Below are 112,757 nucleotides of genomic sequence, written 5' to 3'. Positions count from 1 at the left end.
CGGATGCGGGCATGGGACTGGACGTCCCCCCGTTCCTACGCTTCTACACCGCCCCTTCAGGCCTCGTGCCTGAGGCTGTACATCCGGCATTCGGCCAACAGCGCGAGCAGGTTCGGGTCGCGCTCCTTGGCTTTCAAGAACACCACACCGATATGCTGCTGCAGGTGGTACTTGGCCTGCAGTGGAATCAGCTTCACTCGGTTCTCATACACCGCGGCGATGCGTCCCGGCAGCAGGGCGTAACCGACGCCCGAGCTGACCATGCTGAGCAGGGTGAAGATGTCGTTCACCTGCATCGCCACCTTCGGCTCGAAACCCGCCTGCTGGAACACCCGCGCACCGTCCTGATGGGTGGCGAAGCCCTGGGTGAGGGTGATGAAGGTGGCTTCGCGCAGGTCGGCCAGATCCACCTCGGCCTGCTGGGCGAAGGGCGACTCGACCGGCACGGCGAGGAAGATATCGTCGGAGAACAGCGGCAATTGTTCGCAGTCGGGATCGCTGACGCTGTCGTTGAGCGCCACCAGGATGGCGTCCAGTTCCATGTTCTTCAGCTTGTGCAGCAGGTCGACATTGGAGCCGAGGATCAGGTCGATGTTCAGCTCGCTGCGGCGGATCTTCAGACCCATGATCAACTGCGGCACGGTCTTCACCGTCAGCGAGTAGAGCGCGCCGAGCTTGAAGCGCTCGGCGCTGAAACCCGCCGCTTCACGGGTCAGGCGCACGCTGTCGAGCACTTGCTGGATCAGCTTCAGCGCCCGTTCTTCCAGCACATAAGCACTTTTCAACGGGATCAGGTTGCGCCCTTCGTGCTTGAACAGCGGGCAGCGCAAGGCGCTCTCCAGCGAATGAATGGCACGGTGCACGCTGACCGTACTGGTCTCCAGTTCGACCGCCGCCCGCGCCAGGTTGCCGCTGCGCATGAAGGCCAGAAAGATTTCCAGCTTCTTCAGGGTGAGTTCTTCGTCGATCAACATAACGCTTGGCCTGGACAGTACGAGAAGCGATTGTGCCGCATGTGCGCTGTACAAGCGCTCAGCCATTGGTGGCAAGCCAGCAGCGGGTGCCGCCTGGCGGCTATGAGCAGCTCAGCCGCAGCTGATCCGCTGGATCAGTTCCGCCTCGTCGATATCGATGTTCAGGCGCTGCGGGTTGTAGTCCATAGTCGCGGCATCGCCGGGCGCAAGCACGCGCACGCTTTTCGCCCCGGTCTGCTCACGCGCCATCTCGATCCGTTCGACCGTGGCCAGCTTGCCCAGCAGGCCTGGCACCGCCTCGGCCCTGCAGGTGGCGTTGGGGTCGTCGGGGCGCTGCGCCGGCACTTCGGGTGTATCGACCGAGCTGCAGGCAGCCAATAGGGCGAGCAGGGCGAGACTGCCGGGGATATGTCTGAACAGCATGTTGTGGTCCTCCCATGGGGGGCGGGTTGAGTGTGTCGATGCGGCTGCGGCTGCGGCCGGCGCTTATCCATGTTTACGATAGGTCAGCAGGATGATACCGCCGACCGCGATGGCCCTGCCGAACAGCTGCAGGTGGCTCAGGATCAGCCAGCCAAGCAGCAGGGCGCAGAGGAACACCGCCAGCTTGCTGGCGATCCATCCACCGACAACGCTCGCCAGCAACAAGCTGCTGCCAGCCAAGACCCGCGCCTTTATCGACCGACGCCTTCGAGTAGCGCAACTGGCGGCGCGTTTCACCGCAGGAGGGGCTGATTCGCCACAGCCTGCTAGGCTCATTGGGTCAGCCATATTCCGGTCTGGGGGGACCGTTTCCCACAGGAGGACTGCACATGCACACGCTGACTCTCTCCCTCGCCTTGCCGACGGCGCTGCTGGCCCTGGCCTGCAGTTTCGCCAGCCAGGCCGGGCAAACCGACATGACCTTCTTCATCACCAGCCAGGGCTCGGGCCAGGGCGCCAACTTCGGCGGCCTGGCCGGTGCCGACGCGCACTGCCAGAAGCTGGCCAGCGCCGTCGGGGCCGGTCAGCGTACCTGGCGCGCCTACCTCAGCACCAGTGCCAGCGACGGGGCTGCGGCGGCCAACGCCCGTGAGCGGATCGGCAGCGGCCCCTGGCAAAACGCCAAGGGGGTGATCATCGCCACGGATGTCGCGCAGCTGCATGGCGACAACCAGCTGACCAAGGACACCGCCCTCGACGAGCATGGCGCGCCTATCAAGGGGCGTGGCGACACGCCGAACATGCACGACATCCTCACCGGCTCCCAGGCCGATGGCACGGCGTTCGCCGCGGGCGAGGACCACACGTGCAGCAACTGGACCAGCAGTGGCGAAGGCTCTGCCCAGGTCGGCCACCACGACCGCATGGGGCTGCGCGACGATGCGCCGTCGCGCTCGTGGAACGCCTCGCATCCGTCGCGCGGTTGCAGCGATGAAGCCCTGAAAAGCACTGGCGGGGCGGGGCTGCTGTACTGCTTCGCGGTGGACTGAGTCGGTTTCGCCGCCCGCCCGTGGCGGGTCGGCTCCTGGCCGAGAGTCGTCTATCACGACGGGTGGCTCTCGGCCAGAAGCGGTTTCTCGGGCGAGATCCCAGAGAGGTAACGCTCGTTTCCTCGGCACTCGGTCGATTTTGCTTTCGGCATCTGCATCGGTTCTCAAGGCAGACGGCACCTGGCCGGGTCTGCCTCTGAGACATTCACCAAGCGCATTCGCCGGCGCACCGTGGGGCGTTGTCACCAAGCGCGGCAAGCGGTTTCTGCCGCGGGTCGAATCAGCTGCTGATGGTTTCCGGCAGCTTGGCGATCACCTTGATCTCGAACTGGAAACCATAGAGCCAGGTTACGCCAACGCCGGTTAACGTCGGGTGCGGCGCGTTACCCCAGAACTCCGGGACAACCTTCCAGATCGTTTCGAACTTCGATTCGGGATCGACGATAAAGATGGTTACGTCAATCACATCGTCAAAGGTACAACCGGCTGCTCCCAGGATCGCGTTCAGATTGTTGAACGCGGTTCGGACCTGTACCTCCAGATCGGCTTCGGGTGAGCCGTCCGCATTGCTACCGACTTGCCCCGAGACGAACAAAAAGCCGTTGGAACGGATTGCCGGCGAATAGCGATTGCGTTCATAAAGCGCCTGGCGTCCGGGCGGGAAAACAACGTCGCGCTTGGTCATATCTACCTCCAGCAGGGGTCAATGCCGACCCGAAAAATTAACCATGAAGGGACTTTAAGGCGTTGTGCTCAGCCGATAAACGAGCAACTCTGGCTATCACTGTTTGTAGAATCCAAACAATCCAGTCGATAGCGGATAGAAATAGTGGGATAGAAAATGGACCGTTTCGATGCGATGCAGGCATTTGCCCGGGTGGTGGAAGCGGGCAGCTTCACCAGGGCGGCCGAAACCCTGCATATGAGCAAAACCAGCGTGACGCAGCTGGTGCAGCAACTGGAGGCACGGTTGCGCGTCAAATTACTCAACCGTACGACGCGCAAGGTCAATCTGACCGCTGACGGCGCGGTCTACTACGAACGTGTAGTCAGGCTTTTGGACGACCTGGACGACGCCGAAACCAGCCTGTCCAGCGCCTCAACGGTGCCCAGAGGGCGGTTGCGGGTGGACGTACCCAGTCCGCTGGCCAGATTGATTCTGCTGCCTGCATTGCCGGCGTTTCACGCTCGATACCCCGATATCCAGATCGATATGGGCGTGAGCGACCGCATCGTCGATCTGATTGGCGAGAAGGTCGATTGTGTTGTGCGCGGCGGCGAGCTGACGGATCAGTCGCTGATGGCGCGACGTGTCGGGGACCTTCAGTTGGGCGTGTATGCGGCGCCGAGCTACCTGGTGCGTCTCGGTACGCCTGCGCACCCGCGAGAGCTGGAAGATTCGCATCATCGTATCGTCGGCTTCCTCTGGGCGCGCAGCGGAAAAGCCCTGCCGTATGCCATGCACCGAGCCGGTGAGAGTATCCATATCCAGGGTCGCTATGTGCTGGCGGTCGACGATGGCAATGCCTACCTAGCGGCCGGCCTGGCCGGTATGGGAGTTCTTTGGCTGCCAGACTACATGTCCGCGCCCCACGTGGCGCAAGGCGAACTAGTGCCCCTGTTCGAGGAATGGCGTCTCGATCCGATGCCGATGTACGTGGCGTTTCCGCCGAACCGGCATATCAGCATCAAGCTGCGCGTATTCATCGATTGGGTCGCTGAACTGATGGCGCAGCATGCGCCCATCACCAACCGACATGGGGGGTGACCACTGCGCTAGAAGTGGGGTGGGGCGCATGGGAGTTGTGGTCACTTGGATCAAATGATCGGAGACGACCCACCGCTGATGTTCAGCCGTATCAATATCGTGTCCCTGATTGTCTTTACCTCGATGTATTCGATGCTCTCGTCCCCATGCGCAGGAACGACGCCCGGCCGCTCTACAGGCTGCTGCGCTGCTGCGCTGCTGGCGACAGGGCAGGCGCCGGGTTTGCTCGCTGATCGGGTGAGTTTTTCCGGGGGAGCAGTAACTATTGGGTTTAAAATGCGCCGCAATGCCCAGGTGATAAAGCCCCCCCCCATGAATTCAGATGCCATCGCTACCCTGCAGCAGCAGTTGCTCGCCGCATTGAACCCCGCTCCCGACGAAGCGCGGCGCCTGTTCCACGGCCGCGGGCGCTGCTGGCCGGGACTCGAGCAGATCACCGTCGACTGGTTGCAGGGCGTGCTGCTAGTGTCGCTGTTCCGCGAGCCGGAGCAAGACGAGCTGGCCGCGCTGAAGTACATGCTGGTGGCCCTGACCCAGTCGTCCGCCTGGCGCAATAGCCAGGCGCACAGCCTGTTGCTGCAGCACCGCTACCTGCCGGACAGCGCGACCGAGTGGCTGCTGGGCGAGGTGCGCGATGAATGGCCGATCAGCGAGCATGGCCTGCGTTTCCGGCTGGATCTGGGCAAGAAGCAGAACACCGGCCTGTTTCTCGACATGCGCTACGGCCGCCGCTGGGTGCAGGCCCAGGCCCAGGGCAAGCGGGTGCTCAATCTGTTCGCCTACACCTGCGGCTTCTCGGTGGCCGCCATCGCCGGTGGCGCCGAGCATGTAGTGAACCTGGACATGGCCAGGGCGGCCCTGAGCCGTGGGCGGGACAATCACCGGCTGAACGGGCATGACCTGAGCCGGGTGAGTTTCCTCGGTCACGACCTGTTCAAATCCTGGGGCAAGGTGAAAAAGAGCGGTCCCTATGACCTGGTCATCATCGACCCGCCGTCTTTCCAGAAGGGCAGTTTTGTCCTGACCCAGGATTATCGAAAAGTCCTGCGCCGCCTGCCCGAGTTGCTCTGCGAGCACGGCATGGTCCTGGCTTGCATGAATGACCCGGACATCGGCCCCGACTTCTTGCGGCAAAGCATGGCCCTCGAAGCGCCGAGCCTGAGCTTTGTCCAACGTCTGGAAAATCCGCCTGAGTTCGCCGACAGCCAGCCTGACAGCGGCTTGAAAGCCCTGGTCTTCGCCCACCACCCTGAGAGGTTGTGAAAAAACGCTCGTCTACTGCGGCCACCTTCAAACGCCCGCTGCTGACGTAGCACGCCTTGCCGCGAACGCCTGGAGACAGCCTGGTGACGACGCTCGATATTTTCACAGCCGCCGATGCCTCCTGTAGGCTGCAATCCTGACCAAAGGAGATCCACATGCCCCCGATCGATCCCCAGCAGCGCCTGGCCATTCTCAGTAACCCCGATGCCCAGGACTGCACCGTCTACCGGCCGGATGAAAACGATCCCGACGCCGAAGAGCTCGACCTCGGCGATGCCAAAATCCTGTTCACCGGTGCGTTCCAGGCGCCTGCCGACTGGGACGAACTCGAGCGCGCCGACTTCTTCGGCGATGCCGAGCCCGATACCTTCGTCACCGCCTATATCGAGTGCGAGGCCAAGCCCGGCTCGGCCGGCTTCTTCGTGGCCGACATCGGCGACTATGTGGCGAGCATGCCGGGGCTGGGCGAGGTGGTGATGTTCTATGTGCATGACTACAGCGAGGACCAGCAGGGCAGGCACTACACCCTGGTTCGCGACGATGAGCCGTTGGACTGAGCGGCTGTGAAAAAAGGCTCGCCTATAGTGGCCGCCTGCAAACGTCCTACGCTGCGACCAATTACCTCAAACAATCCGCGATCCGCAGGGTGCCACTCGCCGCAGGCAGTGCACCGGAGTTCTGCGGCGCGGCACACCAGCTGGCGGGCTGTCGCTGCGCTCCGAGCGGACGGCGCCCCGGCACCCGACCCGCAGGCAGTGCACCAGCGGGCTCGCTACGGCGCTCGACATTTTCACAACCGCTGAGGCTGCCTCTTGCCCGTTAAACGACAAACCCGGCACGTGGCCGGGTTTGTCGTTTAACGCACTAACTAGTTACTTGATTTCGACTGCCAGGCTGTCGTGGATCTTCTTCTGCCAGACCGCCGGGCCGGTGATGTGCACCGACTCGCCCTTGGTGTCGACGGCCACGGTCACCGGCATGTCTTTCACCTCGAACTCGTAGATGGCTTCCATGCCCAGTTCGGCGAACGCCAGCACCTTGGACTTCTTGATCGCTTGGGACACCAGGTAGGCGGCGCCGCCGACGGCCATCAGGTACACGGCCTTGTTGTCCTTGATCGCCTCGATGGCAATCGGGCCGCGTTCCGACTTGCCGATCATGCCGAGCAGGCCGGTGCTTTCGAGGATCTGCCGGGTGAACTTGTCCATCCGCGTGGCGGTAGTCGGGCCGGCCGGGCCAACCACTTCGTCGCCGACCGGATCGACCGGGCCGACGTAGTAGATGAATCGACCCTTGAGGTCGACCGGCAGTTGTTCACCCTTGTTGAGCATCTCGACCATGCGCTTGTGCGCGGCGTCGCGGCCGGTGAGCATCTTGCCGTTGAGCAGCACGGTCTCGCCCGGTTTCCAGCTCTGCACGTCTTCCGGGGTGATGCTGTCCAGATCGACGCGGCGTGCGCTCGGGCCGGCTTCCCAGACGATTTCCGGGTAGGCGTCCAGGCTCGGCGCTTCCAGCTCGGCCGGGCCTGTGCCGTCGAGCACGAAGTGGGCGTGGCGGGTGGCGGCGCAGTTGGGGATCATGCACACCGGCAGGGAGGCGGCGTGGGTCGGGTAGTCCATGATCTTGACGTCGAGCACGGTGGTCAGGCCGCCCAGACCCTGGGCGCCGATGCCCAGCTGGTTGACCTTGTCGAACAGTTCCAGGCGCAGTTCTTCGATCCGGTTGGACGGGCCGCGGGCCTTCAGCTCGTGGATGTCGATCGACTCCATCAACACTTCCTTGGCCATCACCGCGGCCTTCTCGGCGGTGCCGCCGATGCCGATGCCGAGCATGCCCGGCGGGCACCAGCCGGCACCCATTTCCGGCACGGTCTTGAGTACCCAGTCGACGATCGAGTCGGACGGGTTGAGCATGGCCATCTTCGACTTGTTCTCCGAGCCACCACCCTTGGCGGCGACATCCACTTCGACCTTGTCGCCGGGCACGATGCTGTAGTGGATTACTGCCGGGGTGTTGTCCTTGGTGTTCTTGCGCGCGCCGGCCGGGTCGGCCAGGATCGAGGCGCGCAGGACGTTTTCCGGCAGATTGTAGGCGCGGCGCACGCCTTCGTTGATCATGTCGTCGACGCTCATGGTCGCGCCGTCCCAGCGCACGTCCATGCCGACGCGGATGAACACGGTGACGATGCCGGTGTCCTGGCAGATCGGCCGGTGGCCGGTGGCGCACATGCGCGAGTTGATCAGGATCTGCGCCATAGCGTCGCGCGCGGCCGGGGATTCTTCCTTGAGGTAGGCCTCGTGCATGGCCTGGATGAAATCCACGGGGTGGTAGTAGGAGATGAACTGCAGGGCATCGGCGACGCTCTGGATCAGGTCGTCTTGCTTGATCACGGTCATGCTTGGCGCTCCTTTTATGAAGGTAGGAGTAGGGCAGAAGCTTCGGCGGCGAACCACGAGTCGACGCGCGGGCGCAGTAAAAAAGGCGCGGCAGTATAACGCGCAGGCGACTGGGCGGACACCCGACCGGCGGTCGACCTTGGTCGCTGATCGCCCTCTGAACGTGCTGGGCATTTGATCATCACGGGCGTAGAGTGGCGGCTGATTGCCAGTATGGGATGGAGCCCATCAGCCCCCATGAGCCTAAGCCATCAGCGGGTCACTCAGCATACCCTGCAACGTCTGCTGCTGAAGCGCTTCGGCATGGCGACGGCAACCTACGCCCTGACGGGGCTGATGTGCTGGGTCGCGGTATTCAACGATCTGTTCCTTGCCTCCATAGCGACTGCGCTGCTGCTCACCGGGTTGGCGGCGCTCACCCAGGCGGTCTTCCTCGGCCTGTTTCTCTCCGGGCAAAATCTGCGTTTTCGTGACCCCAGTCTGACCGAAGCGCAGGTGCTGGTCGCCTTGGCCTGGTTGACGGTGTTGTTGGCCATGTTTGCCAATGGGCGCGGCGCCTTGCTGGTGGTCTACGTGCTGATCCTGTTGTTCGGGGTGTTCCAGTTGCCACCCAGGGTGTTTGCGCGCTGTGCGGCCATCGCTTTTTTCGGCTTTGCCGGACTGAATATTTACGAGGCGTATCAGTACCGGCTGGCCGATCCTGGCCTGGCCATCTTGCAGGTCAGTGTGCTGGGCGGGGTGATGCTCTGGCTGAGCCTGTTTGCCGGCTATGTGCATGCCATGCGTCAGCGTATGCGCCAGCGCCGCTTCGCCTTGCAGGCGCACCAGGACACCTTGCGCGGTATGATGCGCCAGCTCGAAGGCCTGGTGTCCACCGACGAGTTGACCGGCCTGTTCAATCGTCGCCATTTTCTGCGCTTTGCCAAGGGGGAGCTGGAAAGCCTGCGCGCGAGCAGCCAGCATGGCCTGGCGCTGATCGATCTGGATCACTTCAAACGGATCAACGATGCCCACGGCCACGCCGCTGGCGATCGTGTGCTGCAGACCTTTGCCAGTGTGGCGCAAGCCTGTCTGCGCGATGGCGATATCATCGCTCGCTACGGCGGCGAGGAGTTCGTGCTGATGCTACCCAACACCCAGGCCGATCAGTTCACCGCCTGTTGTGAACGTTTGCGCGAGGCATTCAATCAGTCTGAACCCTTGGGTATTAAGGTGGATACTCTGAGCTTGTCCATCGGAATGACCTTGCTGACCATGAACGATGATCTGGATGAGGCGCTGCAGCGCGCCGATCAGGCGCTCTACCGGGCCAAGCGTAGCGGACGCAATCGTTGCGAGGCGACCTGGGAGGATGTCGATGCCTGAACTCAGGGTGGGTGAGCAACGGCTGACCGTTGCACCCGCCAGCAACCTGCTCGATGCCCTGCTGCAGGGCGGTATTGCTGTGCCTTATAGCTGCCGTTCGGGCAGTTGCCATGCCTGCCTGGTACGTTGCCTGCGTGGTGAGCCGCTGGATGCCAAGCCCGAGGCGCTCGACCAGCCGCGTCGCGAGCAGGGCTGGCGGCTGGCTTGCCAGTGCCGGGTTGTCGACGACCTGCAGGTCGAAGTGTTCGATCCGCTGCGCGATGGCCGCCCCGCGCAGATCGCCGCCTGCGACTGGCTCGGCCCGGATGTGCTGCGCCTGCGCCTGACCCCGCAGCAACCGCTGCGTTACCGGGCCGGTCAGCATCTGGTGCTCTGGACCGACACGGGGATTGCCCGCCCTTATTCGCTGGCCAGCCTGCCGGACGAAGACCCCTGGCTGGAGTTCCATCTGGACTGTCGCCAGCGCGGCGCGTTCAGCGATGCGGCGCGGACATTCAAGCCGGGCGATGCCTTGCGTCTCGGTGAGCTGCGCGGCGGCGCCTTGCACTACGACCCCGACTGGCAGATGCGCCCGCTCTGGCTGCTGGCGGCCGGCACCGGCCTGGCACCGCTGTACGGGGTACTGCGCGAAGCACTGCGCCAGGATCACCAGGGCAGCATTCGGGTCATTCACCTGGCCCATGACCGAACCGGGCATTACCTGGCCGAGCCCCTGGCGCAGCTAGCGGCGCAGCATGGGCAGCTGCAGGTCGAACTGCTCGGCGCGGCCGAGTTGCCTGCGGCTTTGGCCGAACTGCGCCTTGTTTCCCGGCAAACCCTCGCCTTACTCTGCGGCCACCCCGACAGTGTCGAACGCTTTACCCGGCGCCTGTATCTGGCAGGCATGCCGCGTAATCAGATGTTTGCCGACCTGTTTTTACCGCACGCCCGATAACCATCTCGGCGGCGTGATCGCGGAGCATGAGTGATGAGCGAACACCTGTTGGTTGAGCGCGAAGAAGGTCTGCTGACCCTGCGCCTGAATCGGTTGCCCAAGAAAAACGCCCTGACCCGGGCGATGTACAGCGGCATGGCCGAGGTGCTGAAGCAGGCTGATCAGGACCGGAGCGTACGCGCCGTGCTGATCACCGGCGGCGAGGACTGCTTCACCAGCGGCAACGACGTGGCCGATTTCATCCAGGCGCCGCCAGCCGGCCTGAACAGTGAAGTGTTCCAGTTCATGCAGGCCCTGTTCGAGTTCTGCAAGCCGGTGGTGGCGGCGGTCAGCGGCCCGGCGGTGGGCATCGGCACTACCCTGTTGTTGCATTGCGATCTGGTCTACGTCAGCCGCGATGCGAGCCTGAAGATGCCCTTCGTTAACCTGGGATTGTGCCCCGAGTATGGTTCCAGCCTGATTCTGCCGCGCCTGCTCGGCCATGCGCGGGCGGCCGAGTTGCTGCTGCTGGGGCAAGGCTTCACTGGCGAGCAGGCGGCGGCCTGGGGGATTGCCAATCAGGCCCTGGAGGACGGTGCCGCGACCCTGGCCAAGGCCCGCGAGATGGCCCTGCGTTTCCAGCAACTGGCGCCCTCGGCGGTAGCCGACAGCAAGCGCCTGATGCGCGCACCGGGTCGTGAAGAGTTGCGCCGGGTGATCGAGGAGGAGGGCGCGCTGTTCGGCCAGCGCCTGCGCTCGCCGGAAGCCATCGAAGCGCTGACGGCCTTTATGCAGCGGCGCGCGCCGGACTTCTCAACGTTCGGCTAAGCGCCGACTCGGAGGGTGCGCCGCGCGCACCGGCAGTTTTCATGGAGCCCTTGGTGCGCGCGGCGCACCCTACGCTGCACAAACGAAAAGGCCGCTCGATCGAGCGGCCTTTTGCGTGGTGACGCGGGTCTTACACCAGCGCTTCACCGACATGCAGGATCTTCATGCCGTTGGTGCCGCCGATGGTGTGGTAGCTGTCGCCCTTGGTCAGGATCACCCAGTCGCCCTGCTTGACCACGCCACGCTTGAGCAGTTCGTCCACGGCTGCCTGGCTGACTTGTTCCGGGGGCAGGGCCGCCGCGTCGAACGGCACGGTGTAGACGCCGCGGAACATGGCCGCACGGGCCTGGGTAGCGCGGTGCGGGGAGAAGGCGTAGATCGGCACCGAGGAGCGAATCCGCGACATGATCAGCGGGGTGTAGCCGCTTTCGGTCAGGGCGATGATCGCTTTGACGCCGGGGAAGTGGTTGGCCGTGTACATGGCTGCCAGGGCGATGCTTTCGTCGCACCGCTCGAAGGTCGTGCCCATGCGATGGCTGGAGGCTTTGCTGGTCGGGTGCTTTTCCGCACCGATGCAAATCCGCGCCATTGCTTGTACCGCTTCCAGCGGATAGGCGCCGGCGGCACTTTCCGCCGAGAGCATCACCGCGTCCGTGTAGTCGAGCACGGCGTTCGCTACGTCGGAGACTTCTGCGCGGGTCGGCATCGGATTCTGGATCATCGACTCCATCATCTGGGTCGCGGTGATCACCGCCTTGTTGTGGCGGCGCGCATGCAGAATGATCTTCTTCTGGATGCCGCACAGCTCGGCGTCGCCGATCTCCACGCCGAGGTCGCCGCGAGCGACCATTACGGCGTCGCTGGCGCGGATCAGGCCGTCGAGGGTTTCGTCGTCGGCCACGGCTTCGGCGCGCTCGATCTTGGCCACCAGCCAGGCGGTGCCGCCCGACTCGTCGCGCAGCTTGCGCGCGTACTCCATGTCCGAGGCATCGCGCGGGAAGGACACGGCCAGGTAATCCAGGTCCATCTCGGCGGCGAGGAGGATGTCGGCCTTGTCTTTTTCGGTCAGCGCCGGTGCGGTCAGGCCACCGCCGCGACGGTTGATGCCCTTATGGTCGGACAGCGGGCCGCCGATCAGTACCGAGCAGTGCAGGGCGTCGGCATCGGCGCTGTCTACACGCATCACCACCCGACCGTCGTCGAGCAAGAGTTCGTCGCCGACGCCACAGTCCTTGACCAGGTCCGGGTAGTCGATGCCGACGATTTCCTGGGTGCCTTCGGTCAGCGGATGGCTGGTGGAAAAGGTGAAGGTGTCGCCGACCTTGAGCTCGATGCGCTTGCAGGCGAACTTGGCAATGCGGATCTTCGGCCCTTGCAGGTCGCCGAGCAGGGCGACATGCCGGCCATGCTTGGCGGCCAGCTCGCGCACCAGCTTGGCGCGGGCCTTGTGCTCGTCCGGCGAACCGTGGGAGAAGTTCAGGCGGGCCACATCCAGACCGGCGATGATCAGTTGCTCGAGGACTTCGGGCGAATTGCTCGATGGACCAAGGGTGGCGACGATTTTGGTACGACGAAAGGTCATGCACAGACTCCTGAGTTGCGATTGAGCGCGAGGCTACTACGCCGTAACCCTGTAGTCATTGTTGCTCTGCACTACCTTTCTGTGCGGGTTTGAGGACCAATAAATCGCAGTCCACGTTCTCCAGAATGCGTTCCGCGGTATGCCCGATCAGGGCCGTATCCAGGTGGCCGCGGGCGATGGCACCCATCAGCAGCAGGTCGACATGCTGCTCGCGAACAAAGCGGGGCAGCACTTCTTCGGCAAAGCCCTCGATCAGGTGGGTGTCGGGCGTGGCGATCGGGTATTGGCCGATCAACTGCTCAAAGGCTTCGCGATGCTGGGCGGCGCAGCGGGCGACATAGCCATCGTAATTGGCAACCAGTTCGGCATCGAACATCAGGGTGCGCGGCAAGGGGGAATAACTGTGCAGGTAGTGAGCCTGCATGCCCAGTTGACGGCTCAGCTCGCTGGCGGCGCGAATCAGTTGGTGATCGAGCGCCGCCGGTTTGTCGGCGCTGTGCAGCGGATCGAGCGCCGCACACAGGCTGTGGCCCTGCCATTCGGTATGGTGTACCAGCCATAGCGGTGCCGGGCAATGGCGGATCAACTGCCAGCAGCTGTTGGTCAGCAGCAGCCGGCGCAGCAGGCTGTCGTGAGCGGTGGACTTGAGCACCAGATCCGGCGCTACTTCTGCCTCTTTCTCCAGGACCAGCTTGTGCAACGGCCTGCCCCAGCGCACGTCCAGATGCACCTCCAGGCCCTCGGCCCGCAGCGGCGCAGCCAATTCCTCCAGCCATGCCTCGCCCCGTTCGAGCAAGGCGGCCCGTCCCCGGCTTTGCATGGCGGTATCGAACAGATGGCCGGCTTCCAGGGTGGCGTTGTATTCGACCAGCAGCAGGTGCAGTTGCGCGCGGGTCTTGCGTGCCAGCCAAAGCGCCCGATCGAGTGCCGGCTGCTGGGTCTGCTGGGGATCGATGACAACCAGTAGCTGTTGCAGATTCATGGCCTGGACCTCGCTGTGGGTTAGCTGCGTATTGCAACGCATGGGGGCGCTGCTGGCGTTGATCTGTATCAGCTTAGTGGACAGGCCAGTGCTTGGCGCCTGAACCGGCTATCGGCATGGCCCTGCAGATTTTCGCGGGTCAGTCGATATACTGCTCATTGGAGGAGAGACCCATGCGAACCCTGTTGATTCTGATCCTGGCGCTCAGCGCTGTCGGTTGTACCCGCGGCTCGCTCGACCAGCATTTGAATGATGCCTATCGCGCCTATGAGCGTGGCGATTGTCCGCAGGTCATACTGGCGTTATCCCAGGCCGAGCGCAAAAGTCGTTCGCGCGGCTACCTGCAGCCGGAAATCTCCCTGCTGCGTGGCCAGTGCCTGGAGCGGCAAAACCTGTTCGTCGATGCGGCGCAGACTTACGAGTTCATCATCAGCCGTTATCCCGCCAGCGAATACGCGTTCCGTGCTCGCGCCCGTCTGGAGACTTTGCAGCAGTTGGGTCATTTCCGTCCGGCAGGAGCGGCCAAGGCCGCCTCCTGGGCCCACTGACCACTGGTCGCAGGGTTTGGCGACGTGACGTAGCAGGGGTAAGCTGACGGCTTATTCAGGGAGGAAAATTCATGCGCCTGTTGTTCTGCCTCTTGTTGTTGCCTGGATTGGCGGCGGCAGAGATCTACCGTTGGGTCGATGCCAATGGCCAGATACATTTCGGCCAGCGCCCTGCTGCGCTCGGAGCCGAGCAGGTCGAGGTCAGGCCGCAGGTTATCGAGCGCGACGAGGCGACACGCGAGCGGCAGGAACGTACCTCGCGTTTCTATGAAGCGCGCCGTGCCGAGCAGGCACAGGCTTCGGTGGTTTCAGCCGAACGCCAAGCCCAGCGTGCCAAGGAATGCGGCGAGCTACGCAGCAGGTTGGCGCAGATCCCGGAAGGGCGTCGCTATTTCCACTCCGAGGCGAATGGGGAACGGACCTACTACAGTGATGAGCAGCTTGATGCCGCTCGTCGCCAGTTACGTGACCAAGTATCAGAGCGCTGTTCCTGAACTGGTTTAAGAGCAGTAGTGCGGCCATACTTAAAGGCCATTTATAGCGATTTGCCATTATGCCTATTCAGCGTCGAATAGAACGTCAGCAGCTGCCCTGCTACCTGAAGGTGTTCAATCGCATTACCGATAAGCCAATGGGCTATATCGGCAATGTGTCGTTGGACGGCCTGATGTTGATCAGTCAACTGCCGTTGCTGGTGGGCGCGCGCTTCGAGATGCGCCTGAAGATTCCAGGGCAGAATGCACCACGCGTCATTGATTTCTCGGCCACTTGTCAGTGGTGCCACGAGGACGTGACTCCAGGCAGCTTCGATTCAGGTTTCGCTCTGGTGGCGCCGCCTGCCGAGTTCGTCGAGATGGTCGATGCGCTGCATCAGTACTTCAGCTTCTATCCTCTGGCCGCCTCCGCCTAGCGCAGCTCAAGCGGGTTGCCGCGAACCCTGCGCAGGGTTGCTCGGTGCGCTGATCGAGCGAAACAGGGTCCATAAAAAAACCGCCTTGCAAGGCGGTTTTTTCACAAGCTTGCGGCTCTGCCGCCTACTCAAGCCATGGCTGGCTCGTTCAGTTGCAGCAGCTCGTCGGAACGCGTCTGCACCTCGCTGTAGCGTTCGGCGTCGCTGGCAAGCACCTCGGCCATGGCGGGGAAGATCTCGTTCAGTTTGCTGCGCCACTGCTCGGATGCAACCTGCTTGGGGAAGCAGCGCTTAATCAGGTCGAGCATGATCGACACGGTCACCGACGCGCCTGGCGATGCACCGAGCAGGGCGGCGATAGAGCCATCCTGGGCCGCGACCAGTTCGGTGCCGAATTGCAGGATGCCGCCGTGCTCGGCATTTTTCTTGATGATCTGCACGCGCTGACCGGCCATTTCCAGGCGCCAGTCCTCGGCTTTTGCCTGCGGGTAGAAACCGCGCAGGGTCTTCAGGCGCTTTTCATCGGACTGCATCACTTCCTTGATCAGGTAGCGGGTCAGTTCGAAGTTGTCACGCGCTACGGCCAGCATCGGGCCGATGTTGTTGGGGCGTATCGACAGCGGCAGATCGAGCAAGGAGCCGTGGCGCAGGAACTTGGTCGAGAAACCGGCATAAGGCCCGAACAGCAGGGATTTCTTGCCGTCGACCACACGGGTGTCGAGGTGCGGCACCGACATCGGCGGCGAACCCACTTCGGCCTGGCTGTAGACCTTGGCTTCGTGCTGTTTGACTACGTCGGGGTTGTCGCAGCGCAACCACTGGCCGCTCACCGGGAAACCGCCGTAACCTTTGCCTTCGGGAATGCCGGACATCTGCAGCAACGGCAGGGCGGCGCCGCCGGCGCCGAGGAAGACGAATCTGGCCTGGACCGTGCGATGACCTCCGTTCTGCAGATCCTTGATGCGAACCCGCCAGCCCTGCTCGTTGCGCTCGAGGCCGGTGACCTTCTGGCTGCATTTGACCTCTGCGCTGGGCTGTGTGCCCAGGTGGTCGAGCAGGTGTTTGGTCAGTGTGCCGAAGTTGACGTCGGTGCCTGCCATGACCCGGGTTGCGGCGATCGGCTCTTGAGGATCGCGACCCGGCAGCATCAGCGGCATCCACTTGGCCATGGTGGTGCGGTCTTCGGTGTATTCCATAGCGCTGAAGGCGTGGTGCGTGGTGAGCGCCTTGAAGCGCGTCTTGAGGAAGTCGATGCCTTCCTGCCCGCGCACGAAGCTCAGGTGCGGTACCGGGGTGATGAAGGACCTGGGCGAACCGAAGGTGCCTTTCTCGACTAAATAGGCCCAGAACTGCTTCGACTCTTCGAATTGGGTGTTGATGGTCACCGACTTCTTGATGTCGATCGAGCCATCCGCCGCTTGCGGCGTGTAGTTCAGTTCGCACAGCCCGGCATGGCCGGTACCGGCATTGTTCCAGGGGTTGGAGCTTTCGATCGCCCCGGACTCCATCAGCTCGATGACTTCCAGCTTGAGGGTCGGATCAAGCTCTTTCAGTAGCACGGCCAAGGTCGCGCTCATGATGCCGGCGCCAACCAGCACCGCATCTACTGTTTCGTAATCGTTATGCGCCATTATCACTTCTCCTAAAAATGCAGCACCCAATTGACGGCCAGAGGCCTAAGCGTGAAACAACGCCTATCAGCGGTCGCTGAGATGTCCTGGGATGAGGCAGGAGGGGATAGCGGAGCATTTGCCAGCCGCAAGATCGTTCATTTTCGCCACACTCTTGTGAAGTTGTTGAAACCGTTTTTTCACGCTCTTTTGGAGCCGTGAACCTCAAAAGCTCGTTCGCCCAGGTTTGCCTTTTTGCCCGCGCAAAGCTGCCGTTGCATGGCTGCAAGCTGTTCTGCGTTATGGGTAAAACGGCGAGCCGGAAGGGGCTGCACGAAGTGGGCGACTCTCTGGGGCGTGGCCGATGGCTAGTGCATCAGCGGTACGGCAAGGCCCGATCAGGAGACGTCCTTATAATCGGGGCGCGATTATAAGACGAAAGCGAGGAAATTGATTGCCTGAAGTGACTTTTCTTCTTTCCTCCTGTCAGGCCAGCAGGGCTTCGGCGGCGGCCGAATGTGTCGCGGTTGGGGCGATGCGCGCGCTGGCGGGCAACGGTTTATGCAGCCAGCCGAGCTGCTGCTGATTGACCTCGATCCAGCCGAGGCCTTGTGGCGCCTGGGCTGACTGGCGAAAGGCGCGGCACAGGCCGCGGTCATCGAGCAAGGCAAATGTACGAATGGGGCGGCGCGGGCCGAGCAGCGAGCGAAGGGAAAACATGATGCAGACTCCGGCAGGTGGCGACTAAGGTCTTATGCCAGTCGGGCATGACAAGGCCGTGACAACAGCCCGAAAACCCTCAAGTCTTGGCCGCGGCGCTGTTAGCCCATGGTGCTGCTGGTTATACTGCAGGGCAATTTTTCGCCCCACACCCATGGAGAGATGAGCATGCTGCATCGTCTATCGTTTGCTCTGATCGCTGTCGTCGGCCTGACCCTGGTCGGCTGTGCCCACAGCCCGCAACAACTCAGCCCGCAACCCAAGATCAATGCCCCGCTGGCCGCCGTTGGCCAAGGTCAGCCAGTGGTGGTGAGGGTTGTCGACGGTCGGCCGTCGCCGGTTCTCGGCACGCGAGGCGGCTTGTATCCGGAAACCAGTGCGATCAGCGTCACCGGCCAGAACATCCTGCCAAAACTGCAGGCTCAGGCAGAAGCGGCGGTGCGCCTGCTTGGCTTCACTCCGACGCCGAACGCCTACAATGCGCCGCAGCTGACCCTGACCCTGGCCGAGCTGAAGTACCAGTCGCCTAAAGAAGGGCTGTACGTCACCGAGTCCGATATCACCGCGACCTTCCGTGTCGACGTGCAGAACAGCGCGCGCCGTTACAACGGTCGCTACGGCGCCTCGTTGAACCAGCGCTTTGGCATGGCGCCGAACCAGGAAACCAATACCAAGCTGGTCAGTGATGTCTTGAGCGATGCGCTGACCCGTGCGTTCAAGGATCCGACCATTGGGCAAATGCTCCGGGAGTAATCGCCGGTCGATAGAGCCCCGGCGCGTTAGCGCAATGCCGTTCAGCCGCTAGTTGGCTTGTCAGGTCTTGGGGGCGACACATCGGCTAACTCGAGAGTCAGAGCAAATACCGCTTTTCCCGCAAGGGCCGAGCGGCATTTTTCCTTGGTTGAACTGCGGCGCACGACTGGCATTGTGCAGCAGGGCTGCAGCCCATAGATCAACCATGCAGGCTCTGCAGCGCATACAAGAACGCCGCTTTCCGGTGAAGGGAAACGGCGTTTTTTCTTGAGTCAGCAGCATTGTGGTCGTGCTTGGTTTTCCGGGGGATTCAGGCCGCTTCGGCGTAGAGCTCAGGCAAGCTGAAACCGGTGTGCCGATCGATGTCCGGCAGGTCATAGTGTTCATGGCCGCCAAGGGTGCAATAGACCAGCCAGTGGTGATCCTGGACGTTGAAGGAGAGCTCGTTGATTACATCCTCCACTTCGTCGAGCGAGTCGATCAGATAATCACGATCAAGCGGTTGTGGGTTGAGCATGGCAGTTCCTCCGAGGTCAGATTGGATACGCTCCCGTGCAGCGATGACGGTGACGTAACAGAAGAGGATTCAAAGCTTAGGCCAGGAATATGACGTTTTTCAGACGATTTCGGGATAGCTCCTTCGTTCGTCGGAAACGAAATTTCTAAATGAGCCGCTCCAGTAAACTGCGGCCGGTATTTCGGCGTGTCCGGTGGGTCACGGCGGTGTGAAGTGCTGCTGATGAAAGTGCTTGAGGCGTAAACCTCAGCGCCCGTCCCTGGAAAATCGAGTTTTCCCTTGCCTGAACGGTCAGCGCGATCCCTTCATTCCGTCCGACAACGCCGGTATTTTCTCTTTGATGGTGCACAGGCTTGGTCTGTGCACCAATTTGATGTGGAGGTTGCTGATGTCGTTGCAGGCGCTCTGGTCTGTTTTCCTTGCCTATCCCGCGCAGTCGTTGAATGCCCTTGCCCTGTTCTTCGGGCTTGCCGGGAGCTGGTTGCTGCTGGCCACCCGAGTGCGTGAGCAACGTGCAGTGGCGCGCTTGATCGCGGGCAGCGATGCCGAGGATATGGCCGAGGAGGTGTACGTGTTCGACGCCCCGACCCAGCGACTTAACCGGTTTTTCTATCGTTTCGGTTTTGTCAGCCTGGCGCTGTCGCTCGCGCTGTCCTGGGGCAGCACCCAGTTCTGAATTGCCCGAGGCGGCAACAATGGCGTCGAGCAAGCAAAAACGGCAGCCCATGGGCTGCCGTTTTTGTTGCTGCGCCAGGCATTCCTACAACGGCAAGCCGGCTTTCACCCGGTATTGGTTGCGCACCGGATTGGCATATTGCAGCACCAGATAAGGCCGCTGTTCGACCGGACAGCGAGCCAGGCGCTTGTTCCATTCGGCTTCGGCGCGAGCCAGTTCCTCGGCGGGAAACAACTGCGCTGCGCTTGGTACGTTGAGTGACGGGTCGCGCTCGGGCCACATGGCGTAGGCCAGATAGTGCACCGGGAATAGCCGGTAGCCGCTGAGAATCTGCCTGTCCATTTCGGCGGCCAGCTGCTTGCTGTCCTCCAGACTAGTGCTCACCGGTGCACTGAAGTGCACATGCACGCGACCTTTGTATCCGGTAATGCCGAGGGCGATGCTCTGGTCGTCTTCGCCCGGGACCTTGCTGTAGCTGCCGGTGCTGGCGCGGATGAACAGTTCACGGGCCTTGGCCTGGTCGCAGGGGTCGTATTCATAGCTGATCGACACCGGGGTCAGTTTCAGCGCGGCGATCACCTCGGCAAAGGGTTCGTTCTTGCGACTCATGTGGAACATCTTGAGGATCGCCGAGTCGGTGCGGTCGTTGCCATCCTTGGCGCGGCCTTCGGCCTGGGCAATCCAGATCGACTCGCAGTCGGTGCGGATCGAATGATTGATGTAGGCCGACAGCAACTGGTAGGCCGCGAGTTTCTCACGGCGGCCGCTGAGCGAACGATGCACGATAAAACTCTTGTTCAGGCGCATCAGATCGCTGACGAACGGCTTCTGCAGCAGGTTGTCGCCAATCGCGATGCGCGGGGTCGGCAGGCCGGCGTGGTATACCGCGTAATTGACGAAGGCCGGATCCATGACGATATCGCGGTGGTTGGCCAGGAACAGATAAGCGCTACCGGCCTTGAGTCGCTCGACCCCGGAATAGCTCACGCCATCGGTGGCGCGCTCGATGCTCTGGTCGACGTAAGCCTCCACTTTGTCCTGCAGTGCCGCTACCGAGGCAACCTGGCGGAATTCAAGATGCAATCGATAGGCTATAAGTGGTTTAAGCAGCCAGCCCAGTGCGCCGGCCAGGCGTGGGAAGCGATACTGGGTGAGAATGTCGAGAAACTCGTCGTCTGCCAGCAAACGCGCCAGGACGGTGGGGACTTCGGAATCGGCGTAAGGTCGGATGGCATCGAATTCGCCCATCATGCTCTCTTGTCGTAGTTGGCTGTGGTTAGCAGAGTGTTGAGGAGGACGCCCCGTGCGCGGGGTCAGCGGTAGACCGGCGATTATACCTACAAGTCACATGGAGACCGCGATGCTGGAAAGTCAGGTTTATCAATGCCCGTACTGTGGCGAGTCGGTCGAGGCCCTGCTCGACCTCTCCGCGGGTGATCAACAGTACATCGAGGACTGCCCGGTATGCTGCCGGCCAATTGTCTTCGATCTGCGCACCGACGGCATTGACTGGACGCTTGATGTGCGTGGAGAAAACGACTGATGCAGCGCATCTACGAGCCGCAGGACGTGCTGGAAGGCGAGTTGCTGCTGGGCATGCTGGCCAGTGAAGGCATCGAAGCCCACCTGACCGGTCAGCATCTGCTCGGCGCGGTTGGCGAGCTGCCTGCCTGTGGTCTGCTTGGCCTGATGGTCGACGATATTCAGGCCGAGCGCGCGCAGCAGTTGATCGCCACGTACAATGTCGCGCAACCGCTGGCCAATGATGAGCCGGAGAACTTCCAGGGCGTGCTGCTCTGCTAGTTCCTTCGGTGCACTGTGTCGGGCGTATAGGGTTGCACCGGATACCAGTGAACGGATTAGCCTGCCAGGCTGGTTGCGCGACAGAACGTTACGCCCGTCCCCGTGTCTTTGCCTGTTACCTATGCCAACATCCGGTATTGCCTGGCCCGCTGCCTACCTGTTATCGAGTTGCCCCCCTCATGTGTGGACGTTATGCCCTGTTCCGTTGGTCGCCAGTATTCGCGGCTTTACCCGGTTTTCCTGCGGATCAGCAACCGCAGTGGAATATTGCACCCGGCAGCCAGATTCTGTTACTGCGTGCCCTCGCCGGTGAGCGCCAGCTGGTTCGCGCCCGCTGGGGGTTGACGCCGCCCTGGCTGACGGATCTGTCGAAAACCCCTGCCCAGGCACGGGCAGAAACCCTGGCCGAGCAGCCGATGTTCCGCGACGCCTTTCGCCTGCGTCGCGGCTTGTTGCCGGCCAATGGTTTTTACGAATGGCGCGGCTCCGCGCGCAAGCGGCCGTACTGGCTGACCAGCGAAGACAGCCCGCTGTACTTCGCTGCGTTGTGGGAGGCTTATCCGGTCGACGGTTGTGTCTATCTCAGTGCGGCGGTGGTGACCCAGCCTGCCGCCAATCAGCGCCGCCCGCTGATCCTCGATGCCGCTGCCCAGGCACTCTGGCTGGCGGCAGACACGCCGACGGATGAACTTAAAGCGCTGTTGGCCAGGCCGCAGCCGCTGTTGCGCGAGCGGGTTCTGGCCAATCTGGTCAACGACCCCAAGCTGAATGCCCCCGAGTGCCTGACGCCGGCGTAGCTGGCGTCAGTTGTGTGTGTGGGCTTTTATAGCCGCGCGGGTGTGCGCTGCAGACCTGTTTGTCGAGCGTTGGGCCTTGCACCGATAGTGGAGGGCTGGCGTCTTGTCGCGATATTTTTTGCCGCGCTATTGTCGGTTGCTCGCGCAGGGTGGCGGGCCTAGCATACGGTGCTTATTCAATGGAGACTCAGCATGAACCAGACGTTGTCCTTTACCGCGCTGGCCGCGGCCTTGCTGCTGGCAGGATGCCAGGCCGTGAACACCACCAGCGGTGGCGCGGTGGGCGTCGAGCGCAAGCAGTACATGTTCAGCATGCTCTCGACCCAAGAGATCAATCAGATGTATGCGACGTCCTATCAGCAGACGCTGGGCGAGGCATCGAGCAAGGGTGTGCTGGACAAGAGCAGCGCCAGCGCCAAACGGTTGCGGGTCATCACCGATCGGCTGATCAAGCAGGCGCCGATATTCCGCGCCGATGCCGCGCAGTGGCAGTGGGAGGTCAATCTGATTAAGAGTCCGGAGCTGAATGCCAGCTGCGGCCCAGGTGGCAAGATCCTCTTCTACAGCGGGCTGATCGACAAGCTGAAACTGAACGACGATGAGATCGCCGCGATCATCGGCCATGAAATGGCCCATGCCCTGCGCGAGCACAGTCGCGAAGCCATGTCCAAGGCCTACGGCGTGGCGCTGGCCAAGCAGGGCGCCGGTGCCCTGCTCGGGCTCGGCGAGACGGGTATGGCCATGGCCGATACCGTGGTGCAGTACAGCCTGACCCTGCCCAACAGCCGGGGTAACGAGAACGAGGCCGACCTGCTTGGACTGGAACTGGCCGCCCGCAGCGGCTACAACCCGAACGCCGCTGTCAGCCTGTGGCAGAAGATGGCCCAAGCCGGCAATGGCGCGCCGCCGGAGTTCATGAGCACTCACCCGTCCTCGAGCAGCCGGATCGCTGCCTTGCAGGCGGCCATCCCGAAAGTCATGCCGCTTTACGAGCAGGCCAAGGCCGCGCGCTGACAGCGTCCCGGGTGCGTACCCGCGTCGAGTCGGGTGCGTCCAGGGGCGTTAGGGCTCTCCAGCGGGTGCAAGGCCCTGTCCATCGCGCTGGCGGGTGGGCTTACGGCAGGGCTTTTTCCGAGAAGGAACGGGTGTCCAGGCCCAGTTGGGCGCGGAAGCTCTCCATGTCGAACATGGTGCAGATTTCCTGGATTTCGTTGCTCGGGGTCAGTGTCCAGAAGGCCATCGCCGCGATGCTCAGCACCTTGTCGCTTGGCGGGTAACCCAAGGCCGGTTTTTCGATGGTGCCGATCAGGGTGCTCCAGGTGACCACCTTGTTGCCTTCGGCAATGCATTCCTCAACCACTACCTGAAGGTCTGGCATGGCAGTGCGGATGTCCTGGATCAGTTGGGCGAAGGCCGCGCTGCCCAGCGGGCGGCCGACAAACGAGCTTTTGTAGAGGAAGTCCCTGCTGTGCAGCTGCTCGGCCAAGGCCAGACGGCCTTTGTTCCACGACAGGTCGATATGCTGGCAGACCACTTTTTTCCGATCATCCAATGACATGCTTGTCTCCCTGGCTTGGTGGGCAAGGTGCGCAAGATACTGCGCACTTTTTTGGCTGTCAGAGTAGCCAGAACATCGGCTGGAGCGCCAGGGGAACGGCGTCAAATCAATACCATAAATACCCGCCGAGTTGCAGGGCCTGGTAGCTCGCATAAACCGCCAGAGCGGCGAAGGCGCCGGCGGCCAGGCGGCGAATCAGGGTCAGTGGCAAGCGTTCGGCGGCAAAGTTGCCGACCAGCACCACGGGTACGTTGGCGATCAGCATGCCCAGGGTGGTGCCGATCACCACGAGCACGAAATCTGGGTACTGCGCGGCCAGCATCACCGTGGCGACCTGGGTCTTGTCGCCCATCTCGGCGATGAAGAAGGCGATCAGGGTGGTAAGGAAGGGACCGTAGCGCTTGAAGCCCGAGCTTTCATCGTCATCCAGCTTGTCGGGAACCAGCGTCCACAGCGCCACGGCGACGAAGGAGGCCGCGAGCGCCCAGCTCAGGGTCACCGGGGAAAACAGACTGGCTACCCAGTTGCCGGCGGCTCCGGCGAGAAAATGGTTGGCCAGGGTGGCGACCACGATGCCGAGGATGATTGGCCAGGGCTTGCGAAAGCGCGCGGCCAGCAGCAAGGCGAGTAATTGGGTCTTGTCGCCGATTTCGGCCAGGGCAACGATCAAGGTGGGGACGAACAGGGATTCCAGCATCAGACTTCCTAACGGGGGCGGGTCGACATGGCTATGACACGTACCGCCTTCCCGCCCCGGGTAAGGTGTGCGTGTCATAGGTCTTGTCAAACCCTGTGCGCAGTGTCGTCAGCCAGCGGCTGGTTGTTGACAATGCGCCAGCCCGTGTTGCTGGGCTGTGGGTCGCACGCACCATGGTCGGTTGACCAAGTATGTTGACGCGTGCCGGGCGAGCTGCTGCTCGCGGGAGACTACTCCCCTAGGACGGGCGCATTCTGCCCAACTGCAGTGGATTGGGCAAGCCTGCGCTTGTATCGGGTCGCTACGGCTTGCTGGCGTCGTAGATGCGAAAGCCCTTGGCCTCGGCCAGGGTATGGCAGGGGCCAAGGTATTGCTCGATCAGCGGGGGATACTTGAGGAAGCTGTTGGCCACCAGGCGCAATTGGCCGCGGCGTTCGAGGTGCTCGGCGGCATGCCGCAACAGATTTTCCGTAGCCTGGTAGTGGGTGTGCACGCCTTGATGGAACGGCGGGTTGCTGAGGATCGCGGCCAGCCCCCGGGGCGCGGCGGCAATCCCGTCGCCACTGATGACGTTGGCTTCAAGGCCGTTGGCGGCCAGGGTCAGGCGGCTACTGGCCACGGCGAAGGCGTCGACATCCAGCAGGGTCACCTGGCTCTCGGGATAGCGGCGTTTCAGCGCCGCGCCGAGCACGCCGGCACCGCAGCCGAAATCGAGCAGGTGACCCGCTGGCAGCTGATCCAGATGCTCCAGGAGCAGGGCGCTGCCGATGTCCAGGCGGCCATGGCTGAACACCCCGGGCAGGCTGATCACGTGCAGCGGGCCGTCACTCAGGGGCAGGCTGTAGTGGCGCGCCAGGGCTTCGAGATCCGGGGTGGCTGGGGCGTTTGCCACGGTTACTTGCCAGAGCTGGCAGTGGCGCGCGCTGTCGAGTTTGCGTGCTCTGCCGAACGCCGCCAACTGCTTGGCCGCGCGTTCGATCCCGGCGCGCTTCTCGCCGACCAGGAACAGCTGGCGCCCGGCGAGTCGTGCGGCCAGGGCGCTCAGCAGGTAGTCGGTGAGTTCGCGGGATTTTGGCAGGAACAGCACCGCGGCGGTGAAACCGTCTGCGGGAGGCGTTACGCCAAAGTGGCTGCGCCCGGCAAAGCGGGTTTCCAGCAGCGCCTGTTCGCCGGCGTGCCAGCTCCAGCCCCGGGCTTGCGGCAACTGGCCGAGCAGGTCATCGGCCGGCAAGCCGGCGAGCAGCAACGGGCCGCCGAACAGTTCGGCCTGACGCAGCAGCACTTCGCTTCGCGGGTCCATGGGGTGGGCTCCTGGGCAAAGCGCGGAGGATAACAAATCCGGCCAGGGCTTTGAGCGCAATGGGGCCTGCGGCAATACTGGTGCGGTTACCCATTGCCCCGGCGGCTAGTTCACCACCCGTCGCTCTGCGCCGTCGAAAAACGCCCGAGCATTCTCCGTCAGCTGAGTGACGATGCGCTGCCGCGCTTCGCGGCTACCCCAGGCGCTGTGCGGGGTGACGATCAGGCGCGGGATGTCGGCGGCGAGCAAGGGGTTGCCCTCGGTTGGCGGCTCCTGGGTCAGTACGTCGGTGGCTGCGCCCCCCAGATGGCCGCGGCGCAGGGCGTCGGCCAGTGCCTGTTCGTTGACCAGGCCGCCACGCGCAGTATTGATCAGGAAGGCGCCGGGCTTCATCAGGCTCAGCTGGTATTCGCCGATCAGATCCTGGGTGGCAGAGTTGAGTGGGCAATGCAGGGTCAGGGCATCGACCTGCGGCAGCAGTTCGTCCAGCGACAGGCGATCCGGGCGGGACGGACGCCCCGGCAGCTGGCCAAGCAGCACACGCATGCCGAAGGCTTCGGCCAGTCGCGCTACGGCTCCGCCCAGTTCGCCGTGGCCGAGCAGGCCGAGGGTCTTGCCTTCCAGTTCGACGATGGGGAAATCCAGCAGGCAGAACTGCTGCGCCTGTTGCCAACGGCCGTCGCGTACCGCGCCCTGGTAGTCGGGCAGGCGAGTGGCCAGGGCGAGCAGCAGCATCAGGGTGTGCTGCGCCACCGAAGGCGTGCCGTAGCCCTGGCAATTGCAGACCAGCACGCCATGTTCTCGCGCGGCGGCCAGGTCGATGTTGTTGGTGCCGGTGGCGGCGATCAACACCAGTCTCAGCTCGGGGCAGGCGGCAAAGGTCCTGGCGTCCAGTGGCACTTTGTTGCTGATTGCCACCTGCACACCCTGCAGGCGCTCGATCACCTGTTCAGGGTCGCTCAGCGGGTACAGCGTCAGTTCGCCGAATAGCTGCTGCAGTGGTGACAGGTCGAGATCGCCCAGATCGAGTGTGCTGTGGTCTAGAAAGACTGCGCGACTATTGTTACTCATCAGCTGTACCTTTTCTGCTATCGGAGCGGGGCGTAAGGTGAACAGCCTATCAGCCCCTATGCCTGTTGCGGAGCCGCTATGTACTGGACGGAGTTTTTCACCGTTGCCCTGATTCACTTGCTGGCAGTCGCCAGCCCCGGGCCGGATTTTGCCATCGTGGTGCGCGAAAGCGTGGCCTTCGGCCGGCGTGCCGGTATCTTCACCGCGCTGGGTGTGGGCGCCGGGATCTTCGTCCACGTGGCTTATTCTCTGCTCGGCATCGGCCTGATCGTGTCCCAGTCGATTGTCTTGTTCAACGCCTTGAAGTGGCTGGCCGCCGCTTACCTGCTCTACATCGGGATCAAGGCGTTGCGCGCCAAACCGGCTGACCCGGCCCGCGCCGAGCTGAGCCTGGAACAGGCCGCACGTTCTCCGCGTGCGGCCTTTGCCACAGGCTTCGTCACCAATGGCCTGAACCCCAAGGCAACCCTGTTCTTTCTGTCGTTGTTTACCGTGGTGATCGATCCACACACCCCGCTGATGGTGCAGGCCGGTTATGGCATCTACCTGGCACTGGCGACGGCGCTGTGGTTCTGCCTGGTGGCGATGTTGTTCAGTCAGCCGCGGGTGCGCGCCGGTTTTACCCGCTTGGGCCACTGGTTCGATCGGCTGATGGGCGCGGTATTGATAGGTTTGGGCATCAAGCTGGCGTTCAGCGAGTTGCGCTAGGGACGCTCGCTGATGATGACGTAGTTGGGTATTACGGTTGTCTCTATAAACGTGCAGGATAAATAAGTAGCGGCTGTGACCCGGCTATGTTTTTCGAGCCTGTCGTGTGACCAAAAACAGCCAAAAAGTCATACGGGCAAATCATTCTTTTGACTGATTTTCCCGTCTGGCAAGCACTCTAGAGTCCTGTCACGGTTAAAAACAATATCCTGCAGACAGGTGCTCTCCCATGTTGCCAACTCGCATCATCCCGCCCGCGGCCAATGCCTATCAATATCCACTGCTGATCAAGCGTTTGTTGCTTTCCGGCGTGCGCTATGAAAAAACCCGTGAAATCGTCTATCGCGACACCCTGCGTTACAGCTATGCGACCTTCAATGAGCGGGTTGCACGCCTGGCCAATGCGCTGACGACGGCAGGGGTCAAGGCCGGCGATACCGTAGCGGTGATGGACTGGGACAGCCATCGCTACCTCGAATGCATGTTTGCCATCCCCATGCTCGGTGCGGTGCTGCATACCATCAATATCCGCCTGTCGCCTGATCAGATCCTCTACACCATGAACCACGCCGAGGATAAGTTCGTCCTGGTCAACAGTGAGTTCGTGCCCCTCTACAACGGTATCGCCGCGCAACTGACCACGGTCGAGAAGACCCTGTTACTGACCGACGCCGAGGAGAAAAGCGCCGAACTGCCGGGACTGGTCGGCGAGTACGAGCAGCTGCTGGCGGCCGCCGGCCCGAGCTACGACTTCGCCGATTTCGATGAAAACTCGGTGGCCACCACCTTCTACACCACCGGCACCACCGGCAATCCCAAGGGCGTGTATTTCACTCATCGACAACTGGTGCTGCACACCATGGCGGCGGCCAGTGTGCTGGGCAGTCTCGACAGCGTGCGCCTGCTGGGCACCAATGATGTCTACATGCCGATTACTCCGATGTTCCATGTGCATGCCTGGGGCATTCCTTATGCCGCCACCATGCTGGGCGTCAAGCAGGTGTATCCGGGGCGCTACGAACCGGAGTTGCTGTGCAAGCTGATCAAGGAGGAGAAGGTCAGCTTCTCCCACTGCGTGCCGACCATCCTGCAAATGATGCTCAACGCCCCAAGCGCCCAAGGCCATGACTTCGGCGGGTTGAAGATGATCATCGGCGGCAGTGCACTGAACCGTGCCCTCTACGATGCTGCCAAGGCGCGCGGCATCCAGCTGACTGCAGCCTATGGCATGTCGGAAACCTGCCCGCTGATCTCCTGCGCGCACATCAATGACGAGCTGCTGGCCGGCAGTGAGGATGAGCAGATCACCTACCGGATCAAGGCCGGGGTGCCGGTGCCTCTGGTCGATGCGGCGATCATGAGCGCCGATGGCCGCATGCTGCCGGCGGACGGTGAGTCCCAGGGCGAGTTGGTGTTGCGTTCGCCGTGGCTGACCCAGGGCTATTTTCGCGAGCCGGAGAAAGGCCAGGAACTCTGGGAGCACGGCTGGCTGCACACCGGCGACGTGGCGACCATCGACGGCATGGGGTTTATCGAGATTCGTGACCGGATCAAGGACGTGATCAAAACCGGTGGCGAGTGGATCTCCTCATTGGCCCTGGAAGACCTGATCAGCCGTCATCCGGCCGTGCGTGAAGTCGCGGTGGTGGGTGTGGCGGATCCGCAGTGGGGCGAGCGGCCCTTTGCCTTGCTGGTACTGCGTGACGATCAGACCCTGGATGCCAAGGGGCTCAAGGATCACCTCAAGCCTTATGTCGAGCAGGGTCATATCAACAAGTGGGCCATCCCCACGCAGATCGCTCTTGTTACCGAAATTCCCAAGACCAGCGTCGGCAAGCTGGATAAAAAACGCATTCGCCTGGATATCGCCCAGTGGCAGGCGGCCGGCTGTGCGTTTCTCTCCACCCTGTAAGGTGTGGTGGTGATACCTGGTCAGAGTGACTGCATAGTCAAACAAGCGTTTGCCTGGACAATTGCTCTTTTCCAGCCATTCCTGGCTTGTGGCGGATAAGACTTATCCGCCGAAACCTGCGAGCCAGAGTGTCTGGGAGGCTGCAAATCATACTTTCGAGGGATCAGGCAGTCACACCCTCTGGCTATAGTCGGCACTATCCATAACAAAAAAGTACATGGAGTAGTGTCGATGACAAAATCAAAGCAAACCTGGCGTCTGGCCAAACTGCCGTTGGCCGTCAGTCTCGCATCCACCCTCGCCGCACCGGCATTCGGCGTGACGTTCAATATTGGTGAAATCGAAGGCCAGTTCGACTCGGCGATCTCGGTGGGGGCCAGTTGGTCGGCTCGTGGCGCAGATCCGGATCTGATCGGTACCGTCAATGGTGGTAAAGCCGCCTCATCGACCAGCGACGACAATCGTTTGAACTTCAAGAAGGGCGAAACCTTCTCGAAGATCTTCAAGGGCATCCACGACCTTGAGTTGAAGTACGGCGACACCGGTGTATTCGTGCGCGGTAAGTACTGGTACGACTTCGAACTCAAGGACGAAAGCCGCCTGTTCAAGGACATCAGCGACAGCAACCGCAAGGAGGCGGCGCAGGCTTCCGGCGCGCAAATTCTCGATGCCTTCATCTACCACAACTACGCCATTGCCGACATGCCGGGCTCCGTGCGTCTGGGCAAGCAGGTAGTCAGCTGGGGTGAAAGCACCTTCATTCAGAATTCGATCAACTCGATCAACCCGGTCGACGCCGCCGCCTTCCGCCGCCCCGGTGCGGAGATCAAGGAAGGCCTGATCCCGGTCAACATGTTCTATGTGGCGCAGAGCCTGACCGACAACCTCTCCATGGAGGCGTTCTACCAGCTCGAGTGGGATCAGACGATTGTCGATAACTGCGGCACCTTCTTCTCCACCACCGACGTGGTGGCCGATGGTTGCGATAACAACCTGACCGTAGGCTCGCCGGCTATCGCGCCGCTGCAGCCGGTTGCCGCCGCTTTTGGCCAGGGTTTCGATGTGGCAGGCGAAGGCGTGGTGGTGCCGCGTGGTGGCGACCGCGATGCGCGTGACAGTGGCCAGTACGGTCTTTCCTTCCGCTGGCTCGGCGACAACACCGAGTACGGCGCCTACTTCATGAACTACCACAGCCGTAATCCGTTCTTTAATACCAAGACGGCAGAAGCAGGTACCTTTGCTGCACTGCCTGCCATTGGTGCAGCAGGTGGCGGAGCTGCTGCCAACGCATTCTTAGTAGCAACTTGCGGCCCAGTCCCCAACGCCTGCTATGCAGCAAACGCAGCCACCGCGGCGGCCGTAGGTGCAGCATCGGGTGCTGGTTTGGCGCAAAGCACTGCGCTGGGCAACGGCGAATACTTCATCAGCTATCCCGAGGATATTCAGCTGTACGGCCTGAGCTTCTCGACCGTACTGCCCACCGGCACATCCTGGGGCGGTGAGGTGAGCTATCGACCCAATGCGCCTATCCAGATCAACAGCACCGCGCTCAACCTGGCGCTGCTCAATCCGGCCAGTGGTGGTGCGGCTGCCCCCACCATCGATACCGCTCCGGGTGCGGAAAACCAGGGGTATCGCCGCAAGGAACTGACCCAGGTGCAAACCACCTTCACCCATTTCTTCGACCGGGTATTGGGCGCTAGCCGTCTGACCGTGGTTGGCGAGATCGGTGTCGCCCACGTCGGTGGCCTCGAGCGCCGTGAGGATCTGCAATACGGTCGCGACTCCATCTATGGGGCCTACAGCGCAAGCAATGACGACGGTTTTGTCACCACCACCTCCTGGGGTTACCGCGCTCGCGCCATTCTCGACTACCCGAGCGTGTTCGCTGGAGTTAACCTCAAGCCGAGCCTGTCCTGGTCGCATGACGTGGACGGCTACGGCCCGAACGGTCTGTTCAATGAGGGTGCCAAGGCTGTCAGCCTGGGGTTGGATGCCGACTACCAGAACACCTATAACGCCAGCTTGGCCTACACCGATTTCTTTGGTGGCGACTACAACACGGCGATCGACCGCGATTTCGTTGCGCTCAGCTTCGGTATGAACTTCTAAGCGGCCAGGAATTTTGAGGAAAACTCTGTATATGAAAACAACAAAGAATCTGTTGCAAACCGGCGCGCTGACTCTTTCGCTGCTGGCCTGCAGCGTTATGGCAGCAGTTTCGCCAGAAGAGGCTGCCAAGCTGGGTACCACGCTGACGCCAGTCGGCGCCGAGATGGCGGGTAATGCGGATGGCTCGATTCCGGCCTGGACCGGTGGTTTGCCGAAAAATGCCGGCACTGCCGATGCCGCCGGCTTCCTGTCGGATCCGTTCGCTGACGAGCAACCGCTGTTCACCATCACCGCAGCCAACGCCGAACAGTACAAGGACAAGTTGACCCCCGGTCAGCAGGCCATGTTCAAGCGTTATCCGCAAAGCTACACAATACCGGTGTACCCGACTCACCGTTCCGCCGCCATGCCGGACTTCGTCTACGAAGCAACCAAGCGCAATGCGGTCAACACCCGCATGGTCGAGGGCGGCAACGGTCTGGAGAACTTCGATCAGGCCAACCCGTTCCCGATTCCGAAAGACGGCCTGGAAGCGATCTGGAACCATATCACCCGCTACCGTGGTGGCAGCGTCAAGCGTCTGGTGACCCAGGCGACTCCACAGGCGAACGGCTCCTACAGCCTGGTGTATTTCCAGGATGAGTTCACTTTCCGTGGTGCGCTGGCGGGTGTCGACGCCAGCAAGGAAAGCAACGTGCTGTTCTACTTCAAGCAGCGGGTAACTGCACCGTCGCGTCTGGCCGGTAACGTGCTGCTGGTGCACGAAACCCTCAACCAGGTGAAAGAGCCGCGTCTGGCCTGGTTGTACAACGCCGGTCAGCGTCGCGTGCGCCGTGCCCCGCAGGTGTCCTATGACGGTCCGGGTACCGCCTCCGATGGTCTGCGTACATCCGACAACTTCGACATGTACAACGGTGCGCCTGACCGTTACGAGTGGAAGCTGAACGGCAAGAAGGAAATCTACATTCCTTACAACACCTACGGTCTGGATTCGCCGAAGCTGAAGTACAGCGAAATCGTTACGCCTGGCCATATCAACCAGGATCTGTCCCGTTACGAGTTGCACCGTGTATGGCATGTGACTGCGACCCTGAAGTCCGGCGAGCGTCATATCTATGCCAAGCGTGACTTCTACCTCGATGAAGACACCTGGCAGGCCGCGCAAATCGACCATTACGACGGTCGCGGTACCCTGTGGCGCGTAGCCGAGGCCCATGCCCAGTACTACTATGACAAGCAAGTACCCTGGTACACCCTGGAAACCCTGTATGACCTGCAGTCCGGTCGTTACCTGGCCCTGGGTATGAAGAACGAGGAGAAGCAATCCTACGAGTTCGGCTACCCGGCAAAAGAAAGCGACTACACCCCGGCGGCACTGCGTCAGGCTGGCGTTCGCTAACACCTGTTGTTGCAACGATGAAAGCCGGCCCATTGGGCCGGCTTTCTTGTTTTAGCGATGTCCCAATTGCTCGCTGCACTGGCCAGGTCACAACCGCGTATCTGTGTTGCCAGTGAGCCCACGGAGGCGTAATTCCGTCCAGTCCCGGTGAGCTACGGTTTGTAGCCTGGATGAAACCCGGGGCAATCACGCGCTTACAAACGGCTACCGGATTGCATCCGGGCTGCATGGTTCTGGCGTTAGCTAACCGCGTTGCATGAAGCGGCGTTCCGTTTCAGCCCGCAGGACGGCTTAATTAGCGACGGTGGGTCGGCTGTACCGTGAAGCGTTCGCGGCTGAAGCGGAGTGCCGCCCGGCCACTCCGGCATTGGGGTTATCCATGCCGTCACTCGCTCAGCCTCAGGCCGAGTCGCCGGTCTGGGTAATGATTTGTTTCAGTGCACACATCCAGGCTTCAATTCCTGCGGTTAAGTCGATAGTCTGCTGAAAGTTCGCGCCTGAACTGGCAATGACTTAACAAGAGCCGGGTGATGACCGATCTGACGCGTATAGCGCCTGTAGTTAGCGATATCGTCCCTCTGGGCGACAGTCGTTTTTTCCGCCCGCCACTGCCCGCCAGCCATGTGTCGCGGCCGCGTCTGTGCGAGCGGCTGGCCGAGGGTTTGACCGGGCGGCTGCTGCTGGTCAGCGCCCCTGCGGGTTTCGGCAAAAGCTCGCTGGCCAGTGAGTTCTGCCAGGTACTGCCCGAACAGTGGCACAGCCTGTGGCTGGGTCTTAGCCCGCGGGATAGTGATCCCGGGCGTTTTCTCGAGCGTTTTCTGGCGGGACTGCAGCAGTTCTATCCGGGGCTTGGCGAGGACGCTCAGGCATTGCTGCGCATGCGCCAGCGCCATCAACCCTTCGCCTTCGAAGAGTGGCTCGATGGTTTGCTTGACGAATTGGGCGAGCGCCTCGTGCCGACCGCGCCCTTGTTGCTGGTGCTGGACGACTATCATCTGGCCCAGGGCGCGGTGCTCGACCGCTGTCTGCAGTTTCTCCTCAATCATTTGCCCGAGGGCCTGGTCATTCTGGTGACCAGCCGCCAACGCCCCGACTGGCATCTGGCGCGCCTGCGCCTGTCACGCCAGTTACTGGAGTTGCAGGAGCAGGACTTGCGCCTGACCGAGGAGGAGACCCGCGCGCTGCTCGGCAGTCAGGGCGCCCAACTCAGTGGGCCGGTTCTGGAGGAGTGGCGTCAGCGCAGCGAGGGCTGGGTGGCCGGCCTGCGCCTGTGGCTGTTGACCCGTCAGCAGGCCGATGACGACAGCCCGGAACGGGGGCCCCAGGGTGACGAGGGGTTGATCCGCGAGTACTTGCTGGAGGAGGTGATCGAGCAGCAGTCGGCCGAGGTGCAGAGCTTCCTGTTCGACACCGCCTGCCTCGAGCGTTTCTGTGTCGAGCTGTGCGATGCCTTGCGCGAGCAGCATGACAGCGCGGAGATTATCCAGCATCTGCAGACCCATCAGGTCTTTCTGGTGCCCCTGGACGAGCAGGGCCACTGGTTTCGCTACCATCACCTGTTTTCCGATCTGTTGCGCTCGCGTCCTGCTGCCCAGCGCAGCCAGTCCCAGGCGGCCCTCCATCTGCGGGCCTGTCGCTGGTTCAGCAGCCAGGGCCTGCATGAGGAAGCGGTCGAGCAGGCGCTGCGCGCCGGCCAGCCGGAAGTGGCGGCCAACCTGGTGCAGAACCTGTCCGAGGAACAGTTGCTCGGCGAGCAGAATGTCGCCCGTTTGCTGCGCTGGAAGATGGACCTGCCCGACAGCCTGTTGGCCAGCACGCCGCGCCTGCTGGTGTTGTACGGTTGGGCATTGGCCCTGGCCTGCCAGCTGGATGCCGCCGACGAGCTGATCCAGCAATTGGGGCGTTTCATGCCGGCCCCCGACGCGCAGGAGCAGGATGATCTGCTGGCCCAGTGGCTGGCCTTGTCCGGCATCCTCGCCCGCGGTCGTGGCCAGGTGCTCGAGGCTGAGCGCTATTGCAGCGAGGCCCTGGCCCTGCTCAGCGGCGAACGTTGCGGGCCGCGGCTGATGTGCCTGTTCACCCTGGCCAACCTGGCGATGACCAAGGGCGATCTGTGGCGTGCGCGGGGCCTCAATCGCGAGGCCCTGGAGTTGGCGCAGCGGATCGACAATCCCTTGTTCGAGGGCCTGGCACATGCCGAGCGGGCGCGTGTGCTGCATGCCCGTGGCGAGGTTCAGCGTGCCCTGGCCGAGGTGCGCCTGGGCCAGAAGCGGTTGCACGGGCTTCCGGCTCAGCGGGTGTATTCGGTGCGTGCGCGGCTGAATCTGTACGAGGGCTATCTGCTCAGTGTGGCGTTCGATACCCAGGCCGCCCGCACCAAGTTGCTGGCCGGGATCGGTGAGGCGCGCGCCTGTCGCGACATCAGTCTGCTGGTGGGTTACTGCGTGCTGGCCGGGGTCGAGGGGCGTGAAGGACGCCTCGGCGAGGCCTTCGCCCAGCTGGCTGAAGCCGAGCGCCTGATGCATGCCTGGGATGTACCGACGATCTACTATCTGGCGATGATCACGGTGGTCAAGTGCGAGCTGTGGTTGTCCCAGGGCCAGCTGGAATTGGCCGAAGTCTGGCTGCAGCGACTGGCCGAGACCTATTGCGGCACAACGCCTGGCGCGGCCCCCGAGTTCCATCCGCAGCTGGCTTTGCATATCGAGTTGCAGCAGGCCGCGCTTGAGCGCCGGCAGGGGCGCCTGGAGATTGCCGAACGGCGTCTGCTCGCGCTCAGTCAGGGCGCCCAATCCGCATCGGGTCATTTGTTCGTGGTGGCCGCACAGGTGCAATTGGCCCTGCTGCTCAAGGCTTCCGGGCGCGACCGCGAGGCCGTCAGCTGGCTGACCAGCAGCCTGGAAGCGGCGAAGGGTGGTGCTTTGTTGCCTTATCAGGAGTTGTTCGTTCACCAGCCGCAATGGCTGCGTGAGCAACTGATGGCGCGCCCCGATTGCGCCGTGGCCGCCGAGTTGCTCAGGTATCTGCCCCAGACTCAGGGAGTGCAGCGGGCCAAGCTCGATGGCCAGCTGACCGAGGCCTTGAGTTCGCGTGAGTTGGCGGTATTGCAGCTGATCGCCCAAGGTTGCTCGAATCAGGAAATCAGCGAGCAGTTGTTCATCTCGCTGCATACGGTAAAAACCCATGCCCGCCATATCAACGGCAAGCTGGGTGTCGAGCGGCGTACCCAGGCAGTGGCGCGGGCCAAGAATCTGGGGCTGTTGCGCTGAGAGGCAGTGAAAAAAACGCTCGCCTACTGCGACCTCCAGGTGCCCTGCGGCCCGACCAATTATCTCGAGTAAAGCGCGATCTGTAGGGTGGATCTGGACTCAGGCAGTGCACCATTGGTTTGGCGGTGCGGTGCGGTGCGGTGCGGCGCAAAAGCTGGCAGGTTGTCGCTGCGCTGCGAACGGCCGGAGCCCCGGCCCGCCCCCCCCAGGGTATGCAAATGGACCGCCCCAGAACTGGGTAAAGCGCCATTCACAGCTGATTTCGCCGGTAGTGCAGATAAACCGAGGATCGAAAAAATGCCGCTCACCTGGTTCAAGTGAGCGGCATTGTGCTGCGGAGCTGTAATCAGCCCGCGGTTGTCGTGCTGCGTGGTGCAACCGGCTGGTTGTCGTTGGATATAGTCACCTCGACCCGGCGGTTCATCGACCGGCCAGACGAGGTGTCATTTCCCGACACCGGGTATTCCTTGCCATAACCCTGGGTGGCGATGCGCTCCGGGCCAACGCCCATTTTTATCAGCGCCATGCGTACCGAGTTGGCGCGCAGTTGCGACAGACTGAGGTTGTAGGCGGCGGAGCCGGTGCTGTCGGTGTAACCCTCGACGATCACCTTGCGCTCCGGGCTTTGCTGGAGGAACTGAGCCAGCTGGTTGACGTTGTTCATGCCGCCGGGCTTCAGCTCCGCACGGTTCAGGTCGAACAGCACATCACCGAAAGTAACCAGCGTGCCACGTTTGGTCTTCTTGGCATTCAGGCTGTCCTGCAGCTGCTTGATCTGCGCATCGCGCGCATCGAGTTGCACGTCACGGGCATCAATTTGTGCGTCACGTGCATTCAGGCGAGCGTTGGCACGTTCGGCGGCAGCCTTGCCCAGGTTCTGTTCGGCGCTACGCAAGGCGATGGTCTGCTTGGCGACTTCGATGCGCTGGTTGGTCAGGTAGGCCAGTTGATCGACTTTCTGCTCATCCTCGCTGGCGCGGTAGGCTTGTTCGGCCTTGTCCAGCATCTCGCTGGCACCCTTGGTTTCCAGGGCTGCGACCTTACTGGCTTGCGGGTCCGACTGCAGCGTGGAGAAATTGCTGCGTGCCTCCTCCAGATTGACGTTGGGCTGCGATGAGCATGCGGCCAGGCCTACGCTCAATGCCAGTAAGGCGGGAATCATTACTTGAGTACGCATATTCGGGTAATCCTTTAGCTGTTGGCGGAGTCTGTGATCAGCGTGTTTGGCGGCCGGGGTTAAAGGCTGCTGCCACGCATACTTTCCTCGCGCATTTCCTCAACGCCCTGGCGGGCGTCTTCCAGGGCTTTTTCAGCCTTGGCTGCCTGGGCTTTGCGTTCTGCCAGGCGGGCATCCCACTCGGCCTGTTCGGCCAGGCGTTTGGCTTCTGCGTAGTTATGGTCGTGCAGTTGCTGCTCGGCTTGCTTGAGCTTCTCTTGTGCGGATTTCATTTCCACGGCAGCGAATTCCGGGCCACCGGCACTGACCGCAGAGTTGACCGCCGATTTGCTCACTGCGAGCTGCTCGCTAGGTGGATTGCCGGCGCAGCCGGCCAGCAGCAGGCTGCTGCCGAGGGCGAGTGCGGCGAGTGTCCAGGTTGACCGTTGGCTAGGTTGCGGCCGGGCAGGGGCGATGATCATGGTGTTCAGTTCCATTGGTGGTTTCCTTGCATGCAGTGGTTTCCATGATGGTCACCAGCCAGCGTTTTGACTGAAAGTGGCGGACGCATTTGGACAAGGTGTTACAGGTCCTTACCCGCGACCGATCGTCAGAACGCTACGAAGCTTAGAGTGCGTTTAGAACAATATCGTTCAAAAAAAACAACATAAATAATTTTTAAAAGCTTGTTTTCTGGGATTATTTGTTCTGGCGTTTGCTTTTTTGAACGGTCGTGCGCGCAGGCACGCCGCTCCAGTTGCTGGGGTGCGTGGGTCGTTCAGGGGGCACGCAGAGATTTCCCTGGTTGTGAAAGTATCCAGCGCCGTCGCTGGGCTGCCTCCAGACGTTCGCGGCAAGACGTCGCACCGTGCTGCGCCGCGTTCCGCCCGGAGGTCGGGCGGCTTTGGAGTGCAGCGACAACCCGCCAGGGTGTGCGCCGGCTTATCCAGGCTGCGTCAGCAGCGAGCGTTTGCAGGCGGTCGCAGCAGATCGGTGTTTTTCACATCCTATTCAATGGTTGGTGCTGTCCTGTTGCGCGCTCAGCTCGTGCAGATACTTGCGTGACAGGGCGAGAAAGCGCGGTGTCGGACCGATATCTTCATAGAGCGGATTGCCTTCCTCGTCGGTGGCCACCACCTGGCTGCCTTTGATGTAGGGCAGGCTGGTTTCCAGTTCTTCCAGCGCTGCGCCGATCAGCTCGCCGAGCAGTGCTTCCGGGCTGCGTTTGGGGTACATCTCGGCTAAAGCGGCCAAGCGTGCAGCCGCTTCCAGATCGAGATTGATCTGATACAGATTACGGGTCATGCGACCCTTGGCGTTCTGTTCCCAATGGTGGACAAGCTCGCGAATTTTCATGACTGCCTCGTCCTTTACCTACTCGTGGTAGGCGGTTATGCGATTGTGCTTGGCCTCGCCCTTTTGCGGCGGGCCTGATTAGAGCCTAGACGCTACCCGGCGTTTCTGTCGGTGCGGCGTCGCGCCCTTGTAAGATGTTGCCGTGCTGGGCACTCTTGAACTTCACGCTTCAGCGGAGAGTCAGTCATGGCAGAAATCGACGCGCGTCTGCGCGAGGACGTTCATCAGCTCGGCGAGCTGTTGGGCAATACCATCAGCGCGCAGCGGGGGACGGTTTTTCTCGACAAGATCGAGCGCATTCGCAAGGGCGCCAAGGCGGCGCGGCGTGGCTCTGCCGCCGGTGCCGAGCAGCTCAGCGCCAGCCTCGAGCAGCTCGCCGACGACGAACTTCTGCCGGTAGCGCGGGCGTTCAACCAGTTTCTCAATCTGGCCAATATCGCCGAGCAATACCATCGCGTTCGTCGCCGTGCCCCCAACGAGCCGGAGCCCTTCGAGTCGCGGGTGTTGCCCGAACTGCTGCAGCGTCTGCTGACCAGTGGCCACGATGCCGATGCCCTGGCGCGCCAGTTCGGCCGTCTGGACATCGAGCTGGTGCTGACCGCCCACCCGACCGAAGTGGCGCGGCGTACCCTGATCCAGAAATACGATGCGATCGCCGCGCAATTGGCCGCTGGCGACCACAGTGACCTGTCCGCCGCCGAGCACGAGCAGGTCGCCGAGCATTTGCAGCGCCTGATCGCCGAGGCCTGGCATACCGAAGAGATTCGCCGCAGCCGCCCGAGCCCGGTGGACGAGGCCAAGTGGGGCTTCGCCGTGATCGAGCATTCGCTGTGGCAGGCGGTGCCGAACTTCCTGCGCAAGGCTGACCATGCCCTGCAAGCAGCCACCGGCATGCACCTGGCGCTGGACGCCGCGCCGATTCGTTTCGCTTCCTGGATGGGCGGCGACCGCGACGGCAACCCCAATGTCACCGCTGCGGTGACCCGCGAGGTGCTGCTGCTGGCGCGCTGGATGGCGGCCGACCTGTACCTGCGCGATATCGACCAACTGGCTGCCGGGCTGTCCATGCAGCAAGCCAGCCCCGAGCTGCAGGCCAAGGTTGGCGAGAGTTCCGAGCCCTATCGCAGCCTGCTCAAGCAACTGCGTGAACGCCTGCGCGCCACCCGCAGCTGGGCCCAGGAGGCGCTGCATGGCCCGGTCGCAGCGCCGGCGGCGGTGTTGCAGGACAACCGCGAACTGCTCGAGCCGCTGGAGTGCTGCTTCCAGTCGCTGCATGCTTGCGGCATGGGCGTGATCGCCAATGGCCCGCTGCTCGATTGCCTGCGCCGCGCCGCCACCTTCGGCTTGTTCCTGGTGCGCCTGGACGTGCGTCAGGACTCCAGTCGTCATGCCGCGGCGCTCGATGAAATCACCGATTATCTGGGCTTGGGGCGTTACGCTGAGTGGGATGAGGAGGCGCGCCGGCGCTTTCTCATGACCGAGCTGGACAACCGCCGGCCGCTGCTGCCCAGCCACTTCAAACCCAGCGCCGACACCGCCGAAGTACTCGCCACCTGCCGCGAGGTGGCCGCCGCACCTGCGGCCTCGCTGGGCTCCTATGTGATCTCGATGGCCGGTGCTCCTTCCGATGTGCTCGCCGTACAACTGCTGTTGAAGGAGTCCGGGCTGCGGCGGCCGATCCGCGTGGTGCCGCTGTTCGAAACCCTGGCCGACCTGGACAACGCCGGCCCGGTGATCGACCACCTGCTCAGCCTCAAGGGCTACCGCGCGCGCCTGCACGGCCCGCAGGAAGTGATGATCGGTTATTCCGATTCGGCCAAGGATGCCGGCACCACCGCGGCGGCCTGGGCGCAGTACCGTGCCCAGGAAAAACTGGTGCAGGTCTGTGCCGCGCAGCAGGTCGAGTTGCTGTTGTTTCACGGCCGTGGCGGCACCGTCGGCCGCGGCGGCGGTCCGGCCCATGCGGCTATCCTGTCGCAGCCGCCGGGCTCGGTGGCGGGGCGTTTTCGCACCACCGAACAGGGCGAAATGATCCGCTTCAAGTTCGGCCTGCCGGATATCGCCGAGCAGAACCTCAATCTCTACCTGGCCGCGGTGCTGGAAGCCACCCTGTTGCCACCGCCGACGCCCGAGCCGGCCTGGTGCGAAGTGATGGACAAGCTGGCTGCCGATGGCGTCACGGCCTATCGCGGTGTGGTGCGCGAGCATCCGCAGTTCGTCGAGTATTTTCGTCAGGCCACGCCGGAGCAAGAGCTCGGTCGCCTGCCCCTGGGCAGTCGCCCGGCCAAGCGGCGCGAGGGCGGGGTGGAGAGCCTGCGGGCGATTCCCTGGATCTTCGCCTGGACCCAGACCCGCCTGATGCTACCGGCCTGGCTCGGCTGGGAATACGCCCTGAGCAGTGCCCTGCAACGCGGCGAGGGCGAGCTGCTGGCGCAGATGCGCGAGCATTGGCCGTTCTTCCGTACTCGCATCGATATGCTGGAAATGGTCCTGGCCAAGGCCGATGGCGCTATTGCCCGACTTTACGACGAACGCCTGGTCGAGCCGTCCCTGCAGCCCTTGGGCGAACATTTACGCGACCTATTGTCGCAGGCGGTGGCTGCGGTACTGGGGTTGACCGGTCAGTCGCAGTTATTGGCGCACAGTCCAGAGACCCTGGAATTCATCAGCGTGCGCAACACCTATCTTGACCCCTTGCACCTGCTCCAGGCCGAGCTGCTGGCGCGTTCCAGGCAGCGCGACAGCCAGGCCGACAGCCCTCTGGAACAGGCCTTGCTGGTCAGCGTCGCGGGCATCGCCGCCGGTTTGCGCAACACCGGCTAACGGGCGCGGCTCGGGTGCTGCCCGGGTGCCCAGAATGGGCTCCGGAGGCGCCCGATCGCGGCCTGATGACGCCTGAAAGGCCCCGGTTTATCCGACTTTCGGTGACTTGTGCGGTGGGGGTGCGCTGTGTATCTTGATCAGCCTTTGGCCACTTGGCAGCTTGCCAGCGTTGCCCGAACCATTCTGAGATTGGCCCCACGAGGCGAGTCCGACGCTTTTTTCTTTAATCTTTAGGAGCACATCGATGCGCGTGATTTTGCTAGGGGCGCCCGGTGCCGGCAAAGGTACCCAGGCCGGTTTCATCACCAAGAAGTTTGGTATTCCGCAAATCTCCACAGGCGACATGCTGCGTGCCGCGGTCAAGGCCGGCACCGAGCTGGGCCTGATGGCCAAAGGCATCATGGACAGTGGCGGTCTGGTTTCCGATGACCTGATCATCAATCTGGTCAAGGAGCGCATCAGCCAGCCCGATTGCGCCAATGGCTTCCTCTTCGATGGCTTCCCGCGCACCATTCCCCAGGCCGAAGCGCTGAAGGATGCCGGGGTGAACATCGATCACGTGGTGGAAATCGCCGTCGAAGACGAGGAAATCGTCAGCCGCATCGCCGGCCGTCGTGTGCATCCGGCTTCCGGCCGCGTCTACCACACCGAACACAATCCGCCCAAAGTCGCCGGTAAAGACGACGAAACCGGCGAAGAGCTGATCCAGCGTGACGACGACCAGGAAGAGACCGTGCGTCACCGCCTGTCGGTCTACCACTCGCAGACCAAGCCGCTGGTGGATTTCTACCAGAAACTCGCCGCCGCCAACGGCACGCCGAAATACAGCGCCATCGCCGGCGTTGGTAGCGTCGACGAAATCACCGCCAAGGTGCTGGCCGCACTCTCCTGAGTGGCCAACCCTCGTTCAGCCAACGGCCCGCTATATGCGGGCCGTTGGCGTTTATGCGCTTGGCGCTTTGGCGTCGTTGAGCGTCGTTCACAGAACAGTAACCTTGCTCGCCTAAGTTAGCATCGGTCTCTGGTCTATACCAAGGCGAGATGGTCGTAGACTTTGAGTCTTAACCCATACCAAGAAAGGGAGCGCATTCAATGACCGAGAAAACAGCAAAGAGTGCTATCTGGCTGGGCCTTGCGCTAGCGCTGCTGGCCATCCCCGCGGCCTTTGCCGATACCGCGGCGAAGCCCAAGGCGGACTGCGCTGTCGCCGAGTTCGCCATGGGCCTGCGTTTTCAGCAGCAATCGGCGGAAGTTCAGGCCCTGCAGCTGCAGGCCTACAACATCGCGACGCTGAAGCTGGATGCGGCAGTGGCTGCCGCGAAAGATCCGTCGAAGCTGGCCATCGTTACCGATCTGGATGAAACCGTCATCGACAACAGCGCCTTGCTGGCCCGCGACCTGGCCAACTGTCACACCTATGATGCCTGGGACACCTGGCTGCCCTGGGAGCGCGACGGAACCCCGGTGCTGATCCCGGGGGCGAAGAAATTCCTTGAACATGCCGACAAGCTCGGGGTGACCATTCGCTATATCTCGGACCGTGCCGACGAACAGAAGCAACACACCCTGGCCACCCTGAGCAAGCTCGGCCTGCCCCAGGTGTCGGCGGAAAGTGTTCTGCTGCTGGGTCCACCCAAGGTCGAGCGGCGCACCATCGTCAGCGCCGATCATCAGATCGTGTTGTTGCTGGGCGATACGCTGCATGACTTCGATGGGCGTTTCCGCAAGACGCCGCTGGCCGAGCAGCGCTCAACCGTGGCCGCCGAAGCAGACAAATGGGGTGCCGAGTGGATCGTCTTCCCCAATGCGGGCTACGGTACCTGGTCCAAAGCGCCGTTGAGCGGCTGGGAAGCCGAGACAGTGATCGAGGCCTGGTAAGCGGCTGTTTGCTGGAGTGCACTGGGTCCGTTCTGGCCCGGTGCATGCCAGTTGCCCAGCGGATTCGTGCGCGTGACGGGCGCGAACTATAGTGATTGCGCTGGAAAAAAAAGCCTCAAGCCGTTCTAATGCCGGTCCATTTCGTCACCTGTCCGAATGCAATGACCACTCTCCTGGCCCTGGATACCGCTACCGAAGCCTGTTCCGTCGCCCTGCTGCATGACGGCCGGGTGATCAGCCACTACGAGGTGATCCCGCGCCTGCATGCCCAGCGCCTGTTGCCAATGATCAAGGATCTGCTGGCCCAGGCCGGTGTGCCGTTGTCGGCGCTGGATGCGATCGCCTTCGGTCGTGGCCCGGGCGCCTTTACCGGGGTGCGCATTGCCGTCGGTGTGGTGCAGGGCCTGGCGTTTGCCCTGGATCGTCCGGTGCTGCCGGTGTCCAACCTTGCCGTACTGGCCCAGCGCGCGCAGCGTGAGCACGGCGCCTGCCAGGTGGCGGCAGCCATCGACGCGCGCATGGATGAGATCTACTGGGGCTGCTATCGCAGCGACAATGGCGAGATGCGCCTTGCCGGGGCCGAAGTGGTGTCGCCGCCCGAACAGGTCGGCTTGCCGCTTGACGCGACGGGTGACTGGTTCGGCGCCGGCACCGGCTGGGGCACGTTCGCTGCGCGTATCCCGTTGATCCCGTGCGGACAGGACGGGGCCATGTTGCCGCATGCCGAAGACCTGCTCAGCCTGGCGCGTTTTGCCTGGGCGCGGGGAGAGGCGGTAGTGGCCGACGAGGCCCTGCCGGTGTATCTGCGCGACAAGGTCGCCACACCGAAAGCGCCGTTATAAAGGCACCGTCCGCTGTCTGTAGGAACCAGGGGGGCGCCTAGTCCTTGCTGGCGATCCGCGACTGCGCGGACGGGCCGGCCGGATGCACTGCGTCGCCCCGTTCCACGATCGATTGCCAATCCACTCGGGCGGGGCTAAATTGCAAGCACTTCCACCCATTTGGCTGACAACTGCCGAGCAGCAATAGATGCGTATCGACGGCTCCATACCTTCCTACTCGCCAGACCGCGGGCCTCGTTCGGGCACGGCGGTTACGCCGTTTCGCGAAGCCCAGCGCGAGATAGAGCAGCGTCGTGAGCAGCCGGCTGCTCCGGCGAGCAGCCAGGGTTTTGAGCAGACTGCGCAAACCCGTCGGGTACAGGCATCCAGTGCCAGCAGCGACAGCCTGCCGATTCGGGCGCAGGACCTTGTCTACCAGCCAGGCGTCAGCAATCGCGCGGCCCAGGCAATTGCCAGTTACAGCGCTACCGCCACCTACGTCAGTGAACCTGGCGCCCAGGAAATACTGGGCCTTGATCTCTACGCCTGATAACGCCCGCTGATGCGTCCCTACTTTCTTGGTTGCCCGTCCTGGAGCGAGCCGGCCTGGCGTGGTTCGCTGTATCCGCATAGCGCTCGCCCGGCGGACTTCTTGCCGCTTTATAGCCAGGTGTTCAATGCGGTTGAGGGCAACACCACCTTCTATGCGCGACCCTCGACCGATACGGTTAGCCGCTGGGCAGCGTTGATGCCCGCGCACTTGCGCTTCTGTGCCAAGCTGCCGCGCGATATCAGCCATGCCGGGGATTTGCGCGAACAACTCGCCGCCAGTGACGACTTCCGCCGCCTGCTGGCACCCTTGGGCACGCGGGTCGCGCCATTCTGGCTGCAGTTGCCCGCCAGCTTCGGCCCGTCGCGTCTCGCCGAGTTGAGCGCGTTTATCGAACACTGGGCCGGCAGTGGACTGGCCGTCGAGGTGCGTCATCCGCTCTTCTTCGCCAAGGGCGAAGAGGAGCGGGCGCTCAACCGCCTGCTGCTGGCGCGCGGCATCGAGCGGATCTGCCTGGATGCGCGGGCCTTGTTCAGTTGTGTATCGCAGCAGCCGGCGCTGCTGCATGCCCAAGCAAAGAAGCCGCGCCTGCCGATCCGGCCGACGGCGTTCAGCCAGGCGCCGCAGCTACGCTTTATCGGCCACCCCGAACTCGCAGCCAACGACCGCTTCATGGCGCCCTGGCTGGACAAGGTTGCCCGCTGGATCGAGGACGGGCGCACGCCCTACGTCTTCCTGCACACCGCCGACAACCGCCTGGCACCGCAACTGGCCCGACGTTTCCACGCCCAGTTGATGGCGCGCCTGCCGGGACTGGCGGGCTTGCCCGAGCCCATCGTCGAACCCGCGCTCGAGCAACTGGGGCTGCTCTGAGAGACTGTGAAAAAGCGCTCGCCTCCTGCGGCCGCCTGCAAACGCCCGCTGCGGCGTTGCGCTCGATGTTTCTACAACCTCTCGGCATCGCACGCAGTTCGGCGCCGGCCGATGCCGGGCCGGTCGCCTATGGTTTACTACTGCATAGACGCTTCACTGACTGTGAGTTACGCCATGCGCTCCTCCTTCGAGAGCTTGCTGAAGAACAAGAATATGGCCCACCTCGCCAAGGGGATGGGCGACGGCCCCGCTCTGCCAATGCGCCGGGTCGCCTTCGTGCTGCTGGATAATTTTTCGATGATGGCCTTTACCGGGGCGGTGGACGCCCTGGTCACCGCCAATCTGATGAGCTCGACGCCGCTCTATGAGGTGCTGGTCGTCGGTGGCGCAAGCGAGGTGGTGGTCAGCGATCTGGGTATCGCCATTTCGGCAGGCTGTCGCCTGGCAGAGCTGGAGGAGAAGCGACAGGACATCCTGGTCGTCTGCGGTGGTTTCCGGGTGCGCTTGCAGGCGGATCCACTGCTCAGAACCAAGCTCAAAGCGGCCGACGCCGCCGGTGCCATGCTCGGCGGCCTGTGGAACGGCGCCTACTTTCTCGCCGAGGCGGGGCTGCTGGATGGCTACGACTGTGCCTTCCATCCGGATGGCCGGGCGATGATCGCCGAGTTGTTCCCCAAGGTGAAGTTGTCGAGCCACGCCTATGTGCTGGATCGCCAGCGGATCAGCTGTGCCGGGGCCAACAGCTCCCTGGGCATGATGCTGGAAGTGGTGCGCCGCGGCAGCGGCATCAACCTGGTGAGCGCCATCGAGGAAGTGCTGAGCTGTGACAAGATGCAGGAAGTTCTGGATGTGTCGGTGGTGGCCGTCGATTACGACCCGACCCTGCCGCAGGCATTGAAATCGGCGCTGGAACTGATGCACAACAATATCGACGAACCGCTGACGGTGGATGAGCTCGCTGCCTGCGTGGGGATTTCCAGGCGTCAGCTCGAGCGCTTGTTCTGCCGCCATGTCAATGCAACGCCCTCGCGCTACAACCTGGAGTTGCGTTTGACCCGTGCCCGGCAGTTGCTGCAGCAGACCAACAAGTCGCTGGCCGACATTGCCGTCGCCAGTGGCTTTGTCAGCATTTCGCACTTCCGACGCTGCTTTCGCGAGTTTTTCGAGATTTCCCCAGGGCGTTTTCGCGCCACTTCACACCATCGACGTTGAGTGCAATTGCGCCGCGCTCACGCCAGGGTGAGTGGGTAGGGCAGCGCGGGTTCTCCGGGCGCAATCTGGCTGCTCGCGTTGAACGCATCGGCGAGCAGCATCAGGGTCAAATGATCGACTTTCGCGGGTTCGGCATTGAGCCTTACGCTCAGATCGAGCTGGCGTTGGGTGATGAATTGCTGAAAACCGCTGTCTGACTCGATAAGCGCGGGCGCTGTATTGGGGATGTCCTGCGATTCGGCTGCAGGGTCGTCGGTAACCGTCGGCTGCTGGCCGGCGCTCACCCGGCTCAACAGGATCTGGAAATCCACGTAGGCGCGAATATCTGTCGGGCTGCGGCTCGGGTAGCTGCCATGGGCCGTCAGTGCGGTGCTGGAAGTGGAAACGCCATTAAGCATAAGTCACTCGGTGCGGCCGTTTCGGGCCAAGTCTGCTGAATGCCGCACACCTGGTTATCGGCCGCTTGGCGGCCGGGTTGAGTATTGTTCCAGCAGGCTTTTCGATGAGTACCCCACGGCCTGGGGTTGCCTTCAGCTGGCGCCGCGCAATTTCAGGCGACTGGGCGAGCAAGTGCCGCAGCTGAATAGCTGGGCCTGCCTGGAGGCTGTTGCAGTGCAGGAGTCTGATCTAAGGTGCACGCAGGTTGAAATCGAAACAGGAGCGGTCGATATGTCTACTCAGGTGGCGCGTGGCGAGGCGTTTCGCGCCTTGCACCAGCGCGAAGGGTTGTTCGTGCTGCCCAATCCCTGGGATGCCGGGTCGGCGAAGATGCTCGCGGCCCTGGGCTTCGAGGCGTTGGCTACGACCAGTGCCGGGTTGGCCTTTTCCTTGGGCCGCTGCGATGCAGAAGGCGCGCTCAGCCGCGAGGAGGCCCTGGCTAACGCCCGCGCTATCGTCGAGGCGACGCCGCTACCGGTGGCCGCCGATCTGGAGAACGGGTATGGCGATGAACCGCAGCAGTGCGCCGAAACCATCGCCCTGGCGGCGCAGATCGGCCTGGTTGGCGGTTCCATCGAGGATGCCACGGGCGATGCGCAGTCGCCGATCTATCCCTTCGAGCTGGCGGTCGAGCGGGTCCAGGCGGCGGTCGCAGCAGCCCGCCGCCTGCCATTCACCTTCACCCTGGCGGCGCGGGCGGAAAATTACCTGCATGGCCGAGCCGATCTGGACGACACCATCCGCCGCCTGGTGGCTTACGCCGAGGCGGGCGCCGATGTGCTCTATGCGCCGGGCCTGACTAGCCGCGAGGAAATCCTGGCACTGGTCACGGCCGTGGCGCCGCGCCCGGTCAATGTTTTGGTGGGCTCGCCCAGTCTGCGCTTGACGCTGGATGAGCTGGCCGAACTGGGGGTGAAACGCGTCAGTCTCGGCTCCGGTCTGGCGCGAGTCGCCTATGGCGCCTTCTTCCAGGCGGCGCAGGAATTGGCCACTCGCGGCAGCCTGGTGACGACCGCTCAGGGCATGCCGTTCGAGCGCATCAACAATCTGTTCAAAGCCTGAGCGGGGTAGAATTTGCGTCGTGTTCTGATGGTGCTTGTGCTGTTGGGTTTGTTGGGCGTGCCGCTGGCGGTCTATCAACAGTGGCTCGATGTACCGCCGCGCTGGAATCCCTGGGCGCCGCTGGATATCAGGGCCACGCCGAACCTGCTGACTCCCTTCAAACTCTGGCGTCTGGAGGGTGCCCCAGGGCTCTGTCGGCAGGCCCTGGCCACGTCGCCGCTGCGTTTCACGGCGCTGGCCGATAGCAGCCCGGCGGCCGATTGTCCGCTGGAAAATACCCTGCGGGTGCAGGCCTCCGGGGTGCGTTTCAGCAGCAGCTTTATCAGCACCTGCCCGCTGGCGGCGGCCTTTGCCCTGTTCGAGCGGCATGCCTTGCAGCCTGCCGCGCAGGAGGTGTTCGGTCAGCCGGTGGTGCAGGTCGAGCATGTCGGCAGCTTCGCCTGCCGCAGCATCGCGGGCAGTCAGCGCCGCAGCCAGCATGCCTCGGCCAATGCCCTGGATATCGTCGGGTTTCGCCTGCAGGACGGCCGGCGCATCAGCGTGCTGCGCGACTGGCCGGGAGAGAGCGAGGCCGCGCGCTTCCTGCGTCTGGTGCATAAAGGTGCTTGCGCCAGCTTCAATGTCACCCTCGGGCCGCAGTACAACGTCGCCCATCGCGATCATTTTCATGTCGACATGGGGTTGTTCCGCATGTGCCGCTAGTGCGCCCAGCAGTTCCAGTGCCGCAAACAGGGCGAACTTGGGGCGACCGCAAAGGGCTGGATCTGGCAGAATGCCGCGTCTCGATGATCGACCGCACGCAGGTCGAATTGAATATTTTTTGAGCACATTTCCCGATGAATGACGAACGGCCTGGCGCCACAATTCGCATGGACGCCCTGGCCCCGCATCTGGCCGAGAACGCTGCTGCCTGGGCCGAGCGCCTGGGGTTGGCCCAGGAGGGCGAGGCGCAATTTGCCCTGCAGCTGGGCGAGCAGGGGTTGCAGCTGGTCGAGCTGGGGCCGCAGGCGCCGGGGCCGGTGCGAGTGGATTTCGTCGAGGGCGCGGTGGCGCATCGCCGGCTGTTCGGCGGCGGCACCGGGCAGATGATCGCCAAGGCGGTGGGCGTGCAGCCGGGCGTGCGTCCGCGGGTATTGGATGCCACCGCCGGGCTTGGCCGCGATGGCTTCGTCCTGGCCAGCCTGGGCTGCAGTGTGACCCTGATCGAGCGCCAGCCGCTGATCGCCGCCCTGTTGGAGGATGGCCTGGCCCGCGCCGCCGTCGACCGGGACGTCGGTCCGATCGTGGCGCAGATGCGCCTGCTGACCGGCAACGCGATCGAGCTGATGAAGGCGTGGCAGGGCGAGCCGCCGCAGGTGATCTACCTCGACCCGATGTTTCCCCATCGCGACAAGAGCGCGCTGGTGAAAAAGGAAATGCGCCTGTTCCGCCCCTTCGTCGGTGACGATCTGGATGCTCCGGCCCTGCTCCAGGCCGCTTTGGCCCTGGCCAGCCACCGGGTGGTGGTCAAGCGTCCGCGCAAGGCACCGGTCATTGCGGGTGGCAAACCCGCTTATGTGCTGGAAGGAAAGTCCAGCCGCTATGACATCTATGCGTTGAAAAAGCTGCAAGCGTGAAGCTTCAAGCCGCAAACGGGGCGTTCAGATGCAATCGGGGAGGGCGGCTACGGATTTCATCCAGGGCTAGGAAACCGCTGCATGATGGGCCTGGCCGGCTCTCGTGGGGCCGCACTCCCGACATTTTTCCTCCCCCCCCATCCCCGTCGGTCACCCGGCCCGGATCGATGCTGTTGGCCGTTGCCGGCGGAGCCTTGGGTCGCTACTACTCTGCGGCGCCTGGGCGTTGGGCTTGCATTCGGCCCGGCCAGGGACTTGAATGCGGACGAGGGCGTAGAGCCTGCCCTGAAGCGCTAGCGATCACTATGCTACGCCGCCACCTGAATGGAACTGAGCCGCATGACGCGAATACTCTCGCTCCTGGCATTGGTTGCCGCCTTGTACGTGACGATCTGTGTCGCCGTGTGGGTGTTTCAGCGCGGCCTCATCTATTTCCCGCAACCGCTTGCCATCAACCACCCCGACACACTGCTTAAACTGCCGGTGGACGATACCGAAGTGCTGGTTTCGATCCGCCCCCACGCCGGCCCGAATGCGCTGATCTACTTCGGCGGTAACGCCGAGGACGTTTCGCTGAATCTGGCCGAGTTTGCCCAGGCCTTTCCCGAACATGCGCTCTACTTGCTGCACTACAGGGGCTATGCGGGCAGTGCCGGGTCGCCGTCCGAGGAGGCGATCCAACGCGATGCTTTGGCCTTGTTCGACAAGGTGCATGCCGCGCACCCGCGCACCGTGGTGATGGGGCGCAGCCTGGGATCGGGGGTAGCCATTCGTCTGGCCAGCCAACGTCCGGCCTCGCGTCTGGTGCTGATCACCCCGTTCGACAGCCTGCAGGCGTTCGCCGTGCGCCAGTTCCCCTACCTGCCGATAAAGTGGCTGCTCAAGGACAAGTTCGAGTCCTCGAAGTACGCGCCGCGCATCAGGGTGCCGACCCTGCTGATCGCGGCCGAGCACGACGAAGTCATACCGCGTGCGAGTACCGAGACGCTCTACAGGCATTTCGCCCCTGGTGTGGCCACGCTCGAGGTGATTCCGGGCAAGGGTCACAACTCGATCTCCGAGAGCCCCGCTTACCTGCCATTGCTCCGCGCCGCGCTCTGAGCGAGCAGGCCCCTGACGCTGCCCCCGCGAGCCGTCGCCACCAGGATGCAAGCCACGGCCGCGGATGCGTGGATGCCACCCGGCCTAGCGGATTGGCGGCGGGCTGACATCTGTGCGGGGATAAGGCATGACCTCGCTATATGGCCCCGGCAATGCGCCCCTCGCCCGCAACTGGTCGATAGCCCTGTCCAGGTCATCGCGCAGTTGCTGGGCGCGGGGCGAGGCCGTGGAGTAGGCGATGGTGAAGTCCTGCTGCAGCAGGGTGACAGAGCGCAGTGTCGGCAACTTGCCCTCCTTGAACGCCGCTTCCATCGGATCCTGGTAGTCGAGCAGGTAGTCGGCCCGTTGCAAATGCATCATTTGCGCTGCCGCCAGGTGGGTCGGGGCTGCTATCAGGACGATGCCGTTGGCTGGCTCCCTGGCCAGGGCCGCCAGCGGCGAGCCGGGATAGGTCAGGCCCTGGACCCGCAGCAACCGGACATCGCGTAGCCTGTCCAGTTGAGCCGGTGGCGGCCGATCGTTGTAGTACAGGTTGAGCATCACCCGGGCAACCCGATAGCGACTGCGCAAGGTGTATGTCGACATCAGCGGATGCTGGACAAGCGAGGGGCTCATCTCGATCAGGCCGCTTTCCATCGACTTGAACAGGCGGTAACTGGGGTACTCGATAAAGTGCGTCCGATAGCCCGCCTGTTGCGCCACCAGCCGCAAGAACTCGAGCAAATGCCCGCTCGGCTGGCCTTGCTCGTCGGTATAGGAGTAGGGCGGGAAGCCGATATAGCCCACGCGGATAGCAGGCGGATTGACTGGTGGTGCGGCCTGCGCCAGAGGTAGTTGAACGCAGTAAAGTACGGCGGCTAACAGGCAGGTCAGACGTGTGGTCGGCATAAACGCCCCGAATTATATTTGTGCGGGCCAGAGTAGCCTCTCCGCTGGGGGGAGTCCTGCACAGCGGCAACAAACCGGGGCAGGCCATGTAGTGTCGTGCTTGTACTGGCTGCTAAGGAGCGGATGCGGGCATCAACGCGTCTTGCATCGGCTCACTCTGGCCCTTGAACCATGGGTGGACGTTTTGCCCAAAAAGATGGCTTGCCGCAGAGGACTATAGCGAATGTCTTACACGGATCGGTGGCATTTAGCTCTGTTGCCGGTTGACTCGCCGCTCTAATCTACACACATCCACTGCAGCGCAGGATGCGCTCAGGATCATGGATGATCGGCCATAGCCAAGACGGCGGCCAAAAGGATTTTGGAATGGTCAGGAAAAAACCCGCCTCGGCGGGTTTTTTGTTGTGTGCGAAACGCGCATGCGCGCAGCGTCACGACTAGCGTCAATCGGCCATTGGCGGCGATCACGCAAACCGTGGCGGACGCTTGCTCAGCCGGACAGCCTGGAGCTATATGCCTCTACCCACCCGCTGAGAAACTGTGAAAATATCGGACGCCATCACCGGTGTTCATGGCAAGGCGCGCTACGCAAAAAAACTGGGGGAGCTCAGTAAGCTGAATGACCCCGTTTTTGCGTAGCGCAACGTCAGCAGTGGGCGCCTGGCGGCGCTCGCAGTAGACGTTTTTTTCACAACCTCTGAACAAAAGCGATCCCGGATCGCTATGATTGGAGCCCATGACGCCCTCTGTCCAGCTCCGTCAACCCTGTCCGCCTGGCGCCTGCATCTGCGGGCGTGAACGGCTGTTGGACACACAGGGTGCCGATTCGCGCATCCTGAGCCTGACCCGGCAGGAGGAAAAGCGCCTGATCGAGCGCCTGGAAAATCTTGAGAGCCTGACCGAGCTCGAGCATATGCAGCGTCGGATGTACGAGCAGTTGGGCATTCGCCTGGAAATCGCCCCAGGCTTCAACGAAGTGCGCAGCATGCGCGGCATCGCTATTCACATCGACGAGCTGCCCGGACTCTGTCGCAAAACCCGTCAGTCGATCCCTGCAGCGATTCGCCGCGGATTGGAGAAGCGTCCGGAGATTGCCTACCGGTTGCTCGATGCCCACGACCTCTTTCGCGACGTCTGAGGCACACCCGAAAACACTGGAAGTGGACATGGCCGGGTTCGACCGCAAGCAGGCGCGGATGGTCGAAAGCGTGCCGACACGGCCAATCGCGGCCGAGTTTCATAGCCTGGATGAGCGCGGAGATGGCGGCAGGTACATCTGAGCATCTGCTGCCTGCTCAGAACAGGCCGAGTTGGCCGCCGACCAGCCGGGCGAAGTCGTCGCCCACGAACGGCAGAATGGCGTCGGCCACCGGCTGCAGCTGGCGGGTCAGGTAATGCTCGTAATCGATGCTCGCCTGCCGGGTTTCCAGCGGTTCGGGGCCGGCGAGGGTGATCACGTAGCTGATCCAACCGCCGTTCTGGTACTGGCGCGGGCGGCCGTGCTGGTCGTTGTATTCGTCGGCCATGCGCGCCGCGCGCACGTGCGGCGGCACATTGCGCTGGTAGTCGTCCAGGCGGCGGCGCAGGCGCTTGCGGTAGATCAGCAGCTCATCCAGTTCGCCGGCCAGGGTGCGGCGCACGTAGTCGCGGATATAGTCCTGGTAGGGTTGCCGGTTGAAGATCAGCAGGTACAGCTCGCGCTGGAACTGCCGGGCCAGCGGCGACCAGTCGCTGCGCACCGTTTCCAGGCCCTTGAAGACCATCTCGCTGCTGCCGTCCGGCGCCACGACCAGACCGGCGTAGCGCTTCTTGCTGCCCTCTTCGGCGCCGCGGATGGTCGGCATCAGGAAGCGGCTGTAATGGGTTTCGAACTGCAGCTCCAGTGCGCTTTCCAGGTCATATTCCCGGCGCAGGTGCTCGCGCCACCACTGGTTGACGCGCTGCACCAGGGCGCGGCCGATCTGCGCCGCCTCGTCTTCGCCATGGGCGCGCCTGAGCCAGACGAAGGTGGAGTCGGTGTCGCCGTAGATCACCGCGTGGCCTTCGGCCTCGATCAGCTCGCGGGTCCGGCGCATGATCTCGTGACCACGCAGGGTGATCGAGGACGCCAGGCGCGGGTCAAAGAAGCGGCAGCCGCTGGAACCGAGCACCCCGTAGAAGGCGTTCATGATGATCTTCAGCGCCTGGGACAGCGGCGCGTTGTGCTCGCGCTTGGCCGTCTCTCGGCCCTGCCAGACGCTCTCGACGATGGCCGGCAGGCAATGCCGGGTGCGCGAGAAGCGCGCGCCGCGAAAGCCCGGCACCGATTCGCTGTCTTCGGGGTGGCGCATGCCCTCGATCAGCCCCAGCGGATCGATCAGAAAGGTGCGGATGATCGACGGATAGAGGCTCTTGTAGTCGAGCACCAGCACCGACTCGTACAGGCCGGGCCGCGAGTCCATGACGAAACCGCCGGGGCTGGCTTCCGGCGGCCGCTCGCCGAGATTCGGCGCGACAAAACCCTGGCGGTGCATCAGCGGCATGTACAGGTGGGTAAAGGCCGCCACCGAGCCGCCGCTGCGGTCGGCGGGCAGGCCGGTGACGGTGGCGCGTTCGAGCAGGAAGGTGAGGATCTCGGTCTTGGCGAAGATCCGCGTCACCAGCTCGCAGTCCTTGAGGTTGTAGCGCGCCAGAGCGGGCTTGTCCTCGGCGAACATGCGGTCGATCTCGTCCATGCGCTGGTAGGGCGTGGCGATGTCCTTGCCTTCGCCGAGCAGGGTCTGCGCGACGTTTTCCAGGCTGAACGAGGCGAAGCTCCAGGTCGCCGAGCGCAGCGCCTCGATGCCGTCGATGATCAGGCGTCCGGCGGCTTCGGCGAAAAAGTGATTGTTGCGGCTGCCATGCTCGCGCCAGCCCATCGCATCGCCGCCGCGGCCGAGCTGCAAGGGCACCTGCAGGCGCTGGGCATGCTCGTGCAACACGCGCAGGTCGAACTGCACCAGGTTCCAGCCGATGATCGCATCGGGGTCATGGGCGGCGAGCCACTGGTTGAGCCTTTCCAGCAGCTGCCGTCGGCTGTCGCAGTACTCGAGGGCAAAGTCGCGCGGCGTGTCCACGCCGTTTGCCGGCCCGAGCATATACACCTGGCGTTGGCCACAGCCTTCCAGGGCGATGGAATACAGCTCGCCCTGGGCGTTGGTTTCGATATCCAGGGACGCCAGGCGCAAGCGCGGGCGATAGGCCGGCGCGGGTTTCAGCTGCGCCTCGAGCAGCATGCCGCTGGCGTCCGGCGTGCCGCCGAAGCACACCGGCGCGGTGATGAAGCGCTCCATCAGGTAGCGTTCCGGCGGGCGGATATCGGCCTCGAACACCTCGACTCCGGCCTTGCGCAGCAGCTTGTCGATATTCATCAACTGACGATGCTGGCGGCAATACAGGCCGAGCACCGGCCGATGGTGGAAATCGCACAGCTCCAGCGGGCGCAGCTCGACGTCACGCTCGCCGCGCAGCAACGCCTCGGCCAGCGCGCGCTGCTCGGCAGGAATAAAGGCCACCGAAGGCTGGCAGGGCAGACGGATGTGCCGCGGCCCCGCGTCGGTCGCCAGCCAGAATTCGACCTGGGTGCCGGCGGGGGTATCGCGCCAATGTCGGGTCAGGACGAAGCCCTGCTGTAAATCCACCGCTGCAACCTCAAGTCCTTGTTTCACGGTGCGATTCTACGTGGCATGGAGCGCGATTGCGCGGGCAGGGCGGGGGACGGGGTTTATGGATGGATGTGGTGGCAGCGTTGGGTCGACTGCTGCCGTTCGCGACAGACAGGAAATGGCCGAACGTAGCCCTTCATCAAACCCATGCCGCTTGAGATCAAACAGCGCAAGACCAGCCCCAGCAGCTGGGCTAGCGGCCTACTGTCTACGCCTCGCATAACGCTCGGCCAGTGTGCAGAAGAACGGCACGTATTGCGCATGCCCTCCGGTAAAAACCACGTCCAGTCTGAGAGGGTCGGCCGGGTCGCTGATACCTTCAACCGCCGGCCAGGGGGCCAGGTTCGGGTCGCTCGCCCGGCGCTGCAGGTGCGCGGCATCGAGGCCCGGGCGAGCGACTTCGCCGCCGCTGCTGTCGATGTAGACCACGGTATTGTCCGTGGCGAAGGCTTCGCCCAGCGCCTGCACTAGGGTGAGGAAGCCGCGGTCGCTGCCGCCGCGCAGTTGCTGGGTCTGGCCATCCAGCGTGCTGGTGGTCGAGGTGATGGTGTCGCCCACGCCGACGATGCGCGGCATCTGGGCCGGGTCGAAATGCTCGCGCGCCAGCTGCAGCAGGGCGCGCTGATCGCGCGGCGCCTGGCGGGCATTGAAGTCTTCACCCAGCGGGTAGTGCCCGGTGTGTTGGTGATAGTAGTGGTTGAGGATTACCAGCACGCCGACTTCCTTGATGGCGCCCTTGAGCATGAATTGGAAGTCGGTGGTGCCGGCATTCTCGCCCGAGCTGTATTTGAGCCGTTCCCGGCACTGGGGATCGCTACCGAGATTGGGGGCGTAGTGGACGAAGAAGGATTCTTGCAGCTGGCAGGCGCTGGCTTGCTGCTGCAGTTGCGCCATGAAACCTTCGAGCGCGTGCTGCAACTGCCGGTATAGCGCTGGCTGGTCGCTGAAGTGTCGGTAGAGGCTGTTGATGTTGACGGTGGGTGAGGCGAGGTTGTCCAGTACGCTGGCGCCAACCAGGGGCGCGATCGCGGATGCGCCGAGCGCATAGGGCGGGGCGGCCAGCAGTTCGCCGAGAAAACGTTCGGCCTTGCCCGGTATTGTCTGCAGAAAGGCCAGTTCCGCCTCGCTTACGCCTGGGTGGGTCACCCGGCCGTAGCGGTCCTGCAGTTGCACGCCGCCGGCAGCCAGCCCCGGCAGGTAGAGGCCTTGCTCGCGTGCCTGGGCAGGGGTATCGAAGGCGTTGTCGACGATGCCATTGACTCCGCGGCGGCCGATGTGTTCGCCATTGGTCAGCACGAAGAAGTGCCCCGCCAGTTGACGGGCCGCCTGCACATAGCGCCGCTCGACGGCACGGGTCAGCGGGTCGCGCACCAGGCCCATGCAGACCCCGTCCAGGTCCTGAATGATCAGCAGCCTGTCGGTGGCGGCGAGGGCGTCGAGAAGGCGGTTGTGGTCGAGTGAAAACGTTGGGCAGTTTTTAATCATGCCGCCATCTTACACCGCAGTGTCGGGGGGCGGCCAAACCAGCAGCCCGGATCCGGAGGCCGTCAGCGACTCAAGCCAAGCCGTTCATGCCACTGGGCGATGGACTCTTCGGGATAGCCGTCGAATTGTTTATCGCCGGGTCGCACATCGACTTCGACCCAGGAGGCTTTCGAGTCGAGCAGCAGGTGGGTGTGTTGCGGGGGCACCGGCAGCGGCGTGTCGATAGCCGAGGCGAAGGGGTGAATAAGCGCCGGCCACTCCGGGCTGTAGAGCCACAGGGCGCTGCCGCAGAGTCGGCAGAAATGCCGCTCGGCACTGCTGCTATGGGCGCGGCGGGCACCTTCGGGCTTGATCTTGGCGTGGTAGATGGCGATCTGCTTGCGCCCCCTGACTTTCAGGCTGTGCGCATCGCCGCTGAGGTTGATCGAGTAACCGCCGCCGCCCTGGGTTTTGCGGCAAATCGAGCAGTAGCAACGCTGGTAGGGATAGGGGTGGGCGCTGGTCAGGCTGAAAGCCACGGCACCGCAATGGCAGGAACCTTGGAGTTGCATGGCGAACCTCCGGGCGAACGGGCTGTGTTGGCATAATCAGAGATTACCTGGTGGACCAGTGCCACTTGGCATTGTGCGAGGCCGTTGGTCGGGTGGCTTGGCACCACGATTCCACGAGCTGGCGGCGGGCAGGCCAGTAGGCGTGTAGCGGGGAAGGGAGCGATGTGCGTTGATTGATCTGCGGCGTGCACCGCGAGTAGGAGTGGATACGCTCTGCGTATCCACTTTTTTATGTCGACGTGGCACTATCCACCTTTATTTACGGTGCTTTCGCCAGACCCACCGTTCTCGCAGCCTGTTGTCGCGAAATAGCGCGCAAGACCTGCTTACAATGGCACTCATTTATCGCAATAGGGTTCTAGCTTGACCGATACCAATCTGTCAGAAGACGAGATGCGCCGCGCCCTCGGTCTCGACTCTGCGCCGCAGAAACAACCGCAATCACAACCCAAACCACCGTCCAGTTACACGCTCGTCGAACTGAGCGTGCGCAAGAACGGTGGCCCGCCGTTTCGCTTCGAGCATCGTTCGCGCTCGATCAGCACACTCACTGCCCAGCTCGAGGCCGAAAAAGCCGCGCGCGCCAAGGGTTACGAGGTGTGGGTGCTGCTGGATATCCGGCAGGTTTCCGAGTAACGGCCGGTCGCTGTCCGGCCGAATCAGCCGTATTGCTTCTAGGTTGATCGTTTGCGCAGGACATGGGCTCGGCGTTGCGTTCGCCGCGCAGCCACGGCCCGCCAGCTTGACAGCGTGCCGAGAACCCATGGCGCACTGCCTGTAGCGATCCGCCCTACCCGCGAAACTTTGGCGCTGCCGCGACCATACATTGCTGGATAAACACCAAGAATCTTTCCGAGAGCCGCCATCGACTGCCCATGGCCGGTCGGGCCGGGCGATCTGCAGCAGCAGTAATTATTTGGCGGATATGACATTCGTTCACGATTTGCTCAAAGCCTTTGACGACACTGTGTCACAGTTGCAAGAGAGCGCTGGTGTAAACGGGGGATGGTGGGGTAATGGCATGATGCTTTCACTCATGCGTGTTTCCTGGCGTGCACCTGCTTTGCGCCGCATCACCAACCGGTCGAGGATTTGCCATGTCGCCAACAGCAGAGCTGTCCCGTCAACCGACCATCGGCGTCGCCAATTCGAGTGCCACACGCCGGGCGTTGCTGCTTATCTCAGCCTTGCTGTTGGTGCTGTTCGTGGTGGCCAGTGTGGCGTTGGTGCAGATTGCGCTGCAGCAGAACACTCGGGCCCTCGAACAGGGCCTGTTCTATGTGGAAAAGGCCACCCAGGTCCGGCAGAAGTCGATTCTGGCAACCATCGGCGACTACGCCTTTTGGGGTGATGCCTACCAGCATCTGCATGCCACGGTCGATCTCGAGTGGGCCTATACGCGGCAGAACCTGGGCCCCAGTCTGTTCGATGATTTCGCCTTCGAGGGGGTGTTTGTCGTCGCTGCCAATGGCTCCACCTCCTATGCGGTGGTCGACGGCCAGCTCGTGGCAACCTCGGTGGAGCAATGGCTCGGGCAGGATATAGCGGCACTGCTCGCACAGGCGCGCGAGCAGGCCGGGGATGAAGAACCGCTCGTGGGCTTTGTGCAAATAGCCGGTCAGCCGGCGCTGGTCGCTGCCGCGGGCTTCACCCCCGGAGGCGATCCGCAGATAGTCGAAGTGCCGGGTCCGACATCCGTTTTGCTCTTCGTCGATCTGCTCGGGCCGGACAAGCTGCAGGCGCTGGGAGAGGATTTCGGCATCGACCAGCTGCATGTGGCCAACGCTGCAGCCGATGCGCCAGGCGCGTCCTCGTTGCGCCTGGCCACCCTCAGCGGTGAGCCGCCGCTGCTGGGCTGGCAGCCGCCCCGGCCTGGCGATCAGTTGCTGTACCTGATTCTGCCGCTGCTGGCCTTGGCCGGGAGCATTTTTGCCCTGGTCACCTGGTTGACCCTGCGCCGGGCCATGGCCTCCGCGCGTGAGATGGAGGCCAGCTATGCCTCCCTGTATGCCAGCCAACGGGCCCTGGCTACCAGTGAGGCGCGCTTTCGCGATGTGGCCGAAGCCGCCTCGGACTGGATTTGGGAGGTCGATGCCGAACTGCGTTTGACCTACCTTTCCGCACGTTTTCAGACGGTGACCGGGCATGCCGAGAGCGACTGGCTGGGGCGTTCGATCGATGAGTTCATCGAGTGCCCCGGTGGTCTATCTCTCTGGCTGAGCAAGCGCAAGGGCAGGGCAGCCAATGGCACCCGGCAATGCCATTACCGCGCCAAAGATGGTCGTCTGCGCACCTGTCGACTGGCCATGCGAACCGTTGCGGATGCGCAGGTTGGCGGCGGTTTCCGCGGTACTGTCAGCGACATCACCGAAGAGGTCGAGGCGCGGGCGCGCATCGAACACCTGTCGCTGCATGATGCGCTGACCGGTTTGCCGAACCGCAACCGCATGCAGGAATTTCTCGAGGGCAAGCTCAAGGCAGCGCCCAGCGCGGACAAGCCTCTGGTCATGCTGAGCCTCGATCTAGACCGGTTCAAGCAGGTCAACGATTCCTTCGGCCATGAGGTCGGTGACCAGGTGCTCAACGAAGTTTCCCGGCGCTTGCGCCTGTGCCTGCGTGATGGCGATCTGGTCGCCCGCATGGGGGGAGACGAGTTCATTCTGATCGTCAGCGGCATATCCGCTCAGGAGGAGGTGGAGCACCTGTGCGAGCGTTTGATCGCCAGCATCGAACAGCCATTCGAGATCGACAACCACAGCATCTTTATCGGCACCAGTATCGGCGTAGCCATGGCGCCCGCCGATGCCTCCTTGGCGGAAGAGTTGCTCCGCTATGCGGATATCGCCCTGTACGAGGCCAAGGGGGGTGGGCGCAATACCTGGCGTTTTTATGCCAGTGATATGAACGAACGGGCCGTCGAACAGCGCCAGTTAGAGGGCGATTTGCGCCAGGCCTTGAAAAACGACGAGCTGCGCCTGCTCCTGCAGCCACGCTATAGCGTCAACAGCAAACGCATGGTCGCGGCTGAAGCGTTGGTGCGCTGGCAGCACCCGCAACGCGGACTGCTGAGTCCGGATACCTTTATTTCCATCGCCGAGAGCACCGGCCTGATCGTGCCCCTGAGCTCCTGGGTGCTGCATGCCGCCTGCACGGAAGCCATGAGCTGGAGCGAGCAGCTGATCGTTTCGGTGAATCTCTCGTCGGTGGAGTTCCAGCGCGGGCACCTGGTTGCACGGGTACAGAGTGTTCTCGAGGCAACCGGCCTGCCGCCGTCGCGATTGGAATTGGAACTCACCGAGAGTGTCCTGCTCGAGGATGCCGAGGGTGCGCTGGTGATCATGCAGGCGCTCAAGGACTTGGGCGTCAGGTTGTCCATGGATGACTTCGGCACCGGCTATTCCTCCCTCGGCTATCTGCGCACATTCCCTTTCGATGGGCTGAAGATCGATCGCAGTTTCGTGTCCGATATGGACGGTTGCGAGAGCAGCGAGGCAATCATCAAGGCGATCATCGGCCTCGGTCGGGCGCTCTCCCTGACCGTGACGGCCGAGGGTGTGGAGTCGCAAGAGCAGCTCGATATTCTGCAGCGCTACGACTGTGAGGAAGCCCAGGGCTACTTCCTCGATCGGCCGATGCAGCCGGCCTTGCTACACGCTGCGCTGGAGCGTCTGGAGCAAGGTGTATGAGCCGGGCTGTCAGGCAGCCCGGTTGTCGCCGAGGCTAGCAATCCCCGGTTGGCCCCGAAGCCGGATTGCCTCGCCTGGATAAACCCGGACGCAATCTGGGAAACAGCCCGGATTGCGTCGGGCTGATCCGGGCGACGGGGCTGCGCCAACTTGCAGGAAGCGGGCCTTCTCGCGGTTAAACTGCCTCCGGCACATCCTCGCTGCTGTCCAGCGCCACCTGGCGGATCGACAGGCGGATCTCCGCCGGCAGCACGCGCTTGGCGGCGCCTTCGGCGAGTTCGCCGAGCAGCGGGTGGTGGCTGAGTTTGCCGGCCGGGTCCTGGCGCAGTACGCCCTGGCCCTGCAGGGTCTGGATGAAGTGGCGGAACAGGCTCTTGTCGAAGAACTCCGGGGCGTTGAGGCCGTGGAGGATCGACAGGCGCTGGGCCATCACGGTGCACAGGTCTTCCAGTTCCTCGGCGCTGATCGCATGCTGGCCGGCGTTGAGCAGCAGCGCGGTGGCCATGTAGAAGCGCTGCAGGGTCTGGGCGATGGTGCGCGAGAGCAGGGTCAGCAGGACGAAATGCCGCGAACTGGGAACCGGGCGCACATAGACGTCGGCCTCGAAGCTGAGCAGGCCCTGTTCGACGAAGGCCGCCAGCCATTGGTCGACCACCGCATCCAGCTGCTCCAGGTCCCAGCAGAGGAACAGCTCGGCCTGCAGGTAGGGGTAGAGCGCGCGGGTGTAGCGCAGGATCTGTTCGCGACTCATCCGCGCGCTGCTCTGGAAGAAGCTGGTCAGCAGCGCGGGCAGGGCGAAGATGTGCAGCACATTGTTGCGGTAGTAGGTCATCAGGACGGCGTTGTGCTCGTCCAGATAGAGGATCTTGCCCAGCGCATCGCGCTGTTCGGCGAGCAGATCCATGCCCTGCACGTATTCGATCAGCGCCTGGCCGTCGCCTTCCGGCAGGGTGGTGTGCGGTGAGTAGGGCACGCGACGCAGCAACGCCAGATAGAGGTCGAGCACCCGTGCCAGGGCGCGCTCGTCGAGGGCCAGCTTGCTGGTGGAGAGCAGCGCCAGGGCCACCAGGTTGACCGGGTTGATCGCCGCCGCTTCGTTGAGATGTTGCGCCACACGCTGGCCGAGCCTGTGGGTGGCCTCGTTCAGCCAGTCGGGGCGGTAGTGCGGGGCGAGTTCCTGGCGGCGCCAGTCGGGTTGCTCCCGGTCGAGGAATTCCGCCAGCTTGATCGGCTCGCCGAAGTTGACCCAGACCTGGCCGAAACGCTGCTTGAGCGCACCTATGACCTTGAAGACGTCGAAGATCGACTCCTTCTTCTTGCTCGCCCCGCGCAGTTCGCCGAGGTAGGTGCGGCCTTCCAGCACGCGTTCGTAGCCGACATACACCGGCACGAACACCACCGGCAGGCGGTGGCTGCGCAGAAAGCTGCGCAGGGTGATGGCGAGCATGCCGGTCTTCGGCTGGAGCATGCGTCCGGTGCGCGAGCGCCCGCCCTCGACGAAGTACTCGACCGGGAAGCCCTTGCTGAACAGGGTATGCAGGTATTCGTTGAACACCGCGCTGTACAGCGGGTTGCCCTTGAAGGTGCGGCGCATGAAGAAGGCGCCGCCGCGGCGCAGCAGGCCGCCGATCAGTGGCATGTTGAGGTTGATCCCGGCGGCGATATGCGGCGGGGTCAGGCCGTTGCGAAACAACAGGTAGGACAGCAGCAGGTAGTCGATATGGCTGCGGTGGCAGGGCACGTAGATCACCTCGTGACCCTGGGCAACCTCCTGCACGCCTTCGATGTGATTGACCCTGATGCCGTCGTAGATCTTGTTCCAGAACCAGCTGAGCAGCAGTTCGAGAAAACGGATCACCGTATAGGTGTAGTCCGAAGCGATTTCGTTGCCGTAGCGCAGGGCCATGGCTTCGGCTTTGTGCAGGGTGATGTTTTCACGCTCGGCGTGCTCGATGATCGCCTGACGTACCTGCGGGCCATGCACCAGGCCCTTGACCAGGTTGCGCCGGTGCGACACGTCGGGGCCGATGACCGCGGTCTTCTGGTTGCGAAAGTGCACCCGCAGGATGCGCTGGATCATGCGCAGGGTGCGTTCGTGGCCCTTGTCCTGTGCGACCAGTTCACGCAGCTGGATGGGGCTTGAGAACTGCACGCGGGTCTTGCGCCCCAGGATCAGGATGCTGGCCAGGCGGCGCAGGCGCCCGGTGACTGCCCAACTGTCGGCGAACAGTAGCTTCCAGGCGCTGGTCTCGCGGTCCGGCGACTGGCCCCAGAACACGCTGACCGGGACGATCTGCGCATCGTCCACGGCATGCTGGGCAAGGGCGCTGACCAGGCGCTGCAGGGTCGGCGAAATGCCGCGCTTGTCCTGGCGGCCGAGCCAGTCCGGTTCCGGGGTCAGGTAGAAGAACGCCGCCGGCTCCAGCAAATCGCCCACCGCGACCGGCAGTACCGGGCGCGGCAGGCCAGCCTTGCGGCACTCCGTATCGACCACCGCCAGATCGGTCAGCGACGGCAGTTGCAGTACATAGAACACCGGCTTGCTGCGGTCGAGCTTGAGGCTGAAGGCCGACTGGTTGATGGTTTCCGAACGCACCCAGAGGTACAGCAGGCGGCGCAGGGTACCGAACACGAGGCGGCGAAACGGGGAGCGGGTCATACGGAGTCTGCTGGCTGTGCAAACGAGCGATTGCTCGGGGCGGCTAGTGTGCCGGATCGCTGGCGTGCCGGCAAAAGCTTGTCATGAGCCGATGGGTCGATGCGTTGGGGTAGGGGCGCAGCGAGTAGGTCGGGTTAGCGGCGCAGGCCGCCGGATTATCGGTGGTCGCGTCATTCGAGCGCCGTGTAACCCGACACGACGTCAGCAGGCACGCCGCCATGATGGGTTACGCCGCGCCTGAAAGGTTGTCCTGCCAGGCATCGCCTGGGCGGCTGACCTACGCGGCCCGATCCATCCTGCGGGCTACGCCGGAGGCTGTGACTTCCGGGTTCTTGGCTTGCACTGTCGGCGCCGGAGTCCTTATAGTCCCGCCGGCATTAAAAGACCGTTTCGCTGCTCTACGGGCCGCGAGCAGGACCTGTTACCGCACGGGTGAGGGACCATGATCGAGATAAGCAAGCTAACCAAGCGTTTCGCACAGCACACTGTGGTGGACGACCTGTCCTTTCGCGTCGAGCGGGGGGAAGTGTTGGGGTTCCTCGGCCCGAACGGTGCCGGCAAGTCCACCACCATGAAGATGCTCACCGGTTTTCTCGCGCCGACGTCCGGCACGGCGAGCATTCTCGGCTTCGATATCCAGAAAGATACCCTCAAGGCCCAGCGGCAGATCGGCTACTTGCCGGAAGGCGCGCCCTGTTACGGGGACATGACGGTGCGCGGTTTCCTCGAGTTCATCACCGAGGTGCGCGGCTTCAAGGGGGCTGCGAAACGTGAGCGGGTGGCCAAGGCGGTGGCCCAGGTCGAACTGGAGCAGGTGCTGGAGCAGTCGATCGAGACCCTGTCCAAGGGCTTCAAGCGCCGGGTCGGTCTGGCCCAGGCCATCGTGCATGATCCCAAGGTGCTGATCCTCGACGAACCCACCGATGGCCTCGACCCGAACCAGAAGCACCAGGTGCGCAAGCTGATTCAGAGCCTGGCCCACGACAAGATCGTGATCATCTCCACCCACATTCTCGAAGAGGTTTCAGCCGTGTGTACCCGTGCGGTGGTGATCGCCCACGGCAAGCTGCTCGCCGATGGCACGCCGCTGGAGCTGGAAAGCCGCTCGCGTTATCACCAGGCGGTGACCCTGGTGGCCGAAGAGCCTCTGGATAGGGTGGCGCTGGCGGCATTGCCGGGCGTCATCGGGGTGGAAGATAACGAGCGCGAGCACAGCCTGAGCGTGCTGGCCAAACCGGGCGAGGTGATCTTCCCGCAGGTCAATGCGCTGATCGCTCAGCGCGGCTGGCGGGTCAAGGAGTTGAATGTCGAACGTGGTCGGCTGGACGAAGTGTTCCGCAGCCTGACCCGGGGGGAGGTGCTATGAGGCAGTTGCCGGTGCTGTTCAAACGCGAGCTGGCGAGCTACTTCAGCACGCCGCTGGCCTATGTGTTTATCGTGATCTTCCTGGTCCTGTCCGGGGTGTTCACCTTCTACCTGGGCGGTTTCTTCGAGAGCGGTCAGGCCAGTCTGGCGCCGTTCTTCGCCTTTCATCCCTGGTTGTACCTGTTTCTGGTGCCGGCGATTGCCATGCGCCTGTGGGCCGAGGAGCGCAAATCCGGCACCATCGAGCTGCTGATGACCCTGCCGATCACCCGTTTCGAGGCGGTCACCGGCAAGTTCCTCGCGGCCTGGGCCTTCGCCGGCCTGGCGTTGCTGCTGACCTTTCCAATGATCATCACCGTCAACTACCTGGGCGAGCCGGACAACGGCGCGATCATTACCGGCTACATCGGCAGTTGGCTGCTGGCCGGTGCCTACCTGGCCATCGGCTCGTGCATGTCGGCGCTGGCGAAGAACCAGGTGATCGCCTTTATCCTCGCGGTCAGCGTGTGCTTCCTGTTCATCGTCAGCGGCTTTCCCATGGTGCTCGACGGCTTCAGTGGCTGGGCGCCGCAGTGGCTGATCGACGCGGTGGCGTCGCTGAGCTTCCTGACCCGTTTCGATGCCATCAGCAAGGGCGTGATCGACCTGCGCGATTTGCTGTATTTCCTCACCCTGATCGCCGCCTGGTTGGCTGCGACTGCGGTGGTCATCGACCTTAAGAAAGCCGACTGAGGGTGCCCATGAAAAAGCTGATGGTTTCCGGCGCCGGGCTCGTCCTCATCGCCCTGGCGTTTCTCGCCTTCAACCTGTTTTCCAGTCTGAGCCTGACCGGCGCACGCCTGGACCTGACCGAGCAGAAGCTCTACACCATCTCCCCCGGTACCCGGCAGATTCTTGCCGAGCTGGACGAGCCGGTGGAGCTGAACTTCTTCTACTCTGACAGCGCCTCCAAGAACCTGCCGGCGCTGCGCACCTACGCCAAGCGCGTCGAGGAAATGCTCAAGGCCTACCAGCGCGAGGCGGGCGGCAAGCTCAAGCTGAAGGTCATCGACCCGGCGCCGTTCTCCGAGGACGAGGACCGGGCGGCCGAGTTCGGCCTGCAGGCCGTTCCCCTGCAACAGGGCGGCGATTCGCTGTACTTCGGCCTGGCCGGCAAGAATGCCGAGGGCGATACCCAGGTGATCCCGTTCTTCGCCCTGGATCAGGAGGAGTTCCTCGAATACGAACTCAGCCGTCTGGTGCAGAGCCTGGCCAAACCCGAGCGTCCGGTGGTCGGCGTGCTGTCCGGGCTGCAGATCAGCGGCGGCTTCGACATGCAGGCACGGCAGCCGACGCCGCCGTGGATGCTGATGGAGGAAATCCGCCAGCTGTTCCAGATCGAGAGCCTGAAGAGCGATGTCGACCTGATCCCCGAGCATGTCTCGGTACTGCTGCTGATCCATCCCAAACAGCTGTCGGAGCAGACCCTTTACGCCATCGACCAGTTCGTCCTGCGCGGCGGCAAGCTGCTGGCCTTCGTCGATCCGTTCAGCGAAGCCGACACCCAGGCCGAGATGCCGGGTGAGATGGTCATCGACAAGTCCTCCGATCTCGAACCGTTGTTCAAGGCCTGGGGCCTGCGCCTGGTGCCGGGCCAGGTGCTCGGCGATGGCTCCTATGCCATGTCCGTGAGCATGGGCCAGGATCGCCGGCCGGTGCGCCATGCCGCCTGGCTGAGTCTGCCGAAGAAGGCACTGGATCAGGACGACATCAGCACCGCATCGCTGGAAACCATCACCGTGGCCGCCGCCGGCATGCTCGAGCCGCTGGAAGGGGCGAAGACCCGTTTCATGCCGCTGATCCAGAGTTCGCAGTACGCCATGCCCTTCGACGTCAAGCGCTTTGGCATGCTGCAGAACCCGGAAGAACTGATCCGCGAGCTGGAGCCGACCGGCGAGCGCTACACCCTCGCTGCACGTATCGACGGCCCGGCGCAGTCGGCCTACCCGGACGGCATCGAGGGGCGCAAGGACGGGCTCAAACAGGCGGATAACATCAACGTCATCGCCGTGGCCGATACCGACATGCTCACCGACCGCATGTGGGTGCAGGTGCAGGATTTCTTCGGCCAGCGCATTCCGCAGCCCTGGGCGGACAACGCCGGCTTCACGATCAACGCCCTGGACAACCTGGCCGGCTCCGAGGCGCTGATCAGCGTGCGCTCGCGCGGACGCTTCACCCGTCCGTTCGAGGTGGTCGAGTCGATCCAACGCGAGGCCGAGGTGCGCTTTCGCGAGAAGGAGCAGGTGCTGCAGGCGCGGCTGGCGGAGACCGAGCAAAAGCTCGCCGCCCTGCAGCGCAGCGACGACCCGAACAAGGCACTGGAGCTGACCCCGGAGCAGCAGGCCACGGTGCAACAGTTCCTCCAGGAGAAGCTGAAGATCCGCAAGGAACTGCGCGAGGTGCGCTACCAGTTGAACGCCGATATCGAGGCGCTGGGGCGCACCCTGAAGTTCGTCAATATCGCCCTGGTGCCGTTGCTGCTGACCCTTGGAGTGCTGGCGCTGTGGCTGTGGCGGCGGCGCAAGCACGGCTGACAGACCGTTGGAAAACTACCTGCGTTGCCCCCTCCGGATAAACGAGAGGGGGATTAAACGCAGGCTCGGCAAGCCGCTTGCGGCTAATGCGCTTTAGCGAGGTCGCCTAGGCCGTGCGCACCGGGCACCCGGTTGTCAGTGGTGCGCACAACCTAGGCGGCCCCGCGCACCCTACACAGGCCAGCAGCAGCAGCTTGAGCAATGATTATTGCGAGACGGCACACTAGTGTTGTCCGTTGAATGCCTGCATCAGTTGCGCGGCCAGTGCCTCGATGGTGTCGTCGCTGTTACCGCCGCGTAGCAGCTTGATGTGGTACTGGCCTAACGGCAACAGACCATGCTCCTCGCCCAGGCACTTCAGCGGCGGTCTGATCAGGCTGCGCGGAAAGGGGGCCACGGCCAGGTCGGCAATCATCGTCGCTTCCTGTCCTGCACACTGTTCGCAGGTGTAGGCAATGCGATAGGCCCGTCCGCTGCGGTCGAGGGCGTCGAGTGCAGCCCTGCGCCAGGCGCATCCGGGGTTGGCCAGCGCCAGCGGCAGGGGCGAACGCTGCACTGCCAGGCCGCCATCACGCCCGGCCCAGACCAGGTCCTCGGTGTGGATGATTTCGCCGCGTGATTGGTCCAGGTTTTCGTTGCCGGTTTCGATCAGTGTCAGGTCGAGTTCCCCTGCATCCAGCTTCGCGACCAGATCCACGCTACGGCCCACGTACACCTCAACCATCACGGCGGGATGGATGCGGGCGAACATGCTCAACACGCTTGGCAGGACTCGGGTACCGATATCGTTCGGGGTGCCGAAGCGCACCTTGCCGGACAAGGCAGGGATCAGGAAATGGGAGACTGCCTCCTCGTTGAGTTTGAGCAGACGCCTGGCGTAGCCCAGGAGAACTTCGCCGTCCGGGGTCAGCTGAACCCGACGGGATTCACGCACGAACAGGCTGCGCCCGATGGTTTCCTCAAGGCGCTTGATCTGCATGCTGACCGCGCCGGTGCTGCGGTATACCTGAGCAGCGGTGCGCGTAAAGCTGCCGCTTTCAGCGATGCCGATAAAGGTCTTGAGCACGTCGGCTTCCAGCAACGGCAGGGTTTGTGGTGGGAGCGAGCGAGCGGGTTCGTTCATCTTTGCCTTCAGTTTTTCTAAACTAAGTGTTTTGTATTAGTCGTTTGATTGAACGATAGGCGCGATTCATCCTCGTGACAAGTCATCTTGATACCGGCATTGCGGTACTCGATGTGGGGTCAGTGCGGTAGCGAGGAGGTGCGTCATGTCCCATTCAAAGGAGTGCAAAACCCGGCAGGATAATTCGGTCGACATGCCAGAGTTCTACATGCCGGCGATGTGGCCGTTCGATCTGCAGAACTTTATCGTGGACTGCTGGGCGGCCTGGCGTTGGCGGCGACAGATGCGTCGTTTGCTGCAGGAGGAGGCAAGTGGCCGTGCCCGCCTTGGCAGCGCCAGGGCAGCGCCAGGGCAGCAGTGGCGCATGGTGCGCAAGAGCGGCTGACGGTGATTGCCGCGCGCTTTGCCGCGCGGCGCCGGCTGCGCAGGGGGGAGATGCCGTGAAAAAATTCCTGCCTACAGCGGCTGCCTCTGCGAACGCCTCCAAGCGCCCTCAGCTGAGGTTGTGCTGCGAGCGCCTGGAGACAGCCACGCGACGGCGCTCGATATTTTCACAGCCTCTGAGTGACGCCTCACACCTGCGCGGGTTTGTCAGGGCTTGCGTGCGATCAGCACGGCGCGGGTCGGCGCCGGCAGGCCTTCGAGGGTGCGGCCATGGTCGGCCGGGTCGAGGAATTCCGGCAGCGACTGGAAGCGCATCCACTCGGTGGCGCGTTGTTCTTCTACCGAGGTGGTGTTGACATCCACGCAGCGCACGTCGACGAAGCCGGCGCGGCGCAGCCACAGTTCCAGTGCCGGTACCGAGGGCAGGAACCAGACGTTGCGCATCTGCGCGTAGCGGTCTTCGGGCACCAGCACCTGCTGGGCGTCACCTTCCACCACCAGGGTTTCCAGCACCAGTTCGCCGCCCTTGACCAGGCAATCTTTAAGATCCAGCAGGTGGTCGATCGGCGAGCGCCGGTGGTAGAGCACACCCATGGAAAATACCGTATCGAAGCCCTGCAGCTTGCCCGGCAGTTCCTCGAAGGCCAGCGGCAGATGCCAGACCGGCAGATCGGGCAGGTAGTGCTTGATCGCGAGGAACTGGCAGAGGAACAGCCAGTTGGGATCGATGCCGACCACGCTGTCGGCGCCGGCCCCGAGCATGCGCCACATGTAATAGCCGTTGCCGCAGCCAACATCCAGCACGCGCTTGCCGGCCAGGTCGAGGTAGGGCGCCACGCGCTGCCACTTCCAGTCCGAGCGCCATTCGGTATCGACATGCACGCCGAACAGCTCGAAAGGGCCTTTGCGCCAAGGGATCAAGCCCTGCAGCGCGCTGTTCAGTTCGCCGCGGCTGGTTTCATCGCAGGCACCGCCGAAGGTGAAGGCAGTCAACAGCTCCAGTTGTTCGACGTTCAGCGCAGGCAATGCCTGAACGGCGCCGTACCAGCGCTGCAGGTCGCCATGGCCGATGGCCAGTTTGGCGTCGATCTGTCCGGGCAGGCCAGCTGACCAGTCTTGCAGTGGCGTTCCAGCCAATTGCGCTTGGAGGGCATCGAGGTCGAGGCGGTTGATCATGGCAGGGCAATCAAAGAGGCGAAGTTGAGGCACTGAAACCAGGGCACCACCTTGCTGAAGCCGGCGGCCAGCAGGCGTTCGCGGTGCTGCTCCAGGCTATCTGGCAGCATGACTTTTTCGATGGCGCTGCGTTTCTGGGCGATTTCCAGTTCGCTATAGCCGTTGGCACGCTTGAAGGCGATGTGCAGGTCGCCGAGCAGCTTATGTTGCTCGGCATCTTCGAAGCGCAGTTTTTCCGAGAGGATCAAGGCGCCGCCAGGCAACAGGGCCTGGCGAATCCGGCCAAGCAGGGCCAGGCGCTGTTCTGGCTGGATGAATTGCAGGGTGAAATTCAGCGCCACCAGCGAGGCCGGCTGGAACGCCAGGCCGAGAATGTCGGCCTTGATCACCTCGACGGGCAACAACTCCTGGAACATCGAATCCTGGGCATGCAGGTATTCGCGGCAGCGTTCGACCATGGCGCTGGAATTGTCCACCGCAATGACCCGGCAGTCTTCGACCTGTACGTGGCGGCGCAGGGCCTGGGTCACCGCGCCGAGGGAGCTGCCGAGGTCGTAGAGCACACTGTGCGGCTGGGCGAACTGGCCGGCGAGTACGCCGATGTTCTCGACGATGGTCGGGTAACCGGGCACCGAGCGCTTGATCATGTCCGGGAACACCCGCACCACGTCCTCGTTGAAGGCGAAGTCCGGCACCTGGGGCAGGGGCTGGGCGAAGAGACGGTCGGGCTGTTTTTTCACGGTGGTTCCGCGCGAGGTCGAGAAAGCCGGCGATTTTAACGTGAAAGTCGCGCAGCGACGACGGCCTTGTGTCCTTCTCCTGCAGGGCACAGCTGGTGCATGGCGCGGAGCGAAGGCAGCCCTGCTTCCCGGGCCTTGATATTTCGTACCATCTTGCGGCGTGCCGCCCAGCCCTGAGCGGCATCCAGGATCACTTCAACTGATCGGAGAAATACTCACCGGCGCCCTGCAGCGGACCCAGCGGGTTGCGTTTGACTTCGAAATGGCGAATGTTCGGTTCGCCATTGCTGACCTTGTGCACCAGGGTGTCGTCGACCAGTACGAATACCGCGCGGAACGACCAGCCCTGCATCGCCCGCTGTTTACGGAAGTTGAACACATCGGCCCAGAAACTGCCGACCCGCTGGGTATCGGTCTTGGTGAATTCGAAGGCATAGCCGATGCAGCGATCCTTGGCTTCCAGGCATCGCACCAGACCGTCCGGCAGGTAGGCGATGGGGATGTTCGGCTGCACGAACATCAGCCGTACGTCGATGAACGAGAGCATTTTGCCGTTGCCCTGGGCCAGCGGATCAAAGCCCAGGGAGAACAGTTCGGCGCGACTGGTCATGCCATTGACGGCCTGGGAATAGCGCATTTCCGCATCCAGGTAATCGATGAATGGTGACTGCACTTCGGCTCGTTCGCTGGGTAAAAGGCTGCCGCATCCACTCAGCCAGAACAGCGTCACGACCACTACTGCTTCACGCCATAGCCGCGTCATGTGGTTTCCCTCGAAAGTAGATCCCGTCTATTTGCTATAGCCGAATAAACCGGGTTCTGCTTGCCTCACGGGGACAACACTCACTGCATGATCTGCGTCGGCAATCTTCTCCAGGGCCCGCGACAAGGCCGTAACGGCCGGGCAGGGCGGTCGAGCGGGTTTACTTGACCCGGATCGGGCAATCGAATGTTTTTGCCGGGGCGACCTCGGTTTCCCAGGGGCGCTGATAGGTCAGCAGCAGGTGGCCTGCGCCTGCCTGTCTGGCCTGGAAACGCCAGGTCGATTGGCCGGCACTGCCAATCAGCCCCGCGTCTTCCGGGTTGCTGTAGACCTCGGGGCCGAGGCTGTCGAGCAGGCTGCTGGCGCCGTCGCGCAGCACCCAGCGGAAGCCCGTGGTGGGGTTGCTCGGCAGGGTCAGGATCAGGTGCTGGCCGCTGCGCAGGCTCAGCGGACACTGACTTTGCTGGTGCAGGCTCAGGCTACCGGGTTGGTGAGCACAGCCGCTCAACAAGGCGAGGCCGAGCGGCAGCAGCAAGCGGTGGGCAGTCGGCATGGTGAACTCCTGTGGTCGGCAAACGCCTGCCAGCATAGCCGCTGTGCGGGGCAAGACGTAAGTCGCCGAGGGCTTTTGTCGCCGAGATTCATGGCGCAGGCGCAGCGCAATCCAGGGCCGCTATCCCGGCTACGGGAACTGGGTCGGGTGGATGGCGTCTTGTTCGTCGCATAGCCTTTTGTTATGTACGGCTGCTGGAGGTAGATACACATCGTAGGAGCGGGGGGGCGCCTGGTTCCCATGCCCGCGAAACCCATCGCGGCCATGGGCCGCTCCTACGGCGCTGACCTCATTCAACACCCAGGCTCATTGCCAATAAAAGGGCTATGTGCCCGTTAGGTGTTGCATGTAATGGGTAATGTGCGGAATGCGCGCCAGCGTAGGATCGGTATACATCGTAGGAGCGGGCCATGCCCGCGAAGCAGCTATCGCGGCCATGGCCCGCTCCTACGGTGCTGACCTCATTAAACATGCAATGGGGGCATAGGCTTTATCCATCCACCATCGCCATTGGTGGATGGATAAAGCGCCATCCACCCGATCTCGCAGAGCTTGCATCGGAACACGGGCTCTACGGCGGCTAGTCGAACAACACCTTGGCCACATCGCTGTAGCGCTTGGCGAAGTGCACGGTCAGGCCTTCCCTGAGGTAGTCCGGCAGCTCCTCGTAGGAGCCGCGGTTGGCTTCCGGCAGGATCAGCTCGAAGATCTTCTGCCTGCGCGCGGCTATGACTTTCTCGCGCACCCCGCCAATCGGCAGGACCTGGCCGGTGAGGGTCAGTTCGCCGGTCATCGCCACGCCTTTTTTCGGCGCCTGGTTGCGCGCGATCGAGAGCAGGGCGCTGGCCATGGTCACCCCGGCGCTGGGGCCGTCCTTGGGCGTGGCGCCTTCGGGGACATGCAGGTGGACGAAGGCCTGGTCGAAGAAGCTCGGGTCGCCGCCGAACTGTTTCAGGTGTGAGCTGATGTAGCTGTGGGCGATTTCCGCCGATTCCTTCATCACCTCGCCCAGTTGGCCGGTGAGCTTGAATCCGCGATTGAGGGTGTGGATGCGCGTCGCCTCGATCGGCAGGGTCGCGCCACCCATGCTGGTCCAGGCCAGACCGGTGATCACGCCGACCCCGGACAGCACCTGCTCGCGGCGGAACACCGGCATGCCCAGGTAGGCTTCCAGATCCCTGGGGCCGATTTTGACCTTGCTGGCGGGGTCGTCGAGCAGCTTGACCACCGCCTTGCGCACCAGCTTGCCGAGCTGTTTTTCCAGCTGGCGTACCCCGGCTTCCCGGGCGTAGCCCTCGATCAGCGCCTTGAGGGCGGCATCGCTGATGGCCAGGCGATTCTTCGGTACGCCGGCCTTGGCCAGCTGCTTGGGCCACAGGTGGCGCTTGGCGATCTGCAGTTTCTCCTCGGCGATGTAGCCGGACAGGCGGATCACCTCCATGCGGTCGAGCAGGGGGCCGGGGATCGAGTCCAGGGTGTTGGCGGTGCAGATGAACAGCACCTTGGACAGATCCAGGCGCAGATCCAGGTAGTGGTCGAGGAATGCGACGTTCTGCTCCGGGTCGAGGGTCTCCAGCAGCGCCGAGGCCGGGTCGCCCTGGTAGCTGCTGCTGAGCTTGTCGATTTCGTCGAGCATGATCACCGGGTTCATCACCTCGACCTCTTTCAGCGCCTGCACCAGCTTGCCGGGCAGGGCGCCGATATAGGTGCGGCGGTGGCCCTTGATCTCGGCCTCGTCACGCATGCCGCCGACGCTGAAGCGGTAGAACGGGCGGCCGAGGGATTCGGCGATCGACTTGCCGATGCTGGTCTTGCCCACTCCGGGCGGGCCGACCAGCAAGACGATGGAGCCGGCGATCTCGCCCTTGAAGGCGCCGACGGCGAGAAACTCGGTGATCCGTTCCTTGATGTCGTCCATCCCCGCGTGGTGCTGGTCGAGCACCTGGCGCGCGTGCTTGAGGTCGAGCTTGTCCTTGCCGAACACGCCCCAGGGCAGCACGGTGGCCCAGTCCAGGTAGTTGCGGGTGACCGCATACTCGGGCGAGCCGGTTTCCAGGATCGACAGCTTGTTGAACTCTTCATCGATGCGTTTGCGTGCCTGTTCGGGCAAGGTCTTGCCCTCCAGGCGCAGCTCGAACTGTTCGATGTCGGCGCTGCGGTCGTCCTTGCTCAGACCCAGTTCCTGCTGAATGATCTTCAACTGCTCCTTGAGGAAGAACTCGCGCTGGCGATCACCGATCTGCCGATTGACCTCCGCCGACAGTTCTTTCTGCAGGCGTCCGACTTCCACTTCCTTGCGCAGCAGCGGCAGGACTTTCTCCATGCGCTTGAGCATCGGCACGGTATCCAGTACTTCCTGCAAATCCTTGCCGGGGGCGCTGGTCAGGGCTGCGGCGAAGTCGGTCAGCGGCGAAGGGTCGTTGGGGCTGAAGCGGTTCAGGTAGTTCTTCAGCTCTTCGCTGTACAGCGGGTTGAGTGGCAACAGCTCCTTGATCGCATTGATCAGCGCCATGCCGTAGGCCTTGACCTCGTCGCGCGGGTCGGCCGGGCTTTTCGGGTATTCGACTTCCGCCAGGTACGGCGGCTTGCGGCTGAGCCAGCCGCGGATGCGCACGCGGGTCAGACCCTGGGCGACGAATTGCAGTTTGCCGCCTTCCTCGCTGGCGTGGTGCACGCGCACCAGGGTGCCGTGTGCGGGCAGGCTGTCGGGGTCGAAACTGGCGCCGTCAGTCGGTGGGTTGTCCATGTAGAACAGCGCCAGGCACTGGTGCGCGGTGTTGGCGACGCGTTCCAGAGTCTTGCCCCAGGGATCCTGGTTGACGATTACCGGCAGCACCTGGGCGGGGAAGAAGGGCCGGTTGTGAATCGGGATCACATACAGCTTGTCCGGCAATTGCTGGTCGGGCAACGCCAGGCCATGGCTGCCATGACGGTCCTGCTCGGTTTCGCTGGCTTGGTCTGCGAGGATTTCGATGTCCTGTGGCTCGTTCATGCGGCACCTGTAGTTGCACGTTAACTGCTACATGGGGCAATGCATGACGCTTTTCAATCAGCTCGGTGCGATGCGGCTCTCGAGGGCATGGCGCAAGTCGCTCAAGCGAGCGTCGATCAGCGGGGTGAGCAGGGCAAAGTAATCCTTGGGCTCCCGGCGAGCCTCGCTGGCGTCTATCAGCTCCCGCTGCAGGCGTTGCAGCAGGCTGTGCAGGGGTTCCGTGTGGGCGGGGTCGTCGAGCTGCTGGCACAGCTCGCGCATCTGCGTTTGCAGGCCGGTTGGACAGTGGCTGTAGTTGGCTGCGCGCATCGCCAGGCCACGCAGGCGCGCCAGGTCTTCCAGGTGGCGGAACGCCGGTCCCTGGCCATGCAGTGCCGGCGAGTCGTGCAGGCTCAGGCGCTCCTCGAGTTGCTCGATGACCGTCAGCAGGGCTTCGATCATCCGGCTGTGGGCCTCGAAGTCGGCCGGATTGCGCCGCAGCTGCGGCCAGTCCTGCTGCAACGGCGGCAGTTGCAGGCTGGGGCCTGGCCAGTTCAGCCAGAGCTGGTCGAGTTGACGGGCCAGGGCGTTGCGTTGGCTGACGCTGGCGATGTCCTGCTGCGCCCCCAGGCCGCGGTGCTTCTGCAGGGTCTGCAGCAGTTCGAGGGTGCGCAGCAGGGTGGTGCTTTGCAGGTGGCCGAGCGCCAGCTGGTGGCGTCGAGTGGCGCGCTGGCTGAGCCACTGGCCGAGCAGAAACAGACCCGCGGCCAAGGCGAGGGCGATGCTGAGTTCCATTGGTGAGTCCCGGATGGGCACAGAGTGCATTAGGGGAGTGCTAGCAACTCTCCTGCCAGTTAAGGCAAACCCGCTCTGGCGGGGGGGAGGCCGGGCAGCCGGCGTTGGTCGCTGCTCCATTATTGTGCGCGCGCCGCTTTTCTCGGCTGTTTTGGTGCGTCTTTGCCGCGTCTGCCGCAAGCTGCAGCGTGTGGGTTGGCGGGATACTCCCCGCCGCTGGTCGCGGGGGGTGACGGCGAGCCGTACAACTGGTTAAAGTGCCAGTACACGTCTCGGAAATGTCGTTGCAATGCTCAAAGCACGCCTGCTGCGCCTGGATGACCAGGCCCACGAACACACCCACGATCACCACCAGTTGGTGCTGTCGCTGACCGGTCGTGCGGAGTTCGAAGTCAACGGCCGTGGCGGCGAGGTGTGTCGCATGCGCGCTTGCCTGGTACCCGGCGATGCCGATCACCAGTTTGCCGGCATGGGTGACAACCGCATGCTGATCATCGACCTGGATGAGCAGGGCACCTCCAGCGAAGACCTGGCCCTGCTGACCCATCTGTTCGAGACGCCGCGTTACCCGCAACTGGATGCCGACTTTCAGAACCTGCTGAGCTACGCCGGTGCCGAACTGGAACGCTATGGCAGCGACCCGCTGCTGGCACGCGCCCTCGGCGGCGTGCTGCTGCGTGCGCTGCACCTGCGCCTGTTCGGCGAGCAATCCGCTCGGGTGCCGGGGGCACTCAATCTCGAACGACTGGACGATTACATCGTCGAGCACCTGGCGCGGCGCATCAGTGTCGCCGAACTGGCCCAGGTCGCCTGTCTCAGTCCCAGCCATTTTCATGCGCAGTTCAAGGACAGCGTCGGCCTGACCCCCCATCAATACCTGCTGAAGACCCGCCTCGACAGTGCTTCCCGGCTGCTGCGCGAGAGCGGTCTGCCCCTGATCCGCATTGCCGAGGAATGTGGCTTTTCCAGCCAGAGCGCGCTGACCAACGCCATGCGCCGCTACCTCGGTCTGACTCCCAAGCGGGTGCGCGCCGCCCAATAACGCACCGTCCCCGACGGTTGCACGCAATGCTAATGCGTGATCTTCTGCGCGCGTCCGGCTAGTCTTGTCGAGATTCAACCGGTGTCGCCTGGTCCTTTCGATGGTTCCCAGGTCGAGGCCTCGACGCGGGAACCATCGAATTCCTATCGTGGTGCAGTTGGCGCCGAGCATGAGTGATCCGCATGAGCAAACATTTTCTCGATCCATTGCGCGCCGGCTTGCTGGGCATGCTCTGCTCGCTCAGCCCGGCGCTGTGGGCTGCCAGCCTGCAGGCCGAGCTGGTCGATGCCCAGGGCCAGCCGTTGGCGGGTGCGGTGCTGACCTTGCGCGGGCCCTTGGGGGCGGAGGCCGAGCCCGCGGCGGCGCTGATGGATCAACAGGCCAAGCAGTTCGTGCCGAACGTGCTGGCGGTGCGTAGCGGCACCACGGTGGCCTTCCCCAACAGCGACAACATCCGCCACCACGTCTATTCCTTCTCGCCGGCCAAGCACTTCGAGCTGCGCCTGTACCAGGGCACGCCCAGCGAGCCGGTGCTGTTCGACAAGCCCGGTGCGGTGGTGCTCGGCTGCAATATCCACGACTGGATGGTCGGCTACGTCTATGTCACCGATGACCCCTGGTTCGCCGTGAGCGACGCCCAGGGCCGGGTGCAGTTCGATAGCCTGCCGGTCGGCAGTTACGCCGTCAGCCTGTGGCACCCGCAGGTTCCCGACATGCTGTCGCAGGCCGCTGGCGCGCTGGTGCTGGACGAGCAGCCCAGCCAGCAGCGCTTTACCCTGGCCACGCAGGCACCCGCCGCGGTCAGCCCGGCGGCGCCGTCGAGTGCCTTTGGCGATGCCTTCAAAAAAGCGGCGCGCGATGCTGCCCAGTAGTTTTCAGGCGCGCATCACCAGTGTGCTGATCCTGCTGCTGCTGGTGGTGGTCGGCGCGCTGTATTTCGCCGTGCAGACCGCCACCAGCGTGGCTGTACGCAGCCAGGCGCGGGAGCAGTTGGATGTCGGTACACGGGTCTTCGAGCGACTGCTTGATGTGCGTGGTCGGCAATTGCACGACGCGGTGCAGGTGTTGGCCGCCGACTTCGGTTTCAAGACGGCGGTGGCCAGCGGCGATCGCGCCACCATTCGCTCGGCGCTGGCCAATCATGGCGCACGGATCAATGCCGACGCGGTGATGATGCTCGGCCTCGATGGCAGCCTGGAAGTGAGCACCGACCCGCGCATCAGCGGGCCGACCGCCGCGCGCCTGAGTGCCCAGGTGATGGCGCTGCAAAGCGACGGCGTGCAGATTTTTCTGCTGCCGATCGGCGACAGTATCTACCTGTTGGTGCAGGCCGCTGTCAGCGCCCCGCTGCCGATCGCACGGGTGATGATGGGCTTCCAGGTGGACGAGGCCTTCGCTCGTGAGCTGCGCGCCCTGACCCTGCTCGAGCTGACCCTGATCGCCAGACAGGATGACCAGCCGGCGATCTGGATCAGCACCCTGTCCGCTGCCACGCAAGCGTTGCTGCAGGACGACATCGCGGTCGAGCTAGCCGCTTCCGACGACATGATGCTGATCGGTGCAGAGCGCTATCTTGGCCAGCGCCTGGTGCTCGCCAGTGGCGATGGCTTTCAGGTCCAGGCCCTGCTGCACAAGTCCATGACCCAGGCGCAGCAGGCCTTTGCCCCGCTCGATCGCAATATCCTGTTGATCGCCCTGGTCGCGTTGCTGGCCTCGCTGGGCGGTGCCTTGCTGCTGGCGCGCACCATCTCCAAGCCGGTAAAGCGCCTGGCGGCCGTGGCCGAGCGGGTGGGCCAGGGCGACTACCAGATGCCTCTCGAGCTGCACCGCAGCGATGAGCTGGGTAGCCTGGCCAAGGCGTTTCACCACATGCAGCAGGGCATTGCCGAGCGTGAGCGGCAACTGGCGCACAACGCCCTGCATGATGCGCTGACCGGCCTGCCCAACCGCACCCTGGCGCTGGAGCGGCTCGGCAGTGCGATTGCCGCCGAGCGGCCAACGGCGCTGCTGTATGTCGGCGTCGGCAACTTGCGTGCGCTCAACGACAGTTGTGGCCCGGGCGCCAGCGACCTGGCCCTGCAGCAGCTCAGTCAACGCCTGCAAGCCAGCCTGCGTCCCGGCGACAGCCTGGCTCAGCTGATGACCAGCGAGCTGCTGCTGTTGCTGGAAAACAGCGACGGCGACAGTGCGGTGGTGGTCGGCGACCGCTTGCAGCAATTGCTCAGCCAGCCCTTGCGCATCGGCACTCAGGAGGTCGTGCTGGATTGCTGTGTCGGCATCGCCGCCTACCCGGCCGATGGCGAAACCGCGGATGACCTGCTGCGCCGCGCCAGTATCGCCATGCAGGACGCCGCGCAACTGCCCGGCCGCCTGCAGATGTACGAGGTGGGTCGCGACGCCGCACATCAGCGGCAGATTCGCCTGATCCGCGACCTGCGCCTGGCCCCCGGCAACGCCGAACTGCTGTTGCATTACCAGCCCAAGCTGGATATCGCCGCCGGCCAGGTGCGTCAGGCCGAAGCCCTGTTGCGCTGGCAGCATCCGCAACTGGGCATGATTTCGCCGGGCGAATTCATTCCCCTGGCCGAGCGTACCGGCAGCATCCAGAGCCTCACCGCCTGGGTGATCGAAGAGTCCCTGCGCCAGTTGTGCGAGTGGAATGGCCGTGGCCTGCGCGTGCAACTGTCGCTGAATATCTCCACCGAGGATCTGATCGACCCCAGGTTGCCGATCCGTGTCGGCCAGTTGCTGGCGCGCTACCAGGTGCCGGCCGAGCAACTGATTTTCGAGGTCACCGAAAGCGGCGTGATGGTCAATCCCACGCTGGCGTTGCAGGTGCTGCATGACCTGCACGACCTCGGCATCAGCCTGTCGGTGGACGATTTCGGCACCGGCTACTCCTCGTTGACCCAGCTCAAGCGCATGCCGGTACAGGAGCTGAAGATCGACCAGTCGTTTATCCGCGACCTCGATGACGCCAGCGAAGATGCGGTGATCGTCCGCTCGACCATCGAGATGAGCCACAGCCTGGGTCTCAAGGTGGTCGCCGAGGGCGTCGAGCTGGCCTGCAGCCTGCGCTTGCTCGAGCACTGGCAATGCGATGTCGCCCAGGGTTACCTGATCAGCCGGCCGCTGCCGGCCGAAGCCTTCGAGGCCTGGCTCGCCCAGCCGCTGCCGGCTGCCGTGCTGAAGGTGTCTTGAGCCGACGCCGCCCGGCGTCAGCTGCTTGTTCTTGTCCGCGCATCTGGCCACAGATGCGCGCGTAGGAGCGGGGGGACGCCCAGTTCCATGCCCGCGAAGTCGGGCGACTGGCTGACAGGCCGGTTAGTCGCTGCCGACGTGCGCGGCTTCAGCCGCAACGTCAGCAGCGAACGCCTAAATCCGCCCCCACCACGAAACTCGATTTGCTCACCGGCTCTGCTGGCAAAGTGGGCGCTTGTCCAGGCTCGGCCGCGGCTTGCCAAGCCCCTGAATTGCAGACATTTAAGGGTACTCGATGGCTTGTCCGGGGGCGGCAAACCCGGTGTGAAATCTTATGCCCGGCCGGCTTTCTTTGCGGCTGATTGCGCTCACGGTTTTTACATTGAAGCGGGCAGTCGTTTGACATCGAAGCATTCCTGTCCAAGACTTCCGTTCGATTAATGTCAGTTAAGTGGCATGTTTTGCGAGTCTGTCTGACGAAAACCAAAAGATAAGGGAAAGATGATGCGATCCATTAATTCCAGATCGAAGTTTCTCATCGGGACGTTGACCGCCGCACTCGGTGGCCTGTTTGCAGTGAACGCCAGCGCAATTACATTGATGGAGGCGAAAGAGAAGGGCTTCGTCAATGTGGCCGTGGCCAATGAAATTCCTTATGGCTACATTAACGCCCAGGGTGAAGCGGAAGGGGCAGGGCCGGTCGTGGCCACGGCAGTCCTCAAACGCATGGGTATCGATGAGGTGCAGTGGGTCGTGACCCAGTTCGGCTCGCTGATTCCGGGACTCAAGGCCAATCGTTTCGACATGGTGGCGGCGGAGATGGCGATCCTGCCCGAGCGCTGCAAGGCGGTGATCTATTCGCAGCCCAACACCAGTTACGGCGAAGGCTTGCTGGTGCAGAAGGGCAATCCCCATGACCTGCATGGCTACAAGCAGTTCGCCGAGGGCGATATGAAGGTGGCCATCATGGCCGGTGCCGACCAACTCGAGATGCTGCAGAAACTGGGTGTGCCCGAGTCGAACATGGTCACCATCAACAGTAACTCCGATGCCATCTCCACCGTCTCCACCGGCCGCGCCGCGGCCTATGCCGCCACCGGCCTGACCGCCAGCAATCTGGCCGGGATGAGCGATGCGGTGACCCTGGCCGATCCGTTCGAAGACCCGGTTATCGACGGCAGCGAAGTGCGCAGCTGGGGCGGGTTTACCTTCGCCAACAGCTCCAAGGAATTTCGCGATGCCTTCAATGCGGAACTGAGCAAATTCAAGCAGACCGACGACTGGAAGGAAATCCTGCAGAAGTACGGCTTCACGCCCGCCGATATCAAGGGCTCATTCGCCAAAACCACCGAACAGCTGTGTAGCGCCGAATAAGGCAAGTGGCGCCGCCCCTGCTCTTGCGGCGCCCTTCTCCAACTCCGAGCGTCTGGAGGTGCACAGTCCATGTGGGATTATCTGCCGACCCTGATGCAGGGGGCATGGATCACTGTGGAGTTGACCTTCTGGTCGACCCTGGCTGGTGCCCTCTGTTCCTTCGTTTTCGGCCTGGGTCGCCTTTCCGCCAACCCCCTGCTGAAAGCTGTTTCCGTCTCCTATATCGAAATTTTCCGTGGCACCTCGCTGCTGGTGCAGATGTTCTGGATCTTCTTTGCCCTGCCGTTGCTGGGGGTGCACCTGTCACCGTTCACTGCCGGTGTTCTGGCGTTATCGCTGAATATCGGTGCCTATGGTGCCGAAGTCGTCCGTGGCGCCGTGCAGTCCGTGCACAAGACTCAGCTCGAGGCCGCCAAGGCACTGAATTTCACCGCGCGCCAGAGCATGTGGCGTATCGCCTTGCCGCAGGCGCTGCCGGAGATGATGCCGTCCTTCGGTAATCTGGCGGTGCAAAACCTCAAGGACACGGCGCTGGTGTCGCTGATCACCCTCAGCGACCTGGCCTTCCGCGCGGAAAACCTGCGCAATCTCACCCAGGACAGCACGACCATCTACAGCCTGACGTTGTTCATCTATTTCGGCCTGGCCCTGGTGCTGAGTGCCCTGATGAAGCTCGTCGAGCATTGGGTCGGACGCTGGCGCAGAGCGGGGGCTCGCTGATGCTGTTCGGCTACCATTGGGATACCAGCTCGCCCTGGGCCTTCGCCATCTCCATCTTGCCGATTCTCCTGCGCGGCATGATCGTCACCCTGCAGGCCGCCGCGCTGGGCTTCGTCATCGCCGCCATCCTCGGGCTGATCTTCGCGGCATTGCGCGGTGTGCCCTCGCGGTTGGTCTCCTGGCCGACCATGTTCATCGTCGAATTCTTCCGTGACACGCCACTGCTGGTGCAGTTGTACTTCCTGTACTTCGTGCTGCCCGAATACGGGCTGCTGCTGCCGGCGTTCATGACCGGCGCGGTGGCGCTCGGCGTGCAGTACAGCGCCTATATGTCGGAGGTCTATCGGGCTGGCCTGGAAGCTGTGTCCCGCGGCCAGCGCGAAGCGGCCAGGGCGCTCAACCTGCCGCCGGCGCATACCTTTATCAAGGTGATTCTGCCGCAGGCGCTGCCGCGGATTATCCCGGCGCTGGGCAACTACCTGATCTCGATCATGAAGGATGTGCCGGTGCTGTCCGTGGTGACGGTGGTGGAGATGCTCAGCGTCGCGAAAATCATCGGCGACCGCACCTTCCAATACCTGATACCGCTGACCATGGTCGGCGCGCTCTACCTGATCCTGACCCTTCTGGCCGCTTATCTGGTACGGACCCTGGATGTCCGTTTGCCTAAACGAGGAATACCGTTGAAATGACAGATACCCTGGTTCGCTTCGAGAACGTGACCAAGCGCTTTGGTGATTTCACCTGCCTCGACAACCTCAATTTCGAGGTGAAACGCGGCGAAAAGGTCACCATCATCGGCCCCTCCGGCTCGGGTAAATCCACCGTGTTGCGGGTGCTGATGACCCTCGAGCCGATCAACTCGGGCGTCGTCTATGTGGACGGCAAACCGCTCTGGCATGAGGAGAAGAACGGCAAGCTGGTGCCGGCCAGCGAAGCTCACCTGCGCGAGATGCGCCGCAACCTGGGCATGGTGTTCCAGCAGTTCAATCTGTTCCCGCACATGACGGTGCGGCGCAACATCACCGAAGCGCCGGTCAGGGTGCTCGGCATGTCCCGCAAGGAGGCCAACCTGCGTGCCGAGGAGCTGCTGGAGATGGTCGGGCTGAGCGACCAGGCTGATAAATTCCCGCCGCAACTGTCCGGCGGCCAGCAACAACGGGTCGGGATCGCCCGGGCCCTGGCCATGCGCCCGCAGGTGATGCTGTTCGATGAGCCGACCAGCGCCCTGGACCCGGAACTGGTGGGCGAGGTGCTCAAGGTCATTCAGCGCCTGGCCGAGGAACACGACCTGACCATGCTGCTGGTGACCCATGAGATGGACTTCGCCCGGCGCATCTCCGACCGGGTGTGCTTCTTCGACCAGGGCGCGATTCGCGAGGAGGGCACGCCCGAGCAGATCTTCACCGAGCCGAAGAACGACCGCACCAAGGCATTCCTCCACGCCGTCCTCCATCCGGAAGACTGAAAGGCTGTGACAACACTCCCGCCTCCATGAAACGGAGGCCTAAGCGCCGACCCAGTGACTCGAGCAACCTGCGATCCGTCGGGATTCACTCGGCGCAGGCCGTGCGCCACTGATTTGAACTGGCGCGACGCATCTCCGGCAGGCGGTCGCTAACCCGCAGGCCATGCACCGGGACGACCTGAACCAGTCAACTGCGAGCGTTTCAGTCGAGATAAACCAACAGATGTGCAGCGCCCTGGCATTGGCCCGGAGCATGGCCGGGCTCGCAGCGAGGACGGCGACCATGTGCACCAGACCGCGCGAGCCGACTGGCGTCGCCCGATAGGCTCAGAGAGGCGATGCCGGCCTGGCGTTTTGCGCGCAAACCGCTTCGCCAACGTGCTCCCGGGCATTGCGCCGGGAGACCAGCCACACGCCCGCCAGCACCAGACCGGCACCGGCCAGTTGCGCGAAGGAAACCGACTCCGAGAGCAGCAGCCAGCCGAACAGAATCGTCAGTATTGGGCCCAGTGTGCCGATCAGCACGGTGCGCGCCGCGCCTATATGACGAACCGCCGCCGACTGCCAGAACACCGGCAATACCGTGGAGAACAGCGCCATCGCCGCGCCATACGCATAGACCGGCGCGGGCTGGATCAGGGCGGAAAACGGCTGGGTGGCGAGGAAGTGCAGCTGCGTGGCGACGGTGGAAACCAGAATCGCCAGCGCAGCGAAGCGCAGGGTGCCGAGACGATGCACCGCGATCTCTGCCCCGGCGCTGTACAGTGCATAGGACACGGCGGAACCGAAAACGAAGGCCGCGCCGATCAGCACGGCGTTGCTGTCATCTGCCACCTGCAGGTCGTGGGAGAACGCCAGGCCGATGCCGGCATAGGACAGCAGCAGCGCACCCACTTGGCGCCGTTCCAGGCGTTTGCCCATGGCGAGTACGCCGATCAGTACGGTGATGGTCGGGTAGATGAACAGAATCAAGCGCTCGAGCCCCGCCGAGATGTACTGCAGGCCGATAAAGTCGAGGATGCTCGCGCCGTAGTAGCCGAGCAGGCCCAGCGCGATCAACAGGCCCCAATCCTTGCGCGTCAGCGGCGGCGCGGAGCGGCGCAGCGACAGGCAGACCCAGAGCGCGACCGGCAGGGCGAAGGTCATGCGCAGGGTCAACAGGGTGACCGCATCCACGGGCGCGGCGGCATAGGCCAATTTGACGAAAATCGCCTTGAAGGAAAAGCCGAAGGCCGCGAGGATCGCCAGCACGATGCCCACTCGTTCGGTCGACCAGGTTTTCCATGGCATCGTGGTTGCATCCCAAAGAGTTGTCTTGAAACGAATGATGAGGGGCGTATAACCCTTGTAGAAGTGGCTTATTGGCAACCCATCGTTCGGATTTGACCAACTCTATGCAATATGACCTGACCGACCTGCGTCTTTTCATCGCAATTGCCGAAGCCAGGAACCTGACCCGTGGCGCCGAGCGCGTACATCTGGCGCCGTCTTCGGCCAGCCACCGCATGCGTCTGCTGGAAACTTCGATCGGCACCGCACTGCTGCTTCGCGAGCCGCGTGGCGTCAGCCTGACCCGCGCCGGCGAAGCCCTGCTGCGCCACGCGCGCCAGGTGTTCGCTCAGCTCGAACAGATGCATGCCGACCTCACGCCCTACGCCAAGGGCGTGCGCGGGCATGTCAGCCTGTGGGCCAACACCCACGCCACCCATACTTTCCTGCCGGACAGTCTCGCGACCTTTTTAAAGCGTCACCCGCAAGTCACCATCAGCCTGGAGGAGCACACCAGCCCCGAAGTGGTCATGGCCGTGGCCCGCGGCGAGGTCGATGTCGGTGTGGTGGCGGATCTGGTCGAAGGCGCCGAAGTCGAACTCATTCCCTACCGCGCCGACCGCCTGGTGCTGATCGCCCCCGCCGACCACCCGCTCGCGCAACGGGCCAGCACGCGCTTTGCCGAGGTTTTGGATGACCCCTTCGTGATGCTGCATGCGGGCTCGGCCATCCACACCTTCACGATGAACACCGCGGCCGCGCTCGGCCGGCATCTCGAAGTGCGCATCCAGGTGCGCAGCTTCGAGGCCGTTTGCCGAATGGTCAGCGCCGGCGTCGGCCTCGGCATGGTGCCCCTGAGCGCCGTATCGGCAGGCGCCTCACACGCCCCTCTGGTCGTCGTCGAACTCGAGGAACCCTGGGCGCAGCGGGACTTGCAGGTGTGCGTGCGCAAACGTGAGTCGTTGTCCCCCTTCGCCGCCGAGCTGGTGGCCTCTCTGACCGAGGGCAGGGTGGGGTCAGCGCTGGGCGTTCAGTCATGAGGGCGCTCCGCACCGCCAGCTGGATGTTCGGGCAATTGGCCGCGCATTCGGCTTGACCCTGATCCGTCGCTCCGGCTCCATGTGCGCTCCGCTCAACAACCAACAAGGACGAACCGCGCATGCACCGCCTGGTCTGGCTCCGCGATCATATGCAGTACAGCGACACCCTGGCGCAGTGGCTGCATCGACAGTTCACCTACGAATTCGCTGAGCAGCCGTTGGCCGACTGGCAGCGTGAGTTCGCCGAGGGGCAGGACAACGGTGAGTGGCAATGCCTGATCGCCCTCGAGAATGGCCAACTCCTCGGTGGCGCAGCACTCGCCGCCAACGACCTGCCCGCACGCCCGGATCTGGGCCCCTGGCTCGCCTGCGTCTTCATCGCCCCGCAGGCAAGAAAGCGAGGCCTGGCGGCACAGCTGATCGCAGGCATCTGCGCCGAAGCAAAGGCCCACGGCACCGCGCGGCTCTACCTGCATACCCACGATCGCAGCGACTACTACGCGAAGCGCGGCTGGCAGGTGCTGGAGTCTTTCCAGGCCTGGGGCAAGGAGCAGTGGTTGATGATGCGGGATCTTTGATCCGTTCGGGTTCGAAAGCAAAGCGGCAAACGTCATGCGTTTGCGGCGAAGTATTGGTCGTCCGCGGGTGCATGTTCCGCCTTTGCGACCGCGGACTTGCGGCCTCGCCGCGTATTACCGACGACGCCACCTGGATCGATTGCTGAGCACCGGCAGTGCAGGTCAGGCCTTCAATGCAGCTTCGATCGCCGCGATGTCGATCTTTCTCATCGCCATCATGGCTTCGAGCGCGCGCTTGGCCGCCGCTCGACCAGGATTGGCTATCGCCGCCGTCAATACGCGTGGGGTGATCTGCCACGACAGCCCCCACTTGTCCTTGCACCAGCCGCATGCACTTTCCTCGCCGCCGTTGCCGACAATCGCGTTCCACAAGCGATCCGTTTCGGCTTGGTCGTCGGTGGCAATCTGGAGCGAGAACGCCTCGTTGTGCTTGAACGCCGGGCCCCCATTCAGGCCGAGAAGGGGATACCCATCAGCGTGAACTCGACCGTCAGGACATCGCCTTGTTTGCCGGCCGGATAGTCGCCAGGCGCGCGATGGATTGCGCCTACCGCGCTGTCCGGGAACGTCTCGGCGTAGAAGGTCGCAGCATCCAGCGCGCTGCCGTCGTACCAGAGGCAAATCGTATTTTTGCTGATCATCCTGGCTCTCCACGATTAGGGTTGGGACCGATACCTGCAGTCTCGCCGCGCAGGCAGCCGGCCTACTTATCGGCAACTGGAGTACCCGCCGTTGCCGGAGCGTCAGCTGGCGTTTCACCAGTTGGTCCGGCGTGCTGCGAATTTCACCCACTCGACGAGCGCAACACCGACGCCGCCTGCGTCATGAACCGGCGAATCGAACTCGAACTCACGCACCGCCGGGCGCCGCGTCACCGCGCTGCTGCGCCAGCCAGTCGCGCGGGGCGCAGCCCATGCGCGCGCGGAAGGCGCGCGCCAGCGCGTTCGGGCTGCCGTAGCCGACGCGGTCGGCCACCACCGCCATCGGCCGCCCCTGCTTGAGCAGGGTGCAACTGACGTTGATCCGCCAGTCGGCCAGATAGTCGCCTGGGGTGACGCCCACCCTGTCCTTGAACGCGGCGGCGAAGCGCGCGCGTGACATGCCCGCCTGCGCCGCCAGCGCCTCGAGCGACCACGCGGTCTGCGGCGCATCGTGCATGGCGGTGATGGCGCGCGCGAGTTTCGGGTCGGCCAGCCCCGCCAGCAGTCCGGTGGCGCCAAGCCGCCCATCCATCAGATAACGCAGCAACTGGATCAGTAGCAACTCGCACAAACGGTCGATGGCCGCCTGCCGACCGCACTGATCGCGCTCGGCTTCGGCAAACAGCAGCTCTAGCGTCGGCCCGAGGCCGGGCAAGTCCGCCAGTGGAATCAGCAGCATCGACGGCAAGGCCATGGCCAACGGATTGCCCGTCGAAGCGCCCAGATCGACCTCCGCACACAACAGCTCAGCGGTATCGCCAAGGGCGGCGACAAAACGATGCGACACCACGCGCGGATAAAACAACAGGCTCGGTTCGGTAACCAGCAGGTCCTCATGCACCGACGAACGCGCGGTGATCGGGCCGCGCCGCAGCAGATGGATATAGCCATGCGGCGCCGCGTAATGATGCTGCCCGCAGAAGGCACCGCTGTGAAAAACCCGCGCCGAGAGCGAGTAGTGCCGGAGCAAGCCCGCCAGTCGATCCGCCATTCCAGCCTCCATACAAGACGATAGGTTACGTATTTGATACTTAATGTGCCCTATCGTACCAAGCAAAAAACGATTATGGCCACGTGCTCTTGCACCTCACCCACTACGGAGATAGCCATGACCCAGATCGCCCCCCTGACCCTCGACACCGCTGACGCCGCCACCGCCGCCACACTCAAGGCCGTCAAAGCCAAGCTCGGCATGGTGCCGAACCTGTTCGCCACGCTGGCCCACGCGCCGGCGGCGCTCAACGGCTACCTCGGCCTGTCCGAAACACTGGGCACCGGCCGCCTGAGTGCCGCCCAGCGCGAAATAGTCGCGCTCGCTGCCGGCCAAGCCAACCGCTGCCAGTACTGCCTGAGCGCACACAGCCTGATCGGCAAAGGTGCCGGACTGTCGGCAGAGGCCATCGCCGCGGCCCGCACAGGCCAGGCCGCCAACGCACTCGACGATGCAATCGCCGGCTTTGCCCGCGCGCTGGTCGAGCAACGCGGCCTGGTGTCGGCCGACGCCATGGCCAACTACCGCCGCGCGGGGCTCGACGACGGCCTGATACTGGAGGTGATCGCCAACGTCGCGCTGAACACGCTCACCAACTACACCAACCACATCGCCGACACCACGGTGGACTTCCCCGTGGTCGCCGTCTGATCTCTCCATAGGCATATAAGGAGAACACGATGAAAATCGCACTCACCGGCGCGCTGCTCGCCAGCGCCCTCGTCCTGCCACTGGCCGTCACGGCCGGCGACTTTTCGCCCTATGTGGACAGCCAGGGCGGCATCAGCCGCCCCACAGACTTCCGCACAAACTTCGTCCACCTGGGCTCATATGCGGTGTTGGACGAAAAATCCGCCGCTCGTGGCCTGCACGATGTGTACACCGAAAAGGCCTCGGCCGAGCACTACCGCAAGACCGGCAAGTTCCTGGACGGCGCCACGCTGGTGAAAGAGATCCGCAAGCTCGAAACCAGCGCCATGACCACCGGCGACCCTGTGGTCTGGGGTTCCGATGCGGCCGTGTGGTTCGTGATGGTCAAGGACGCCAAAGGCCGTTTCGCCAGCAACCCCTTGTGGGGCGACGGCTGGGGCTGGGCGCTGTTCAAGGCCGACACCCCCGCCAAGAATGTCGCCGTCAGCTACCAAGCCGACTGCATGGGCTGCCATGTGCCGGCGGCCAAGACCGACCGGGTATTCATCCAGGGCTATCCGACACTGACCCCGCACTGACTGGCTGCGGGTTACGCCTCGCGCAGGATGGCGACTCCGTCCTGCGCGAGCCGCCATGCCGCCACCCGACACCTTTCTGGGCGACGTCCGCGCCTGCACGCGGAGTCGGAATGGCAGGAATGGGGACAGCGATCAGCTGCGCTTCTACTAAATTGTTTTAATCGTTCAAGCCCAAACCGTGCTCCCCTTTTGTCTTCCGGCCAAGCCACGGCCCGGATGTGCGCTGCCAGGCCGCAGCAGCCCTGGCTTGGCTCGAACGGCGCACTGCACTATGCTCGGGCAATCCAAGTGAATGCCAGCCAACCCCGCCTATCCGGCAAGGACCGCCGTTACTCCCTGTGTTTTTAGCCATGCAGTCGCCAGCCTCGTTGTGCGCAGGGGAGGGCGGTAGCGTGTCTGTCGCAGTCAGGAGCCTTTACTCGCAGGCCGGTCTGAGCCAGGCATGAGCATCGACCCCGCCCAACTCAGCGGCTAGCGCCATGGATGGCAACGAACGAAGTAGCGAATCCAGTGCCAAGAGAGTGGCTGCAATTGCACCGCGCTGTAATGACGCAAAGGACGCGCCGCATGCAACTGCTCGCGCAGACGGGGCTTGGAGGTTGAACTGTCCGTGTAGGCTCCCGGAAACTGTTTTTTCATACAATGGTAACGGTAGAGCAGAATGCGGAAGTCAAGCGAATACAGGAAGAAACCTGTCGCGCTGGTATGACGTTTTGATTTGTAGGGCTTTACGGTTTTCAGAAGGCCAAATTGGTGCGTGCTTATGCAGAACTCACTACCATCGGATTAACGAAGAATTACATCTAATCACTTTTAGCCGAAAGCAGTTGTATTAAAGGGATTTATGAGAACCAGAGACGCTGAAGAAACGGACCTAGAAACATTATTGGTACTGAATGAGCAAATAGGTACTTTTCATTTCGAGAATGCACCAGAAGCATTTATAAAGCCTTCTGCCGCTGACAAAGAGTTTTTACAAAATGCTCTGCGTGATAAATCAAGGCTGTTTTTGGTAGCAGAAATAGAGAGTAAAGTTGTAGGGTTTCTAACGGCAATAATCACTAAAAACGAAACAATACCATTTCTAGTTAGCTGTCCGATATGTCGTGTAGGGACGATCGTCGTTGACGAAAAATGTCGTGCTTCAGGCGTTGGTACAGAACTCATGTCGGCATGTAGCAAATGGGCTGCCTCGCAAGGTGCCGAGCAAATCAGACTAGAGGTTATGGCCTTTAACCAATCAGCACAAAATTTTTATGAGAAGCTAGGTTTTAAAAATCACTCGCACATCATGTGCAAACTTATCGGCTAACAATTGGTTCAAATCGTTCGCTTCGCTCACTGGGACGGGCTAAAGCCCGCCCCTTAACCAAACGTTAGGCCCCAAGATGAAGCCATGCGATGTTGTCCAAGTCATTGCGCTTCGAGACGATCGCTTTTCAAAATCAAGCGTAGATTACCAACGCAACCCTTGCATAGGCGACGTTGGAACAATTATTGAGGTGTGCTCACACCCAGAGCCAGCATTCGAGGTTGAATGCTTTGGTAATAAATAATGGAGTTGCTATCTGGCTTGCAGCAATTTATTCAGAAGAGCTACAGCTTAGTGCTCAAAATTAAGTATGCATCGAGCCTAACAAATGGTTAAAACCGTTCGCTGCGCTCACTGGGCGGGCTAAAGCCCGCTCCTTAACCAAACGTTATGCGTGAGGTGTTCATGTCGAGAGTTGTTGAAATTCCTGTCCCGGACAACAGCAGCCTGTTTTGCCAACTGAAAAAAACTGACTTTTGCGATGCGTATCGAGTATCACTAAGCAAGCCGCAACTCAGCGTTCACGACGCCTACATCGCAGTATTCAGGGACCCTCCAAGCTGGGTAAATACTCTTATGTCGGTGCGCGGAGTTATCGCTACTGTATTTGGCCTAAAACATGAAGCCAGTGGTGGTTTTCTGGAAGAAAACTATCAAGTCGGTCAGCGTATAGGTCTGTTTACAGTCCAGTCCATCACAACCAATGAACTCATCGTAGGCGACAACGATACACACCTCGACTTCAGGATTTCAGTTTTAAAATCATCAATTCAAGGCATTGAAACGGTAACGGTTTCAACGGCCGTTGAAATCCACAACAGGGTTGGCCGGCTTTACATGCTACTAGTGAAGCCATTTCATCGGTTTATTGCGAGGTTAATGCTTCAACGAGCCGCAAATGCGGGTCGTCTGTAAGGTCACGCATAATAAGCTGTTCAAATCGTTCGCTTCGCTCACTAGGACCGGGCTAGAGCCCGTCCCTTAACCAAGCGTTATACGCACCAAAAGTTGTGGGGGTAAATAAATTTAATGAGACATGACCTAAGAGACAAAATTGTCGGGGTGTGTGCGAAGAAAATACTTGCCAAGGGTGAGTCGGTAGGTGTTTCATTTTATGCGTTCTTCGCAAACAAGAATGATGACCCCGCGCTTCTTATGGAGGCAGCGACATGGTGGATAAAAACCCACAAGCTAGACCATTTCGAAAAGGCTAGTAAAATCAAGGGCATGGTTGAGGCAGGGCTCTGATAAGTGCGGCACATCCCCAGACCATTAAGTACGCTCACTCGGGACTGCGTTCTGCAGCCCTTAACCAAACGCTATGCCTATCAATCTGAAACGGAGTTGTATACATGGAAGTAGTAAATAATCTGGCGCCTGATGAATGTGGTGGGATGGAAGACATTCGCAGAGAGATTGATCTTCTTGACCAGGCTGTTATAAAAATTCTGGGTTTGCGTTTCAAATATGTTTTGGCTGCGTCCAGGTTCAAAAAATCAGCAACATCTGTGCGTGCGCCCGAACGTTTCAAGGCTATGTTGACCAAGCGTCGAGAGTGGGCCGAATCTGAAGGCCTAAGCCCGGATGCAATCGAGCGACTCTACACTGATTTGGTAAATCACTTCATCGAAGAAGAAATGAATCGGTGGAAGTCTCATCAGACAAGAGCATAGCAAGCGGTTCAAGCCGTTCGCTGCGTTCACTCGGGACGGGTGAAAGCCCGGCCTTTAACGAAACGTTAGCCATGAGCAGGAGGTCCGATGAGCCTGAAGCAACATTTTGATTTGCTGGCTTCCTATAATCAGTGGATGAATTCAAAGGTTTATGAAGCTGCGGGCCAGCTCTCTGCAACAAGTCTCGCTGAAGATCGCGGCGCCTTTTTCGGTTCCATTCTGGGTACCTTGAATCACATCGTTGTTGGTGACACCATCTGGCTCAAGCGGTTTGCTACACACCCGTCGTGCTTAACTTCTTTACGAGAGGTTGCAGACCTTCCGGACCCAGCCAGCCTGAAACAGATCATGTTTGCTGATTTCAGCAGCTTGTATAAACACCGTAACTGGTTGGACGGCAAAATTATCAACTGGATCGGTGAGCTCTCCGAGGGTGATATGGATTACGTTCTCAACTACCACAATACCCAAGGAGTGTCCGCGAGCAAGTGCTATTCAAACCTGCTTCTACATTTCTTCCATCACCATACTCACCATCGGGGGCAGGTTTCTACTTTGTTATCACAGGCAGGGGTGGATATTGGGGTTACAGATTTATTGGTATTGATTCCAGAGGCATCTCAGGTATAACCAGTCGCTGTTGTCGGACAATTCTTCCACCGCTTCGCGGCTGCAAAATTGCCGCAAGCTCAGCGTTAGCCTTAGGAGGTATTCAATGGAATATGAGGCACTGAACTTCGAAAACAAGCTTGCTCTGTTTGACGAGCAATGGACGCCAAAAGTCATCGCTGAGATGAATGACTATCAGTTTAAAGTAGTTAAGATCGAAGGTGATTTTGTCTGGCATGATCATAAGGACACAGACGAAACCTTTATAGTGCTGGACGGAAATCTACGAATTGATTTTCGTGATGGTCATGTGAATTTATCGAAAGGTGAGATGTACGTAGTTCCAAAGGGCAAGGAGCACAAACCTTTCGCCGCGAGTGAAGTGAAGCTCTTGCTCATTGAGCCCCGCGGTGTATTGAATACTGGGCACGAAGACGGTGACCGTACTGCTCAAAATAATGTTTGGATTTGATAACAGCTAACAAGACGCTCAAATCGTTCGCTTCGCGCACGGGGACCGGCTAAAGCCCGTCCCTTGACCAAACATTAGGGACTAAGGACGAACCATGGATGAGGCAGTTTATTGGTACGCGGTAGCGTCAGTGCTGCTGTTTTTGAAGATGTTTGCCGTCTCCGCATATCAGGGGTTTCATCGAATCGGGCAACTGACCTTCAAGACCCCCGAGGATGCCGCCTTCGTCGGGCGGGAGGCCTCCAGAGAGGAGCTGCCTCAGGTTCAGAGAGCGGCCAGAGCCTGGTTGAATGATCTTGAAAATATCCCAATGTTTCTGGGGCTGGGTGTTGCTTATATTCTGGTTGGCGCGTCTCCGGACTCGGCCGCTTGGCTCTTCTTGATATTTACGGGGACCCGCTATTTGCACACATTATTTTACCTGGGCGGATTTCAGCCTTGGCGAACGGTGGCGTATGCGGTCGGGGGTGGTGTGTATGTTCGTAATGTGCATGCAGATTCTGGTGGCGCTTCCCTAGCAATTACAGGCACGGCTACGGCATTGCGGCTTCGCCTCCGTTGCGCAGTCGCGCGTGCTGTTGGCGTCAGCTTTCTCTTTCAGTTCAACGTAAATCACAAGGAATAAAAATGAAAGGTAGTTGCTTATGTGGTGCAGTTGAGTACGAAGTCGACTCAATCGATATGCCTATTGGGCACTGTCACTGCACCACCTGCAGAAAGGCACATGCCGCCTTGGCATGCTCAAGCGCCGGAGTGCAACGAGTCAATTTTCGTTGGTTAAAAGGCCAAGGTAAGCTTTCTACCTTTGAATCATCACCCGGTAAATTGCGCCACTTCTGCTCAGTTTGCGGCTCTCACCTGGTAGCCGAACGCCCTCATCAATCCCATGTGATTGTCCGCGTAGCAACGCTTGATGAAGATCCAGGTGTCATCCCGCAAACCCATATCTGGACATCACAGGATGTCCCATGGCTTAAATATGAAGGTGTTCCAGCATACCCGGAATGGCAACCCAGTCGCGCGTGAAAACTCTCGCGAGTGGTTCAAGTCGTTCGCTTCGCCTACTGGGCGAGCACCGCGTTATGTTCTACCCCAGCCCACGGAAGGCCTTATGAAAAAAAATGCATTGCCGTTAACCGTATTGATTGCATTTACGGCGTACACGGTGTTTTCAATGTCGCAGGCAGAGCAGTCGCTTGTTCAGTTTGGCCTTCAACTCATGTCCAGCCTGGATACCGCGCAAGTGGTAATCGATCTTTATATTCTGGCTGCGCTTGCCTGCGTCTGGATGTACCACGACAACAAATCAAGCGGCAAGTCATTCGCCGCTGTAATTCCATACCTTCTCATCACCGCTATTTTCGTCTCAATTGGCCCGCTGCTTTACCTTGTGGTCAGAGGCTTTGCAAAGCGGTCCCGCACAGCTAAACCATAACGAACGGCTCTAATCGCTCCAATTAATGACGGCATCAGTCGCTGTGAATTTGTATTTCGCCGCGTGCTGTACGATGCGTCATTGGCCGTGGTGTCGCTCTTGATTTGCTCGCGTTAACCGCCAGGCAATGCGCGCCATCAGCCTGATCGGCACCCCGAAACCTAAATCTAATTTCGCCGCAGGAGAAGAATCCTGGGCACCATCAACGCGCAGGTCCGCCCATAGCAGCCTAGGCTTGGGGGATTGCACTTGGATTTCGCCTATGAACACCAGCGACAGGTCTACGACACCCGCATCCGCCTCTGTGCGGCGTCCGCAGTTCTGGCGGGTGGCCAAGCGCTGTTGCCAGATTGCCGGCACGGTGGATGTGGCATTTTTCTTCCTTTTTCATGTCCTCGGTTCTCCCTTGTTGGCCTGGGTCAATGTCATCAGTGTTTCCATGTACATCCTGGCGTACCAGGCGCTGGCCAGGCGTCGCAATCGGCTGGCCATTGCGCTGATCTGGTCGGAGGTCATCGTCCACGCCGCTTTGGGCACGCTGTTGATCGGCTGGGGCAGTGGCTTTCACTACTATCTATTTATGTTCATTCCGGCGCTGTTTCTCAGCATGCCGCTGCGCGGCGCCCTTGTGGCGTTGGTCTCACTGTGGGCGTTTTACGTGACGCTGGATGTCGTCATGTGGACTGTCGAACCGCTGCAGCCGATTTCCCGCGACGCCTTGCTGGCCGTGCACCTGTTCAATCTGAGCGTGGTATTCGCCATGTTCAGTTACTTGTCGTTCTTCTACCTGAAGATCGTCAGTTCGGCACATCGCAAGCTGCGCGAAATGGCGGCCACCGACCCGCTGACGAGGCTGTTCAACCGCCGGCATATGCTCGATTTGGCCGAGAAGGAGCTGGCACGTTTCCAGCGCAGCCGGCATCCCATCGGGCTGCTGTTGCTGGATATCGATCACTTCAAGTCCATCAACGACAACCACGGCCACGAGGTCGGCGACAAGGTGCTGGTGGACGTGGCGAACGTCATCAAGACGGAGCTGCGCAGCCAGGATCTGATTGCGCGCTGGGGCGGCGAGGAGTTTCTGGCAATTCTTCCGGATACCGGCCTGGAGCAGGCGCGGGCGAGTGCCGAGCGGGTCCGGCTGGCGCTGATGCAGCAGCGCTGGTGTTTCGACGGCCAGCCCGTCGCGGTCACCATCAGTGTGGGTGTCAGCGAATTCCACGAGGACGATGGGCTAACAAGCGCCATCAACCGTGCCGACAGAGCGCTTTACCGCTGCAAGGGTAATGGTCGCAACCGGGTCGAGGTGTGCCTCGGTAGTGAAGAAACCGTTTCGGCCGCTCTGCCAGTCCCCTAGGACGAGAGGTAAAGCGCGCATCGTCGCGGATGGCCCGGTTGCTGTGGTGTCAGGTTGATGGGGGGGGGGGGGCAACACCGCAACCGGACCAACAGCGCGCTCCTGCAGAACAAGGGTGATCCACTAGGCTCCCAGTCATCAGGTCAATATAAATTATAACTAACTGAATGTAATAGATATTATTAGGTTGTGCTGCAGTACCAAACCGCTGGTTTACCTGTCGTCGGCTCCCGTCCTGAAGGTGTCTTGACCGCATGCAGTATTCGCTATTGCTTGGTGTCGCGTTATTTAGCTTGTGTTCCAGTCTGGCCGTTGCCGGCCAGGGCCGTCTGTTGGCCACTGGTGGGGCGAGCAGTCTGGAAGGTGCGGCGGGCGCCGGAATCACCCCGTGGGCGGTACTTGCCGGATATGGCGAGCGCGGCGAGTGGGGTGGCGATGTATTCGCCACTCGGGTGGTAACGGCCGACTACCGCCTGGATGCCGCGGGTGTGGCGGCGTCGTTCGACAACCGGGTGGAGCTGTCTTATGCCCGCCAGCGCTTCGATCTGGGCAACCTGGCTCGCGACCTGAATCTGCCGCAGAACAGCTTGAGCCAGGATATCTTCGGGGTAAAAGTGCGGCTGTTCGGCGATCTGATATACGAGCAGTTGCCCCAGGTGTCCCTCGGTATTCAGCATAAGAGGCAGAAGGATTTCCTCATTCCAGGCCTGGTCGGTGCCCAGCGCAGCGAGGACAGCGAAGGCTATCTCGCGGCCAGCCGGCTGATCCTTGGTGGCGCCTTCGGCTATAACCTGTTGCTCAACGGTGGCCTGCGCTACAGCCGGGCCAATGAGCTGGGCCTGCTCGGCTTCGGCGGCGACCGCCGCGACCGACATTCGGTGCTCAAGGAGGGTTCGATCGCCGTGCTGCTCGACCGTCACTGGGCGGTCGGCGTCGAGTACCGCGAGAAGCCGGACAACCTGAGCTTCGCGGGCGAGAGCGATTGGGCTGACCTGTTTCTCGGTTACTTCCCGAGCAAGAATCTGGCGGTGGTGCTGGCGTACGCGCGCCTTGGCGAGATCGCCAGTCTGGATGGCCAGAACGGTGCCTATCTGTCGATACAGGGGAGCTTCTAAGTGCGCATTCTGCTGCTGGCCCTGGCGTTGAGTCTGGCCGCCTGCGCCCAGCGCGCGCCAACCGATGACAGCCTTTACCGCGCCTTGGGCGAGCAGGTGGGCATCACCCGCATCGTCGAAGGTATGTTGCTCAACATCGCGCGTGACCAGCGCATTGTTCGCCACTTCGAGAACATCGATATCGTGCGTCTGCGCGACAAGTTGGTCGAACAGATTTGTGTCGAGGCCGGCGGCCCCTGTACCTACAGCGGCGACAGCATGGAAGAAAGCCACAAAGGCCAGAACCTCACGCCCGGCGACTTCAATGCCCTGGTAGAAAATCTGCGGGACGCGATGGCCGCCGAGGGCGTTGCTCAGCCCGCGCAGAACCGCTTGCTGGCCCGCCTGGCGCCGATGCGCGGGCAGGTGATCGATCGCTAATCTCGCCAGCACTCAAGGGCCTTATACCGAGAAGGTTGGGGCTCGCAGCCTAGGTTAACCGCGCGCTTGCCGAGCGCCGCGTACCCTGGCACAGCGTCCGCGACGGTCGACTTTGACTGATATTGCAATGCTGGCAAGACACTGGTGGGAGGGCCGGGCGGCGTTCCGCTTTAGCCGCGACAGCCGTGATCAAGAGCGCCGCGCGCCAGCGCCGCTAAAGCGCCTCCCACGCTCAATGCAAGTGCTCCGGTTCGCCGGCCACTCCCCATGGTCAGCCCCTGAATCCTGTTGATGCTTGCAGGTGTGATTTATGTTTGCGCACCCAAAAGATTCATAAAGGCGACATGTCGCCCTATTGCGGTGACTTGGCTGCTGCTAGAGTGCTGCCCCCATTTCAGTGAGCGACCGTATGAGCACGGTCAATCGAGGGCAGTCCCATGAGCGAATCCGTAGACCATTTTCTGGCCCGCCTCAAGCACCGCGACCCCGACCAGCCTGAGTTCCACCAGGCGGTAGAGGAGGTGTTGCGCAGCCTCTGGCCGTTTCTCCAGGCCAACCCGCGCTACCTGCAGGGTGGCATTGTCGAGCGCATGGTCGAACCCGAACGGGCCATCCTGTTCCGGGTGCCGTGGGTCGACGACCAGGGGCGGGTGCAGGTCAACCGTGGCTATCGGGTACAGATGAGCAGCGCCATCGGCCCCTACAAGGGCGGCCTGCGTTTCCATCCCTCGGTGAACCTGGGCATGCTCAAGTTTCTCGCCTTCGAGCAGGTGTTCAAGAACTCGCTGACCTCGCTGCCGATGGGCGGCGGCAAGGGCGGCTCGGACTTCGACCCCAAGGGCAAGAGCGACCACGAAGTGATGCGCTTCTGCCAGTCGTTCATGAGCGAGCTGTACCGGCATATCGGTGCCGACCTCGACGTGCCGGCGGGTGACATCGGCGTGGGTGCCCGTGAGATCGGCTATATGTACGGCCAGTACAAGCGCCTGTCCAACCAGTTCAGTTCGGTGCTGACCGGCAAGGGCATGGCCTACGGCGGCAGCCTGATCCGTCCGGAAGCCACCGGTTTCGGCTGCGTGTATTTCGCCGAGGAAATGCTCAAGGGCCGTGGCCGGACCATCGATGACCTGCGTGTGGCTATTTCCGGTTCCGGCAACGTGGCGCAGTACGCCGCGCGCAAGGTGATGGATCTGGGCGGCAAGGTGATTTCGCTGTCCGACTCCGAAGGAACCCTGTACGCAGAGGCCGGCCTCAGCGAGGAGCAGTGGCAGCATCTGATGGAACTGAAGAACCTGCGTCGCGGGCGGCTCAGCGATATGGCCGCGCAGTTCGGTCTGTCGTTCATCGCCGGCCGGCGCCCGTGGCACCTGCCATGCGATGTCGCGCTGCCATGCGCCACGCAGAACGAACTGAACGCCGACGACGCCCGCAGCCTGCTGAAGAACGGCTGCTTTTGCGTGGCCGAAGGTGCCAACATGCCCTCGACCCTGGACGCCGTGGACCTGTTCATCGAGGCCAAGATTCTCTACGCCCCGGGCAAGGCGTCCAACGCTGGCGGCGTGGCGGTCAGTGGCCTGGAAATGAGCCAAAACGCCATGCGCCTGCACTGGACGGCTGGCGAGGTGGACGAGCGCCTGCACGCCATCATGCAGTCGATCCACCATGCCTGCATCGGCTACGGCACCGAGCCGAGTGGCTTCGTCAACTACGTCAAAGGCGCCAATATCGCCGGCTTCGTCAAAGTCGCCGATGCCATGCTGGCGCAGGGCGTGGTTTGAACCTAGTGGGGCCATTCACCGTCGGCTGACAGTACCGGGATGGGCGGCCACGATCTTCGCGGCACTACGGCGCGGATGAATCCTGGTCACCTGTCTCTGGGCTTTTATCTGTGCGTTAACGTACGCAGTCAGGCCCCCCTGGGACTATCCTGTGCAGTAGGCACACGTCATTGCCCTGATCTTCATCCTTAACGGTGGCCGCCATGTCCGCGATGCCCGCGCCGCAGCAAAACCACCTTCTGGCTGCCTTGCCGGCCGAAGTGCAGCAGCGACTGTTCCTCAATCTCGAGCTGATACCCCTGCCGCTCGGCAAGATCTTGTATGAGTCCGGGGACTCCTTGCGCCACGTCTATTTTCCGACCGACGCCATAGTCTCGTTGCTCTATGTGATGGAAAACGGCGCGTCGGCGGAGATCTCCGTGGTGGGCAATGAAGGCCTGATTGGCATCGCCGTGTTCATGGGCGGCGAAAGCACCCCGAGCCGTGCGGTCGTGCAGAGTGCCGGCTACGCCTTCCGCCTGCTGGGCAAGCAGTTCACGGCCGAGGTCAATCGTCATGGTGAGATGCTGCACCTGATGCTGCGCTATACCCAGGCGCTGCTGACGCAAATGGCGCAGACGGCCGTGTGCAATCGACACCATTCGATTGATCAACAGCTGTGTCGCTGGCTGCTGTTGTCGCTGGATCGCCTGCCAGGCGACCAGTTGACCATGACCCAGGAACTGATCGCCAACATGCTTGGCGTACGCCGCGAAGGCGTTACCGACGCCGCCGGCAAGTTGCAGAAACTCGGCGTGATCGAATACAGCCGTGGGCATATCAAGGTGCTGGATAGGCCCAGGCTCGAGCAGCTGAGTTGCGAGTGTTATGCCGTGGTCAAGAAAGAAACCGATCGCCTGCTGCACTACATGCCCGCGCGCCAGGGCAGCCAGCTCAGCCGCTGAGGCGGCGGGGCGAGCCTGTCGCCCCCGCCGCCGGCCGCTTCACCCCTGGGCGGATCGCATCACTGTTCCTGCCAGTCCAGATCACAACAGAAGACATAGAGCGTGCCGCCTACCTTGACCGTCTGCGAGACCGTGATGCACATGCGCGAATCGGCGACGGACAGATAGGGGCGGCTGATCTGAATGACCCCCGGCTGCTTCAGCGCCCGGTAGTGGTAGTGCTTGTGCGACCAGTTGGCGTTGTCGCCGCATAGCAGGGGCGCGAAGCGCGCATTCAGCTGCTGCTGGTAGTGCGGGGCATAGACATTGGGCGAGACTTGATAACCTGCTTCGTTGAGCAGATAACAGCGCACCGTGCGCGGGTCGCTGAAGAGCACGCCGCAGCTGTGGTCAAACCGCTGGCTGGCGGCAAAATGCGCCACGGCCTGGTGAAACAGGTCTTCTATTGCGCGCGCATAGTGCTGCAGGTCGGCGCTGCGTTTGACGTTTTGCCACTGCTGGCCGCGCAGCAGGTTATCGAAGGTAGTGGCAAAGCCCTGCTCGGCATCGATGCGTGCCTGGGGTCTGGCGAAATAGAAGCCCTGGATCATGTCGGCGTTGGCGGCAATGGCCACCAGGGCCTCGTGTTCGCTTTCCACGCCTTCCACGACCACCAGGCTGCCGGCCTCGTGCAGCAGGCTGACGATGCCGGTGAGAATCCGCTCCACCCGGCGGGAAGTGCCGGCGTCCTGGATCAGGCGGCGGTCGATCTTGACGATGTCGGGGTTCAGGTCCCAGATGCGGTCGAAGTTGGAATGCCCTGCGCCGAAGTCATCGATGGCGATCAGGCAACCCAGCTGGCGGAAGTGGCTGATGAACCGCTTCAGTTGGGCATGGTCGCTGACTTCGCTTTCAATGATCTCGATCACCAGGCGATGTGCGGCAATGCCGCTGGCCTGCAGCAGGTTGCGGGTAAAACCGATGTCCGGTTGCTCGCTGACCAGGTACTGCGAGTTCAAGTTGAGAAACAGCCAGGCCTGACCCGTGGCCTGGCGCGCAAAGTTGTGCACATGCAGGGACCGGCAGGTGCGGTCCAGCTCGAGGCTTTCCCGGCCATTGCTCGGCATCGCCAGCAGGGTTGCCGGCGACTCCGCTGTGCCATCGGCATGCCTGGCGCGAATCAGCCCTTCGTAGCCCACCGCCCGGCCGTGGGCGATACTGAAAATCGGCTGGAAATGGCTGGTCAGTGACAGACCGCGATAGCGGCTGGCAATCATCGGCTCGCTCGGCAGGCCGTGGATTGGCGGGCGGGCTGCTGCTTTATCGTCGTAGGGCAGCGACTGGACGGTCGTGAGCATCTGCTGTTCCTTAGCGGGGCTGTAACTGAGCCAGCGCCGCATCGACCAGGGCCAGCAGTTCGTCGATGGCTTGGCTGGCGCGTTGGAAGTAGCTCTTGGCGGCTATCACGGGGCGTTCCTGGCCGAGCAGCTCCTGTTGTATGCAGCGCAGAAAATCCGCCACTACCTGTTCGCCATGCTCCAGGCGCATCCCCTTGGCCTGCGGGTGCTCGGTGGCATGGCGCTGCAGGGTGGCGAAGGCCGTGCCGGCCAGCAGCTCGATCTTCTGGTAGAGAAAGCGCATCCGCACGCGCTGCTCGGCACTGCTCTGGCCGGCCGCCGCGATGCCGGTGCCCAGGGCGCGCGCCTGGCCCGCCCATTCTGCCGCCTGAACCACCTCGCGCCAGATGCAGGGCAGGTAGCCGAGCTCGGCACGGCCCTCGCTCAGGTCGATTTCGCTGGCCACATCCTCCATCAGAAAGATGCTGTTGCGGATGATCAGGTGGTGTTGCGCCAGGTTGTTCGCCGGGTCGCTGCTGCGCCCTTCGCGCATCCGCGACCAGTGATCGATCAGGCTGTGCCAGGCGTCCCGGTGCGTGCTGTCGAGTTCCTCGGCCGCGTGGATATGCCGGTCCAGCCCCTGGCGTGCAACGGCCAGATCCTGACTCAGGCTGGCATCGCCGCAGAGCACGCCATTGCTCAGGCCGCGATGACGCTGAAAGCCGGAGATCAGCGCGCGTAACAAGGCCAGTTGCTGAATGTTCAACTGGATATGCTGGCGCCTCTGCCGCTGCAGGCGTCGGTGCAGGCCGTAGAACAGCAGGCTGGTGATGAGCAGGGCGGTGGCGCTGGCGAGGAGGAGGGGGGATCCATTCATGTTGATTATCCTGTCAGGTGAGCCAGATGGTGGGCAATGGTGCGCGCCTGATCGGCGGCCAGCAGGTTGTCGGCATTGCCCTGACGGACGCGATCGGCCAGTTCGGCGATTTCCGCCACGGCCTTGCCCTGTTGCTCGGTACTGACCGCGACCTGGTCCACCTGCTCGGTCAATTGCAGGGTGCGCTGTTGCACCTGATCGAGCAGGGTGCGCACCGCTTCTGAGCTGTGGGCACTGCGATGGGCCAGATTGGTCAGATCGGACACCTGCACCGTGGCATCCTTGATGTGCTGTTGCACCGATTCGATGTTGCGACTGATTTCGGCCGCCGACTCCTGGCTGTGCAGGGCCAAACGGCGTACTTCATCGGCCACCACGGCGAAGCCGCGGCCGCTCTCGCCCGCGCGCGCCGCTTCGATGGCGGCATTCAGGGCGAGCAAGTTGGTTTGCGAGGCAATCGCGCGGATGGTGCCGGACATTTCATTGATGGTGCGCGAGTTGCTGTTCAGTTGCAGGATCAGGTCATTGGTGGTGATGGCTTGCTGCGCCATCTCGGACACCTGTTGCACCAGATTGGTGAGCTGCCCGATCCCCTCGGCCAACTGTTCGCTGGCCATGACGCTGGTCTGCCGCGACTCATCGGCCAGCGCCGCCACCTGCACAATGCTCACATTCAGTTGTTCCACCGCCGCTGCCGCGACAGTGGCCGACTCGCTTTGCCCCTCGGCGTTACGGGTCACCAGCGCGGCGCTTTGCTCGAGTTCGTGTGAGGAGTGGGATATTTCATCCAGGCGCTGCTGCAACAGCTGTTGCTGGCGCTGCTCGCGGTTCAGCCACTGTTGAAACCCGCGGCTGACCGGCTGTAGCAACGGCCACTGGCCAGCGCTGACGGGTTCCTGGGCACCATGCTGGGCGGAGTCTTCACAGTAGCGTTGCAACTGCCCGATCTCCTGCAGCAGCAGCCACAGGCTGGCAATGGCCAGGTAGGCCAGCACTGCCCACAGCGGCCCCGCAGGCAGGGTCGGCGCAGCCAGTGCGGCGCCGCCGCCTGCCAGGGTAATCGCCAGCAGCGTGCGCAGCATGCCGACGATGCCGAGTTCGCGCAGCAGCAGGAATGCAGGGTAGGTAAGCCACTTCATGTGCCTGAATCTCCAACGCGGTAGCGCAAAAAAAGCGCCTGAAACCTCTGCGAAATAGCCGCAGCGGGTTCAGGCGCCTTTGCCTTGCAGGAGCGAATCCTGCTGATGTGACTTGTTTGAAAGCAAGAGTGATGCCAGGGACTATCGGTGTTGTTCACGGTGGCAGTCGGCACCCCATGAGGACAACAGATCACTCGTCGTGCTGGCGCATGACGAGACGCCTTCAATCGCGCGACTTGTTGGTTCTCGGCCGTTCGTTAGTTAGCGTGTGCCCAGTTCGCGGGCGTGGGGATTTTCCATCAGCGCTTTCGGGCCGGACAGGTTGATCACTGCGGCCCCTTCGCCGAGGTGGTGGCGAATATCGCTGGCGAGGGCGGCAGCATAGGTGGCGCGGTGCTCTTCGGCGGTCGGCCACTGTCGCTGGGGGCTTGGACCCGCGAAGACTGCCCCGAAGCGTTCTGCTGCTATCGCAGGCCGGAGCAGTGCGGAGTCCGGCAGGGGTTCAGAACCAGCGGTCGTTGCGCTTGCGGCCCCGGGTCATGGCCGGCAGGATCAGCCCGAGGAGCAGACCGGCGCCGGCGATGCTGGCGCCATAGATCAGGTAGCGCATCAATAGCTGATTGTTCTCATCGCCCAGGCGTGCCTGCGCGGTGCGAAGCTCGGATTGGGTCGCGGTCAGCTCGACGTCCAGGGCTTTGCGGTGCGCTTGCAGTTCCTCGATCAACGCTTTGCGCGTGTCCAGCGTTTCCTGCAGGCCCTGGATTCGGGTCTTCCAGCTGTCGTCGATAGTCTTGAGCTGGCCGCTGAGCTCGGCCACTTGCTGCTCCAGTTGCGGCAAACGCTCGGCCTGGCCGGGCATGTCCTGCAGGTCCCTGCTGGGAATCCAGACGCTGCTGCCGGCCTCGCTGCGGACCTGGCTGTAGTCGCCTTGGGTACTGATCAGCTCGACCTTCTGTCCGGACGTTAGGGTGCCGACTATGCGATAGCCGTCAGTCGGGCCGCTGCGTACATAGGTGTTCAGACTGTCGCTGACCCAGCGCTCATTGCCGGCGGCCTCCTGGGCATGGACCGGGCTGCAGACGGCGAGCAAGGCGCCGAGCAGGCCGGCAGCCAAGGCGCGGCGCCGCGCACTGAGCTGAAGGCTGGCAAGACGAGAGGCAAGTGCAGGCAGATAACGAGATAAGGACATGATGACTTCACATATAAAGAGGAAAAGATAAGGCTCCGATGGCCGAGCAGTAAACGCTGGAGCAATAGACTGATAAGGCCCTGCCAGCAAGCCGTAGCGACGGCTTTTGCAGATCGCGGCTTGCTGGGGAGAGACCCTACTCCCGGGAGGGGCTCCTGGCCCGTTGTGCCATCCCAAGATGACAGACACTTCGAGTTGCCTCGGGTTCACTTACGGGCCCGAGGCTTGGCTGTTTCCTGCAGCTAGCCGGCAGGGAGGTATTTTGCCAGATGCTCAGGATCCCATCTGTGACGGGCTGCAAAGGGGAGGGTGCGAGGCACGCCAGGCAGAAACTGCGTGAAACGGGCGGCGGCGACTGGCAGAGCGCGACCGACTGCAGCCCTTCATGCCCTGCAGTGGCAGTCGCGCGCCAGGGTCAGCATTCCGGCTGGCGGGCGCGGCTCCTCGGTGAAGAAGGGCGCTTCATCGACGCTCGGCTGGGGCCCGCGCCGGCTTGCTGCTTGCGCCCTGAGGTCGCTTGGCGACCATTGACCCTTGAGCTAATGAAGCGCAACCGTGCACTCCGCTATCCTAGGAGTAGCCGAGCAGTCGATATGAGGTTGAGCCATGAGCCACAAACACCAGAGCCTCCTGCACTCGATTTTCCAGGGGCCGTTGCCCAGCAACGTCCACTGGCGTGAGGTCGAGTCTTTGCTGCATCACCTCGGTGCCACCATCGAACCTATTCTCGGTGCGCGTTTTCGTGTGGTGTTGAACCAGCACGAGTTCTTTCTGCACCATCCGCACCACAGCAATGTGTGCAGCAGGCAGGAAATCAAGCACCTGCGCGAAAGCCTGGTCAGTGCCGGCATGACCCCGGGGGTCTATGACGAGAAGTTCGGCTGAGCGCGGCGCCGCAGTGGGCGAGAGTTTTTTCACCGCCGCTCAGAGCGCATTGATGGAGACGGGAACAGGCATGGCGCGTTGGTTGATGATTGCCGGCATGATGCTGTTGCTGCTCGGTGCGCTGTTGCATTTCGCGCCCTGGCTGCTGCACTGGTTCGGCCGCTTGCCGGGCGACATCCGCATCGAATCGCCACGCGGCCGGGTATTCATCCCGCTGACTTCGATGCTGCTGGTCAGCATCGTCCTGAGCCTGCTGATCAACCTGTTCAGGCGTTAGCAGGCTGTCGGACCATCTCGAGCAGTCCGCGGTCCGTAGGGCGCACTCGTCGCAGGCAGTGCGCCGTGGTTCATCGGCGCGGTACACATTCGGCGGGTTGTCGCGGCGCTCCGAATCGACCATCGCCCGGTGCCGCGAACGCCTGGAGGCGGCCTCGCGGCGGCGCTCGATATTTGCACAGCCTCTGCACGCATCAGTCCGGTCGCCACAGCTGCAGGTAGTTGGCCTCATGACTGGTATCCAGCTCGATGCTGATGGTCTCGCTCTCGCGCAATACCTCGGTGGTGACCAGCAGCGGCCGGGCGACGTAGCCGCTGGGCGGCTCGCCGGCGAAGGCGCGGTTCAATTCGTCGATCACTTGCCAGCCGTGCGCACCGAGCGGTTCGGCAATGGTGGCGATCTGCTGGGACAGCCCGGAATGGATCCGCGCCAGCGCTCTGGCCGAGCCGTCGCCGGCCGACACATGGCGGATATCCTGGCGCCCGAGTCGCGCCAGGGGCACATGGATATGGTCGAAATACACGTCATTGATCGCCAGGCTGTGGGTCCAGGCCGAACCAAAGCGCTGTTGCAGGTGCGTGACCCGGCCGGCGATTTCCTCGGAAACCCTGGCGATCGGCAGGTCCTCGATACTCAGCACCCGACAATTGGGGCACTCGCGGATGCGCTGGGCCATGCGCTCGGCCTTGGTTGTGGCAATGGCGAACTGGCTGTCGGTGAAGATCACCACGCCGCCCGCGCCATCGCCGATGATGAGTTCCGCGGCCAGGTCCGCAACCACCAGCGGGTCGGTGGTGACATTGCTGAACAGCCACTCGCTCGGCCCCGGCGTATCCCCGGCGTGCCAGCCGACCAGGGCTATCTTGCGTTGCTGGAACAGCGCCGGCAGTTCCCCCAGCGTCCTTGGGCCGAAACCACCCAGCACCACGCCGTCCGGCGCCTGCTGCAACGCCTGCTCGGCGATACGCCGCCACTCGGCGGCATCGCCATGCCCATCCAGCGCCTGTACCCGCCAGCCGATCAGCCTGGCCGCCCGCTCGACGCTGCGATACACCGCGACCACCCCGCCGTTGCGGAAGTCGGAGGCGAGGAACAGCACCCGCTTGCCCGCCAGCGCCGCCGGCCCCTCCTTGGGGCCTGTCCAGTCGGCATGACTGGCGGTGATCAGCAGGCCGAGCAGGCCGGCGATCAGCAGACGCAGTACGGCAGCCGTCTTCATGGCAGTCCTCCCTCCGCCCGGACGCCGCGCAACCGCTGCGCCCGGAGTCGGATCGTTGATGGCTCTATGCCATGGAGCATAGCGGCTGGCGCCGAGCTGCAGCTGCGCAGGGCCGGGTGGTTGTCAGGGGTATCGTAGGAGCGGGAAGGGGGCGCCCAGTTCCATGCCCGCGAAACTGCTGTCGCGGTCATGGGCCGCTCCTACGGAAGCCGACCTCAAACGCCCGTTCGACGATAGTTCCCCTGCTCATAGCTTTTCGCAAAAACTCCAGAGCTTTCAGCAAGAAGCTGTCATGGCTATGCCACTAAATTCGACTACCCACTGTTAAATGTGTGTGTTTGCCATGCGTGGGTAGTCATACCAGCGCATCTGAGCTAGACCCATAAAGGCAGTTCTTACAACAACAGTCTCCACAAGAGGATGGGCGTGATGTTTAAAGCCAGTCACGTCTTGCAGGACGAGTTCCTTAACCGGATCTCTGCCGCCAAGGCCGCCGATTTTTTTCCTGTCATCAGCGCCAACTACAGCGTTGACGAGGCAGCCTATCTCGCTGAGCTCCTTGAGCTCGCCGACCCCGGTGAGGCCGGCATCGAGGCTATCAGCCATGGTGCCCGTACCCTGATTCAGGATGTACGCAGCCGGGACAATGCCGTCGATACCCTCGACGCACTTCTTCGTCAGTACAGCCTCGATACCCAGGAAGGGCTGATGCTCATGTGCCTGGCCGAGGCTCTGCTGCGTGTACCCGACGCCACCACCGCCGATGCGCTGATCCGTGACAAGCTCTCCGCCGCCGAGTGGGAACGCCACCTCGGCCAGAGCGATAGTGTGCTGGTCAATTTCGCCGCCTGGGGCCTGGTCATGACCGGCAAGGTGGTCGACCCGCAAGGCACCGATGGCCGGCCGAAAAACGTCCTCGGCAAGCTGATCAAGCGTTCCGGCGAGCCGGTGATCCGCGCGGCGATGAACCAGGCGATGAAGCTGATGGGCAAGCAGTTCGTGCTGGGTCGCAACATCGCCGAGGCACTGAAGAACGGTCGTTCGGAGCGCGAAAAAGGCTACACCTATTCCTTCGACATGCTCGGTGAGGCGGCATTGACTGCCGAAGACGCCGAGAAGTACATGGCCGATTACCGCAAGGCCATCGACACCGTGGGTGCCGAGGCGCAGGTCGGTCCGGCCCCCAAGCCGTCGATCTCGATCAAGTTGTCGGCCCTGCACCCGCGCTACGAAGTGGCCCAGCGCGAGCGCGTGCTCAGCGAACTGTTCGCCAATGTGCTGGAGCTGGCCGTACGGGCGCGCAAACTGGGCGTGGGTATCTCGGTGGACGCCGAGGAGGCGGACCGCCTGGAGCTGTCGCTGGAACTGTACGAGAAACTGATGCGCGACCCGGCCATTGCCGGCTGGGGCGAATTCGGTCTGGTGGTGCAGGCCTACTCCAAGCGCTGCCTGCCGGTACTGGTGTGGCTGTGCCTGCTGGGCAAGGAACTCGGCGAGAAGATGCCGCTGCGCCTGGTCAAGGGCGCCTACTGGGATACCGAGATCAAGCAGTGTCAGGTCCAGGGCCTGGACGGTTACCCGGTGTTCACCCGCAAGGAAGGCACCGATACCTCCTACCTGGCCTGTGCGCGCTTCCTGCTGTCGGACTTCGCCCGCGGGGTGATCTACCCGCAGTTCGCCAGCCACAATGCCCACACGGTGAGTTGCATCCTGTCGATGGCCGCCGAGAACCAGCAGCCGCGCGAGTTCGAATTCCAGCGCCTGCACGGCATGGGCGACGCGCTCTACGACACGGTGCTGGAAAAGCATGGCAAGACCGTGCGCATCTATGCTCCGGTCGGCGCGCACAAGGATCTGCTGCCGTACCTGGTCCGCCGCCTGCTGGAAAACGGCGCGAACTCCTCGTTCGTCCACCAGTTGGTCGACCCGAGTACGCCGATCGAGTCACTTCTCGATCACCCGGTGACGCTCCTGCGCAAGTTCAAAACCCTCGCCAATGACAAAATTCCCCTTCCGCCTGCTCTGTTCGGTGCCGCGCGGAAAAACTCCCAGGGCCTCAACATGAACATCCAGCATTCCTTCGCTGAGCTTGAACTCGCCTACAAACCGCACCTCAACCGTCAATGGCACGCCACACCGGTGATCAACGGGCAGACGCTGCCTGGCGCCGTGCAGGAAGTGCACTGCCCCTATGAGCTGAGCAAGCTGGTCGGCACCGCCCAGTTCGCCAGCGCCGCCCAGGCTGCTCAGGCGCTGGACGGGCTGAGCGCTGCCTGGCCGCGCTGGAATGCCACGCCGGTCGACCAGCGTGCGAGCATCCTCGAGCGTCTGGCCGATCTGCTCGAAGCCAACCGCGGCGAGCTGATGGCGCTGTGCACCCTGGAAGCCGGCAAGTCCATGCAGGACGGCATCGACGAGGTGCGCGAGGCCGTCGATTTCTGCCACTACTACGCCCTGCAGGCGCGCCTGCGTCTGGGCCGCGAAGAGCTGAAAGGCCCGACCGGCGAGCGCAACGAACTGTTCCATGAAGGTCGCGGCATCTTCGTCTGCGTCAGCCCGTGGAACTTCCCCCTGGCCATCTACCTGGGCCAGATCGCCGCCGCCCTGGTGTCCGGCAACTGCGTGCTGGCCAAGCCGGCCGAGCAGACCAGCCTGATCGCCGCCCGTGCTCTGGAACTGATGTTCGAGGCCGGCCTGCCGACGGACGTGATCGCCTTCCTGCCGGGCGACGGTGCCACCCTGGGTGGCGTGTTCTGCCGCGATGCCCGGGTCGCCGGGGTGTGCTTCACCGGCTCGACCGACACGGCGCGGATCATCAACCGTCAACTGGCCGAGAAGGCCGGCCCGATCGCCGCCCTGATCGCCGAGACCGGCGGGCAGAACGCGATGATCGTCGACTCCACCGCGCTGCCCGAACAGGTGGTCAAAGATGCCGTGCAGTCGGCCTTCACCAGCGCCGGTCAGCGTTGCTCGGCCCTGCGCGTGCTCTATGTGCAGGCCGACATCGCCGAGCGCGTGCTCGACCTGCTCAAGGGCGCCATGGCCGAACTGAAAGTCGGCCCGACCCATCTGCGTGAAAGCGACGTCGGTCCGGTGATCGATGCCGAGGCGCGTGACGGTTTGCTGGCGCACATCGCCCAGCTCAAGGGTGAGGGCAAGCTGATTGCCGAAACGCCGCTGCCGGCTGGTCTGAACGGTCACTTCGTCGCCCCGGTGGCCTTCGAGATCGGCGGCATCGCCGAACTGAAGAAAGAAAACTTCGGCCCCATCCTGCACGTCGTGCGTTACCAGGCCAGCGAGCTGGAGCAGGTGATCGCCGCGATCAACGGCACAGGTTATGGCCTGACCCTCGGTGTGCATACCCGCAACGAGGAAACTGCAGAGCGCATCGAGGCGCTGGCGCGAGTCGGCAACCTCTACGTCAACCGCAACCAGATCGGCGCCGTGGTGGGTGTGCAGCCGTTCGGTGGTTGCGGTCTGTCGGGTACCGGGCCAAAAGCCGGTGGCCCGAGCTACCTGTTGCGCTTCGTCAACGAACGCGCGACCTCGGTCAACACCACCGCAGTGGGCGGCAACGCTTCGCTGCTGTCGCTGGTCGACGAGGAGTAAGGCATTTCAGGGGCAGGCTCACAAGGCCTGTCCCGCCCCGGAGCAGGCTTGTGCGTGTGCACCTGCTCCGTGGTTTTCAAGCAGTGGCCGCATACGGCGGTCGCTTTAAAACTAGAGTCACGGCCCGAGCCGTGCCAACAAGAGAACAACAAGATGAACGAGCAGAACGTTTTTGTTGTAGGGGTGACCTTCGTGGTCTACCTGGTGATGATGTTGTGGCTGGGGCTGGTGGCCTACAAACGCACCAGCAATTTGTCCGACTATATCCTCGGCGGCCGTTCCATCGGCCCGACCACCGCGGCGCTGTCGGCTGGCGCTTCCGATATGAGTGGCTGGCTGCTGCTGGGTCTGCCTGGCTATGCCCTGGCAGCTGGTTTTGAAGCCACCTGGATCGCCGTCGGCCTGCTGGCCGGTACCTGGCTGAACTGGCTGTTCGTTGCCCAGCGTCTGCGTGTGTATTCGCACACGGCCAACGATTCGGTGACCATGCCGTCCTACTTCGAGAACCGCTTCAACGACAAATCCCGTGCCCTGCGCGTGGTGTCGGCGTTGATCATTCTGACCTTCTTCCTCTTCTACACCAGCTCCGGTCTGGTGGCGTCCGGCAAGTTGTTCGAAACCGTGTTCGGCTTCGACTACCAGATTGCCGTAGTCGTCGGCACCCTGGCAGTGGTGTCCTACACCCTGTTCGGCGGCTTCCTTGCCGTGGCCTGGACCGACGTGGTGCAAGGCCTGCTGATGGCCGCGGCGCTGGTGCTGGTGCCGGTATTTGCGCTCAATGCCGTGGGCGGCGTGGATGCCGCGCATCTGGCCATTCAGGCGAAAAACCCGGAACTGCTGACCTTCTTCAACGATGCCAAGGGCGAGCCGCTGGGCATCATCGCGATCCTTTCGCTGCTCGGTTGGGGCCTTGGCTACTTCGGCCAGCCGCACATCCTCGCGCGTTTCAAGGCGATCTCCGACGACAAGGACATCCCGACTGCCCGCCGCATCGCGGTGAGCTGGACCGCCCTGACCCTGGTCGCCGCCCTGGCCATCGGCTGGATTGGCGTCGGCTATCTGGAAACCGACCTGGCTGACGCCGAAACCATCTTCATGGTGCTGGTCAACAGCCTGTTCCACCCGGTAGTGGCCGGTATCCTGATGGCCGCCGTGCTGGCTGCGATCATGTCCACCGCCGACTCGCAACTGCTGGTCAGCTCCTCGGCCCTGGCCGAAGATTTCTACAAGGCCATCCTGAAGAAAAACGCCGGCGATGCCGAGCTGGTATGGATCGGTCGTGGTGCGGTAGTGCTGATCGCCGTGATCGCCCTGGTTCTGGCATTGAATCC

105 protein-coding genes, 2 pseudogenes and 1 riboswitch (1 of these 108 only partly in view) are annotated in these 112,757 nt (G+C 62.6%); of the genes and pseudogenes, 68 read left to right on the top strand and 39 right to left on the bottom strand.

The features are described from left to right. Positions 1-56 precede the first annotated feature (56 nt). From R3355_RS01890 to R3355_RS01880, 3 genes are all read right to left on the bottom strand, one after another. Positions 57-974, bottom strand: coding sequence for a LysR substrate-binding domain-containing protein (locus tag R3355_RS01890; protein WP_318947013.1), 918 nt, complete (start codon positions 972-974; stop codon positions 57-59). A 111-nt stretch (positions 975-1,085) separates the two neighbouring features. Beyond that, positions 1,086-1,397, bottom strand: coding sequence for an I78 family peptidase inhibitor (locus R3355_RS01885; protein WP_318959819.1), 312 nt, complete (start codon positions 1,395-1,397; stop codon positions 1,086-1,088). A 63-nt stretch (positions 1,398-1,460) separates the two neighbouring features. Further along, a complete protein-coding gene (locus R3355_RS01880) occupies positions 1,461-1,637 on the bottom strand; it encodes a hypothetical protein (RefSeq protein ID WP_318959818.1) in 177 nt (58 codons plus the stop codon). A 149-nt stretch (positions 1,638-1,786) separates the two neighbouring features. Here R3355_RS01880 and R3355_RS01875 point away from each other — a divergent pair, with 149 nt between their 5' ends. Continuing rightward, positions 1,787-2,446, top strand: a complete 660-nt coding sequence (locus R3355_RS01875) for a hypothetical protein (protein WP_318959817.1) — start codon at positions 1,787-1,789, stop codon at positions 2,444-2,446. Positions 2,447-2,726: 280 nt separating this feature from the next. Here the strand turns inward: R3355_RS01875 and R3355_RS01870 are convergent, their stop codons facing one another. Further along, the gene (locus R3355_RS01870; RefSeq protein WP_318947009.1) at positions 2,727-3,131 is read right to left on the bottom strand and encodes a RidA family protein; all 405 of its coding nucleotides are present in this window, start codon (positions 3,129-3,131) and stop codon (positions 2,727-2,729) included. Between the two features lie 156 nt (positions 3,132-3,287). On the opposite strand from R3355_RS01870, the gene R3355_RS01865 reads away from it, so the two are divergent. The 3 genes from R3355_RS01865 (at position 3,288) to R3355_RS01855 (ending at position 6,034) form a co-directional block, all read left to right on the top strand. Next, positions 3,288-4,214: a LysR family transcriptional regulator gene (locus R3355_RS01865; RefSeq protein WP_318959816.1), complete on the top strand. Its 927-nt coding sequence runs from the start codon at positions 3,288-3,290 to the stop codon at positions 4,212-4,214. Positions 4,215-4,526: 312 nt separating this feature from the next. After that, a complete protein-coding gene (locus tag R3355_RS01860; RefSeq protein ID WP_318959815.1) occupies positions 4,527-5,477 on the top strand; it encodes a class I SAM-dependent methyltransferase in 951 nt (316 codons plus the stop codon). Between the two features lie 155 nt (positions 5,478-5,632). Next, entirely contained in the window at positions 5,633-6,034 is a 402-nt protein-coding gene (locus R3355_RS01855; protein WP_318959814.1) for a hypothetical protein, read from the top strand. 315 nt (positions 6,035-6,349) lie between these two features. On the opposite strand, the gene R3355_RS01850 is transcribed toward R3355_RS01855, so the two are convergent. After that, positions 6,350-7,873, bottom strand: a complete 1,524-nt coding sequence (locus R3355_RS01850) for a fumarate hydratase (RefSeq protein ID WP_318959813.1) — start codon at positions 7,871-7,873, stop codon at positions 6,350-6,352. A gap of 237 nt (positions 7,874-8,110) precedes the next feature. On the opposite strand from R3355_RS01850, the gene R3355_RS01845 reads away from it, so the two are divergent. Genes R3355_RS01845 through R3355_RS01835 form a run of 3 tightly spaced genes read left to right on the top strand, consistent with a single transcriptional unit; the run spans position 8,111 to position 10,979 of the window. Beyond that, positions 8,111-9,238, top strand: a complete 1,128-nt coding sequence (locus R3355_RS01845; protein WP_318959812.1) for a GGDEF domain-containing protein — start codon at positions 8,111-8,113, stop codon at positions 9,236-9,238. Then, complete coding sequence (locus R3355_RS01840) at positions 9,231-10,172, top strand: iron-sulfur-binding ferredoxin reductase (protein ID WP_318959811.1); 942 nt, start codon at positions 9,231-9,233, stop codon at positions 10,170-10,172. The genes R3355_RS01845 and R3355_RS01840 overlap by 8 nt, the downstream gene beginning before the upstream one ends. Before the next feature lie 33 nt (positions 10,173-10,205). Further along, complete coding sequence (locus tag R3355_RS01835) at positions 10,206-10,979, top strand: enoyl-CoA hydratase (RefSeq protein ID WP_318959810.1); 774 nt, start codon at positions 10,206-10,208, stop codon at positions 10,977-10,979. A gap of 130 nt (positions 10,980-11,109) precedes the next feature. Here the strand turns inward: R3355_RS01835 and pyk are convergent, their stop codons facing one another. Beyond that, complete coding sequence (pyk, locus tag R3355_RS01830) at positions 11,110-12,561, bottom strand: pyruvate kinase (protein WP_318959809.1); 1,452 nt, start codon at positions 12,559-12,561, stop codon at positions 11,110-11,112. A 55-nt stretch (positions 12,562-12,616) separates the two neighbouring features. Further along, a complete protein-coding gene (locus tag R3355_RS01825; protein WP_318959808.1) occupies positions 12,617-13,543 on the bottom strand; it encodes a universal stress protein in 927 nt (308 codons plus the stop codon). A 173-nt stretch (positions 13,544-13,716) separates the two neighbouring features. Here R3355_RS01825 and R3355_RS01820 point away from each other — a divergent pair, with 173 nt between their 5' ends. From R3355_RS01820 to R3355_RS01810, 3 genes are all read left to right on the top strand, one after another. After that, complete coding sequence (locus tag R3355_RS01820; protein ID WP_318959807.1) at positions 13,717-14,091, top strand: tetratricopeptide repeat protein; 375 nt, start codon at positions 13,717-13,719, stop codon at positions 14,089-14,091. 71 nt (positions 14,092-14,162) lie between these two features. After that, entirely contained in the window at positions 14,163-14,585 is a 423-nt protein-coding gene (locus R3355_RS01815; RefSeq protein WP_318959806.1) for a DUF4124 domain-containing protein, read from the top strand. A gap of 59 nt (positions 14,586-14,644) precedes the next feature. Then, on the top strand, positions 14,645-15,001 hold the full coding sequence (locus tag R3355_RS01810; protein WP_318959805.1) for a PilZ domain-containing protein: 357 nt from the start codon (positions 14,645-14,647) through the stop codon (positions 14,999-15,001). A gap of 128 nt (positions 15,002-15,129) precedes the next feature. Here R3355_RS01810 and mqo read toward each other — a convergent pair whose 3' ends face one another. Then, the gene (gene mqo, locus R3355_RS01805; RefSeq protein WP_318959804.1) at positions 15,130-16,632 is read right to left on the bottom strand and encodes a malate dehydrogenase (quinone); all 1,503 of its coding nucleotides are present in this window, start codon (positions 16,630-16,632) and stop codon (positions 15,130-15,132) included. A gap of 465 nt (positions 16,633-17,097) precedes the next feature. Beyond that, positions 17,098-17,331 (bottom strand): hypothetical protein, encoded by a 234-nt coding sequence (locus tag R3355_RS01800; RefSeq protein WP_318959803.1) that lies wholly within the window; start codon positions 17,329-17,331, stop codon positions 17,098-17,100. 168 nt (positions 17,332-17,499) lie between these two features. On the opposite strand from R3355_RS01800, the gene R3355_RS01795 reads away from it, so the two are divergent. After that, on the top strand, positions 17,500-18,084 hold the full coding sequence (locus tag R3355_RS01795) for a YajG family lipoprotein (RefSeq protein WP_318946994.1): 585 nt from the start codon (positions 17,500-17,502) through the stop codon (positions 18,082-18,084). 310 nt (positions 18,085-18,394) lie between these two features. Here R3355_RS01795 and R3355_RS01790 read toward each other — a convergent pair whose 3' ends face one another. Next, the gene (locus R3355_RS01790) at positions 18,395-18,601 is read right to left on the bottom strand and encodes a hypothetical protein (RefSeq protein WP_318946993.1); all 207 of its coding nucleotides are present in this window, start codon (positions 18,599-18,601) and stop codon (positions 18,395-18,397) included. Between the two features lie 232 nt (positions 18,602-18,833). Between R3355_RS01790 and R3355_RS24260 the strand changes: the two genes are divergently transcribed. Then, complete coding sequence (locus R3355_RS24260) at positions 18,834-19,277, top strand: hypothetical protein (protein ID WP_413243471.1); 444 nt, start codon at positions 18,834-18,836, stop codon at positions 19,275-19,277. Positions 19,278-19,361: 84 nt separating this feature from the next. Here the strand turns inward: R3355_RS24260 and R3355_RS01780 are convergent, their stop codons facing one another. Further along, positions 19,362-20,528 carry a 1-acyl-sn-glycerol-3-phosphate acyltransferase gene (locus R3355_RS01780; protein ID WP_318959802.1) on the bottom strand — a complete coding sequence of 389 codons (1,167 nt, stop codon included), beginning with the start codon at positions 20,526-20,528 and terminating at the stop codon, positions 19,362-19,364. Between the two features lie 109 nt (positions 20,529-20,637). Between R3355_RS01780 and R3355_RS01775 the strand changes: the two genes are divergently transcribed. From R3355_RS01775 to R3355_RS01760, 4 genes are all read left to right on the top strand, one after another. Then, positions 20,638-20,820 (top strand): CPXCG motif-containing cysteine-rich protein, encoded by a 183-nt coding sequence (locus R3355_RS01775; protein ID WP_318946991.1) that lies wholly within the window; start codon positions 20,638-20,640, stop codon positions 20,818-20,820. Further along, complete coding sequence (locus R3355_RS01770) at positions 20,820-21,080, top strand: putative signal transducing protein (RefSeq protein WP_318946990.1); 261 nt, start codon at positions 20,820-20,822, stop codon at positions 21,078-21,080. The genes R3355_RS01775 and R3355_RS01770 overlap by 1 nt, the downstream gene beginning before the upstream one ends. A gap of 179 nt (positions 21,081-21,259) precedes the next feature. Next, positions 21,260-21,877, top strand: a complete 618-nt coding sequence (locus R3355_RS01765) for an SOS response-associated peptidase (RefSeq protein WP_318959801.1) — start codon at positions 21,260-21,262, stop codon at positions 21,875-21,877. A 192-nt stretch (positions 21,878-22,069) separates the two neighbouring features. Next, complete coding sequence (locus R3355_RS01760; RefSeq protein WP_318946988.1) at positions 22,070-22,891, top strand: M48 family metallopeptidase; 822 nt, start codon at positions 22,070-22,072, stop codon at positions 22,889-22,891. A 100-nt stretch (positions 22,892-22,991) separates the two neighbouring features. Here the strand turns inward: R3355_RS01760 and R3355_RS01755 are convergent, their stop codons facing one another. From R3355_RS01755 to R3355_RS01740, 4 genes are all read right to left on the bottom strand, one after another. Continuing rightward, positions 22,992-23,435, bottom strand: a complete 444-nt coding sequence (locus tag R3355_RS01755; protein WP_318946987.1) for a ketosteroid isomerase-related protein — start codon at positions 23,433-23,435, stop codon at positions 22,992-22,994. Positions 23,436-23,541: 106 nt separating this feature from the next. Continuing rightward, on the bottom strand, positions 23,542-24,129 hold the full coding sequence (locus tag R3355_RS01750; RefSeq protein WP_318959932.1) for a TMEM165/GDT1 family protein: 588 nt from the start codon (positions 24,127-24,129) through the stop codon (positions 23,542-23,544). Between the two features lie 92 nt (positions 24,130-24,221). Continuing rightward, a riboswitch (yybP-ykoY riboswitch) is annotated at positions 24,222-24,383 on the bottom strand. 50 nt (positions 24,384-24,433) lie between these two features. Continuing rightward, the gene (locus R3355_RS01745; RefSeq protein ID WP_318959800.1) at positions 24,434-25,432 is read right to left on the bottom strand and encodes a class I SAM-dependent methyltransferase; all 999 of its coding nucleotides are present in this window, start codon (positions 25,430-25,432) and stop codon (positions 24,434-24,436) included. A 105-nt stretch (positions 25,433-25,537) separates the two neighbouring features. Beyond that, positions 25,538-26,503 (bottom strand): 2-hydroxyacid dehydrogenase, encoded by a 966-nt coding sequence (locus R3355_RS01740; RefSeq protein WP_318946985.1) that lies wholly within the window; start codon positions 26,501-26,503, stop codon positions 25,538-25,540. A 78-nt stretch (positions 26,504-26,581) separates the two neighbouring features. Between R3355_RS01740 and R3355_RS01735 the strand changes: the two genes are divergently transcribed. The 5 genes from R3355_RS01735 (at position 26,582) to R3355_RS01715 (ending at position 35,903) form a co-directional block, all read left to right on the top strand. After that, positions 26,582-27,211: a LysE family translocator gene (locus R3355_RS01735; RefSeq protein WP_318946984.1), complete on the top strand. Its 630-nt coding sequence runs from the start codon at positions 26,582-26,584 to the stop codon at positions 27,209-27,211. Positions 27,212-27,440: 229 nt separating this feature from the next. Beyond that, on the top strand, positions 27,441-29,123 hold the full coding sequence (locus R3355_RS01730) for a fatty acid--CoA ligase (RefSeq protein WP_318946983.1): 1,683 nt from the start codon (positions 27,441-27,443) through the stop codon (positions 29,121-29,123). Between the two features lie 231 nt (positions 29,124-29,354). Continuing rightward, a complete protein-coding gene (locus tag R3355_RS01725) occupies positions 29,355-31,235 on the top strand; it encodes a DUF1302 domain-containing protein (protein ID WP_318959799.1) in 1,881 nt (626 codons plus the stop codon). A gap of 31 nt (positions 31,236-31,266) precedes the next feature. After that, a complete protein-coding gene (locus R3355_RS01720) occupies positions 31,267-32,634 on the top strand; it encodes a DUF1329 domain-containing protein (protein WP_318959798.1) in 1,368 nt (455 codons plus the stop codon). A 530-nt stretch (positions 32,635-33,164) separates the two neighbouring features. Continuing rightward, the gene (locus R3355_RS01715; protein WP_318959797.1) at positions 33,165-35,903 is read left to right on the top strand and encodes a LuxR C-terminal-related transcriptional regulator; all 2,739 of its coding nucleotides are present in this window, start codon (positions 33,165-33,167) and stop codon (positions 35,901-35,903) included. Positions 35,904-36,249: 346 nt separating this feature from the next. Here the strand turns inward: R3355_RS01715 and R3355_RS01710 are convergent, their stop codons facing one another. The 3 genes from R3355_RS01710 to R3355_RS01700 all read right to left on the bottom strand — a co-directional run bounded on the left by R3355_RS01710 (position 36,250) and on the right by R3355_RS01700 (position 38,415). Beyond that, positions 36,250-37,080, bottom strand: a complete 831-nt coding sequence (locus tag R3355_RS01710) for an OmpA family protein (protein WP_318946978.1) — start codon at positions 37,078-37,080, stop codon at positions 36,250-36,252. A gap of 59 nt (positions 37,081-37,139) precedes the next feature. After that, positions 37,140-37,556 carry a DUF4398 domain-containing protein gene (locus tag R3355_RS01705; protein WP_413243470.1) on the bottom strand — a complete coding sequence of 139 codons (417 nt, stop codon included), beginning with the start codon at positions 37,554-37,556 and terminating at the stop codon, positions 37,140-37,142. A 514-nt stretch (positions 37,557-38,070) separates the two neighbouring features. Then, on the bottom strand, positions 38,071-38,415 hold the full coding sequence (locus R3355_RS01700) for a pilin assembly protein (RefSeq protein WP_318946976.1): 345 nt from the start codon (positions 38,413-38,415) through the stop codon (positions 38,071-38,073). 186 nt (positions 38,416-38,601) lie between these two features. Here R3355_RS01700 and ppc point away from each other — a divergent pair, with 186 nt between their 5' ends. The 7 genes from ppc to R3355_RS01665 all read left to right on the top strand — a co-directional run bounded on the left by ppc (position 38,602) and on the right by R3355_RS01665 (position 46,572). Beyond that, positions 38,602-41,238, top strand: coding sequence for a phosphoenolpyruvate carboxylase (gene ppc, locus R3355_RS01695; RefSeq protein WP_318959796.1), 2,637 nt, complete (start codon positions 38,602-38,604; stop codon positions 41,236-41,238). Between the two features lie 244 nt (positions 41,239-41,482). After that, a complete protein-coding gene (gene adk / locus R3355_RS01690) occupies positions 41,483-42,130 on the top strand; it encodes an adenylate kinase (protein WP_318959795.1) in 648 nt (215 codons plus the stop codon). Between the two features lie 200 nt (positions 42,131-42,330). Next, complete coding sequence (locus R3355_RS01685; RefSeq protein WP_318959794.1) at positions 42,331-43,116, top strand: 5'-nucleotidase, lipoprotein e(P4) family; 786 nt, start codon at positions 42,331-42,333, stop codon at positions 43,114-43,116. Positions 43,117-43,277: 161 nt separating this feature from the next. Next, the gene (tsaB, locus tag R3355_RS01680) at positions 43,278-43,958 is read left to right on the top strand and encodes a tRNA (adenosine(37)-N6)-threonylcarbamoyltransferase complex dimerization subunit type 1 TsaB (RefSeq protein ID WP_318951190.1); all 681 of its coding nucleotides are present in this window, start codon (positions 43,278-43,280) and stop codon (positions 43,956-43,958) included. A 187-nt stretch (positions 43,959-44,145) separates the two neighbouring features. Further along, positions 44,146-44,487: a hypothetical protein gene (locus R3355_RS01675; RefSeq protein ID WP_318951189.1), complete on the top strand. Its 342-nt coding sequence runs from the start codon at positions 44,146-44,148 to the stop codon at positions 44,485-44,487. 12 nt (positions 44,488-44,499) lie between these two features. Continuing rightward, positions 44,500-45,360: a DUF72 domain-containing protein gene (locus R3355_RS01670; RefSeq protein ID WP_318959793.1), complete on the top strand. Its 861-nt coding sequence runs from the start codon at positions 44,500-44,502 to the stop codon at positions 45,358-45,360. 174 nt (positions 45,361-45,534) lie between these two features. Then, a complete protein-coding gene (locus R3355_RS01665) occupies positions 45,535-46,572 on the top strand; it encodes a GlxA family transcriptional regulator (protein WP_318959792.1) in 1,038 nt (345 codons plus the stop codon). Positions 46,573-46,589: 17 nt separating this feature from the next. On the opposite strand, the gene R3355_RS01660 is transcribed toward R3355_RS01665, so the two are convergent. Next, entirely contained in the window at positions 46,590-46,970 is a 381-nt protein-coding gene (locus tag R3355_RS01660) for a hypothetical protein (RefSeq protein WP_318959791.1), read from the bottom strand. A 271-nt stretch (positions 46,971-47,241) separates the two neighbouring features. Between R3355_RS01660 and R3355_RS01655 the strand changes: the two genes are divergently transcribed. The 4 genes and pseudogenes from R3355_RS01655 to R3355_RS01640 all read left to right on the top strand — a co-directional run bounded on the left by R3355_RS01655 (position 47,242) and on the right by R3355_RS01640 (position 50,789). Then, positions 47,242-48,072 carry an isocitrate lyase/phosphoenolpyruvate mutase family protein gene (locus tag R3355_RS01655; RefSeq protein ID WP_318959790.1) on the top strand — a complete coding sequence of 277 codons (831 nt, stop codon included), beginning with the start codon at positions 47,242-47,244 and terminating at the stop codon, positions 48,070-48,072. Between the two features lie 27 nt (positions 48,073-48,099). Beyond that, complete coding sequence (locus R3355_RS01650) at positions 48,100-48,774, top strand: extensin family protein (RefSeq protein WP_318959789.1); 675 nt, start codon at positions 48,100-48,102, stop codon at positions 48,772-48,774. Between the two features lie 138 nt (positions 48,775-48,912). Continuing rightward, positions 48,913-49,688 (top strand): annotated as a pseudogene (locus tag R3355_RS01645) (class I SAM-dependent methyltransferase). A 339-nt stretch (positions 49,689-50,027) separates the two neighbouring features. Beyond that, positions 50,028-50,789: an alpha/beta hydrolase gene (locus tag R3355_RS01640; RefSeq protein ID WP_318959787.1), complete on the top strand. Its 762-nt coding sequence runs from the start codon at positions 50,028-50,030 to the stop codon at positions 50,787-50,789. Positions 50,790-50,873: 84 nt separating this feature from the next. Here the strand turns inward: R3355_RS01640 and R3355_RS01635 are convergent, their stop codons facing one another. Continuing rightward, complete coding sequence (locus R3355_RS01635; protein ID WP_318959786.1) at positions 50,874-51,677, bottom strand: substrate-binding periplasmic protein; 804 nt, start codon at positions 51,675-51,677, stop codon at positions 50,874-50,876. A 736-nt stretch (positions 51,678-52,413) separates the two neighbouring features. Here R3355_RS01635 and R3355_RS01630 point away from each other — a divergent pair. Continuing rightward, complete coding sequence (locus R3355_RS01630; RefSeq protein WP_318959785.1) at positions 52,414-52,815, top strand: hypothetical protein; 402 nt, start codon at positions 52,414-52,416, stop codon at positions 52,813-52,815. Between the two features lie 157 nt (positions 52,816-52,972). On the opposite strand, the gene R3355_RS01625 is transcribed toward R3355_RS01630, so the two are convergent. The 3 genes from R3355_RS01625 to R3355_RS01615 form a co-directional block, all read right to left on the bottom strand. Beyond that, positions 52,973-55,336 carry a DNA polymerase II gene (locus R3355_RS01625; RefSeq protein ID WP_318959931.1) on the bottom strand — a complete coding sequence of 788 codons (2,364 nt, stop codon included), beginning with the start codon at positions 55,334-55,336 and terminating at the stop codon, positions 52,973-52,975. Positions 55,337-55,561: 225 nt separating this feature from the next. Then, entirely contained in the window at positions 55,562-56,845 is a 1,284-nt protein-coding gene (stpA, locus tag R3355_RS01620; protein ID WP_318959784.1) for a glucosylglycerol 3-phosphatase, read from the bottom strand. Positions 56,846-56,907: 62 nt separating this feature from the next. After that, entirely contained in the window at positions 56,908-57,396 is a 489-nt protein-coding gene (locus tag R3355_RS01615; protein WP_318959783.1) for a GFA family protein, read from the bottom strand. Positions 57,397-57,759: 363 nt separating this feature from the next. Here R3355_RS01615 and R3355_RS01610 point away from each other — a divergent pair, with 363 nt between their 5' ends. Then, positions 57,760-58,032, top strand: coding sequence for a hypothetical protein (locus R3355_RS01610; protein WP_413243469.1), 273 nt, complete (start codon positions 57,760-57,762; stop codon positions 58,030-58,032). 461 nt (positions 58,033-58,493) lie between these two features. Continuing rightward, a complete protein-coding gene (locus tag R3355_RS01605; RefSeq protein WP_318959782.1) occupies positions 58,494-61,082 on the top strand; it encodes an EAL domain-containing protein in 2,589 nt (862 codons plus the stop codon). Positions 61,083-61,257: 175 nt separating this feature from the next. Here the strand turns inward: R3355_RS01605 and plsB are convergent, their stop codons facing one another. Further along, positions 61,258-63,741 carry a glycerol-3-phosphate 1-O-acyltransferase PlsB gene (gene plsB / locus R3355_RS01600; protein WP_318959781.1) on the bottom strand — a complete coding sequence of 828 codons (2,484 nt, stop codon included), beginning with the start codon at positions 63,739-63,741 and terminating at the stop codon, positions 61,258-61,260. A 442-nt stretch (positions 63,742-64,183) separates the two neighbouring features. Here plsB and R3355_RS01595 point away from each other — a divergent pair, with 442 nt between their 5' ends. Genes R3355_RS01595 through R3355_RS01585 form a run of 3 tightly spaced genes read left to right on the top strand, consistent with a single transcriptional unit; the run spans position 64,184 to position 67,682 of the window. Continuing rightward, positions 64,184-65,107, top strand: a complete 924-nt coding sequence (locus R3355_RS01595) for an ABC transporter ATP-binding protein (protein ID WP_318959780.1) — start codon at positions 64,184-64,186, stop codon at positions 65,105-65,107. Continuing rightward, positions 65,104-65,838, top strand: a complete 735-nt coding sequence (locus tag R3355_RS01590) for an ABC transporter permease subunit (RefSeq protein ID WP_318959779.1) — start codon at positions 65,104-65,106, stop codon at positions 65,836-65,838. The genes R3355_RS01595 and R3355_RS01590 overlap by 4 nt, the downstream gene beginning before the upstream one ends. Positions 65,839-65,846: 8 nt before the next feature. Then, positions 65,847-67,682 carry a GldG family protein gene (locus R3355_RS01585; RefSeq protein ID WP_318959778.1) on the top strand — a complete coding sequence of 612 codons (1,836 nt, stop codon included), beginning with the start codon at positions 65,847-65,849 and terminating at the stop codon, positions 67,680-67,682. A gap of 223 nt (positions 67,683-67,905) precedes the next feature. Here the strand turns inward: R3355_RS01585 and R3355_RS01580 are convergent, their stop codons facing one another. Beyond that, the gene (locus tag R3355_RS01580) at positions 67,906-68,805 is read right to left on the bottom strand and encodes a LysR family transcriptional regulator (protein WP_318959777.1); all 900 of its coding nucleotides are present in this window, start codon (positions 68,803-68,805) and stop codon (positions 67,906-67,908) included. A gap of 145 nt (positions 68,806-68,950) precedes the next feature. On the opposite strand from R3355_RS01580, the gene R3355_RS01575 reads away from it, so the two are divergent. Then, on the top strand, positions 68,951-69,190 hold the full coding sequence (locus R3355_RS01575; RefSeq protein WP_318959776.1) for a hypothetical protein: 240 nt from the start codon (positions 68,951-68,953) through the stop codon (positions 69,188-69,190). 206 nt (positions 69,191-69,396) lie between these two features. Here R3355_RS01575 and cmoB read toward each other — a convergent pair whose 3' ends face one another. The 6 genes from cmoB to R3355_RS01545 form a co-directional block, all read right to left on the bottom strand. Continuing rightward, positions 69,397-70,365 (bottom strand): tRNA 5-methoxyuridine(34)/uridine 5-oxyacetic acid(34) synthase CmoB, encoded by a 969-nt coding sequence (gene cmoB, locus R3355_RS01570; RefSeq protein WP_318959775.1) that lies wholly within the window; start codon positions 70,363-70,365, stop codon positions 69,397-69,399. Next, positions 70,362-71,105 carry a carboxy-S-adenosyl-L-methionine synthase CmoA gene (gene cmoA / locus R3355_RS01565; RefSeq protein WP_318959774.1) on the bottom strand — a complete coding sequence of 248 codons (744 nt, stop codon included), beginning with the start codon at positions 71,103-71,105 and terminating at the stop codon, positions 70,362-70,364. The genes cmoB and cmoA overlap by 4 nt, the downstream gene beginning before the upstream one ends. Before the next feature lie 190 nt (positions 71,106-71,295). Further along, complete coding sequence (locus tag R3355_RS01560; RefSeq protein WP_318959773.1) at positions 71,296-71,868, bottom strand: hypothetical protein; 573 nt, start codon at positions 71,866-71,868, stop codon at positions 71,296-71,298. Between the two features lie 160 nt (positions 71,869-72,028). Then, on the bottom strand, positions 72,029-72,421 hold the full coding sequence (locus R3355_RS01555) for a protease inhibitor I42 family protein (protein WP_318959772.1): 393 nt from the start codon (positions 72,419-72,421) through the stop codon (positions 72,029-72,031). 580 nt (positions 72,422-73,001) lie between these two features. After that, entirely contained in the window at positions 73,002-75,413 is a 2,412-nt protein-coding gene (gene lon / locus R3355_RS01550) for an endopeptidase La (RefSeq protein ID WP_318959771.1), read from the bottom strand. Between the two features lie 57 nt (positions 75,414-75,470). After that, a complete protein-coding gene (locus R3355_RS01545) occupies positions 75,471-76,187 on the bottom strand; it encodes a hypothetical protein (RefSeq protein WP_318959770.1) in 717 nt (238 codons plus the stop codon). Positions 76,188-76,476: 289 nt separating this feature from the next. Here R3355_RS01545 and R3355_RS01540 point away from each other — a divergent pair, with 289 nt between their 5' ends. The 7 genes from R3355_RS01540 to ehuA all read left to right on the top strand — a co-directional run bounded on the left by R3355_RS01540 (position 76,477) and on the right by ehuA (position 83,992). Further along, positions 76,477-77,229, top strand: a complete 753-nt coding sequence (locus tag R3355_RS01540; protein ID WP_318959769.1) for an AraC family transcriptional regulator — start codon at positions 76,477-76,479, stop codon at positions 77,227-77,229. Positions 77,230-77,411: 182 nt separating this feature from the next. Beyond that, the gene (locus R3355_RS01535) at positions 77,412-78,101 is read left to right on the top strand and encodes a methylamine utilization protein (protein ID WP_318959768.1); all 690 of its coding nucleotides are present in this window, start codon (positions 77,412-77,414) and stop codon (positions 78,099-78,101) included. Beyond that, the gene (locus tag R3355_RS01530; RefSeq protein ID WP_318959767.1) at positions 78,088-80,430 is read left to right on the top strand and encodes a putative bifunctional diguanylate cyclase/phosphodiesterase; all 2,343 of its coding nucleotides are present in this window, start codon (positions 78,088-78,090) and stop codon (positions 80,428-80,430) included. Before R3355_RS01535 ends, R3355_RS01530 begins: the two co-directional genes overlap by 14 nt. A gap of 501 nt (positions 80,431-80,931) precedes the next feature. Continuing rightward, positions 80,932-81,804 carry an ectoine/hydroxyectoine ABC transporter substrate-binding protein EhuB gene (ehuB, locus tag R3355_RS01525; protein WP_318959766.1) on the top strand — a complete coding sequence of 291 codons (873 nt, stop codon included), beginning with the start codon at positions 80,932-80,934 and terminating at the stop codon, positions 81,802-81,804. A 69-nt stretch (positions 81,805-81,873) separates the two neighbouring features. Continuing rightward, a complete protein-coding gene (gene ehuC, locus R3355_RS01520; RefSeq protein WP_318947594.1) occupies positions 81,874-82,524 on the top strand; it encodes an ectoine/hydroxyectoine ABC transporter permease subunit EhuC in 651 nt (216 codons plus the stop codon). Then, positions 82,524-83,216, top strand: a complete 693-nt coding sequence (gene ehuD, locus R3355_RS01515) for an ectoine/hydroxyectoine ABC transporter permease subunit EhuD (RefSeq protein WP_318959765.1) — start codon at positions 82,524-82,526, stop codon at positions 83,214-83,216. Before ehuC ends, ehuD begins: the two co-directional genes overlap by 1 nt. Further along, the gene (gene ehuA / locus R3355_RS01510) at positions 83,213-83,992 is read left to right on the top strand and encodes an ectoine/hydroxyectoine ABC transporter ATP-binding protein EhuA (RefSeq protein WP_318959764.1); all 780 of its coding nucleotides are present in this window, start codon (positions 83,213-83,215) and stop codon (positions 83,990-83,992) included. The genes ehuD and ehuA overlap by 4 nt, the downstream gene beginning before the upstream one ends. Positions 83,993-84,319: 327 nt before the next feature. Here the strand turns inward: ehuA and R3355_RS01505 are convergent, their stop codons facing one another. After that, positions 84,320-85,282: a DMT family transporter gene (locus R3355_RS01505; protein ID WP_318959763.1), complete on the bottom strand. Its 963-nt coding sequence runs from the start codon at positions 85,280-85,282 to the stop codon at positions 84,320-84,322. A gap of 104 nt (positions 85,283-85,386) precedes the next feature. On the opposite strand from R3355_RS01505, the gene R3355_RS01500 reads away from it, so the two are divergent. Together R3355_RS01500 and R3355_RS01495 are read left to right on the top strand one after the other, a co-directional pair. Continuing rightward, complete coding sequence (locus R3355_RS01500; protein ID WP_318959762.1) at positions 85,387-86,301, top strand: LysR substrate-binding domain-containing protein; 915 nt, start codon at positions 85,387-85,389, stop codon at positions 86,299-86,301. Between the two features lie 119 nt (positions 86,302-86,420). After that, positions 86,421-86,879: a GNAT family N-acetyltransferase gene (locus tag R3355_RS01495; RefSeq protein WP_318959761.1), complete on the top strand. Its 459-nt coding sequence runs from the start codon at positions 86,421-86,423 to the stop codon at positions 86,877-86,879. Between the two features lie 162 nt (positions 86,880-87,041). Here the strand turns inward: R3355_RS01495 and R3355_RS01490 are convergent. Together R3355_RS01490 and R3355_RS01485 are read right to left on the bottom strand one after the other, a co-directional pair. Further along, positions 87,042-87,520, bottom strand: a pseudogene (locus R3355_RS01490) (VOC family protein). Positions 87,521-87,728: 208 nt separating this feature from the next. Then, on the bottom strand, positions 87,729-88,571 hold the full coding sequence (locus tag R3355_RS01485) for an AraC family transcriptional regulator (RefSeq protein ID WP_318959760.1): 843 nt from the start codon (positions 88,569-88,571) through the stop codon (positions 87,729-87,731). Between the two features lie 117 nt (positions 88,572-88,688). On the opposite strand from R3355_RS01485, the gene R3355_RS01480 reads away from it, so the two are divergent. From R3355_RS01480 to R3355_RS01405, 16 genes are all read left to right on the top strand, one after another. Next, positions 88,689-89,222, top strand: a complete 534-nt coding sequence (locus tag R3355_RS01480) for a peroxidase-related enzyme (RefSeq protein WP_318959759.1) — start codon at positions 88,689-88,691, stop codon at positions 89,220-89,222. 29 nt (positions 89,223-89,251) lie between these two features. Further along, positions 89,252-89,800: a cytochrome P460 family protein gene (locus tag R3355_RS01475; protein WP_318959758.1), complete on the top strand. Its 549-nt coding sequence runs from the start codon at positions 89,252-89,254 to the stop codon at positions 89,798-89,800. An 844-nt stretch (positions 89,801-90,644) separates the two neighbouring features. Continuing rightward, positions 90,645-91,112, top strand: a complete 468-nt coding sequence (locus R3355_RS01470; RefSeq protein WP_318959757.1) for a GNAT family N-acetyltransferase — start codon at positions 90,645-90,647, stop codon at positions 91,110-91,112. A 390-nt stretch (positions 91,113-91,502) separates the two neighbouring features. Next, the gene (locus R3355_RS01465; protein WP_318959756.1) at positions 91,503-92,027 is read left to right on the top strand and encodes a DUF2867 domain-containing protein; all 525 of its coding nucleotides are present in this window, start codon (positions 91,503-91,505) and stop codon (positions 92,025-92,027) included. A gap of 114 nt (positions 92,028-92,141) precedes the next feature. After that, positions 92,142-92,360: a DUF6500 family protein gene (locus R3355_RS01460; protein ID WP_318959755.1), complete on the top strand. Its 219-nt coding sequence runs from the start codon at positions 92,142-92,144 to the stop codon at positions 92,358-92,360. 104 nt (positions 92,361-92,464) lie between these two features. After that, positions 92,465-92,785 carry an isochorismate lyase gene (locus R3355_RS01455; RefSeq protein WP_318959754.1) on the top strand — a complete coding sequence of 107 codons (321 nt, stop codon included), beginning with the start codon at positions 92,465-92,467 and terminating at the stop codon, positions 92,783-92,785. Positions 92,786-92,872: 87 nt separating this feature from the next. Next, the gene (locus R3355_RS01450) at positions 92,873-93,415 is read left to right on the top strand and encodes a DinB family protein (RefSeq protein ID WP_318959753.1); all 543 of its coding nucleotides are present in this window, start codon (positions 92,873-92,875) and stop codon (positions 93,413-93,415) included. An 85-nt stretch (positions 93,416-93,500) separates the two neighbouring features. Beyond that, positions 93,501-93,866, top strand: coding sequence for a cupin domain-containing protein (locus tag R3355_RS01445; protein WP_318959752.1), 366 nt, complete (start codon positions 93,501-93,503; stop codon positions 93,864-93,866). A 94-nt stretch (positions 93,867-93,960) separates the two neighbouring features. After that, the gene (locus R3355_RS01440; RefSeq protein ID WP_318959751.1) at positions 93,961-94,491 is read left to right on the top strand and encodes an MAPEG family protein; all 531 of its coding nucleotides are present in this window, start codon (positions 93,961-93,963) and stop codon (positions 94,489-94,491) included. A gap of 2 nt (positions 94,492-94,493) precedes the next feature. Then, complete coding sequence (locus R3355_RS01435; protein WP_318959750.1) at positions 94,494-94,892, top strand: GFA family protein; 399 nt, start codon at positions 94,494-94,496, stop codon at positions 94,890-94,892. Positions 94,893-94,977: 85 nt separating this feature from the next. Next, positions 94,978-95,301 carry a DUF2834 domain-containing protein gene (locus tag R3355_RS01430; RefSeq protein WP_318959749.1) on the top strand — a complete coding sequence of 108 codons (324 nt, stop codon included), beginning with the start codon at positions 94,978-94,980 and terminating at the stop codon, positions 95,299-95,301. A gap of 127 nt (positions 95,302-95,428) precedes the next feature. After that, on the top strand, positions 95,429-96,658 hold the full coding sequence (locus R3355_RS01425) for a diguanylate cyclase (protein ID WP_318959748.1): 1,230 nt from the start codon (positions 95,429-95,431) through the stop codon (positions 96,656-96,658). A gap of 254 nt (positions 96,659-96,912) precedes the next feature. Next, positions 96,913-97,773, top strand: a complete 861-nt coding sequence (locus R3355_RS01420; protein ID WP_318959747.1) for a DUF3034 family protein — start codon at positions 96,913-96,915, stop codon at positions 97,771-97,773. Further along, a complete protein-coding gene (locus R3355_RS01415; protein WP_318959746.1) occupies positions 97,774-98,193 on the top strand; it encodes a group 1 truncated hemoglobin in 420 nt (139 codons plus the stop codon). A 437-nt stretch (positions 98,194-98,630) separates the two neighbouring features. Next, the gene (gene gdhA, locus R3355_RS01410) at positions 98,631-99,971 is read left to right on the top strand and encodes an NADP-specific glutamate dehydrogenase (RefSeq protein ID WP_318959745.1); all 1,341 of its coding nucleotides are present in this window, start codon (positions 98,631-98,633) and stop codon (positions 99,969-99,971) included. 203 nt (positions 99,972-100,174) lie between these two features. Beyond that, complete coding sequence (locus R3355_RS01405; protein WP_318959744.1) at positions 100,175-100,915, top strand: Crp/Fnr family transcriptional regulator; 741 nt, start codon at positions 100,175-100,177, stop codon at positions 100,913-100,915. A gap of 59 nt (positions 100,916-100,974) precedes the next feature. On the opposite strand, the gene R3355_RS01400 is transcribed toward R3355_RS01405, so the two are convergent. The 4 genes from R3355_RS01400 to R3355_RS01385 all read right to left on the bottom strand — a co-directional run bounded on the left by R3355_RS01400 (position 100,975) and on the right by R3355_RS01385 (position 105,436). Beyond that, positions 100,975-102,252 (bottom strand): EAL domain-containing protein, encoded by a 1,278-nt coding sequence (locus R3355_RS01400; protein WP_318959743.1) that lies wholly within the window; start codon positions 102,250-102,252, stop codon positions 100,975-100,977. Positions 102,253-102,262: 10 nt separating this feature from the next. Beyond that, positions 102,263-103,108 (bottom strand): nitrate- and nitrite sensing domain-containing protein, encoded by an 846-nt coding sequence (locus R3355_RS01395; RefSeq protein WP_318959742.1) that lies wholly within the window; start codon positions 103,106-103,108, stop codon positions 102,263-102,265. A gap of 5 nt (positions 103,109-103,113) precedes the next feature. Continuing rightward, positions 103,114-103,725 carry a methyl-accepting chemotaxis protein gene (locus R3355_RS24255; RefSeq protein WP_413243475.1) on the bottom strand — a complete coding sequence of 204 codons (612 nt, stop codon included), beginning with the start codon at positions 103,723-103,725 and terminating at the stop codon, positions 103,114-103,116. 1,024 nt (positions 103,726-104,749) lie between these two features. Next, positions 104,750-105,436, bottom strand: coding sequence for a TIGR04211 family SH3 domain-containing protein (locus R3355_RS01385; RefSeq protein ID WP_318959740.1), 687 nt, complete (start codon positions 105,434-105,436; stop codon positions 104,750-104,752). A 606-nt stretch (positions 105,437-106,042) separates the two neighbouring features. On the opposite strand from R3355_RS01385, the gene R3355_RS01380 reads away from it, so the two are divergent. Together R3355_RS01380 and R3355_RS01375 are read left to right on the top strand one after the other, a co-directional pair. Then, positions 106,043-106,321: a hypothetical protein gene (locus R3355_RS01380; protein ID WP_318959739.1), complete on the top strand. Its 279-nt coding sequence runs from the start codon at positions 106,043-106,045 to the stop codon at positions 106,319-106,321. A 70-nt stretch (positions 106,322-106,391) separates the two neighbouring features. After that, on the top strand, positions 106,392-106,598 hold the full coding sequence (locus R3355_RS01375) for a DUF2905 family protein (protein WP_318949977.1): 207 nt from the start codon (positions 106,392-106,394) through the stop codon (positions 106,596-106,598). Between the two features lie 193 nt (positions 106,599-106,791). Here R3355_RS01375 and R3355_RS01370 read toward each other — a convergent pair whose 3' ends face one another. Then, positions 106,792-107,817: a substrate-binding domain-containing protein gene (locus R3355_RS01370; protein ID WP_318959738.1), complete on the bottom strand. Its 1,026-nt coding sequence runs from the start codon at positions 107,815-107,817 to the stop codon at positions 106,792-106,794. A 429-nt stretch (positions 107,818-108,246) separates the two neighbouring features. Between R3355_RS01370 and putA the strand changes: the two genes are divergently transcribed. Together putA and putP are read left to right on the top strand one after the other, a co-directional pair. Continuing rightward, on the top strand, positions 108,247-111,426 hold the full coding sequence (gene putA / locus R3355_RS01365; RefSeq protein WP_318959737.1) for a bifunctional proline dehydrogenase/L-glutamate gamma-semialdehyde dehydrogenase PutA: 3,180 nt from the start codon (positions 108,247-108,249) through the stop codon (positions 111,424-111,426). 153 nt (positions 111,427-111,579) lie between these two features. After that, a protein-coding gene (gene putP / locus R3355_RS01360) for a sodium/proline symporter PutP (protein WP_318959736.1) crosses the window boundary here: on the top strand, positions 111,580-112,757 show its 5' portion. 307 nt of this gene lie beyond the right edge of the window; 1,178 of the gene's 1,485 nt are visible here — the first part of the coding sequence; it begins with the start codon at positions 111,580-111,582; the stop codon falls past the right edge of the window.

The organism is Pseudomonas sp. (assembly GCF_033723075.1).
GTDB lineage: Bacteria > Pseudomonadota > Gammaproteobacteria > Pseudomonadales > Pseudomonadaceae > Aquipseudomonas.
The sequence above is the reverse complement of the archived record's forward strand: the minus strand, read 5'-3'. Positions and strand labels throughout refer to the sequence as shown.

Coding starts and splice junctions, on each gene's coding strand:
- R3355_RS01740 (WP_318946985.1), bottom strand. CDS start 26,503: ATGAGTAACAATAGTCGCGCAGTCTTTCTAGACCACAGCACACTCGAT.
- R3355_RS01400 (WP_318959743.1), bottom strand. CDS start 102,252: ATGCTCACGACCGTCCAGTCGCTGCCCTACGACGATAAAGCAGCAGCC.
- ehuC (WP_318947594.1), top strand. CDS start 81,874: ATGTGGGATTATCTGCCGACCCTGATGCAGGGGGCATGGATCACTGTG.
- adk (WP_318959795.1), top strand. CDS start 41,483: ATGCGCGTGATTTTGCTAGGGGCGCCCGGTGCCGGCAAAGGTACCCAG.
- R3355_RS01560 (WP_318959773.1), bottom strand. CDS start 71,868: ATGACGCGGCTATGGCGTGAAGCAGTAGTGGTCGTGACGCTGTTCTGG.
- R3355_RS01475 (WP_318959758.1), top strand. CDS start 89,252: ATGAAAATCGCACTCACCGGCGCGCTGCTCGCCAGCGCCCTCGTCCTG.
- R3355_RS01530 (WP_318959767.1), top strand. CDS start 78,088: ATGCTGCCCAGTAGTTTTCAGGCGCGCATCACCAGTGTGCTGATCCTG.
- R3355_RS01460 (WP_318959755.1), top strand. CDS start 92,142: ATGAGACATGACCTAAGAGACAAAATTGTCGGGGTGTGTGCGAAGAAA.
- R3355_RS01870 (WP_318947009.1), bottom strand. CDS start 3,131: ATGACCAAGCGCGACGTTGTTTTCCCGCCCGGACGCCAGGCGCTTTAT.
- R3355_RS01770 (WP_318946990.1), top strand. CDS start 20,820: ATGCAGCGCATCTACGAGCCGCAGGACGTGCTGGAAGGCGAGTTGCTG.
- R3355_RS01730 (WP_318946983.1), top strand. CDS start 27,441: ATGTTGCCAACTCGCATCATCCCGCCCGCGGCCAATGCCTATCAATAT.
- putA (WP_318959737.1), top strand. CDS start 108,247: ATGTTTAAAGCCAGTCACGTCTTGCAGGACGAGTTCCTTAACCGGATC.
- R3355_RS01440 (WP_318959751.1), top strand. CDS start 93,961: ATGGATGAGGCAGTTTATTGGTACGCGGTAGCGTCAGTGCTGCTGTTT.
- R3355_RS01495 (WP_318959761.1), top strand. CDS start 86,421: ATGCACCGCCTGGTCTGGCTCCGCGATCATATGCAGTACAGCGACACC.
- R3355_RS01435 (WP_318959750.1), top strand. CDS start 94,494: ATGAAAGGTAGTTGCTTATGTGGTGCAGTTGAGTACGAAGTCGACTCA.
- ehuA (WP_318959764.1), top strand. CDS start 83,213: ATGACAGATACCCTGGTTCGCTTCGAGAACGTGACCAAGCGCTTTGGT.
- R3355_RS01760 (WP_318946988.1), top strand. CDS start 22,070: ATGAACCAGACGTTGTCCTTTACCGCGCTGGCCGCGGCCTTGCTGCTG.
- R3355_RS01385 (WP_318959740.1), bottom strand. CDS start 105,436: ATGTCCTTATCTCGTTATCTGCCTGCACTTGCCTCTCGTCTTGCCAGC.
- R3355_RS01650 (WP_318959789.1), top strand. CDS start 48,100: ATGGTGCTTGTGCTGTTGGGTTTGTTGGGCGTGCCGCTGGCGGTCTAT.
- R3355_RS01825 (WP_318959808.1), bottom strand. CDS start 13,543: ATGAATCTGCAACAGCTACTGGTTGTCATCGATCCCCAGCAGACCCAG.
- R3355_RS01845 (WP_318959812.1), top strand. CDS start 8,111: ATGAGCCTAAGCCATCAGCGGGTCACTCAGCATACCCTGCAACGTCTG.
- ppc (WP_318959796.1), top strand. CDS start 38,602: ATGGCAGAAATCGACGCGCGTCTGCGCGAGGACGTTCATCAGCTCGGC.
- R3355_RS01540 (WP_318959769.1), top strand. CDS start 76,477: ATGCTCAAAGCACGCCTGCTGCGCCTGGATGACCAGGCCCACGAACAC.
- R3355_RS01725 (WP_318959799.1), top strand. CDS start 29,355: ATGACAAAATCAAAGCAAACCTGGCGTCTGGCCAAACTGCCGTTGGCC.
- tsaB (WP_318951190.1), top strand. CDS start 43,278: ATGACCACTCTCCTGGCCCTGGATACCGCTACCGAAGCCTGTTCCGTC.
- R3355_RS01580 (WP_318959777.1), bottom strand. CDS start 68,805: ATGAACGAACCCGCTCGCTCGCTCCCACCACAAACCCTGCCGTTGCTG.
- R3355_RS01555 (WP_318959772.1), bottom strand. CDS start 72,421: ATGCCGACTGCCCACCGCTTGCTGCTGCCGCTCGGCCTCGCCTTGTTG.
- R3355_RS01450 (WP_318959753.1), top strand. CDS start 92,873: ATGAGCCTGAAGCAACATTTTGATTTGCTGGCTTCCTATAATCAGTGG.
- R3355_RS01685 (WP_318959794.1), top strand. CDS start 42,331: ATGACCGAGAAAACAGCAAAGAGTGCTATCTGGCTGGGCCTTGCGCTA.
- R3355_RS01585 (WP_318959778.1), top strand. CDS start 65,847: ATGAAAAAGCTGATGGTTTCCGGCGCCGGGCTCGTCCTCATCGCCCTG.
- R3355_RS01860 (WP_318959815.1), top strand. CDS start 4,527: ATGAATTCAGATGCCATCGCTACCCTGCAGCAGCAGTTGCTCGCCGCA.
- R3355_RS01720 (WP_318959798.1), top strand. CDS start 31,267: ATGAAAACAACAAAGAATCTGTTGCAAACCGGCGCGCTGACTCTTTCG.
- stpA (WP_318959784.1), bottom strand. CDS start 56,845: ATGATTAAAAACTGCCCAACGTTTTCACTCGACCACAACCGCCTTCTC.
- R3355_RS01395 (WP_318959742.1), bottom strand. CDS start 103,108: ATGAATGGATCCCCCCTCCTCCTCGCCAGCGCCACCGCCCTGCTCATC.
- R3355_RS01780 (WP_318959802.1), bottom strand. CDS start 20,528: ATGATGGGCGAATTCGATGCCATCCGACCTTACGCCGATTCCGAAGTC.
- R3355_RS01810 (WP_318959805.1), top strand. CDS start 14,645: ATGCCTATTCAGCGTCGAATAGAACGTCAGCAGCTGCCCTGCTACCTG.
- R3355_RS01485 (WP_318959760.1), bottom strand. CDS start 88,571: ATGGCGGATCGACTGGCGGGCTTGCTCCGGCACTACTCGCTCTCGGCG.
- R3355_RS01480 (WP_318959759.1), top strand. CDS start 88,689: ATGACCCAGATCGCCCCCCTGACCCTCGACACCGCTGACGCCGCCACC.
- R3355_RS01865 (WP_318959816.1), top strand. CDS start 3,288: ATGGACCGTTTCGATGCGATGCAGGCATTTGCCCGGGTGGTGGAAGCG.
- ehuD (WP_318959765.1), top strand. CDS start 82,524: ATGCTGTTCGGCTACCATTGGGATACCAGCTCGCCCTGGGCCTTCGCC.
- R3355_RS01675 (WP_318951189.1), top strand. CDS start 44,146: ATGCGTATCGACGGCTCCATACCTTCCTACTCGCCAGACCGCGGGCCT.
- R3355_RS01430 (WP_318959749.1), top strand. CDS start 94,978: ATGAAAAAAAATGCATTGCCGTTAACCGTATTGATTGCATTTACGGCG.
- R3355_RS01700 (WP_318946976.1), bottom strand. CDS start 38,415: ATGAAAATTCGCGAGCTTGTCCACCATTGGGAACAGAACGCCAAGGGT.
- R3355_RS01745 (WP_318959800.1), bottom strand. CDS start 25,432: ATGGACCCGCGAAGCGAAGTGCTGCTGCGTCAGGCCGAACTGTTCGGC.
- ehuB (WP_318959766.1), top strand. CDS start 80,932: ATGATGCGATCCATTAATTCCAGATCGAAGTTTCTCATCGGGACGTTG.
- R3355_RS01765 (WP_318959801.1), top strand. CDS start 21,260: ATGTGTGGACGTTATGCCCTGTTCCGTTGGTCGCCAGTATTCGCGGCT.
- R3355_RS01380 (WP_318959739.1), top strand. CDS start 106,043: ATGAGCCACAAACACCAGAGCCTCCTGCACTCGATTTTCCAGGGGCCG.
- R3355_RS01445 (WP_318959752.1), top strand. CDS start 93,501: ATGGAATATGAGGCACTGAACTTCGAAAACAAGCTTGCTCTGTTTGAC.
- R3355_RS01890 (WP_318947013.1), bottom strand. CDS start 974: ATGTTGATCGACGAAGAACTCACCCTGAAGAAGCTGGAAATCTTTCTG.
- R3355_RS01820 (WP_318959807.1), top strand. CDS start 13,717: ATGCGAACCCTGTTGATTCTGATCCTGGCGCTCAGCGCTGTCGGTTGT.
- R3355_RS01660 (WP_318959791.1), bottom strand. CDS start 46,970: ATGCTTAATGGCGTTTCCACTTCCAGCACCGCACTGACGGCCCATGGC.
- R3355_RS01655 (WP_318959790.1), top strand. CDS start 47,242: ATGTCTACTCAGGTGGCGCGTGGCGAGGCGTTTCGCGCCTTGCACCAG.
- gdhA (WP_318959745.1), top strand. CDS start 98,631: ATGAGCGAATCCGTAGACCATTTTCTGGCCCGCCTCAAGCACCGCGAC.
- R3355_RS01710 (WP_318946978.1), bottom strand. CDS start 37,080: ATGCGTACTCAAGTAATGATTCCCGCCTTACTGGCATTGAGCGTAGGC.
- R3355_RS01640 (WP_318959787.1), top strand. CDS start 50,028: ATGACGCGAATACTCTCGCTCCTGGCATTGGTTGCCGCCTTGTACGTG.
- R3355_RS01595 (WP_318959780.1), top strand. CDS start 64,184: ATGATCGAGATAAGCAAGCTAACCAAGCGTTTCGCACAGCACACTGTG.
- R3355_RS01425 (WP_318959748.1), top strand. CDS start 95,429: ATGCGCGCCATCAGCCTGATCGGCACCCCGAAACCTAAATCTAATTTC.
- plsB (WP_318959781.1), bottom strand. CDS start 63,741: ATGACCCGCTCCCCGTTTCGCCGCCTCGTGTTCGGTACCCTGCGCCGC.
- R3355_RS01835 (WP_318959810.1), top strand. CDS start 10,206: ATGAGCGAACACCTGTTGGTTGAGCGCGAAGAAGGTCTGCTGACCCTG.
- cmoB (WP_318959775.1), bottom strand. CDS start 70,365: ATGATCAACCGCCTCGACCTCGATGCCCTCCAAGCGCAATTGGCTGGA.
- R3355_RS01545 (WP_318959770.1), bottom strand. CDS start 76,187: ATGGAACTCAGCATCGCCCTCGCCTTGGCCGCGGGTCTGTTTCTGCTC.
- lon (WP_318959771.1), bottom strand. CDS start 75,413: ATGAACGAGCCACAGGACATCGAAATCCTCGCAGACCAAGCCAGCGAA.
- R3355_RS01670 (WP_318959793.1), top strand. CDS start 44,500: ATGCGTCCCTACTTTCTTGGTTGCCCGTCCTGGAGCGAGCCGGCCTGG.
- R3355_RS01850 (WP_318959813.1), bottom strand. CDS start 7,873: ATGACCGTGATCAAGCAAGACGACCTGATCCAGAGCGTCGCCGATGCC.
- R3355_RS01885 (WP_318959819.1), bottom strand. CDS start 1,397: ATGCTGTTCAGACATATCCCCGGCAGTCTCGCCCTGCTCGCCCTATTG.
- R3355_RS01615 (WP_318959783.1), bottom strand. CDS start 57,396: ATGCAACTCCAAGGTTCCTGCCATTGCGGTGCCGTGGCTTTCAGCCTG.
- R3355_RS01665 (WP_318959792.1), top strand. CDS start 45,535: ATGCGCTCCTCCTTCGAGAGCTTGCTGAAGAACAAGAATATGGCCCAC.
- R3355_RS01875 (WP_318959817.1), top strand. CDS start 1,787: ATGCACACGCTGACTCTCTCCCTCGCCTTGCCGACGGCGCTGCTGGCC.
- R3355_RS01575 (WP_318959776.1), top strand. CDS start 68,951: ATGTCCCATTCAAAGGAGTGCAAAACCCGGCAGGATAATTCGGTCGAC.
- R3355_RS01455 (WP_318959754.1), top strand. CDS start 92,465: ATGGAAGTAGTAAATAATCTGGCGCCTGATGAATGTGGTGGGATGGAA.
- pyk (WP_318959809.1), bottom strand. CDS start 12,561: ATGACCTTTCGTCGTACCAAAATCGTCGCCACCCTTGGTCCATCGAGC.
- R3355_RS01470 (WP_318959757.1), top strand. CDS start 90,645: ATGAGAACCAGAGACGCTGAAGAAACGGACCTAGAAACATTATTGGTA.
- R3355_RS01795 (WP_318946994.1), top strand. CDS start 17,500: ATGCTGCATCGTCTATCGTTTGCTCTGATCGCTGTCGTCGGCCTGACC.
- R3355_RS01370 (WP_318959738.1), bottom strand. CDS start 107,817: ATGAAGACGGCTGCCGTACTGCGTCTGCTGATCGCCGGCCTGCTCGGC.
- R3355_RS01405 (WP_318959744.1), top strand. CDS start 100,175: ATGTCCGCGATGCCCGCGCCGCAGCAAAACCACCTTCTGGCTGCCTTG.
- R3355_RS01465 (WP_318959756.1), top strand. CDS start 91,503: ATGCGTGAGGTGTTCATGTCGAGAGTTGTTGAAATTCCTGTCCCGGAC.
- R3355_RS01635 (WP_318959786.1), bottom strand. CDS start 51,677: ATGCCGACCACACGTCTGACCTGCCTGTTAGCCGCCGTACTTTACTGC.
- R3355_RS01855 (WP_318959814.1), top strand. CDS start 5,633: ATGCCCCCGATCGATCCCCAGCAGCGCCTGGCCATTCTCAGTAACCCC.
- mqo (WP_318959804.1), bottom strand. CDS start 16,632: ATGGCGCATAACGATTACGAAACAGTAGATGCGGTGCTGGTTGGCGCC.
- R3355_RS01505 (WP_318959763.1), bottom strand. CDS start 85,282: ATGCCATGGAAAACCTGGTCGACCGAACGAGTGGGCATCGTGCTGGCG.
- R3355_RS01605 (WP_318959782.1), top strand. CDS start 58,494: ATGTCGCCAACAGCAGAGCTGTCCCGTCAACCGACCATCGGCGTCGCC.
- R3355_RS01790 (WP_318946993.1), bottom strand. CDS start 18,601: ATGCTCAACCCACAACCGCTTGATCGTGATTATCTGATCGACTCGCTC.
- R3355_RS01775 (WP_318946991.1), top strand. CDS start 20,638: ATGCTGGAAAGTCAGGTTTATCAATGCCCGTACTGTGGCGAGTCGGTC.
- R3355_RS01755 (WP_318946987.1), bottom strand. CDS start 23,435: ATGTCATTGGATGATCGGAAAAAAGTGGTCTGCCAGCATATCGACCTG.
- R3355_RS01420 (WP_318959747.1), top strand. CDS start 96,913: ATGCAGTATTCGCTATTGCTTGGTGTCGCGTTATTTAGCTTGTGTTCC.
- R3355_RS01705 (WP_413243470.1), bottom strand. CDS start 37,556: ATGGAACTGAACACCATGATCATCGCCCCTGCCCGGCCGCAACCTAGC.
- R3355_RS01535 (WP_318959768.1), top strand. CDS start 77,412: ATGAGCAAACATTTTCTCGATCCATTGCGCGCCGGCTTGCTGGGCATG.
- R3355_RS01800 (WP_318959803.1), bottom strand. CDS start 17,331: ATGTTTTCCCTTCGCTCGCTGCTCGGCCCGCGCCGCCCCATTCGTACA.
- R3355_RS01735 (WP_318946984.1), top strand. CDS start 26,582: ATGTACTGGACGGAGTTTTTCACCGTTGCCCTGATTCACTTGCTGGCA.
- R3355_RS24255 (WP_413243475.1), bottom strand. CDS start 103,725: ATGGCCAGCGAACAGTTGGCCGAGGGGATCGGGCAGCTCACCAATCTG.
- R3355_RS01815 (WP_318959806.1), top strand. CDS start 14,163: ATGCGCCTGTTGTTCTGCCTCTTGTTGTTGCCTGGATTGGCGGCGGCA.
- R3355_RS01630 (WP_318959785.1), top strand. CDS start 52,414: ATGACGCCCTCTGTCCAGCTCCGTCAACCCTGTCCGCCTGGCGCCTGC.
- R3355_RS01715 (WP_318959797.1), top strand. CDS start 33,165: ATGACCGATCTGACGCGTATAGCGCCTGTAGTTAGCGATATCGTCCCT.
- R3355_RS01590 (WP_318959779.1), top strand. CDS start 65,104: ATGAGGCAGTTGCCGGTGCTGTTCAAACGCGAGCTGGCGAGCTACTTC.
- R3355_RS01375 (WP_318949977.1), top strand. CDS start 106,392: ATGGCGCGTTGGTTGATGATTGCCGGCATGATGCTGTTGCTGCTCGGT.
- R3355_RS01840 (WP_318959811.1), top strand. CDS start 9,231: ATGCCTGAACTCAGGGTGGGTGAGCAACGGCTGACCGTTGCACCCGCC.
- R3355_RS01500 (WP_318959762.1), top strand. CDS start 85,387: ATGCAATATGACCTGACCGACCTGCGTCTTTTCATCGCAATTGCCGAA.